This is a genomic window from Azospirillum sp. A26 (assembly GCF_042604635.1).
GTDB lineage: Bacteria > Pseudomonadota > Alphaproteobacteria > Azospirillales > Azospirillaceae > Azospirillum > Azospirillum palustre.
This window is the reverse complement of the sequence record NZ_CP170475.1, coordinates 226,855-327,500: the sequence shown is the minus strand read 5'-3', so window position 1 is coordinate 327,500 and position 100,646 is coordinate 226,855. Positions and strand designations below refer to the sequence as shown.

General features: G+C 67.9%; 84 protein-coding genes and 5 tRNA genes (2 of these 89 only partly in view). 61 read left to right on the top strand and 28 right to left on the bottom strand.

All coding sequences use genetic code 11. The features are described from left to right. Positions 1-516, bottom strand: partial view of a cation:proton antiporter gene (locus ABNQ39_RS30315; protein WP_376965225.1) — the start only. The gene continues 741 nt to the left of window position 1, outside the view; 516 of the gene's 1,257 nt are visible here — the first part of the coding sequence; it begins with the start codon at positions 514-516; the stop codon falls past the left edge of the window. Positions 517-895: 379 nt separating this feature from the next. On the opposite strand from ABNQ39_RS30315, the gene ABNQ39_RS30310 reads away from it, so the two are divergent. After that, positions 896-3,565, top strand: coding sequence for a GAF domain-containing hybrid sensor histidine kinase/response regulator (locus tag ABNQ39_RS30310; protein WP_376965223.1), 2,670 nt, complete (start codon positions 896-898; stop codon positions 3,563-3,565). 150 nt (positions 3,566-3,715) lie between these two features. On the opposite strand, the gene ABNQ39_RS30305 is transcribed toward ABNQ39_RS30310, so the two are convergent. Both ABNQ39_RS30305 and ABNQ39_RS30300 read right to left on the bottom strand, forming a co-directional pair. After that, complete coding sequence (locus ABNQ39_RS30305) at positions 3,716-6,868, bottom strand: efflux RND transporter permease subunit (protein WP_376965221.1); 3,153 nt, start codon at positions 6,866-6,868, stop codon at positions 3,716-3,718. Positions 6,869-6,885: 17 nt separating this feature from the next. Continuing rightward, entirely contained in the window at positions 6,886-8,091 is a 1,206-nt protein-coding gene (locus ABNQ39_RS30300) for an efflux RND transporter periplasmic adaptor subunit (protein ID WP_376965219.1), read from the bottom strand. A 276-nt stretch (positions 8,092-8,367) separates the two neighbouring features. Between ABNQ39_RS30300 and ABNQ39_RS30295 the strand changes: the two genes are divergently transcribed. Beyond that, positions 8,368-9,099, top strand: a complete 732-nt coding sequence (locus tag ABNQ39_RS30295; RefSeq protein WP_376965217.1) for a TetR/AcrR family transcriptional regulator — start codon at positions 8,368-8,370, stop codon at positions 9,097-9,099. 28 nt (positions 9,100-9,127) lie between these two features. Here ABNQ39_RS30295 and ABNQ39_RS30290 read toward each other — a convergent pair whose 3' ends face one another. Then, on the bottom strand, positions 9,128-10,600 hold the full coding sequence (locus ABNQ39_RS30290) for an MFS transporter (RefSeq protein ID WP_376965215.1): 1,473 nt from the start codon (positions 10,598-10,600) through the stop codon (positions 9,128-9,130). 315 nt (positions 10,601-10,915) lie between these two features. Between ABNQ39_RS30290 and ABNQ39_RS30285 the strand changes: the two genes are divergently transcribed. The 7 genes from ABNQ39_RS30285 (at position 10,916) to ABNQ39_RS30255 (ending at position 16,736) form a co-directional block, all read left to right on the top strand. Further along, positions 10,916-11,590, top strand: coding sequence for an amino acid ABC transporter permease (locus ABNQ39_RS30285; protein ID WP_376965213.1), 675 nt, complete (start codon positions 10,916-10,918; stop codon positions 11,588-11,590). 13 nt (positions 11,591-11,603) lie between these two features. After that, complete coding sequence (locus ABNQ39_RS30280; protein WP_109048219.1) at positions 11,604-12,257, top strand: amino acid ABC transporter permease; 654 nt, start codon at positions 11,604-11,606, stop codon at positions 12,255-12,257. A gap of 37 nt (positions 12,258-12,294) precedes the next feature. Further along, complete coding sequence (locus tag ABNQ39_RS30275; protein WP_098735417.1) at positions 12,295-13,104, top strand: transporter substrate-binding domain-containing protein; 810 nt, start codon at positions 12,295-12,297, stop codon at positions 13,102-13,104. Positions 13,105-13,202: 98 nt separating this feature from the next. Next, positions 13,203-13,946: an amino acid ABC transporter ATP-binding protein gene (locus ABNQ39_RS30270; RefSeq protein WP_376965749.1), complete on the top strand. Its 744-nt coding sequence runs from the start codon at positions 13,203-13,205 to the stop codon at positions 13,944-13,946. Between the two features lie 31 nt (positions 13,947-13,977). Continuing rightward, positions 13,978-14,916 carry a 2-hydroxyacid dehydrogenase gene (locus tag ABNQ39_RS30265; RefSeq protein WP_376965210.1) on the top strand — a complete coding sequence of 313 codons (939 nt, stop codon included), beginning with the start codon at positions 13,978-13,980 and terminating at the stop codon, positions 14,914-14,916. A gap of 12 nt (positions 14,917-14,928) precedes the next feature. Beyond that, a complete protein-coding gene (locus ABNQ39_RS30260) occupies positions 14,929-16,002 on the top strand; it encodes a LacI family DNA-binding transcriptional regulator (RefSeq protein WP_376965208.1) in 1,074 nt (357 codons plus the stop codon). Next, positions 15,999-16,736: a 2-keto-4-pentenoate hydratase gene (locus tag ABNQ39_RS30255; RefSeq protein WP_376965206.1), complete on the top strand. Its 738-nt coding sequence runs from the start codon at positions 15,999-16,001 to the stop codon at positions 16,734-16,736. Before ABNQ39_RS30260 ends, ABNQ39_RS30255 begins: the two co-directional genes overlap by 4 nt. Before the next feature lie 164 nt (positions 16,737-16,900). Here the strand turns inward: ABNQ39_RS30255 and ABNQ39_RS30250 are convergent, their stop codons facing one another. Both ABNQ39_RS30250 and soxR read right to left on the bottom strand, forming a co-directional pair. Next, positions 16,901-18,136 (bottom strand): D-alanyl-D-alanine carboxypeptidase family protein, encoded by a 1,236-nt coding sequence (locus tag ABNQ39_RS30250; protein ID WP_376965204.1) that lies wholly within the window; start codon positions 18,134-18,136, stop codon positions 16,901-16,903. Between the two features lie 75 nt (positions 18,137-18,211). Beyond that, a complete protein-coding gene (gene soxR / locus ABNQ39_RS30245) occupies positions 18,212-18,667 on the bottom strand; it encodes a redox-sensitive transcriptional activator SoxR (RefSeq protein WP_376965202.1) in 456 nt (151 codons plus the stop codon). Between the two features lie 177 nt (positions 18,668-18,844). Here soxR and ABNQ39_RS30240 point away from each other — a divergent pair, with 177 nt between their 5' ends. Beyond that, the gene (locus ABNQ39_RS30240; RefSeq protein WP_376965200.1) at positions 18,845-20,035 is read left to right on the top strand and encodes an HPP family protein; all 1,191 of its coding nucleotides are present in this window, start codon (positions 18,845-18,847) and stop codon (positions 20,033-20,035) included. Between the two features lie 142 nt (positions 20,036-20,177). Here ABNQ39_RS30240 and ABNQ39_RS30235 read toward each other — a convergent pair whose 3' ends face one another. Continuing rightward, on the bottom strand, positions 20,178-21,107 hold the full coding sequence (locus ABNQ39_RS30235; RefSeq protein WP_098735578.1) for a replication protein RepA: 930 nt from the start codon (positions 21,105-21,107) through the stop codon (positions 20,178-20,180). A gap of 861 nt (positions 21,108-21,968) precedes the next feature. On the opposite strand from ABNQ39_RS30235, the gene ABNQ39_RS30230 reads away from it, so the two are divergent. The 4 genes from ABNQ39_RS30230 to ABNQ39_RS30215 all read left to right on the top strand — a co-directional run bounded on the left by ABNQ39_RS30230 (position 21,969) and on the right by ABNQ39_RS30215 (position 26,671). Then, a complete protein-coding gene (locus ABNQ39_RS30230) occupies positions 21,969-22,937 on the top strand; it encodes a cation diffusion facilitator family transporter (RefSeq protein WP_376965198.1) in 969 nt (322 codons plus the stop codon). A 334-nt stretch (positions 22,938-23,271) separates the two neighbouring features. Next, positions 23,272-24,582, top strand: coding sequence for a hemolysin family protein (locus ABNQ39_RS30225; RefSeq protein WP_376965196.1), 1,311 nt, complete (start codon positions 23,272-23,274; stop codon positions 24,580-24,582). Between the two features lie 129 nt (positions 24,583-24,711). Beyond that, positions 24,712-25,752 (top strand): AAA family ATPase, encoded by a 1,041-nt coding sequence (locus tag ABNQ39_RS30220; protein WP_376965194.1) that lies wholly within the window; start codon positions 24,712-24,714, stop codon positions 25,750-25,752. After that, the gene (locus ABNQ39_RS30215) at positions 25,742-26,671 is read left to right on the top strand and encodes a ParB/RepB/Spo0J family partition protein (protein ID WP_376965192.1); all 930 of its coding nucleotides are present in this window, start codon (positions 25,742-25,744) and stop codon (positions 26,669-26,671) included. The genes ABNQ39_RS30220 and ABNQ39_RS30215 overlap by 11 nt, the downstream gene beginning before the upstream one ends. Here ABNQ39_RS30215 and ABNQ39_RS30210 read toward each other — a convergent pair. Further along, entirely contained in the window at positions 26,668-28,101 is a 1,434-nt protein-coding gene (locus ABNQ39_RS30210) for an aldehyde dehydrogenase family protein (RefSeq protein WP_376965190.1), read from the bottom strand. The genes ABNQ39_RS30215 and ABNQ39_RS30210 overlap by 4 nt on opposite strands. A 106-nt stretch (positions 28,102-28,207) precedes the next feature. Here ABNQ39_RS30210 and ABNQ39_RS30205 point away from each other — a divergent pair, with 106 nt between their 5' ends. From ABNQ39_RS30205 to ABNQ39_RS30175, 7 genes are all read left to right on the top strand, one after another. Next, a complete protein-coding gene (locus tag ABNQ39_RS30205) occupies positions 28,208-29,107 on the top strand; it encodes a LysR family transcriptional regulator (RefSeq protein ID WP_376965188.1) in 900 nt (299 codons plus the stop codon). A 461-nt stretch (positions 29,108-29,568) separates the two neighbouring features. After that, positions 29,569-31,794 (top strand): TonB-dependent siderophore receptor, encoded by a 2,226-nt coding sequence (locus ABNQ39_RS30200; protein ID WP_376965186.1) that lies wholly within the window; start codon positions 29,569-29,571, stop codon positions 31,792-31,794. Between the two features lie 184 nt (positions 31,795-31,978). Next, positions 31,979-32,782: a polysaccharide deacetylase family protein gene (locus ABNQ39_RS30195; RefSeq protein ID WP_376965184.1), complete on the top strand. Its 804-nt coding sequence runs from the start codon at positions 31,979-31,981 to the stop codon at positions 32,780-32,782. A 129-nt stretch (positions 32,783-32,911) separates the two neighbouring features. After that, on the top strand, positions 32,912-34,609 hold the full coding sequence (locus ABNQ39_RS30190) for a LytS/YhcK type 5TM receptor domain-containing protein (protein WP_376965182.1): 1,698 nt from the start codon (positions 32,912-32,914) through the stop codon (positions 34,607-34,609). Between the two features lie 23 nt (positions 34,610-34,632). Further along, positions 34,633-35,349: a two-component system response regulator BtsR gene (btsR, locus tag ABNQ39_RS30185; RefSeq protein ID WP_376965747.1), complete on the top strand. Its 717-nt coding sequence runs from the start codon at positions 34,633-34,635 to the stop codon at positions 35,347-35,349. A gap of 199 nt (positions 35,350-35,548) precedes the next feature. After that, positions 35,549-36,205, top strand: a complete 657-nt coding sequence (locus ABNQ39_RS30180) for a hypothetical protein (RefSeq protein ID WP_376965180.1) — start codon at positions 35,549-35,551, stop codon at positions 36,203-36,205. A gap of 245 nt (positions 36,206-36,450) precedes the next feature. Next, the gene (locus ABNQ39_RS30175; protein WP_376965178.1) at positions 36,451-37,428 is read left to right on the top strand and encodes a YihY/virulence factor BrkB family protein; all 978 of its coding nucleotides are present in this window, start codon (positions 36,451-36,453) and stop codon (positions 37,426-37,428) included. Here ABNQ39_RS30175 and ABNQ39_RS30170 read toward each other — a convergent pair. Together ABNQ39_RS30170 and ABNQ39_RS30165 are read right to left on the bottom strand one after the other, a co-directional pair. Beyond that, complete coding sequence (locus ABNQ39_RS30170; protein ID WP_376965176.1) at positions 37,376-37,570, bottom strand: hypothetical protein; 195 nt, start codon at positions 37,568-37,570, stop codon at positions 37,376-37,378. The genes ABNQ39_RS30175 and ABNQ39_RS30170 overlap by 53 nt on opposite strands. A 173-nt stretch (positions 37,571-37,743) precedes the next feature. Further along, complete coding sequence (locus ABNQ39_RS30165; RefSeq protein WP_376965175.1) at positions 37,744-38,640, bottom strand: LysR substrate-binding domain-containing protein; 897 nt, start codon at positions 38,638-38,640, stop codon at positions 37,744-37,746. A 147-nt stretch (positions 38,641-38,787) separates the two neighbouring features. On the opposite strand from ABNQ39_RS30165, the gene ABNQ39_RS30160 reads away from it, so the two are divergent. From ABNQ39_RS30160 to ABNQ39_RS30150, 3 genes are all read left to right on the top strand, one after another. Further along, on the top strand, positions 38,788-39,984 hold the full coding sequence (locus tag ABNQ39_RS30160; RefSeq protein ID WP_376965174.1) for an MFS transporter: 1,197 nt from the start codon (positions 38,788-38,790) through the stop codon (positions 39,982-39,984). A 31-nt stretch (positions 39,985-40,015) separates the two neighbouring features. Beyond that, on the top strand, positions 40,016-40,777 hold the full coding sequence (locus ABNQ39_RS30155; RefSeq protein ID WP_376965172.1) for an SDR family oxidoreductase: 762 nt from the start codon (positions 40,016-40,018) through the stop codon (positions 40,775-40,777). 160 nt (positions 40,778-40,937) lie between these two features. Then, positions 40,938-42,743: a carbon starvation CstA family protein gene (locus ABNQ39_RS30150; protein WP_376965170.1), complete on the top strand. Its 1,806-nt coding sequence runs from the start codon at positions 40,938-40,940 to the stop codon at positions 42,741-42,743. A gap of 88 nt (positions 42,744-42,831) precedes the next feature. Here ABNQ39_RS30150 and ABNQ39_RS30145 read toward each other — a convergent pair whose 3' ends face one another. The 9 genes from ABNQ39_RS30145 to ABNQ39_RS30105 form a co-directional block, all read right to left on the bottom strand. Next, a complete protein-coding gene (locus ABNQ39_RS30145; protein ID WP_376965168.1) occupies positions 42,832-44,352 on the bottom strand; it encodes a ribonuclease J in 1,521 nt (506 codons plus the stop codon). 280 nt (positions 44,353-44,632) lie between these two features. Then, a complete protein-coding gene (locus ABNQ39_RS30140; protein WP_376965166.1) occupies positions 44,633-45,019 on the bottom strand; it encodes an ester cyclase in 387 nt (128 codons plus the stop codon). A gap of 219 nt (positions 45,020-45,238) precedes the next feature. Further along, entirely contained in the window at positions 45,239-47,077 is a 1,839-nt protein-coding gene (locus tag ABNQ39_RS30135; protein ID WP_376965164.1) for an IlvD/Edd family dehydratase, read from the bottom strand. A gap of 93 nt (positions 47,078-47,170) precedes the next feature. Continuing rightward, positions 47,171-49,183 (bottom strand): methyl-accepting chemotaxis protein, encoded by a 2,013-nt coding sequence (locus tag ABNQ39_RS30130; RefSeq protein ID WP_376965162.1) that lies wholly within the window; start codon positions 49,181-49,183, stop codon positions 47,171-47,173. 55 nt (positions 49,184-49,238) lie between these two features. Next, the gene (locus ABNQ39_RS30125; RefSeq protein ID WP_376965160.1) at positions 49,239-50,177 is read right to left on the bottom strand and encodes a Gfo/Idh/MocA family protein; all 939 of its coding nucleotides are present in this window, start codon (positions 50,175-50,177) and stop codon (positions 49,239-49,241) included. Between the two features lie 48 nt (positions 50,178-50,225). Beyond that, positions 50,226-51,425, bottom strand: coding sequence for a multiple monosaccharide ABC transporter permease (mmsB, locus tag ABNQ39_RS30120; protein WP_376965158.1), 1,200 nt, complete (start codon positions 51,423-51,425; stop codon positions 50,226-50,228). Then, positions 51,422-53,002, bottom strand: a complete 1,581-nt coding sequence (gene mmsA, locus ABNQ39_RS30115) for a multiple monosaccharide ABC transporter ATP-binding protein (protein WP_376965156.1) — start codon at positions 53,000-53,002, stop codon at positions 51,422-51,424. The genes mmsB and mmsA overlap by 4 nt, the downstream gene beginning before the upstream one ends. Before the next feature lie 85 nt (positions 53,003-53,087). Next, positions 53,088-54,176 (bottom strand): multiple monosaccharide ABC transporter substrate-binding protein, encoded by a 1,089-nt coding sequence (gene chvE, locus ABNQ39_RS30110; RefSeq protein ID WP_376965154.1) that lies wholly within the window; start codon positions 54,174-54,176, stop codon positions 53,088-53,090. Between the two features lie 165 nt (positions 54,177-54,341). Beyond that, a complete protein-coding gene (locus ABNQ39_RS30105; RefSeq protein ID WP_376965152.1) occupies positions 54,342-55,334 on the bottom strand; it encodes a LysR family transcriptional regulator in 993 nt (330 codons plus the stop codon). Between the two features lie 214 nt (positions 55,335-55,548). Between ABNQ39_RS30105 and ABNQ39_RS30100 the strand changes: the two genes are divergently transcribed. The 17 genes from ABNQ39_RS30100 to ABNQ39_RS30020 all read left to right on the top strand — a co-directional run bounded on the left by ABNQ39_RS30100 (position 55,549) and on the right by ABNQ39_RS30020 (position 73,738). Further along, positions 55,549-56,433 (top strand): SMP-30/gluconolactonase/LRE family protein, encoded by an 885-nt coding sequence (locus ABNQ39_RS30100; RefSeq protein WP_376965150.1) that lies wholly within the window; start codon positions 55,549-55,551, stop codon positions 56,431-56,433. Between the two features lie 56 nt (positions 56,434-56,489). Then, positions 56,490-57,416, top strand: coding sequence for a dihydrodipicolinate synthase family protein (locus ABNQ39_RS30095; protein ID WP_376965148.1), 927 nt, complete (start codon positions 56,490-56,492; stop codon positions 57,414-57,416). Positions 57,417-57,459: 43 nt separating this feature from the next. After that, positions 57,460-59,040, top strand: a complete 1,581-nt coding sequence (locus tag ABNQ39_RS30090; protein ID WP_376965146.1) for an aldehyde dehydrogenase (NADP(+)) — start codon at positions 57,460-57,462, stop codon at positions 59,038-59,040. 212 nt (positions 59,041-59,252) lie between these two features. Further along, positions 59,253-60,410, top strand: coding sequence for a porin (locus ABNQ39_RS30085; RefSeq protein ID WP_376965144.1), 1,158 nt, complete (start codon positions 59,253-59,255; stop codon positions 60,408-60,410). Between the two features lie 439 nt (positions 60,411-60,849). Further along, on the top strand, positions 60,850-61,818 hold the full coding sequence (ytfQ, locus tag ABNQ39_RS30080) for a galactofuranose ABC transporter, galactofuranose-binding protein YtfQ (protein ID WP_098735378.1): 969 nt from the start codon (positions 60,850-60,852) through the stop codon (positions 61,816-61,818). 79 nt (positions 61,819-61,897) lie between these two features. After that, positions 61,898-63,469 carry a galactofuranose ABC transporter, ATP-binding protein YtfR gene (ytfR, locus tag ABNQ39_RS30075; protein WP_376965142.1) on the top strand — a complete coding sequence of 524 codons (1,572 nt, stop codon included), beginning with the start codon at positions 61,898-61,900 and terminating at the stop codon, positions 63,467-63,469. After that, on the top strand, positions 63,466-64,509 hold the full coding sequence (locus tag ABNQ39_RS30070; protein ID WP_376965140.1) for an ABC transporter permease: 1,044 nt from the start codon (positions 63,466-63,468) through the stop codon (positions 64,507-64,509). Before ytfR ends, ABNQ39_RS30070 begins: the two co-directional genes overlap by 4 nt. After that, the gene (gene yjfF, locus ABNQ39_RS30065; protein WP_376965138.1) at positions 64,506-65,492 is read left to right on the top strand and encodes a galactofuranose ABC transporter, permease protein YjfF; all 987 of its coding nucleotides are present in this window, start codon (positions 64,506-64,508) and stop codon (positions 65,490-65,492) included. The genes ABNQ39_RS30070 and yjfF overlap by 4 nt, the downstream gene beginning before the upstream one ends. Continuing rightward, positions 65,489-66,523, top strand: a complete 1,035-nt coding sequence (locus ABNQ39_RS30060; RefSeq protein ID WP_376965136.1) for an aldose epimerase family protein — start codon at positions 65,489-65,491, stop codon at positions 66,521-66,523. The genes yjfF and ABNQ39_RS30060 overlap by 4 nt, the downstream gene beginning before the upstream one ends. Before the next feature lie 117 nt (positions 66,524-66,640). Beyond that, positions 66,641-68,266, top strand: coding sequence for a phospholipase D-like domain-containing protein (locus ABNQ39_RS30055; protein WP_376965745.1), 1,626 nt, complete (start codon positions 66,641-66,643; stop codon positions 68,264-68,266). A 75-nt stretch (positions 68,267-68,341) separates the two neighbouring features. Continuing rightward, positions 68,342-68,428, top strand: a tRNA-Leu gene (locus ABNQ39_RS30050). A gap of 38 nt (positions 68,429-68,466) precedes the next feature. After that, positions 68,467-68,542: transfer RNA gene (locus ABNQ39_RS30045), tRNA-Ala, on the top strand. A gap of 73 nt (positions 68,543-68,615) precedes the next feature. Next, a tRNA-Asp gene (locus ABNQ39_RS30040) sits at positions 68,616-68,692 on the top strand. Positions 68,693-68,696: 4 nt separating this feature from the next. After that, positions 68,697-68,771, top strand: a tRNA-Gly gene (locus tag ABNQ39_RS30035). A gap of 32 nt (positions 68,772-68,803) precedes the next feature. After that, a tRNA-Val gene (locus ABNQ39_RS30030) sits at positions 68,804-68,878 on the top strand. 481 nt (positions 68,879-69,359) lie between these two features. After that, positions 69,360-70,091 (top strand): hypothetical protein, encoded by a 732-nt coding sequence (locus tag ABNQ39_RS30025; protein WP_376965134.1) that lies wholly within the window; start codon positions 69,360-69,362, stop codon positions 70,089-70,091. A 119-nt stretch (positions 70,092-70,210) separates the two neighbouring features. Beyond that, a complete protein-coding gene (locus tag ABNQ39_RS30020; RefSeq protein WP_376965132.1) occupies positions 70,211-73,738 on the top strand; it encodes an SNF2-related protein in 3,528 nt (1,175 codons plus the stop codon). 75 nt (positions 73,739-73,813) lie between these two features. Here ABNQ39_RS30020 and ABNQ39_RS30015 read toward each other — a convergent pair whose 3' ends face one another. Continuing rightward, positions 73,814-74,179: a hypothetical protein gene (locus tag ABNQ39_RS30015; protein WP_376965130.1), complete on the bottom strand. Its 366-nt coding sequence runs from the start codon at positions 74,177-74,179 to the stop codon at positions 73,814-73,816. A 466-nt stretch (positions 74,180-74,645) separates the two neighbouring features. Here ABNQ39_RS30015 and ABNQ39_RS30010 point away from each other — a divergent pair, with 466 nt between their 5' ends. From ABNQ39_RS30010 to ABNQ39_RS29970, 9 genes are all read left to right on the top strand, one after another. Continuing rightward, on the top strand, positions 74,646-75,458 hold the full coding sequence (locus ABNQ39_RS30010) for a winged helix-turn-helix domain-containing protein (protein WP_376965128.1): 813 nt from the start codon (positions 74,646-74,648) through the stop codon (positions 75,456-75,458). A 205-nt stretch (positions 75,459-75,663) separates the two neighbouring features. Then, entirely contained in the window at positions 75,664-76,908 is a 1,245-nt protein-coding gene (locus ABNQ39_RS30005; RefSeq protein WP_376965126.1) for a flagellin, read from the top strand. 163 nt (positions 76,909-77,071) lie between these two features. Then, positions 77,072-77,476: a flagellar biosynthesis regulator FlaF gene (locus ABNQ39_RS30000; protein WP_376965124.1), complete on the top strand. Its 405-nt coding sequence runs from the start codon at positions 77,072-77,074 to the stop codon at positions 77,474-77,476. After that, positions 77,466-77,939, top strand: coding sequence for a flagellar biosynthesis repressor FlbT (locus ABNQ39_RS29995; protein WP_376965122.1), 474 nt, complete (start codon positions 77,466-77,468; stop codon positions 77,937-77,939). The genes ABNQ39_RS30000 and ABNQ39_RS29995 overlap by 11 nt, the downstream gene beginning before the upstream one ends. A 4-nt stretch (positions 77,940-77,943) precedes the next feature. Further along, positions 77,944-78,339 (top strand): hypothetical protein, encoded by a 396-nt coding sequence (locus tag ABNQ39_RS29990; protein WP_376965120.1) that lies wholly within the window; start codon positions 77,944-77,946, stop codon positions 78,337-78,339. Further along, a complete protein-coding gene (locus tag ABNQ39_RS29985) occupies positions 78,336-79,127 on the top strand; it encodes a DUF1217 domain-containing protein (RefSeq protein ID WP_376965118.1) in 792 nt (263 codons plus the stop codon). The genes ABNQ39_RS29990 and ABNQ39_RS29985 overlap by 4 nt, the downstream gene beginning before the upstream one ends. Positions 79,128-79,295: 168 nt before the next feature. Further along, positions 79,296-80,330, top strand: coding sequence for a hypothetical protein (locus ABNQ39_RS29980; protein ID WP_376965116.1), 1,035 nt, complete (start codon positions 79,296-79,298; stop codon positions 80,328-80,330). A gap of 365 nt (positions 80,331-80,695) precedes the next feature. Then, entirely contained in the window at positions 80,696-82,042 is a 1,347-nt protein-coding gene (gene hflX, locus ABNQ39_RS29975) for a GTPase HflX (protein ID WP_376965114.1), read from the top strand. Positions 82,043-82,450: 408 nt separating this feature from the next. Then, complete coding sequence (locus tag ABNQ39_RS29970) at positions 82,451-84,445, top strand: BCCT family transporter (protein WP_376965112.1); 1,995 nt, start codon at positions 82,451-82,453, stop codon at positions 84,443-84,445. A 23-nt stretch (positions 84,446-84,468) separates the two neighbouring features. Here the strand turns inward: ABNQ39_RS29970 and ABNQ39_RS29965 are convergent, their stop codons facing one another. The 3 genes from ABNQ39_RS29965 to fliI all read right to left on the bottom strand — a co-directional run bounded on the left by ABNQ39_RS29965 (position 84,469) and on the right by fliI (position 86,893). Continuing rightward, positions 84,469-84,843 (bottom strand): YbaN family protein, encoded by a 375-nt coding sequence (locus tag ABNQ39_RS29965; RefSeq protein ID WP_376965110.1) that lies wholly within the window; start codon positions 84,841-84,843, stop codon positions 84,469-84,471. A gap of 98 nt (positions 84,844-84,941) precedes the next feature. Further along, complete coding sequence (locus ABNQ39_RS29960) at positions 84,942-85,538, bottom strand: hypothetical protein (RefSeq protein ID WP_376965108.1); 597 nt, start codon at positions 85,536-85,538, stop codon at positions 84,942-84,944. Beyond that, positions 85,535-86,893, bottom strand: a complete 1,359-nt coding sequence (gene fliI / locus ABNQ39_RS29955; protein ID WP_376965106.1) for a flagellar protein export ATPase FliI — start codon at positions 86,891-86,893, stop codon at positions 85,535-85,537. Before fliI ends, ABNQ39_RS29960 begins: the two co-directional genes overlap by 4 nt. Before the next feature lie 126 nt (positions 86,894-87,019). On the opposite strand from fliI, the gene ABNQ39_RS29950 reads away from it, so the two are divergent. Genes ABNQ39_RS29950 through ABNQ39_RS29930 form a run of 5 tightly spaced genes read left to right on the top strand, consistent with a single transcriptional unit; the run spans position 87,020 to position 89,307 of the window. Then, positions 87,020-87,412, top strand: a complete 393-nt coding sequence (locus ABNQ39_RS29950; RefSeq protein ID WP_376965104.1) for a flagellar biosynthesis protein FlgG — start codon at positions 87,020-87,022, stop codon at positions 87,410-87,412. 24 nt (positions 87,413-87,436) lie between these two features. Then, positions 87,437-87,856 carry a flagellar basal body rod protein FlgC gene (flgC, locus tag ABNQ39_RS29945; RefSeq protein WP_109049423.1) on the top strand — a complete coding sequence of 140 codons (420 nt, stop codon included), beginning with the start codon at positions 87,437-87,439 and terminating at the stop codon, positions 87,854-87,856. Between the two features lie 11 nt (positions 87,857-87,867). Next, the gene (locus tag ABNQ39_RS29940) at positions 87,868-88,227 is read left to right on the top strand and encodes a flagellar hook-basal body complex protein FliE (protein WP_376965102.1); all 360 of its coding nucleotides are present in this window, start codon (positions 87,868-87,870) and stop codon (positions 88,225-88,227) included. Positions 88,228-88,254: 27 nt separating this feature from the next. After that, complete coding sequence (gene fliQ, locus ABNQ39_RS29935) at positions 88,255-88,521, top strand: flagellar biosynthesis protein FliQ (RefSeq protein ID WP_085090915.1); 267 nt, start codon at positions 88,255-88,257, stop codon at positions 88,519-88,521. A 39-nt stretch (positions 88,522-88,560) separates the two neighbouring features. Next, complete coding sequence (locus ABNQ39_RS29930; RefSeq protein WP_376965100.1) at positions 88,561-89,307, top strand: lytic transglycosylase domain-containing protein; 747 nt, start codon at positions 88,561-88,563, stop codon at positions 89,305-89,307. A gap of 111 nt (positions 89,308-89,418) precedes the next feature. Here the strand turns inward: ABNQ39_RS29930 and ABNQ39_RS29925 are convergent, their stop codons facing one another. Beyond that, the gene (locus ABNQ39_RS29925; RefSeq protein WP_376965098.1) at positions 89,419-89,820 is read right to left on the bottom strand and encodes a DUF1398 family protein; all 402 of its coding nucleotides are present in this window, start codon (positions 89,818-89,820) and stop codon (positions 89,419-89,421) included. Positions 89,821-89,865: 45 nt separating this feature from the next. After that, positions 89,866-90,327 (bottom strand): MarR family winged helix-turn-helix transcriptional regulator, encoded by a 462-nt coding sequence (locus tag ABNQ39_RS29920; protein WP_376965096.1) that lies wholly within the window; start codon positions 90,325-90,327, stop codon positions 89,866-89,868. A gap of 167 nt (positions 90,328-90,494) precedes the next feature. Between ABNQ39_RS29920 and flhA the strand changes: the two genes are divergently transcribed. Genes flhA through ABNQ39_RS29905 form a run of 3 tightly spaced genes read left to right on the top strand, consistent with a single transcriptional unit; the run spans position 90,495 to position 94,447 of the window. After that, entirely contained in the window at positions 90,495-92,588 is a 2,094-nt protein-coding gene (gene flhA / locus ABNQ39_RS29915; protein ID WP_376965094.1) for a flagellar biosynthesis protein FlhA, read from the top strand. Positions 92,589-92,590: 2 nt separating this feature from the next. Further along, a complete protein-coding gene (locus tag ABNQ39_RS29910; protein ID WP_376965092.1) occupies positions 92,591-93,361 on the top strand; it encodes a flagellar biosynthetic protein FliR in 771 nt (256 codons plus the stop codon). A gap of 3 nt (positions 93,362-93,364) precedes the next feature. Further along, on the top strand, positions 93,365-94,447 hold the full coding sequence (locus ABNQ39_RS29905; protein WP_376965090.1) for an EscU/YscU/HrcU family type III secretion system export apparatus switch protein: 1,083 nt from the start codon (positions 93,365-93,367) through the stop codon (positions 94,445-94,447). 132 nt (positions 94,448-94,579) lie between these two features. Here ABNQ39_RS29905 and ABNQ39_RS29900 read toward each other — a convergent pair whose 3' ends face one another. Continuing rightward, a complete protein-coding gene (locus tag ABNQ39_RS29900) occupies positions 94,580-95,107 on the bottom strand; it encodes a hypothetical protein (RefSeq protein ID WP_376965088.1) in 528 nt (175 codons plus the stop codon). A 333-nt stretch (positions 95,108-95,440) separates the two neighbouring features. Here ABNQ39_RS29900 and folP point away from each other — a divergent pair, with 333 nt between their 5' ends. From folP to thiD, 3 genes are all read left to right on the top strand, one after another. Further along, positions 95,441-96,595, top strand: coding sequence for a dihydropteroate synthase (gene folP, locus ABNQ39_RS29895; RefSeq protein ID WP_376965086.1), 1,155 nt, complete (start codon positions 95,441-95,443; stop codon positions 96,593-96,595). Between the two features lie 174 nt (positions 96,596-96,769). Then, positions 96,770-98,143 (top strand): phosphoglucosamine mutase, encoded by a 1,374-nt coding sequence (gene glmM, locus ABNQ39_RS29890; RefSeq protein WP_376965084.1) that lies wholly within the window; start codon positions 96,770-96,772, stop codon positions 98,141-98,143. Next, positions 98,140-98,970: a bifunctional hydroxymethylpyrimidine kinase/phosphomethylpyrimidine kinase gene (thiD, locus tag ABNQ39_RS29885; protein ID WP_376965082.1), complete on the top strand. Its 831-nt coding sequence runs from the start codon at positions 98,140-98,142 to the stop codon at positions 98,968-98,970. Before glmM ends, thiD begins: the two co-directional genes overlap by 4 nt. Positions 98,971-98,992: 22 nt before the next feature. Here thiD and ABNQ39_RS29880 read toward each other — a convergent pair whose 3' ends face one another. Next, entirely contained in the window at positions 98,993-99,547 is a 555-nt protein-coding gene (locus ABNQ39_RS29880; protein ID WP_376965080.1) for a response regulator transcription factor, read from the bottom strand. Continuing rightward, a protein-coding gene (locus ABNQ39_RS29875; protein ID WP_376965078.1) for an ATP-binding protein crosses the window boundary here: on the bottom strand, positions 99,534-100,646 show its 3' portion. It continues 195 nt past the right edge of the window; 1,113 of the gene's 1,308 nt are visible here — the last part of the coding sequence; its start codon lies off the right edge, out of view; the stop codon is at positions 99,534-99,536. The genes ABNQ39_RS29880 and ABNQ39_RS29875 overlap by 14 nt, the downstream gene beginning before the upstream one ends.

Below are 100,646 nucleotides of genomic sequence, written 5' to 3'. Positions count from 1 at the left end.
GCTTTCGCCGGAGATCACCGACCGCAAGCTGTCCGGAACCGGCAGTCGCCCCAGGATGCCATGCACCGCCACCGGATCGGTCGGCGCAACCGCCGCCCCCAGCACCAGGCACCAGATCAGCGGCACCTCGATCCCGACCAGCGGGAAGAGGAGGTGCAGCCCCACCCCCATCAGGCCGGTGAACAGCAGGACGCTCACTGTCGCCAGCGCCAGAACCGTCCATTTCCGCGTCAGCAGGACGCACAGATCCTCGTTCACCGCGGCGGTGTAGAGCAGCAGGCTGAGAATGCCGTCGAGCAGGATCGCCGGCAGGCTGATCTCGCCGATCAGGCCGCGCAACCAGTCGCCGACGCCCAGGCTGGAGCCCACCGCGTCGATGCCGCTCACCAGCAGCGCCAGTGCCAGCCCCTGGAAGAACAGCGAGATGGTGTTGGGCAGCCTGAGCCATTTGTAATTGATGAGACCGAAGATCGCCGCCAGGGTCAGCAATATGGCGGAAAGATTGAACGGCCCCACGAGCATTCTCCGAAAAAAGCAGCGCACGCTGCGCAATTGCCCGACAAACTCCGGGCCGGACCAAGAAACGGCTGCCGGCTGCGATGATCTCGAAAACATCGGCGGAGCTGCGAAAGTCGCGGGCGTATGAGGATTCAGGTCAACTACTCCCAAATGGTTAGAGAGCGCTGATTGCCACCCCTGTTGCGATTGCCTATTCTTGCGCCACGATCTGTGCAGGGATCCTTATGTTTCCTCTAATTTATGCTCATCGTCGCCGTACCGCCGCGGCCGCGAAATCGGTGGCATGATGGCCGACCCGGTCTGGCAGGACGCCGCAAGGCTGCGTCAATCCGCAGGTCCCGTCCGCGCAGCCGGCGGCATGGAAAACCCTGACGGTATGAAAAGCAGAACCGGCAGCGGTCCGGATGTCTTCACGGGCGGCGGCGAGATGGGCCGGCGGATGCGGGACATGGACTGGTCGGCGACTCCGCTCGGCCCGCCGGAGGACTGGCCGCAATCGCTGCGCACCATCGTCAACCTGATGCTGACCTCCAGCTTCCCGATGTTCGCGGTCTGGGGGCCGGAGCTGACCTTTCTCTACAACGACAGCTACCGCCCGATCCTGGGCGACAAGCCGGAGGCGCTGGGCCGTCCCTTCGCCGAGGTGTGGGCCGACATCTGGGACGATCTGGTCCCCCTGGTGGCACGGGCGCTCGCCGGCGAGGCGACCTATCATGAGGACCGGCAGCTGTTCATGGAGCGGCACGGCTATCGCGAGGAGACCTATTTCACCTTCTCCTACAGCCCGGTCCGCGACGAGGCCGACCGCGTCGCCGGCATGTTCTGCGCCTGCACCGAGAACACCGCCCGGGTGCTGGCCGAACGGCGGCTGACCTTCCAGCTCGATCTGGCGGAGAAGCTGCGCGGGTTGAACGATCCGGTCGGCATCACCGCCGCCGCCGCCGAAGCCATCGCCCGTCATCTGCGGGTGGCGCGGGCCGGCTATGGCCGCATCGATCCGACCGGCAGCATGATTTCGGTGGACCGGGACTGGAGCGACAGCGGGGTGGAAAGCCTCGCCGGCCAGTCCCGGCCGCTCGACAGCTTCGGCCCGGCGCTGATCGCCGAGCTGCGGGCGGGATACACGCTGCGCGTCGACGATGTCGCCACCGACCCCCGCACCAGCGGAAACGGGCCGGCGGCGGCCTTCGCCGGGATCGGGGCTCGGGCGCTGCTGGTCGTGCCGTTGTTGAAGGCGGGACAGCTGACGGCCATCCTCTACCTGCATGAGGGCGAGGCGCGCCACTGGACCGAAACCGACGCCGCCCTGGCGGAGGATGTGGCCGAACGGACCTGGGCCGCGGTCGAGCGCGCCCTCGCCGAGGCGGCCTTGCGGGCGGCCAACACGGCGCTGATCCGCGAACGCGCCGCGGTGGAGGCGGCCAACGCCCGGCTGGCGGCGGAGGGGGAGCGGCTGCGCACCCTGTTCCGGCAGGCGCCGGGCTTCATGTGCGTGCTGCGCGGGCCGGACCATGTCTTCGAACTGGCGAACGACACCTATATGCAGCTGGTCGGCCGCCGGGATCTGATGGACCGCCCGGCGCGGGACGCTTTGCCGGAGGTGGAAGGCCAGGGCTTCTTCGAATTGCTCGACCGCGTCTATGCCAGCGGCGAGACCTTCGTCGGGCACAGCGTCCCCATCAGTTTCCAGCGCCGGCCGGACGGGCCGCTGGAGGAGCGCTTCCTCACCTTCGTCTATCAGCCGATCAAGGATGAGGACGGCCGCGTCACCGGCCTGTTCGTCGAGGGCAGCGACGTCACCGAGGCGAAACGGGCCGAGGAGGAGCTGCAACAGCTCAACGCCACGCTGGAGGCCCGCGTCGCCGAGGAGGTGGCCGAGCGCGAGCGCGTCCAGATCGCCCTGTTGCAGACGCAGAAGACCGAGGCGCTGGGCCAGATGACCGGCGGGGTCGCCCACGACTTCAACAACCTGCTCCAGGCGCTGTCCGGCTGCCTGCACATGATCGAGAAGCGGGCGGAGGGCACGCGCATCCAGCCGCTGGTCGATGCCGGGCGGCAGGCGGTGGACCGCGGCGCCAAGCTGGTGCAGCAGCTGATGGCCTTCGCCCGCCGGCAGGCCCTGCGGCCGGAGACGGTCGATCTGCGCGACCGCGTGCTCGGCATGTCGGAGCTGCTGAACCGGGCCCTGCGCGCCGACATCCGGCTGGAGGTGGACTTCGCCACCGGGCTCTGGCCGGTGGAGGTCGATGCGACGCAGCTGGAGCTGGCCCTGCTGAACCTCGTGGTCAACGCGCGCGACGCGATGCCGGACGGCGGCATGCTGTCGATCCGCGCGGCCAACGTCACCCTGACGCACGGCGATCCGCAGGCGCCGAACGGGCTGTCGGGCGAATTCGTGCGGCTGACGGTGAGCGACACCGGCACCGGCATGCCGGCCGATGTGCAGGCCCGCGCCTTCGATCCCTTCTTCACCACCAAGGAGATCGGCAAGGGCAGCGGGCTGGGGCTGTCGCAGGTCTACGGCTTCGCCCGCCATTCCGGCGGCACCGTCTGGATCGAGAGCGAGGAAGGGCGCGGCACCACCGTCGGCCTGCTGATCCGCCGGTCCGGCACCGCCCCGGCGACGGCGGCCAAGCCGGTGGCGGAGGCCGGTGCCAGCCGGGTCGGCGGCCATGTGCTGGTGGTGGAGGACGACCCCATCGTCGCGCTGACCGTGGCGACCGCGCTGGAGGATGCCGGCTTCACCATCACCCGTGCCGCCACGGCCGACGAGGCGCTGCCCCTGTTGGAGGCCGGCGGCTTCGACCTGCTGTTCAGCGACGTGGTGATGCCCGGCACCATGAGCGGCGTCGATCTGGCGCGGAGCGCGCAGCGGCTCCGGCCCGATCTGCCCGTCGTTCTGGCGACCGGCTACAGCGAGGAGGTCGCCCGCGCCACCGGCGTGATGGTGCTGCCGAAACCCTACCGCATCGACCATCTGGTCGAGGTGCTGGACACATTGCTGACGGAGGCTGGCCCCCCTCTCCCCCCCCGGGGAGAGGGTTAGGTGAGGGGGGAGCGCGGCGAGGATCTTCAAGAAGCGCGCGCTTGCTGTTCCCCAACCAAGCCACGCAGCGCATCCCCCTCACCCCGACCCTCTCCCCGGGGGGGGAGAGGGGGATTTTCCCAGGGGAGAGGTGGGCGGCGGCCGCAAGCCTCAGTCCCCCGCCGCCGGCTGCGGCATGGCGCCATGCCCCGGCCGCCTGCGGACGAACAGCCGGTAGACCGCGACGAAGAAGACCGGTACGAACAGCACCGCCAGCACCGTGGCGGAGATCATGCCGCCCATCACGCCGACGCCGATGGCGTTCTGGCTTTCCGACCCGGCGCCGGTGCTGATCGCCAGCGGCAGCACGCCGAGGATGAAGGCCATCGAGGTCATGATGATGGGACGCAGGCGCTGACGGCAGGCCTCCGCTGCCGCCTCCTTCAACTCCATGCCCTGGTCGTAGAGCGCCTTGGCGAACTCCACGATCAGGATGGCGTTCTTCGCCGACAGGCCGATGGTGGTCAGCAGGCCGACCTGGAAATAGACGTCGCTCGGCAGGCCGCGCAGCGTCGCCGCGATGACGGCGCCGATGACGCCCAGCGGCACCACCATGATGACCGACACCGGCACCGACCAGCTCTCATAGAGAGCGGCGAGGCAGAGGAAGACGATGATCATCGACAGGGCGTAGAGCGCCGGCGCCTGCGAGCCGCTGAGCCGCTCCTCGTAGGACAGGCCGGTCCACTCGTAGCCGATGCCCGGCGGCAGCTTCTGCATCAGCGTCTCCATTTCGGTCATCGCCTCGCCCGAGCTGATGCCCGGTGCGGCCGATCCCTGGATGTTCACCGACGAGGAGCCGTTGTAGCGCTCCAGCTTCGGCGAGCCGTAGATCCACTGCGCCGTGGTGAAGGCGGAGAAGGGAACCATCTGGCCGCCGGCATTGCGCACGTACCAGCGATCGATGTCGCTGGGCTGCATGCGGTAGGGCGCGTCGGCCTGGAGATAGACCTTCTTCACCCGGCCCTGGTCGATGAAGTCGTTGACGTAGGACGAGCCCCAGGCCGCCGACAGCGTCGTGTTGATGTCGCTGAGCGACAGGCCGAGCGCGCTCGCCTTCTCACGGTCGATGTCCAGCTTGAACTGCGGGGTGTCCTCCAGCCCGTTGGGGCGGACGCCGACCAGCTTCGGGTTCTGCGCCGCCGCTCCCAGCAGCTGGTTGCGCGCCTGCATCAGCCGGTCATGGCCCAGCCCGCCGCGGTCGACCAGCTGAAGGTCGAAGCCGGTGGCATTGCCGAGGCCGGGAACCGACGGCGGCAGGAAGGAGAAGAGCACCGCGTCCTTCAGCTTCGACATCGCCCCCATCACCCGGCCGGCGATGGCCTGCGGCTTCTGCGAGGCCTGGGTACGCTCGCTCCAGTCCTTCAGCCGGACGAAGGCCATGCCGGCATTCTGGCCGCGGCCGGAGAAGTTGAAGCCGACGATGGTGAACAGGCCCTCGACGCTGTCCTTCTCCTTTTCCAGCATATAGGCGGTGACGGCCTTGGCGGTCTCGGCCGTGCGCTGCGAGCTGGCGTTCGGCGGGGCCGACCACAGCACGAACAGCTGGCCGCGATCCTCCGTCGGCAGGAAGGAGGACGGCATCTGCACGAACAGATAGCCCAGCCCGCCCAGGATCAGGGCATAGGCGATGAAGTAGCGGCCCAGCCGGTTGACCGCGCCGCGCACGCCGCGGACATAGACCCGGCTGCCGGCATCGAAGCCGCGGTTGAACAGGCCGAAGAAACCGCCGCGGGCATGGCCGTGCCCCTCGCCATGATTGGCGACCGGCTTCAGCAGGGTGGCGCAGAGCGCCGGGGTCAGGACAAGGGCGACCAGCACCGACAGCGCCATCGCCGAGACGATGGTCAGCGAGAACTGGCGATAGATGGCGCCGGCCGAGCCGCCGAAGAAGGCCATCGGCACGAACACCGCCGACAGCACCAGCGCGATGCCGACCAGCGCGCCGGTGATCTGGTCCATCGACTTGCGCGTCGCCTCGCGCGGGGGGAGCCCCTCCTCGCCCATCACGCGCTCGACATTCTCCACCACGACGATGGCGTCGTCGACCAGCAGGCCGATCGCCAGCACCATGCCGAACATCGTCAGCACGTTGATGGAGAAGCCGAAGGCCGACATCACGCCGAAGGTGCCGAGCAGCACCACCGGCACCGCGATGGTCGGGATCAGCGTCGCGCGGAAATTCTGGAGGAACAGGTACATCACGACGAAGACGAGGACGATGGCCTCGAACAGCGTCTTGATCACCTCGTGAATCGACAGCTGGACGAAGGGCGTCGTGTCGTAGGGGTAGATAACCTCGATGCCGGCCGGGAAGAAGGGCTGAAGCTCCGCCACCCGCGCCTTGACCGCGGCGGCGGTGTTGAGCGCGTTGGCCCCGGTCGCCAGCTTGATGCCGACGCCGGCCGCCGGCTTGCCGTTGTAGGCGGCGTTGATCTCGTAGGTCTCGGACCCGATCTCGATCCGCGCCACGTCGCGCAGCCGCACCTGCGACCCGTCGGGATTCACGCGCAGCAGGATGGCGCCGAACTGCTCCGGCGTCTGGAGCCGCGACTGGGCGCTGATGGTGGCGTTGATCTGCTGGCCCTGGACCGCCGGGGCGCCGCCGAGCTGGCCGGCGGAGACCTGGGCGTTCTGGGTCTTGATCGCGTTGGAGACGTCGGTGGTGGTCAGTGCGAAGTTGTTCAGCGCGTCGGGGTCGAGCCAGATGCGCATGGCATGCTGCGGCCCGAAGACGGTGATGTCGCCGACACCTTCGACGCGGCTCAGCGTGTCCTGGAGGTTGGAGGTGACGTAGTCGGCGATGTCGCCCTGGCTGAGGCGCCCGTCGCTGGACACGAAACCGACCACCAGCAGGAAGTCGTTGCCGGCCTTCGACACCTGGATGCCGCGCTGCTGGACCTCCTGCGGCAGCAGCGGCGTCGCCAGCTGCAGCTTGTTCTGGACCTGCACCTGGGCGATGTCGGGGTTGGCCTCCGGCTCGAAGGTCAGGGTGATGGTGACGTTGCCGGAGGAGTCGCTGTTGGAGGACATGTAGCGGAAATGGTCGAGCCCGGTCATCTTCTGTTCGATGACCTGGGTGACCGTGTCCTCCAGCGTCTTGGCCGAGGCGCCGGGATAGCTGGCGGTGATCGACACCGTCGGCGGCGCGATCTTCGGATATTGCTCGACGGGCAGCCGCAGGATCGCCAGGGCGCCCGCCATCATGATGACGATGGCGATGACCCAGGCGAAGACCGGGCGGTCGATGAAGAATTTCGACATGGGGACGGTTCCTGGGATTAGCGGGCCGAGGCGGCCTTTTCAGGCAAGGCGGCCAGCGCGTTCTGGGCGGGCACCGGCTTCACCTCGGCACCCGGCTTCAGCTTTTGCAGGCCTTCCACCACCACGCGCTCGCCGGGAGCCAGCCCGTCCGACACCAGCCAGACATTGCCGACCGGGCGTTCGGTCTTGATGGTGCGCGGGGTCGCCTTGTTGTCGGCGCCCACCACCCAGACGCGGGCGGAGCCGTCCGGCGACCGGGCCACGGCGGCCTGCGGCACGGCGATGGCGTTCTCCGCCACGCCCTGCTCGACGCGGGCGCGGACGAACAGGCCGGGCAGCAGCTGCTTGTTCGGGTTGGGGAAGACCGCGCGCAGCTGGACCGAGCTGGTGCCGGAATCCACCGTCACGTCGGCGAATTGCAGCTCGCCCTTCGCCGGATAGGCGGTGTCGTCGCCGCTGGCGTTGCTATTCAGGAACAGCGTCACCGGGATCTTGCCGGGTTCCGCCGGGCGGATGCGGCCGGTCTCCATGTCCTCGCGCAGCTTCATCAGCTGCGAGGCGGTCTGCGTCACGTCGACATAGATCGGGTCGAACTGCTGGATGGTGGCGAGGGCCGTCGCCTGGTTGGAGGTGACCAGCGCGCCTTCCGTCACCGCCGACTTGCCGATGCGGCCGGAAATCGGGGCGAAAACCTTGGTGTAGTTCAGGTTGATGCTGGCGAGGTTGTAGGCGGCCTTGGCGGAGGCGACCTGCGCCTCGTTCTGCTTCAGCGAGGCCTGGACGTCGTCGAAGTCCTGCTTGCTGACCACGCTGTTCTTGACCAGATCGCCATAGCGCGACGCCTTGTTGCGGGCGGCCTGGAGATTGGCTTCCGCCTTCTGCACGTCGGCCTGGGCGCTCGCCAGCGACGCCTCGTAGGTGGCGGGGTCGATCTGGTAGAGCTGGTCGCCGGCCTTGACCTCGCTGCCCTCGCGGAACAGGCGCTTCAGCACGATGCCGCTGACCTGCGGGCGGATTTCCGCCACCCGGTAGGGGGCGGTGCGGCCCGGAAGCTCGGTGGTCACCGGCAGGCGCTGCGGCTCGATGGTGGCGACCGAGACCTCGGGCGGGCCGCCGGCACCCTGGGGCTGGCCGGATGCCTGCTTCTGCTGGTTGCAGCCGGCGAGCACCGCGATCAGGCAGGCCGCCGCGGCCAACGTCATGAATGGCTTTGAACTGGACATCTGTTTCCTCGTCTCGGCGCCGCACGTCGGCGGACCCGTCTCCCTGCTGCACGCTCTATCTATACGCTGCGGGGTCAGGCGGTCCGGCACATCCCCGTTGCTTAGTACTGTCTCATACAGTACAGTGTACCAGACGATACATTCAGAATGCTGCACCGCGCAAGGGGGTTCCGCAAATGCCCGATATGGGGCCGGAACATCGGAAGTCACCGGGAACTCCCACGTCCTTTTTGCAGAATGTGCCGGATCGCGGCCCGGGACCGAGGGAAACGCAAGATGACCAGCAGCCAAAAGGCCCAGATCGAGAAGGCCCCGATAGAGAAGGTCGGAATCGGACACCAGCCGACCGCCGCCATTGCCGGACCGGCTTGCGGGCCGGCCACCTGCGGGCCGCGCGGCTTGGCGCGCCGGCAGGCGATCCTGACGGCGGCGCGGCGCCTGTTCGTCGAGAAGGGGTTCGAGAAGACGACGCTGAGCGACATCATCGCCGTCGCCGGCGGCTCCCGCGCCACGCTGTACGAGCATTTCGGCGACAAGGAAGGGCTATTCCGCGCCATCATGGAGGAGGACAACGCCATGATCCTCTCCGGCCTCGCCCCCGCCCAGGCTGACGAGCGGGTGACGCCGGAGGCCGGGCTGACCGCCTTCGCGCTGCATCTGGTCAAGGCGTTGCTGAACGAGGAGACGACCGCCACCGTCCGCATCCTGATCGCGGAGGGCGACCGCGTGCCCGACATCACCGAAGCCTTCTTCCGCATCGGGCCGGAGAACGCCATCGGCCGGGTGGCCGACTATCTGAAACGGCTGTCGGACAGCGGCGACCTGAGCATCGACGATCCGGCCGCCGCCGCGCAGGCCTTCCTGGGCATGGTCACCGGCAACCTGCTGGTCCGCCGCCTGATCCTGCCGCAGAGCGCGCCGGCCATCCCCGACCTCGACCGCTATGTCCGGCAGGCGGTGCGCCTCTTCCTGAACGGGGCGTGCGCGAGGGTGGCCGAGGCGGGCTGAGGAGAGGGAAGCCTCAAATCGCCGCCTTTCAGATCGTCTCCGCCGCCGTATCCCCCACCCCGCGGGCGCGGCCGGCCTTGGTCAGCGGTTCGGCGATGTCCTCCAGCCCCTTGCCTTCGGCATCGACGCCATAGACCAGCGCCACCACCCCGCCGACCATCATCACCACCGACCCCAGCACATAGCCCCAGAACAGCGGGTCGCGCTCCGTCCCCTCCCCCACCAGCCAGCCGAACAGCAGCGGGCCGGTGGATCCCACCACCTGGGCGATGGCGAAGAAATAGGAGATCGCCTGCGCCCGGACCTCCAGCGGGAAGATCTCGCTGACCGTCAGATAGGCCGACGACGCGCCGGCCGAGGCGAAGAAGAAGGAGACGCACCAGAAGATCGTGTGGGTGTTCGCGGTCAGCACCTCCTGGCGGAACAGGAAGGCGGAGACCAGCAGCACGACCCCCGCCAGCAGATAGGTGCCGAAGATCATCCGGCGCCGCCCCACCGTGTCGAACAGCGGACCCAGCAGCAGCGGCCCGATCAGGTTGCCGGCGGCGAAGGGGAAGAAATAGACCGCCGTCTGCGACGGGTCGAGATGGTAGAAATTCTGCAGGACCAGCGCGTAGGTGAAGAAGATCGCGTTGTAGAGGAAGGACTGCGTCACCATCATCGTCACGCCCAGGACGGTGCGCGTCGGATACTGCCGGAAGAAGACGTCGACCAGCTGCGCGTAGGACACCGACTCTTCCGGAACGATGTGCATGGCGCGCTTCGGATCGACCGGCGCCAGCGCCTTGCCCTGCTCCCGCACGCTGGCCTCGATGTCGTCGACGATGCGCTCGGCCTCCGCCTCCCTGCCATGGGTGACCATCCAGCGCGGGCTTTCCGGGATGTGCCGGCGCAGATAAATGATGATCAGACCGAGCAGCGGGCCGATGAAAAAGGCGATGCGCCAGCCGAGATTTTCCGGGACCAGCGAATGGTCGAGCAGGAAGACGCTGCCGACCGCGCCGATCATCGCACCAGCCCAATAGGTGCCGTTGACGGCGATGTCGACCCGGCCGCGGAACCGCGCGGGGATCAGCTCGTCGATGGCCGAGTTGACGGCGGCATACTCGCCGCCGATGCCCATCCCGGCGATGAAGCGCCAGACATAGAGGAACCAGGGCGTCCAGGCGAAGCCGGCGATGCCGGACGCGATCAGGTAGAGCGCCAGCGTGGTGATGAACAGCCGTTTCCGTCCCCAGCGGTCGGTCAGCCGGCCGAAGACCAGCGCGCCCACCACCTGCCCCATCAGATAGATGGTGCCGGCCAGCCCGACCTCGGCACTCGACATGCCGAGGCTCTCCTTATAGCCGGAGGCCGAGATCAGCTGGATTTCGATGCCGTCCAGGATCCAGCTCACCCCCAGCCCGATCACCACCATCCAGTGGAAGCGCGCCCAGGGCAGCCGGTCCATCCGGGCCGGCACCAGACTGCTCACCGCGGCGGCGCTGTTTGCAGCGGTCATGTCGGGCTGACTCCCCAAGGCTGGCGGCAGATGTCGTGCCTGTGAAAACACGGCGTGCCGCCGGAAGGTTTCCGCACCCGCAGGGTCCCGTCAAATATCTGGCATGCGAATTGTCCTGACTCTCCTCATTTCCCATTGCGCTTTTGGATCGATCCAATTAGCGTGTGTCGGCAGTTGGACCGCAGAAATGCGTCCTGCGGTCCGGGCAGCATCCCGGACGACAAGACTTGAGCGGACAAAGGCAATCCGTGCGATGCCGAGCCTTCTTGAAGAGCTTTCTGGAAGGCGGCGCGACGCGGGTGCGGAGGAACGCCCGTGACCTATGATTTTCAATTCGACGCGGTGTTCGCGTCCTGGGACTATCTGCTCGACGGGGCGTGGCTGACCGTCAGGCTGTCGTTCGGCGCCATGGCCATCGGCATGGTGGTCGCCATCCTCTGCGCGCTCGGCAAGACCTCCGGGCCGAAGCCGGTGCGCTGGGCGATCAATGCCTATATCGAGGTCATCCGCAACACGCCCTTCCTGGTGCAGATCTTCCTGATCTTCTTCGGGCTGCCGACGGTCGGGCTCCGGCTGTCGCCGGACGTGGCGGCGATGATCGCGATGGTCGTCAATGTCGGCGCCTACGCCACCGAGATCATCCGCGCCGGCATCGAATCCATCCACAAGGGCCAGATCGAAGCCGGGCTGGCGCTGGGCCTCCGGCCGTTGCAGGTCTTCCGCTACATCGTGCTGAAGCCGGCCCTGCGCACGGTCTATCCGGCGCTGACCAGCCAGTTCATCCTGCTGATGCTGAGTTCCAGCGTGGTGTCCGCCATCTCCGCCGACGAGCTGACCTCGGTCGCCAACAACATCCAGTCGCAGACCTTCCGCAGCTTCGAGATCTACATCGTCGTGACCGGGATCTATCTGGTGCTGGCGCTGATGTTCTCGGCCCTGTTCGCCGGCATCTACCGGCTGGCCTTCGCCTACACCGTTGACCGGCGCTGAGGGGGACCGAGCGATGATCCGCGCCTTCGGATACAACGAATTCCTGTTCCTGCTCAGCGCCGTGCAATGGACGCTGATGCTGTCGGTCATCGCCTTCATCGGCGGCGGCATCGTCGGGCTGTTCGTGGCGCTCGGCCGCACGTCGGACGTGAAGCCGCTGCGCCTGCTCGCCACCGGCTACATCCAGCTGTTCCAGGGCACGCCGCTGCTGATGCAGCTGTTCCTCGTCTTCTTCGGCGCCACCGTGATCGGCATCGACATGAGCCCGTGGGTGGCCGCGGCGGTCGGGCTGACGCTGAACACCAGCGCCTTCCTGGGCGAGATCTGGCGCGGCTGCATCCAGTCGGTGCCGCGCGGCCAGTGGGAGGCGGCCTCGTCGCTCGGCCTGCGCTATCCCGGCCTGATGCGCTACGTGATCCTGCCGCAGGCGGTGAAGGTCGCGGTGCCGCCGACCGTGGGCTATCTGGTGCAGGTGATCAAGGGCACCTCGCTGGCCGCCATCATCGGCTTCGTCGAGCTGACCCGCGCCGGCCAGATCGTCAACAACGCCACCTTCCAGCCCTTCCTCGTCTTCGGCATCGTCGCCGCGATCTATTTCGCGCTGTGCTGGCCGCTGTCGCTGCTGAGCCAGCGCCTGGAAGCCCGCTACGCCGCGCCTTCCCGTTGAAGTCCCAATAAAACACCCGCACTCGGAGGAAACACCCATGGCCTTCACCGTCACACGCCGCCTGATCGTCGCCGGCGCCCTGATGACCGCCGCAGTCGGCCTCACCGCCACGGCACACGCCCAGAGCGTCGAGGACATCAAGGGCAAGGGCAAGCTGACCATCGGCATGCTGGTCGATTTCCCGCCCTTCGGCATCACCAGCTCGGACGGCAAGCCGGACGGCTATGACGCCGACGTCGCCAAGCTGATGGCCAAGCACATGGGCGTGCCGGTGGACATCGTGCCGGTGACCGGTCCGAACCGCATCCCCTACCTGCTGACCGGCAAGGTCGACGTCCTGGTCGCCTCGCTCGGCATCACGCCGGAGCGCGCCAAGCAGGTCGCCTTCTCCGAGCCCTATGCCGCCATCGAGATCGGGCTGCTCGCCCCGCAGAAGTCGACTGTCGCGAAGGCCGAGGATCTGTCGGGCAAGAGCGTCGGCGTCGCCCGCGCCAGCACCCAGGACCAGTCGCTGACCGCGGTGGCGCCAAAGGATGCCCGCGTCATGCGCTTCGACGACGACGCCAGCGCCGTGCAGGCCCTGCTGTCCGGTCAGGTCGATGCGCTGGGCGTCAGCAACGTGGTGGCCCAGCAGATCAAGACGATGGCGCCGCAGGCCAATTACGAGATGAAGTTCGTGCTGAAGAGCCAGGTCCAGGGCGTGGCATTGCGCCAGGGCCAGGACAAGCTGATGGGCTGGGTCAACGGCTTCCTCGACACCGTGAAGAAGAACGGCGAGCTGAACGCCATCCACCAGAAGTGGCTGGGCACCGACCTGCCGGCGGCGGTCACCGCCAGCAAGTCCTGAGGCCAGCAAGTCGTAAATCAGGCAAAGCGCAACCCCCGGTGGAGGACAGGACCATGGCACTGGCGACCGAACCGACGCGCAACGGCATCGCACCTGCGATGGGCGCGGATGTCGTCATCCGCATGGAAGGCGTCCAGAAATGGTACGATCAGTTCCAGGTGCTGAAGGACATCGACCTGGCGGTCCACCGGGGCGAGCGCATCGTCATCTGCGGCCCGTCCGGATCGGGCAAATCGACCCTGATCCGCTGCATCAACCAGCTGGAACGCCACCAGAAGGGCCGGATCACCGTCAACGGCGTCGAACTCGGCCCGCACCACCGCCAGCTCGACATGGTCCGGCGCGAGGTCGGCATGGTGTTCCAGAGCTTCAACCTGTTCCCGCACCTGACCGTGCTGGAGAACTGCATGCTGGCGCCGTTGAAGGTGCGCGGCACCACCAAGGCCGAGGCGAAGGCCACCGCGATGCGCTATCTGGAGCGGGTGCGCATCCCCGAACAGGCCGACAAATACCCCGGCCAGCTCTCGGGCGGCCAGCAGCAGCGCGTCGCCATCGCGCGGTCGCTCTGCATGAACCCGAAGGTGATGCTGTTCGACGAACCGACCTCCGCGCTGGATCCGGAGATGGTGAAGGAGGTGCTGGACACCATGATCGGCTTGGCGGAAGACGGCATGACCATGCTGTGCGTGACGCACGAGATGGGCTTCGCCAAATCGGTCGCCCACCGCGTCATCTTCATGGACCGCGGCGAGATCGTCGAGCAGAACACGCCGGAGGAGTTCTTCACCGCCCCGAAATCGGAGCGGACGCGGAGCTTCCTCGGCCAGATCCTCGCGCACTGAGCACCCGCCGTTCCACCAAGGAAAAATTGCGATGAAGCCCGAAATTCTTCTCGTCGAACCCATGATGCCCGCCATCGAGCAGGCTCTGGATGCGACCTACACCGTCCACCGCCTGTCCGCCGCCCCGGACCGCGACCGGCTGATCGCCGAGGTCGCCGGCCGGGTGCGCGCCGTCGTCACCGGCGGCGGCACCGGCGTGAAGAACGCGGTGGTCGATGCCCTGCCCGATCTCGGGATCGTCGCCATCAACGGCGTCGGCACCGATGCGGTCGATCTGGAACATTGCCGCGGCCGCGGCGTGCGCGTCAGCAACACGCCGGACGTGCTGACCGACGATGTGGCCGATCTCGCCATCGGGCTGATGATCGCCGGGTCGCGCCGGATGATGGTTGGCGACCGCTTCGTCCGCGCCGGCCAATGGCCGACGGGCAAGCTGCCGCTCGCCCGCAAGGTCAGCGGCAAGCGGCTGGGCGTGCTGGGTCTGGGCCGCATCGGCGAGGCCATCGCCAGGCGTGCCGAAGCCTTCGGCATGACCATCGCCTACACCAACCGCAAGCCGCGCGACGGCGTATCCTACCGCTTCGTCGCCTCGCCGGTCGATCTGGCGCGGGAGAGCGACATCCTGATGGTCGCGGCCTCGGCCGGGGCGGACGCCCGCAACATGGTCGGCCGCGCCGTGCTCGACGCGCTGGGGCCGGAGGGTCTGCTGGTCAACGTCGCGCGCGGCAGCGTGGTGGACGAGCCGGAACTGCTGGCGGCCTTGACCGAGGGCCGGATCGGCGGCGCCGCGCTGGACGTCTTCGCCGACGAGCCGAACGTGCCGGAGGGCTTCTACGGCCTCGACAACGTCGTGCTCCAGCCGCATCAGGCCAGCGCCACGGTGGAGACGCGGATGGCGATGGGCCAGCTGGTGCTCGACAATCTGGAGGCCTTCTTCGCCGGCCGGCCGCCGCCGACCGCCGTGGTGTGAGGCGCCCCCGCCGTGGCCAAGCCGCGCGATAGAGAAAAGCCGGGCAGCGTCACCCTGACGGAGGTCGCCGGCCATGCCGGGGTGTCGCGCTCGACCGTGTCGCTGGTGCTGCGCGGCAGCCCGCTGGTCGCGACGGAAACACGGGAGCGGGTCCAGGCCGCCATGGCGGCGCTGGGCTACATCTACAACCGCGGCGCCGCCAACCTGCGCGCCGCCCGCACCCAGACGGTCGGGCTGCTGGTCTGCGAACTGAACAACCCCTTCTATGCCGAGCTGACGGCGGGGGTCGACGACGTGCTGGACACCGAAGGCTTCGTCGCCTTCATCGCCAACACCGCCGAGCAGCCGGAGCGCCAGGACCGCTTCCTCCAGCGGATGCGGGAGCACAATGTCGACGGGGTGATCCTCTGCCCGGCCGCCGGGACGGACAGCGGGCTGCTCGACCGGCTGGACGGCTGGCGGCTGCCCTGCGTGCAGGCGCTGCGCTTCGTCCCCGACAGCCTGGAGTCCGGCCGGGGGCGGGATTACGCCGGGGTCGATTATCAGGCGGGCATCGAGACGGTCATCGATCATCTCGTCGCGCTCGGCCATCGGCGGATCGCCTTCGTCGGCGGCACCTTGGACCATTCCGCCTACGCCGGCCGCCATGCCGGCTTCACCGCGGCGATGCGGCGGCACGGGCTGGCCGACGATCTGGTCCTGCGCTGCCCGCTGACCCGGCGGTCGGGTGCCGGGATCGCCGACGATCTGCTGAATAGGCCGCAGACACCCACGGCGGCGCTCTGCTACAACGACGTGGTGGCGCTCGGGCTGATGCTGGGTCTGGAGGCGCGCGGCCTGCGGGCCGGGCGCGATCTGGCCGTCACCGGCTTCGACGACGTGCCGGAAGCGGCGCTCAGCCGGCCGGCGCTGACCACCGTCGCCACCTCCGCAAGGCAGATCGGTCAGGAGGCCGCCCGGCTGCTGCTGCGCCGGATCGCCGACCCGCAGGGCCCGCCCGAGCGGATCATCCTGCCGAGCCGGCTGGTCGTCCGCCAATCCTGCGGCTCTCCTTCTTCTTCCCTCCATCACAGAGATTTGTCATGACCGATACCGTCGAGGCCCTGATCGAGGCACGCGAGACCCGCCAGTGGCTGACCGGGCTGGACAACCGCCCCGCCACCGAAGCGGAGGCCTACGAGATCCAGGACGCCGTCGCCCGCCGCCTGGGTCCCGTCACCGCCTGGAAGGTCGGCGCTGCCACGCCCGACGCCGAGCCCTTCCGCGCGCCGATCAACGCCGCCACCGTCTTCGAAAACACCGATCACCTGCCGGCCAAGATCTTCCAGGTCATCGGCGTGGAGGCGGAGATCGCCTACCGCTTCGCCCGCGACCTGCCGGTGCGCGAGCAGCCCTACAGCCGGGAAGAGGTTCTGGCCGCCGTCGCCTCGGTCCATCCCGCCTGGGAGATCGTCGACACCCGCTTCGCCGGTTTCGGCAGCCAGGATCGGCTGAGCCACATGGCCGACCAGTTCAACCACGGCGCCCTGATCGTCGGCCCGGCCATCGCCGATTGGCGCGCGCTCGACCCGGTGACGGAGACGGTGACGCTGGAGATCGACGGCGAGACCAAGGTCGATGTCGTCGGCGGCAACAGCGCCGGCGATCCGGTCCGCCTGCTGGTGTGGATGGCCAATGTCGGCGCCCGCAGCTTCGGCGGCCTGCATGAAGGCGAGGTAGTGACCACCGGCTCCTGCACCGGCACCATTTTCGTCGAGCCGGGCAGCCGCTCGGTCGCCCGCTACGGCACCATGGGCACCATCACGCTGAAGGTGGATTGAGCGAAGGGAAATCCGATCCCCTCTCCCCCCGGGGAGAGGGTTAGGGTGAGGGGGTCGCGCGGCGAGGATCTTCAAGAACCGCGCACTCCCCATTCCCCACCAAATCCACCCTCTGCATCCCCCTCACCCCGCCCCTCTCCCCGGGGGGGAGAGGGGGATCATGCTCACGGCAGCAGATGCCCCAGCCGCTGGCCGAGTGCGGTCAGGCCGCTGGAGGCCGGGACGTTGGCGCCGGCAACCAGATCGACCTGCCGGCGGACGGCGCCGTCATAGTCGATGCGCAGCCGGCCGACCACGTCGCCGCGATGGACCGGGCTTGGCAGCGGTTCGGCCAGGGTGGCGACGACATGCAGGCTGTTGCGGTCGGCCGGCGCCATGGTGACGGTGACGTCGTCGGCGACCGTCACCGGAACGCTGTCCTCCTCGCCCATCCACACCGGGGCCTGCTCCACCAGCTCGCCCTTGCGCAGCAGGGGATAGAGCTTGAAGCTGTTCCACGCCCAGTCGAGCAGCCGGGTCGGCTCGTCGTTGCGGGCCTGCGGGCTGGGCAGGCCGTTGACCACCAGCACCAGCCGGCGCCCGTTGCGCTCCCCCGACGCGGTCAGGCCATAGCCGCCGACCTCGGTGTGGCCGGTCTTGATGCCGTCGACGCTGACGGGATGGTAGAGCAGCGGGTTGCGGTTGCCCTGGCGGATGCCGTTCCAGGCGAAGTTCCGCTCCGACTCATAATGGTAGAACTGCGGAAAGTCGCGGATCAGGTGGGTGGCCAGGGTCGCCAGATCACGGGCGGTGGTGTAGTGGCCCGGATCCGGCCAGCCGCTGGCGTTCATGAAATGGCTGTCGGCCATCCCCAGTTCGCGCGCCTTGGCGTTCATCATCGAGGCGAAGGCGGATTCGCTGCCGGCCAGCCCCTCGGCCAGAGCCACGGCGGCGTCGTTGCCGCTGTCGATCAGCAGGCCGCGCAGCAGATCCTCCACCCGCACCGTGCTGCCCAGCTTCAGGAACATGCGCGAGCCGCCCATCTTCCAGGCGGTCTGGCTGACCGAAAAGCTGGTGTCGAGCGTCGTCCGGCCATGGACCAGCGCGTCGTAGGTCAGGTAGGCCGTCATCATCTTGGTCATCGAGGACGGCGCCATGCGCACCGTCCCGTTCTTGTCCAGCAGCACCTCACCGCTGGAGAGATCGACCAGATAGGCCTGCTTGGCCGCGGTGTCCGGCTGCGACAGCGCGAGTGCGGGGGCGGACAGCAGCATGGCGGCGGCGAGCGACAGGCAGCCGGCCAGATGGCGCAGCAGTGCGGCGGAACGGCCTTCGGAGCGCGGCCGCGGATTGACGACGATCACCCTGTTGATCCCCTGAGGCGACGGATGGGTCTTGTGACGGCCGTTTCCATGGACCATCGCCGCGCCCTCTGCATCACTTATTTTCGTAGGGGATTGCAGGTCTGTCCGGCGGAACCCATCAGGCCAAATCCCTCAGGCAGGATCCAGCAGCCGCGGCCCGGCGCCGCCATCGCCAAGCTCGTCCCACGGGTTGCGCAGGGGACAGTCGCGGATCGACAGGCAGCCGCAGCCGATGCAGCCGTCCAGATTGTCGCGCAGCTTGGTCAGCTTGGCGATGCGGTCGTCCAGTTCCTCGCGCCAGCGCTCCGACATGCGGCGCCAGTCGGCGGTGGTCGGGGTGCGGTCCTCCGGCAGGGCATTCAGCGCGTCGGCGATGGAGGCGAGCGAGATGCCGAGCCGCTGCGCCACCTTGATCACTGCCACCCGGCGCAGCACGTCGCGGGAGAAGCGGCGCTGGTTGCCGGGATTGCGCCAGCTCCGGATCAGCCCCTGTGCCTCGTAGAAATGGATGGTCGAGACCGCCACGCCGGACCGGCGCGCCACCTCCCCCACCGTCAGGTCCTTGTCGTATTCCTCCGGCGACAGCATTGCGGCCCTCCCCTCTCCTGCAACCCTCCGTCCCGCCAGTCTGGCGGCTTTTCCGCTTGACCTCAAGTTCTGTTGAGGTTTTAGCCTGCCCCGACTTTGCCGCCCGAATGGGCAAAGTGCCGATTGGGCAATCAGATATTTGGACCCAGAATTTTGGACCAGGGGAATGGGAACCGAATGACCAGGGGAAAGCTTGCCGCCCTGCGTGAGCGCTTGGCGGGCTTGGGTGCGGTGGTGTTCCGGCCGATCCTGCCCGGCGCCACGCTGCGCGACCGCATGATCGCCTGCTGCGGCGCGCTGCTGGGCATCGCCGCGACGGGACTGCTCTGCCGCAACATGCTGACCTACATGTCGAGTGCGCCGGTCCTGGTGGCGCCGATGGGGGCGTCGGCGGTGCTGCTGTTCGCCGTGCCGGCCAGCCCGCTGGCCCAGCCCTGGTCGATCGTCGGCGGCAACACGCTGTCGGCCATCGTCGGGGTGCTGGTCGCCGCCGTCATTCCCGACCCGATGCTGGCCGGGGCCGCCGCGGTGGCGCTGGCCATCGCCACCATGTCGCTGACCCGCTGCCTGCATCCGCCCGGCGGCGCCGCCGCGCTGACCGCGGTGCTGGGCGGGCCGGCGGTGACCGAGATGGGCATCAAGTTCGCCTTCTTCCCGGTCGCGGTGAATTCCATCCTGCTGCTGACCGCCGGGCTGATGTTCCACCGGCTGTCCGGCCACCGCTACCCGCACAAGGCGGTCAACACCCACCGCACCAACGATCCGCCGCCGCAGCTGCGGCCCGGCCTGACCCAGGGCGATGTCGACGGTGCACTGCGCACGCTGGCCGAAACGCTGGACGTCAGCCGCGACGATCTGGGCGCCCTGCTGGTCAATGCCGAGCTGCACGCGCTGGAGCGGCTGCACGCCGACATCACCTGCCGCGAGATCATGTCGCGCGACCTCGTCACCGTCACGCCGGACACCCATCCCCAGCTGGCCCGCGCCCGGCTGCTGGAGCACGGCTTCCGCACCCTGCCGGTGGTCGATGCGCAGAATGCCGTGGTCGGCATCGTCGGGCACGAGCAGCTGTCGCATGGCGACGTTCTGCACCACGGATCGCGGGTCGCCACGGTGATGGCGCCGGCAGTGACCGAGCTGCCCGACACCCCGGTCTTCGGACTGCTCGGCCGGCTGTCCGACGGCCGCACCCACGATGTGGTGATCATCGACCAGAACCGGCGCGTGCTGGGGATGATCACTCAGACCGACCTGCTGGTGGTGCTGGCCCGAACCGCGCTCGCCCGTGCGGTGCAGACCGGGGTCGACGGGCTGAACGACGCCTTGCCCCGCGGTTACCTGCGCGATGTGACGGCCGGGCGGGCGTAACAGCCCGGCTGCTGTGCATCGGCGGCGATTCTTGAACTCTGGTGACGGGACTCCGGAAGGATTAGTCCGAAGGGAGGAAGCGTCACCAGAGTTCAAGAATCGGAGCGGTCCGCGTCACCAAAGTTCAAGAATCGGAATGGCATCAGGCGATGCGCGCAACCACCCGCTCGTTGATCGGCGGACGCGACGGGTGGAGGATCAGCCCTTCGCCCGATTCCTCGACACGGGCGTCCGGATAGGCGGCCATGGCGTATTTCAGATTCGGGATGAACTTGGTCTTGAACTGGCGGACCAGGGCATAGCCGGCGCCGAACTGGCCATGCAGTGCCGCCCAGGTGATCGGCGTCGGCTTGTCCAGCGAATGCAGGCGGTAGGCCAGCCAGATATAGACGTCGAGCGCCATCGACTTGCCGCTGATCGCCTTCAGCGCCTCTTCCGCCACCGGAACCGGATGCTCGCGCAAGGCCTTGAAGAAGCTGTCGCTGAGCCGCACCGTCTCGGTGAACAGAGTGCCCTGGCGGTCGTCGGGCCGGCGCAGCTGGATGGCGTCGGCGACGATTGATTCCTTGCTCTGCCGCCGGCCGCCGTCGGCGTCGGTGAAGAAGGTCAGGTGGCAAGCCGACAGGCGGGCCGCCTGATCCTCCACGTCGCGATAGGCCTTGCCGCAGATCGGGATGTCCATGCGCTTCAGCCAGTCATGCATGGAGCCGCCAAGCTCGACCTCCGGATTCCCGGTCTGAATCGCACGGGTCTGGAGATAGAGCAGAATCATGCGGGCCCGGCTGCCATAGGGAACGCCGATTCGGCGGGTGACGCCGTTGCGGTCCTCGATCACGCCGGGCTGGATGACCAGCTTCACCTTGTGGCCGGGCCGTTCCCAATGCTGGTCGTCGGGAAGCTGGCGGTGCGGCAGCGCGGTCTGGCAGAATCCGGCATAGGTGATGCCGAGCTTGCCGTTTTCCGCGGCCTGGACCGCCGCGGCGATGTCGATCAGCGGTCGTTCCTCGTCCGAAACGAGGGCCAGCGCGCCGTCGCGTCCGTGAGTCTCGATCAAACGATGAATGCTGCCCATGCCGACCTCCAGCTTTTGGCCAGCGTGACCGTCCTGTGACGGGCCGATGACCGAACCTGCCAGATACAACACCCCGGATCGCGCCGAAGGCAATTTGAACCTTGGTGACGCAGGCTATTTGGAACCTATTTGAAACCAACTATTAGATTCGTCACCAAAGTTCAGGGGATAAGTCCGAGTCGCGTCACCACAGTTCAAGCCACGCGTCACCAGAGTTCATGGGGAAGACTCGGGCGCCTGTGGACGAATCGCGGCAGGGACCGGGCTGTTCGTTTGAACCTTGGTGACGCTGGCCTTGTCGATTCGAGGCCGGAGTCGGCCTTCTGCGCCCGCGGAGCGTCACCAAAGTTCAAGGATTCCAGCGGCTGGGATGGGCGGAGTGACGGGCTGTGCGCCCTTTGTCCGGCCCGTTGCCTGTTGAAGGTCATGCGCTTTCCGTCATCCCCGCGAAGGCGGGGATCCAGGCAAATTTCCGTCAAGTGGTTGATTTAGATAGAAACCTGCCTTTGCGGGACTGGTGGATGAGGTGAGGTGACGTTCGCTCCGCCACCCGTCATCTCTTCACACAGTCCGGGCGTCACCAAAGTTCAAACGCCTGATCGAGTCGAATCCATGTCGAGTCGAGGCCCGGAGCGTCACCAAAGTTCAAACCCCGCGCTCGCCCAGCGTCACCAAAGTTCAGGAATCACGTCGAGTCGGTCCGGCTATAGGCGTCACCAAAGTTCAAACCCGGACCGGTCCTGTGCCCTCGAAGCGTCACCAAGGTTCAGGAATCCGGCCGCCAGGGAACAGGCCGGCCACGGCGGAGTTTCCATGCCCTGGGGCCTGACTGGCCGGAGGGGGGACAGGATGCGGGATGCAATGGCCGAAACATCCGGGGCGGCATCGGCGGGGGAGACGGAAGACGGTGAATCGGGGAAGGTCGTCCTTGCCGCCATCGCGGCCAATCTGGCGATCACCATCACCAAGTTCGTCGCGGCACTGATCACCGGCAGCGCGTCGATGCTGAGCGAGGCGGTCCATTCCCTGGTCGATACCGGGAACGAGGCGCTGATGCTGGTGGGGCTGAAACGGTCGAAGAAGCCGCCCGACGAGCGCCACCCCTTCGGTTACGCGCGCGAGCTATATTTCTGGACCTTCGTCGTGGCGCTGGTGATCTTCGCCGGCGGTGCGGTGGTCTCCATCTATGAAGGGGTGGAGAAGATCCTCCATCCGCAGCCGGTGGAGTCCGCCTGGATCAACTTCGTCGTGCTGGGCGTCGCCTTCGTGATGGAGGCGATCAGCTGGGTGGTGGCGCTGCGCGCCTTTAACGCCGACCGCGGCGAGGCCGGCGTGTTCGAGACCGTCCATGCCAGCAAGGACCCGACCGTCTTCATCGTCCTGTTCGAGGACAGTGCCGCGCTGGTCGGGCTGATCATCGCCGCCGCCTGCCTGTCGGCGGATCTGCTGCTCGACCAGCCGGTCTATGACGGCGTCGGGTCGATCCTGATCGGGCTGGTGCTGGCCGCCACCGCCGCCTTCCTCGCCTATGAGACGAAGAGCCTGCTGATCGGCGAGGCCGCCCGCCCCGACCTCGTGCATGGGGTGCGCGCCCTGGTGCGGGAGGAGGAGGCGGTCGACCATGTGAACGAGGTGCTGACCATCCATCTCGGCCCCAAGGTGGTGATCGTCAATCTCAGCCTGGACGTGCGGGACGAGGTCAGCGCCGGTCAGGTGGAGCGGACGCTGGCCCGCATCGAGCGCCGGGTGAAGGAGCGCTTCCCCGAGATCCGCCGCGTCTTCACCGAGGTGCGGGCGGCCGGCGACCGGCCAAGCCTTTCAAACGGTTAACCTTGCAAAAGGCTGAACCGACACCACATGCCGGGCAGAGCGCAATCAGGATGGAGCAGCCCTGCCCGGCAGGCGGGGACCCGATGAACACTTCGCCAAGCGGCCCCAGATGGCCGCGGGGGATCGGATCTCCGGTCGCCCGCGGCGTATCCCTGTTTTCCTGCGTGAGCGATCCGGTCGCTCCCATGCTGCCCGGCTTGGTGCATGGCCCGACCGATGCCTGACGCGCATTACGCTGCCGGCTCTTCTTACCGTCACCTGTTCTGTCGAACGCGGGGTGCCCCAGGCACCGGCCGCGCGACGACTCATGCCCATTTTTCCAAGGAATCCTTCGATGCTCTCGTTTGAGATCGCCATCATCGTTGCGTTGACGCTCCTCAACGGGGTGTTCGCCATGTCCGAACTGGCCGTCGTCTCTTCGCGCAAGGCCCGGCTCCAGCATCTGGCCGACCAGGGCGACCGCGGAGCGCGGACGGCGCTGCGGCTGATCGAGGAGCCGAGCCGCTTCCTCAGCACCGTCCAGATCGGCATCACGCTGGTCGGCGTCGTCGCCGGCGCCTATGGCGGCGCCACGCTGGGCGACCGGCTGGGCCAGTGGCTGGACGGCTTCCCCGTCCTGGCCGGCAAGGGCGAGATCCTCGGCGTCGGCGGCGTTCTGGTGGTCATCACCTATCTGTCCATCGTGCTGGGCGAGCTGATCCCGAAGCGCATCGCCCTGAAGAACCCGGAGCGGATCGCCGCCCTCATCGCGCCGCCGATGCGCGCGCTGTCCCGCATCGCCGGCCCCTTCGTCTGGCTGCTCGGCGCCTCCACCGACCTGCTGCTGCGGCTGCTCGGCCTGCATGGCGCGCGCGAGGAGACGGTCACCGAGGAGGAGGTCCGCTCGATGATCTCCGAAGGCACCGAGTCCGGCGTCTTCGCCCCGGCCGAGAAGGAGATGATCGACGGCGTGCTGCGGCTGGCCGACCGCACGGTGCGCAGCATCATGGTCCCTCGCCCGGACGTCGCCTGGCTCGATTTGGGCAAGCCGCAGGCCGAATTGCTGGAGGCGATCCGCAGCTTCGGCCATTCGCGCTATCCGGTGTGCCGCGGCACGCTGGACGAGCTGGTCGGCGTCGTTCACACCCGCGACCTGCTGGGTATGGTCGTCGAGGGTCGCCCCTTCGATCTGGAGGCCGGGGCCGCCAAGCCGCTGGTGGTGCATGACGGCACGCCGATCCTGAAGCTGCTCGACCTGATGAAGAACTCCGGCCACCATCTGGCGATGGTCGTCGACGAGTATGGCAGCATCGAGGGGCTGGTCACTCTGACCGACATCCTCGAGATCATCGCCGGCGACCTGCCGGAGGCCGGCGAGGCGGTGGAGACAGCGGCGATCCGGCGCGAGGACGGTTCCTGGCTGGTCGAGGGCTGGATGCCGGTGGACGAGTTCGAGGACACGGTCGGCGTGCGCGGCCTGCGCGATGCCGGCGACTTCCACACGCTGGCGGGTCTGGTGCTGCACCGGCTGGGCCATGTGCCGCAGGCCGGCGAGTGGTTCGAGTGGAACGGCGTCCGCTTCGAGGTGGTCGACATGGATGGACGCCGCATCGACAAGGTGCTGGTGATGCCCAAGGTCGAGCAGCCGGCCGACGCGGAGGAGTGAGTCCCGCCGTCCACCGGCGGCGCGGAGGTGCATTTGTTGTTGCAACTCCGCACGGGCTCCATTGACAAAGTTCCGGCAACTTGCTCAGACTCCGCCCGGCCGCCAGATGGGGGGCGGAGTCCAAGCCGAATGACGGGCGGAATCACGGGAGTGCGGTCGATGGGTGGCGGGGGCGACGAGATGCGCCAGTTGCGCGAGCGCCGCGGCGAGAACCAGACGCAGTTCGCCGACTGGCTGAACGGGCAGCTCGGCCGCAGCTATACCAAGGCGCGGATCAGCCGCTGGGAAAGCGGGGCGGAACGCATCCCGCAGCAGCTCGTCGATTTCCTGACCCGCCACAAGGCGGACGGCCGGCCGCGCTCCGCCACATATCTGGCGGTGGCCAACCAGAAGGGCGGCGTCGGCAAGACCGCCACCGCTGTCAACCTCGCCTATGCCCTGACCGAGGGCGGGGCGCGGGTTCTGCTGATCGACTGCGATTCCCAGAGCAACGCCACCGTCCATGTCGGCATCGGCAACGCCGCCATCGTCGCCTTGGAGCAGCAGCGCAAGACACTCTATTATGTGCTGCGCTCGGAAGAGCCGCTGACCTCGGTCATCATGCCGACGACGGAGAGCGGGCTGGATCTGGCGCCGGCCGGACTGTCGCTGGCCGATGCCGACGTGGAGCTGGCCGCCGATTCCACCGGCGGGCTGATCCTGCGCGAGAAGCTGGACGAGGTGCGCCACTCCTACGATTTCGTGGTGATGGACTGCGCGCCCAATCTGGGTCTGGTGACCGCCAACGCCCTGTCGGCGGCGGAGCTGGTGGTGGTGCCGGTGCAGACGGAGGCGCTGGCCCTGCTGGGCGTCAAGCGGCTGGTCGACACCATCGGCCGCATCCGCCGCCGGGTGAACCCGGCCCTGCGCATCGCCGGCATCATCCCGACCATGTACAACGACCGGCTGACTCAGGACCGCGCGACGTTGCAGGAACTGCACGAATCCTACGCCGGTCAGGTGCCGGTCTTCGATCCCATCCCGCGCGCCACCGTCTATGGCAAGGCGGCGGCGGCCGGCATGATCACGCTGGCCGGCGATCCCAAGGCGCCGGGGGCCGAGACCTTCCGCGAGGTGGCGCGCCAGATCCGTGCCTATGCCCAGAACCGGGAGACGACCCATGTCGCGTAAGTTCGAACGCAAGACCCGCGAGCTGCTGGGCACTGCGGCCGAGCCCGCGGGCGCGGCGATGGGGGGTATGGCCGGCGGGCTGACGGTGGGCAGCGACCGGCTGTTCGGCACCTCGGCCGGCTTCCCGCATGTGGTGGAGCTGGACCTCGCCCGCGTCCACCGCAACCCCGACCAGCCCCGCCGCCATTTCGACGAGGCGGAGCTGCGCGGCCTCGCCTCCTCCATCGAGCGGCACGGGCTTCAGAACCCGGTCCTGGTGCGTCCCCTGCCCCAGGGCGAGTATCTGCTGATCGGCGGCGAGCGGCGGGTTCGTGCGCATGAGATGCTGGGGCGCAAGACGGTCTTCGCCATCCTGACCTCCGGCGATCCGGACGAGATCGGGCTGATCGACAATGTCCAGCGCGTCGATTTGAACGCGGTGGAATATGCCGCGGCGCTCGCCCGGTTGATCGACAAGCACGGCTACACCCATGACGAGCTGGCCGCCGTCGTCGGGCGCGACCGCACCGACGTGACCAAGCTGCTGGCGATCATGGGGCTGCCCGAGGAGATCCGGGAGGAGTATGCGACCGGGTTCGCCCATGTCTCCCGCTCCGTGATGATCGAGATTGCCGCCGCGCCCGCCGGGGTGCAGGCCGGGCTGTGGAAGCGGGCCAAGGAGGGCGCCAGCGTCAAGGCGGTGCGGCAGGCCAAGCGCGACCATGCCCAAGGCGGTGTTGCCGGCGGCGCCGCGGACGATACGCCGGCGCAGGAGCCGGATGCGAAGGAGGCGGTGCGCGCCTTGCAGGCCAGCGTGAAGCGCATCCTGCGCGACGTGGCGGTGGTGCGCGAGCAGCGCCGCCATCTCGACGCCGGCAACCGCGACCGGCTGGTCCGGCTGCGGGCCGAGATCGACGCCATTCTGGACGGGGACGGCTAAACGCCCTCCCCCAGCAGCGATTTCGGCTCCAGGAAGGCGTCAAGGCCGAAGCTGCCATATTCGCGGCCGATGCCCGATTGCTTGAAGCCGCCGAAGGGCGCCTTCGGATCGTGGGCAAGGCTGTTGATCAGCACGCGGCCGGCGACGATGCGGTCGGCGACCCGGCGGGCACGGGCGGTGTCGCCCGCCAGCACATAGGCCTGGAGGCCGTAGATTGTGTCGTTGGCGATGGCGACCGCCTCCTCCTCGTCGCCGTAGGGGATGATGGAGAGGACGGGACCGAAGATCTCCTCGCGTGCGATGGTCATTTCGTTGCGGACGCCGGTGAACAGGGTCGGCCGCACGAACCAGGCGCCGGAAAACTCCGGCTGCCCCTCCGGCCGCCCTTCCCCGCCGGCCAGCAGGACGGCGCCCTCCTCCACCCCGATGCGGATGTAGCGCTGCACCCGCTCCCACTGGGTCCGGCTGACCATCGGACCGACGGTGGTTGCCGGATCGCGTGGGTCGCCGGTACGCACCGCCTCCACCGCCGCCTTGGTCAGCGCCTCGATCTCGGCGAGGCGGCTGCGCGGAGCCAGCAGGCGGGTGCCGGCGATGCAGGCCTGACCGCTGTTCATGAAGGCGGCACTGACCGCCAGCGGGATCGCCCGCGACAGGTCGGCGTCGTCGAGGATGATCGTCGGCGACTTGCCGCCCAGCTCCAGCGTGACCCGCTTCAAGCTGTCGGCCGCCGCGCGCAGGATCGCCTTGCCGGTGGCGGTGGAGCCGGTGAAGGAGATCTTGGCGACATCCGCATGGCTGGAGATCGCCGCCCCCACCCGGTCGCCGCGGCCGGTCACGATGTTGACCAGGCCGGGCGGCAGATCGGCGGCATGCAGCGCCTCGGTGACGATCCGCGTCTGGCGGGCGCTCATCTCGCTGGGCTTGATCACCGCGGTGCAGCCGGCGGCGAGTGCGGTGGCGAGCTTGCCGCAGATGAAGCCGGCATTGCTGTTCCACGGCGTGATCAGCCCGGCGACGCCGAGCGGCTCCATGCTGACCTCGGCCGTGCCCATGCGGCGGACGAAGGGGTAATCGGCCAGCAGCGCGGCGGTCTCGCGGAAGGCATTCACCGGGTGATCGACCATGAAGCTGGCGCGCGAGGCCGGGGCGCCATACTCCTCGATCACGGCGTCGAGCAGCTCGTCGCGCCGGGCGGCCACGGCATCGCCCAGCCGGTGCAGCAGGGCGATGCGCTCCGCCTTGGCCGTCCGGGAGAAGGCGGGGAAGGCGCGCTTGGCGGCGGCGATGGCGGCATGCGCGTCCTCCTCGTCGGCAAGGCGGACGCGGCCGGTGACGACGCCGGTCGCCGGGTTGTGCAGGTCGAACAGCTCCGTCCCATGCGGGGTGACGAAGCGGCCGTCGATATAGATGCTGTCGATCTGGTGCATCGGGCTCTCCCGGAACGGTGAATGGGTGTCGGCCATTCAGGTGGCACAGCCGCCGCCGGGTGATAAGGTGGACAATTCCGCATGCATCGGTGAACGGATCGGGACAATGAGTGTGACCGGACTGGCGGAGCTGGAAGCGGTGCAGGCGGTTGCCCGGCATCGCGGTTTCCGCGCCGCGGCGGCCGAGCTGGGAATGTCGCGCTCGGCGCTCAGCCATGCCATCGCGGCGCTGGAGGAGCGGCTGGGGGTGCGGCTGTTCCACCGCACGACGCGCAGCGTGGCGCTGACCCAGGCGGGCGAGCAGTTCGTCGCCGACACTGCCCCTGCCCTGCGCGACATCCGCGCCGCCATCGACCGGCTGTCCGACCATCGGCTGGCGCCCGCCGGAACGCTGCGCATCAACAGCTCGGCCGGGGCGGCACGGATGATCATGAAGCCGGTCATCCTGGACTATCTGCGCCGCTACCCTGAGATGACCGTCGACATCGTCACCGAGGGGAAGCTGGTCGACATCGTGCTGGAGGGCTTCGATGCCGGGGTGCGGCTGGCGGAGCAGGTGCCACAGGACATGATCGCCATCCCGCTCGGCCCCGACCTGCGCTTCGCGGTCGTCGGCACGCCGGACTATTTCGCCGGTCTCACCCCACCGGAGACCCCGGCCGACCTCGCCGGGCACCGCTGCATCCGCAGCCGCCTGCCGAGCGGAGCCCTCTATCGCTGGGAGTTCGAGCGGCATGGCGAAACGGTCGCCATCGACGGCACCGGGCCGCTGATCCTGGACGATGCCGACCTGATGCTCGACGCGGTGCGCGGCGGGCTCGGGCTCGGCTATCTGGCGGAATGGCATGTCGCCGACGACATCGCCGCCGGGCGCCTGCTGCGCGTGCTGGAGGACTGGACGCAGCCGTTTCCGGGCTTGTGTCTTTACTACTCAGGCCGACGCCATCTGCCGCCGGGGTTGCGGGCGCTGGTGGATCTGGTGCGGGAGCTTGGCGGGCGGCGGTAGGGGGACGATGTGGGACGTCCCACATCGCCCATCCAGCCGGTCGGCAGGCACCGGATCCAGCGTGACCCGCATCTGACGGAGAGGGGCGGGCAGGGGAACGCCTTCGCCACAAGTAAGAATCTTTCGCATAATGGCGGTGCGCCACTGCCGCCGGCCGACGGGCGGACAGCAACCGCAGAGGGTGCCGGCTCCAAGTTGGGCACGCGGCAGGGCAGGGGCGGAGACGCCATACATCACGCGGGTATCGGTGGCGTCGCCGTTCAGCCAGACCGAACGCTGGCTCACCGCAAATCATCTTGCAAATAAGAATCAATCTCACTACGCAGGAAAGCGCGACGCGGTCTTGCAGGTGCGCATCCCGCTGGCCCTGACCGGGGAGACCGGCCGGGGCCGCAGCCAATAAAGCAGCCAACAAATCCGTGAATTGACATCGGCACAGTGACGAATGGGGGATCATCGGAATGACGATTAACAGGCAGCCCGGACGCCTTGGGAGACAGAACAGGGGGCGCGTCCGCCTGCTGGCGTCGGTTGCGGCGGCGGCCCTGCTGCTGCCGGCCCTGGCCTTGGCGCAGGCGACGACGAACACGGGAGACGCCGCCCCGTCGGGGGCGATGTCATCGGGGGCGATGACGCTGCCGACCATCGACGTCGGCGCCGACCGCCAGCGCGACGCCAACCCGCCGACCACCGTCGGCTCCAAGCTGCCGCTCGCCCCGCGCGAGGTGCCGCAGACCGTCACCACGGTGCCGCGCGAGCGCATCGAGGAGCAGAAACTCATCACGCTCGAAGACGCGATGAAGCAGACGCCGGGCGTCACGGTGGAGCCGATCGACGGCAACCGCCTGCAATTCTATTCGCGCGGCTTCGAGATGACGAACCTGCAGTTCGACGGCGTGCCGACCACGCTGGACAGCCGCATCTTCGCCTCGCCCGATCTGGCGATGTATGAGCGGGTGGAGGTGCTGAAGGGCCCCGCCGGGCTGCTGAACGGTATGGGCGGCCCCGGCGGTGCGATCAATCTGGTCCGCAAGACGCCGAAGAAGACGCTGGAAGGCTATGGCGAGCTGACCGCCGGCTCCTATGCCAACTACCGTGGCGAAGGCGACATCACCGGGCCGCTGAACCAGTCCGGCAGCCTGCGCGGACGCTTCGTCGGCGCCTATCAGGACCGCAACGGCTTCCAGGACTGGACAGAGCAGGACCGGGCGGTCGGCTATGGCAGCATCGCCGCCGACCTGACGCCCGACACCACGCTGACGGCCGGCGCCTGGTATCAGCGCATGAGCTACAAGGGCGCCTGGAACCTGCCGGGCTATGCCACGGTGGTGAACGGACAGCCGCAGTTCCGGCTGCTCGACGTCGACCGCTCGACCTCGCTGGGCGAGGAATGGAACCGCGACATCTTCACCAGCAAGGGCGGCTTCGCCGACCTGGAGCACCGGTTCGACAATGGCTGGGCGGTGAAGCTCGCCACCCACTACATCGACAATGAGATGGACCGGAAGATGGCCTATGCCTACTCCCCGGTCACGCCGGGGGTGAACCGGACGACGCTCTACGCCCAGAAGCTCCGCTACGACCAGGACCAGATCGGCGCAGACCTGTCGGCCAGCGGCAATTTCGGGCTGTTCGGCCAGACCCACGAGGCGGCGGTCGGCGCCAATTACGAGCGCTGGACCTTCCGCCACCGCGCGGCCAACCCGGTCGGCAGCTGGTCGGTGACGCAGAACATCTTCGCCCCCAACGCCTCCGCCCCCGAACCGGCCTGGCGGAACTGGCAGCGGGACACCAAGACCACCACCGACAGCTGGGGCACCTACGGCGTCCTGCGCCTGAAGCTGGCCGATCCGCTGAAGCTGATCGTCGGCGGGCGGATGAACTGGTGGCAGACCAAGGTCGATGCCGACGCGCTGGCCGGCACCGCGGAAAGCAGCGCGTCCGTGCGCGGCAAGGTCACGCCCTATGCCGGCCTCGTCTATGAGGTCAATTCCACCTACGCGCTCTACACCAGCGTGACGCAGATGTACCAGCCGCAATCCTTCGTCGATGCGTCCGGCAAGGTGCTGGAGCCGCTGAAGGGCCGGCAGTACGAGGCCGGCGTCAAGGCCGACTACTTCGGCGGGCGGCTGCACGCCACCGCGTCGGTCTTCCACATCGAGGAGGAGAACCGGCCGCAGGCCGATCCGCGCTATCCCAACCAGTCGATCTACATCTCCGGCGGCAAGGCGCAGAGCCGCGGCTTCGAGCTGGACGTCTCCGGCGAGATCCTGCCGGGCTGGGACGCCTATGCCGGCTACACCTTCACCCGCGCCAAGAGCCTGGACAGCAGCGCCAACTCCGGCAGCGCCTTCACCGCCATCGCGCCGATGCACCAGTTCAAGCTGTGGACCAACTACCGCCTGCCCGAGAGCATCGACGACCGGCTGAGCGTCGGCGGCGGCATCAACGCCCAGACCTCGATGTACAACGAGTTCCCGTCGCTGGGCGGCGCCCGCCTGACCCAGGGCGGCTATGCGACGGTAGACGCCCGCGTCGCCTATGACGTGACCGAGAAGGTGACGGCGGCGGTGAATGTCAAGAACCTGTTCGACCGCACCTATTACCAGCGCATCAACAACGTGCAGTCGGGCAACATCTATGGCGAGCCGCGCACCGTGCTGCTGACCCTGCGGGCCAAGCTGTAACGGCGTCTGTGCGGGGGCGGGGGCCGGTCGGCCGTCCGCCCCCGTCCCCGCAAGGTCCGCAATAAATCGCTTGTCCATCGCGGTGGGCGGGCGCAAAGCTCAGGTCTTCCGCCGGCCCTACCCCTTTCGAACAGAGGGGGCCGGCTCCGACCTTTGCCCCGACCTTTGCCCAAGTGCCACCGCGATGATGACCCCGTTCCGCCGTGCCGTCCTGCCGTTCGGGCTGGCGGCAGCCCTGCTGTGCCTGCCTGCCTCGGCCATGTCCGGCCAGCGCAGCTATGCCGCCACCCATGGGGCGGCGCCCTTCGTGACCCAGCATCTGATCCCCGGATCGGACATCGACCTCGCCCAGGTCGATCTGACGCTGCCATCGGCCAGGGTTGTGGCGCTGACCATCGACGACGGGCCGGATGGGCATGACCCCCACATCCTCGACATCCTGCGGGCGCATGGGGCGAAGGCGACCTTCTTCTACATCGGCGCCAAGATCCCGGAGCATCGCGACATCGCCAGGATGGTCGCCACCTCCGGCAACGAAGTCGGCAGCCACACCCAGACCCACCCGATGACCACCGACCTGAAGCCGGCCGAGCGCGAATGGAATCTGGCGCAGGCGGAAAAGGCGCTGGCGTCGGTCGGGGTGACGGCGACATGGTTCCGGCCGCCCTATGGCGACGTGGACGATGCGCTGACGGCACTGGCGCGACACCATGGTATGGCGACGGTGCTGTGGACCGCCGACAGCCAGGACTGGAAGGACACCGGCCCCGATATCATCCGCCACCGCATCGTCGAGCGGCTGGCGCCCGGCGCCGTCGTGCTGATGCACAGCACCAAGGCGGCGACCGTCGCGGCGCTGCCGGCGATCCTGGAGGAAGGGGAGAGGCGGGGCCTGCGCTTCGTCACCATGAGCGACTGGGACGCAGCGATGCGGCAGTCGGTGACCCCGGAACTGGCGCTGCTGCACCCGGTTCCGCGGCGGCGGTGAGTGCGGACGTCGGGGGTAGGGATGCAAGGATGTCCCATCGGCGGGCGCGCCCTGCCGGTGTAGGATGGCGCGGATAAGGCCGCCCACCCCTTGTGGCCTTATTTTGGGGCCGCCGCCGGGAAAACCGCCATGCCTGTCGAACCCTTCACCCTGGTCCTCTCGCTGCTCCAGCAGATGTGCGTCTATCTGGTGATCGCCTATCTGCTGAGCCGGACGCCGCTGTTCCTGCCGCTGACCCATGTGACGGTGCGCTGGCCGCACAAGCTGGCCTGCTACGTGATCTTCTCGATCTTCTGCATCATGGGCACCTATTTCGGCCTGCACATCGACGACAGCATCGCCAACACCCGCGCCATCGGGGCGGTGCTGGGCGGCATCTTCGGTGGGCCGTCGGTGGGGCTGGCGGTCGGGCTGACCGGCGGGATGCACCGCTACTCGCTAGGCGGCATGTCGGCGCTGGCCTGCGCCATCTCCACCATGGCGGAGGGGCTGATCGGCGGGCTGGTCCATCGCCACATGGTGCGCCACGGCCGGATCGAGCCGCTGTTCAACCCGCTGCGCGTCGGTGCCGTCACCTTCGTGGCGGAGGTGGTGCAGATGCTGATCATCCTGGCGGTGGCCCGGCCGTTCGAGGCGGCGCTGCATCTGGTGGAGGTGGTGGCGGCGCCGATGATCGTCGCCAACACGCTGGGTGCGGCGCTGTTCATGCGCATCCTGCTGGAGCGCCGGGTGCTGGACGAGAAGCAGTCCAGCGCCTTTTCCGCCAAGGCGCTGAAGATCGCCGCGCGCTGCGACGGGGTGCTGCGCGGCGGCTTCAACAGCGAGAACAGCACCCGCGTCGCCCGCATCATCTTCGAGGAGACCGGCGTCGGCGCCGTCGCCATCACCGACCGGGAAAAGCTGCTGGCCTTCATCGGCATGGGCGACGACCACCATCTGCCGGGCACGCCGATCAGCTCGCCGCAGACCCATCAGGCCATCGCCAGCAACCAGGTGATCTATGCCGACGGCAACGAGGTGGCCTATCGCTGCTCGATCAGCCCGTCCTGCCGGCTGGGGGCGGCGCTGGTCATCCCGCTGGTGGGGGAGGATGGCGGGGTGATCGGCACCATCAAGCTGTACGAGCCGAAGACCAAGATCTTCTCCACCATCAACCGCACGCTGGGGGAGGGCGTGGCGCGGCTGCTGTCCAACCAGATCCTGGCCGGCCGCTACGAACAGCAGAAGGCGCTGCTGGCGCAGTCGGAGATCAAGCTGCTGCATGCGCAGGTGAACCCGCATTTCCTGTTCAACGCCCTCAACACCATCTCCGCCGTCATCCGCAACGATCCGGAGCGGGCGCGGCAACTGGTGCAGAACCTGTCGACCTTCTTCCGCAAGAACCTGAAGCGCCCCAGCCAGATGGCGACGCTGGCCGACGAGGTCGAGCATGTCAGCGCCTATCTCCAGATCGAGCTGGCCCGCTTCACCGGGCGGCTGGCGGTGGAGATCGCGGTGCCGGACGAGCTGCGCCACGCCCGGCTGCCGGCCTTCTCGCTCCAGCCGCTGGTGGAGAACGCGATCAAGCACGGCACGGCGCAGCTTCTCGGCGACGGCCGGGTGCGCATCGCGGCGCGGCGCGACGGCGGCGACCTGCTGCTGGCGGTGGAGGACAATGCCGGGCTCTATGAGGCCAAGCCGGGCGGCGACGGGCTGGGGATGACCATCGTCGACCGCCGCGTCCGCAACCGCTACGGTGAGGCGTACGGCGTGTCGGTCGCCTGCGAGCCGGATGCCTTCACCCGCGTCACCCTGCGCCTGCCCCTTGAGGAAACCGTGCCCGCATGACGGCTCCCGCAATGCCCTCTGCCATGACTGTCCTGATCGTCGACGACGAGCCGCTGGCGCGCGAGGAACTGCGCCGCCTGCTGGAGGAATCCTCCGACATCCGCATCGTCGGCGAATGCGCCAACGCCATCGAGGCCATCGGCGCCATCAACCGGCAGGCGCCCGACGTGGTCTTCCTCGACATCCAGATGCCGCGGGTCAGCGGGCTGGAGATGCTGAGCATGCTGGACCCGGAGCGGATGCCGCGCATCGTCTTCCTGACCGCGCACGACGAGTATGCCGTCCAGGCCTTCGAGGAGCACGCCTTCGACTATCTGCTGAAGCCGGCCGATCCGGCGCGGCTGGCGAAGACGTTGCAGCGGCTGCGCCGCCAGCATGCGCCGCAGGAGCTGTCGGTCCTGCCGGGGGCGGCGGAGCTGCGCCATATCCCCTGCACCGGCGTCAACCGCATCACCCTGATGAAGCTGGCCGATGTCGAGTATGTCGTCTCCCGCCCGGCCGGTGTCTATGTGGTGGGGGAGGACGGGCAGGAGCGCTTCACCGAACTGACGCTCCACACCATCCAGGAGAAGAGCCCGCTGTTCCGCTGCCACCGCCAGCATCTGGTCAACCCGGACCGCATCCGGGAGATCCGCTTCGCCGACGGCGGTCTGGCGGAAATCCAGACCACCGGCGGCCATGCGGTGCCGGTCAGCCGGCGCTTCCTGGGGGCGCTCAAGGAGAGGCTGGGAATGGGGTGAAGCCGGCGCCCGCTTGCATCGGCAATTTCATCCCAAGAGTGAACCAAGGCGATATGGAACGCTGGAGGTGCGGAACCCCCATTTTGGACGGGTCCGCTGTTTGTCTGAAAACCTGACAAGGATACCATCGCTTCGGAATGACAGGAAAAAGGGATATTTCCTTTTCCGTCAGCCTTCTTGTTTTTCGGCGGTGATGGAAATGGCAAAGAAAGTTTCGGATCTCCTGCGTGAATGGGATGGTCTCACCAAAAAGCATCGCGAATACTTGGTGAAGTACAAATTCAGCAACAAGTTTGCTGTCGTGTCGAAGGATCTCGATGGACTCTTCGACGAATACAAGACCTACACCAAGATGATGTCGGACCAGAGCAAGGTCGTCGAATCCATAAAGTCGCAGGTTTTGGTCCAGGCGGCGGCTTTGGGCAAGAAACTGAAAGCCAGGCTGATCGCCACCAAAAAGGAAAAAGAGGAGGGTCTCGATACCCTTGATGACTTTTGCAGATGCATCACCCACGAATCGGACGAAGTGGATCCGAAGCTGCTCGGGAAAGAGTGGGCGGAAATGTGGAAGGACAGCAAGGGCAAGAACAAGGCTCTGCACGCCATTATCCTCGACGATTCGAAGATGATCCCGCTGCTCAAAAAGCTGGCCGACGAGGCCAGGAAATTCGACGGCTATGCCGCCAAGCAGGGAGCCGCGAACACAGTGCTGAATCGCAAGACCGAGATGGACATCAGGCCCGACATTGCAAAGAACATCAAGTCCTTATCGGCTTGGCAGGACAAGAAGGCCGCGGAAGAGGTGTCGGCCTTTCTGAAGAATTTCGAGAAAAACCTGAACGCCGCGATTTTCTGAACAACATCGTCCGGGCCTGACGGGGCGGCGGGCGGCCCCGGTGTCGCCGCCGCTCTGCGCCGTGCAAAGTCCAATCTGGATCAGTTTCGCCGCACTGTCCTGACGCCGGTCCTACACCGTCCCGCCGCCCACCCAGCCGGCCGACGGGGATTCCGTCCCGTCATGGGCGCCTTTGAACCCCCGACCATGACTGAATGGCCGCCGCCGGTGTTACCGGGGGAGACGGTGCAGGATGGGAGGGGGCGATGGGAAGCGTGCGAAGGGGATGGGCGATCGTCGTCGATGCGGCCTATGGCTGGATGAACGACGACGCGATGAGCATGGCGGCGTCCATCGCCTTCTACACCATCTTTTCGCTGGCGCCTCTGGCGATCCTGGTGATCGCGCTGGCCGGGCTGGTGTTCGGCGACGAGGCGGCGCGCGGCGCGCTGGTCGATCAGCTGACGACACTGGTCGGGCACGATGCCGGCGAAACCTTGCAGGACCTGATCGCGCGGGCCGGTGCGAAGGAGACCGGCATCGTCGCCAGCGTCATCGGCATCGGCACCATCCTGGTCGGCGCCACCACCGTCTTCGTCGAGCTTCAGGCCGGGCTGAACCGCATCTGGCGGGTGGCGGCCCCCCAGGAATCGACCATAACCTGGCTGGTGCGGGTGCGGCTGAAGGCGCTGGCGCTGATCGGCGCCATCGGCTTCCTGCTGATCGTCTCGCTGGTGGTCAGCGCCGGTCTGGCGGCGGCCGGCCGCTGGGCCTCGGCCTATATGCCGGCGATGCCGTCGCTGCTCTGGCTGTTCGACGTGCTGGTGTCCTGGACGGTGCTGACCGGCCTGTTCGCGTTGATCTACCGCATCCTGCCCGACGCCTACATCCGCTGGGCCGACGTCTGGCTGGGGGCGGCGGTCAACGCCTTCCTGTTCGCGGTCGGCAAATTCATGATCGGCTTCTACATCGCCACCAGCGGCGTGGTGTCGGTCTATGGCGCGGCGGGATCCTTCGTTCTGATCCTGCTGTGGGTCTATTATTCGGCGGTCATCTTCCTGTTCGGGGCGGAACTGACCCGCGCCTATTCGGAACGCAGCGGCAGCCGGGCGCGGCTCCCCGGCCTAAAGCCCGAGGCCGGCCCCAGTCCTAGCCCTAGCCCCAGTCCCGGCCCCGGTCTGGGCGAGCCGGCTACCGGCCGCAACAGCCCCGTCCCAGAGTCATCAGGATCTGCCGTGCCTTGAACGACCGCGGGTCGAGCGGCGGCTCGTCCGGGGCAAGGCGGGCCTGGGCCTCGCGGTAGCGGTCGTAGCTGTCGTCGTTGAACAGGCGGCGCAGGTTGGCAAGCGCCTTGCGCAGGGGTGTGCGGGGGCAGGACTCGGTCATCGGAGATCTCTGGCGAAAGCCGGCGCGGCGTTGTGGGACGTCCCACCCTAGCGCCATCGCCGCACGCGCGGGACCGCTTTCCGGCGAGCGGCGCTCCGGCGGCGCGAGCGGCGCATTCCGGGACCTGAGCGGTTTTGCGGCCATGCCGCCGGGGGCATTCCGGCGGCTTGCCCTCACACCGCTCCCTGCGCCTCGCCGACCAGCCAGTCGACGAAGCCGGCGACCAGCTTTCCCGCATCGGCCTGCGGTGGAACGAGCGCCACGTAGCCCGTCCTCGGAACCCGAATCTCCGGCAGCGGCGTCATCAGCTTTCCGTTGACGATGTCGATGTCCAGCATCGGCAGCGGGCCGATCCCGATGCCGAGCCCGTCCTCCACCGCCTGACGGGTGACGAAGAAGTGGTCGAATATCTGGCGGGGATGACCGGCAAGATGCTGGAGCCCCGCCGCCTCGAGCCAGCCGGTCCAATCGCCCGGACGGGTTTCGCTTGCCAGCAGGGTGTGGCCCTCGATGTCGGCGGGCTTGCGGATCGGCCGCCGCGCGAACAGCGCCGGGCTCATGATCAGCGTATCCACATCGTCCAGCACCGGAACGACGCGGTGCTGGGGCCAGACATGCTCCCGTGCGGCACCGCGCCGGATCGCCACGTCGACGCCGCCGCGCAATTCCTCCAGTACGGTCGACACCGTGGTGACCGCCACCTCGACCTGCGGATGGCCGGCATGGTAGCGGCCGAGCCGCGGGATCAGCCAGCGCATCGCGAAGCTGGTCGGGGCGCTGACCCGCAGGATGCGCCGCGCGTCGGGCCGGCCGCAGGCTTCCGCCGCGACGGCCAGCCGGTCGAAGGACAGCCCGACCTCGGACGCGAAAATCCGCGCCATCGGCGTCGCCACCATGCGGCGCCCCTCCTTGGTGAACAGCCTCTGCCCGAGCCAGCTTTCCAGCGCGGCGATCTGCCGGCTCACCGCGCCATGGGTGAGACCGAGTTCGGCCCCGGCTTCGGCATAGCTGCCGGTGCGGGCCGCGACCTCGAAGATGCGCAGGGCGTTCAGCGGGGGAAGGCGGCGCATGAGCGATCCTTGGGAAAACCCGTGAGGAAAACGAACGCTATCCGTGATTCAAACCATACTAGTCGATGAATCGTCACGGGTATACCCTGCCTGCCCATTCAGACCAGCCGGGCAATGCCTGTGGCGCCGCCGGGAAAGCCAGTAAAGATGAATCCGAGACAGTGGTGGACGGAGAAGAAGAAAAGCCTGACGGGCGCGTGTCTTGCCCATGCGGTGCATGACGGCTACACCGACGCCCTCTATGTCTTCCTGCCGGTGTGGCAGGCGCAGTTCGGCCTGTCCTATGCGATGCTTGCCGTCATCCGTGCCCTTTACTCCGGGACGATGGGGGGACTGCAAATCCCGGCCGACCGCGTCCTTCGCGGCCTGTCGCCGCGGGCGGCGTTGATCCTGTCGACACTCCTTGCGGCGGCGGGCCTGCTGATCATGGCGTTGCCGCTTGGCCTGCCGGGCCTGTGCGTCGGCCTCGTCGTCGCCGGCATCGGATCGAGCATCCAGCACCCCTGCGGCTCGATGCTCGTCACCGTCAGCTACGGCGCGGCATCGCGCCATCCGCTCGGCATCTACAATTTCTCGGGCGATCTCGGGAAAGCGGCTCTGCCGGCGCTCGTCGCCGTGCTGCTGCCGACCGTCGGCTGGCAGCCGGTGCTGGGGATGATGGCGGCCATCGGACTCGTCCTGTCGGTCGCCCTGCTGCCGCTGTTGCCGGCGGTTCCCATCACCAGGGCCGCCAAGACGAAGGCGGCCGGCCGCGGCCGCGGCGGCTTCGGCATCCTGACGGCGATCGGCGCGCTCGATACCGCGACCCGCATGGGCTATCTGCTCTTCCTGCCCTTCCTCATCCATGGCCAGGGCGGGGACTCGGCGACGGTCGGGCTGGGGCTGGCCCTGCTGTTCATCGGCGGCGCGCTGGGAAAGGCGACATGCAGCCTGCTTGGCGAGCGGCTGGGGGTGGTCGGCAGCGTCATGGTGACCGAAGCCGCCACGGCCCTGCTGATCGCGGCGACGCTGTTCACCTCGCTGACGCCGACCCTCATCCTGCTGCCGCTGCTCGGCATCGTGCTCAACGGCACCTCCTCGGTGCTCTACGGCACCGTGCCGGAGCTGTCCAACGGCGACACCGGCCGGGCCTTCGCGGTCTTCTACACCAGCGTCATCGGCTCCGGCGGGCTGGCCCCGATCCTCTACGGCGCCATCGCCGACCACAGCAGCCAGACGACCGGCGTGCTGGCCTCGGCGGCGACCGCCGCCCTGATCGTTCCGCTCGTCCTGATGCTGAGGCCCCATCTGAACGCCTCCGCCGCGGAACCGCATGGCAAGCCCGGCCTGCCGCGCTCCGCCTGACCGCATCACCGCCATAAGGAGATCCTTCCCAATGACCACCGTCTCTCAAGCGCCGCTGATCCTGATAACGGGCGGCGGGCGCGGCATGGGGGCCGCGACCGCGAGGCTCGCCGCCGCCCAGGGCTACGACGTCGCGATCAGCTTCGTTTCCGACGAGACCGCCGCCCATGCCGTGGTGGCGGATGTCGAGGCCCAGGGGCGCCGGGCCTTGGCGGTGCGCGCCGACAGCGCCGATCCGGCGCAGGTCGCCGCGCTGTTCGAGGCAATCGACCGCGAATTCGGCCGCATCGACGTCCTGGTCAACAACGCCGCGGTGCTGGCGCGCCAGTGCCGGACCGAGGATCTTGGCTTCGAGCGGATGCAGCGCATCTTCGCGGTCAATGCCATCGGCCCGATCCTCTGCGCGCAGCAGGCGGCCAAGCGCATGTCGCATCGCCACAACGGGCCGGGCGGCGTGATCGTCAACATCTCGTCGGCATCGGCCCGGCTCGGCAGCCCGAACGAATATGTCGACTATGCCGCCTCCAAAGGCGCGCTGGAGACTTTCACCATCGGCTTCTCCAAGGAGGTCGCGCGGGACGGCATCCGCGTCAACTGCATCCGCCCCGGCCACATCTACACCGACATGCACGCCAGCGGCGGGGAGCCGGGACGGGTGGACCGGGTCAAGGACTCGATCCCGATGGGGCGGGGCGGCCAGCCCGAGGAGGTCGCGCGGGCGATCCTGTGGCTGGCGAGCGCCGAAGCCTCCTTCATCACCGGCACCTTCCTCGACGTCACCGGCGGCAAGTGAGCATAAGCGGGGCGGTGGCATTTGACATGGACTTGGGTGCCGCCGCTCGCCCCCTGCCGGCTGCCGCTCGGCACGTCCCGGCTGCCGCTCGCGGCATTCCACCCCACAGGAGCAGGCGGCGAGATTACACCGGCGGCATATCCTTTTCAGGAGAGCCGTCATGGATCACGCCTTAACATTTGTGATCGCGACACTCTGCATTCTTGCGCTCTGCTACCGCTTCTACGGCGTGTTCTTCGTGCGCAAGGTTCTCCGTGCCGACGATTCGGAAGTCACCCCGTCCCACATCCTGGCGGACGGCAAGAACTATGTGCCCACCAAGAAATGGGTGAATGCGGGTCAGCACTTCGCCGCCATCGCCGCCGCCGGCCCGCTGGTCGGTCCGGTGCTGGCCGCCCAGTTCGGCTACCTGCCGAGCTTCCTGTGGCTGCTGATCGGCTGCGTCGTCGGCGGCGCGGTGCATGACACCGTCGTGCTGTTCGCCTCGATGAAGCACAAGGGACAGTCGCTGTCCGAAGTCGCCAAGGCCGAACTCGGCCCGGTGGCCGGCTGGTGCACCGGTCTGGCGATGCTGTTCATCATCACCATCACCATGGCCGGCCTGTCGATGGTCGTCGTCCATGCGCTGGAACGCAACGCCTGGGGCACCTTCGCGGTGTTCATGACGATCCCCATCGCCATCGCGCTCGGCCTCTACGAGAAGATCACCGGCTCGTCCAAGGGCGCCACCCAGGTCGGCATCGCCGCCATCGCCGCCTCGGTCTTCGCCGGCCCCTACATCCAGGGCACGCTGCTGGGCGAATGGCTGACGCTGCATGCCGAGACGGTCGCCGTCATCCTGCCGGTCTATGCTTTCTTCGCCACGGCGCTGCCGGTCTGGCTGCTGCTGACCCCGCGCGGCTATCTGTCCAGCTTCATGAAGGTCGGCGTGTTCGGCGCGCTGGTCGTCGGCGTCGTCTTCATCAACCCGGAAATCCGCTTCCCCGCCCTGACCGACTTCATCCATGGCGGCGGCCCGGTGCTGAACGGCCCGGTCTGGCCCTTCATCTCGATCACCATCGCCTGCGGCGCCATCTCCGGCTTCCATGCCTTCATCGGGTCGGGCACCACGCCCAAGCTGATCGACAAGTGGAGCGACATCCGTCCCGTGGCCTTCGGCGGCATGCTGGCGGAATGCCTGGTCGGCGTCATGGCGCTGATCGCCGCCACCGCCCTGCATCCGGCCGATTACTTCGCCATCAACTCCGCACCGGCCGCCTTCAAGGCCCTGGGCATGACCGTCGTCGACCTGCCGCGGCTGAGCCAGGACATCGGCCTCGACCTCTACGGCCGGACCGGCGGTGCGGTGACCCTGGCGGTCGGCATGACCGAAATCTTCACCCGTGTGCCGTGGTTCAACAGCCTCGCCTCCTACTTCTTCCAGTTCGTCGTGATGTTCGAGGCGGTGTTCATCCTGACCGCGGTGGACAGCGGCACCCGCGTCGCCCGTTACCTGATCCAGGACCTGCTGGGCGACGTCTATGCCCCGATGAAGCGGCTGGACTGGGTCCCCGGTTCGATCGTCGCCAGCGTCATCGCCTGCGTGGCCTGGGGGTATCTGCTGACCTCGGGCGACATCAACTCGGTCTGGGCCCTGTTCGGCGTGTCGAACCAGCTGATGGCCTCGGTCGGCCTGATCATCGGCGCCACCATCATCCTGCGGCTGGCCCAGAAGCGGATCTACATGCTGACCTGCCTGATCCCGCTGGCCTACCTGTTCGTCACGGTGAACGTCGCCGGCTACTGGATGATCGCCAACGTCTATCTGAACAAGGCGGCCAAGGGCTACAACCCCTTCAACGCCGGCATCTCGATCATCATGCTGGTGCTGGGCTTCATCATCCTGATCGCCGCCTTCCGCAAGTGGAAGGAACTGCTCCAGGCCCGCGCCATCGAGGTTCCGATGGTCGCCACCCCGGCCGAATGACGGTTCAGGTGTCGTAAAATGCGAACGGGCCCTGTGGAGTGTTCCACAGGGCCCGTTCGCTTTCGTCCGTTCAGCGCTTTCGCGGCAATCAGGCCGCCGCGACGAGCGTCTCTTCCGCCGGCAGCTCGGCGGGGATCCAGGAGATCAGCTCGCGCCCGGTGTTGGCGAGGCGCTTCGGCTCGATGCGGCCGATGACGCGGGTGCCTTCCCTGGCGATGCGCAGGATGTCGCCATCCTCCGGAACCAGCGCGCGTTCGACGCCGCAACTGCGGGCGAGGCGGGCATGGGCTTCCATATGCTCGATGGTGCCATGGACCGGCACGGCGAAGCGGGGACGGACCAGCCCGTACATGCGGGCGAGATCGTCGCGCTTCGGATGGCCGGAGACATGGACCGGCGCCTCGGCGGGCGTGACGATCTCGACGCCCATGCCGCGCAGATGCCCGTGGATTTCGGCCAGGGCATCTTCGTTGCCGGGGATGATGCGGGCGGAGAAGATGACGGTGTCGCCCTCTTCCAGCCACAGCTCGCGATGCTCGTTGCGGGCCAGACGGCTGAGCGCCGCCCGTTCCTCGCCCTGGCTGCCGGTGCACAGGAAGACGAGGTTGTCGCGCGGGGTCCAGGAGGCCTCGCGGACATCCATGAAGTCCGGCACATGGTCGAGATAGCCGCAGGCCTGCGCCGCCTTTTCCATGCGCAGCATGGAACGGCCGACCAGAACCACCTTGCGCCCGACCGCCGCCGCCGCTTCCGCCACCGCGGTCATGCGGGCGACGTTGGAGGCGAAGCCGGTCACCGCGATGGCGCCCGAGCGGTTGGCGAAGGCGCCGATCAGGCCGGCGCGGGCGTCGGCCTCCGACCCGGTCGAGCCGGGCACGTCGGCGTTGGTGCTGTCGCACATCATGGCGAGCAGCCCTTCGTCGCCCAGGCGCTTCAGCGCGGCGAAATCGGTGCTGCGGCCGACCAGCGGGTTGGGATCGAACTTCCAATCGCCGGTGTGCAGGACCGTGCCGGCCGCCGTGCGGATCGCCAGCGACATCGGTTCGGGGATCGAATGGGTGACGGCGATGGTCTCGATCCGGAAGGGACCGATGGTCAGCGTGTCGCCGATCTCGAAGGTCTGCACCTTGGCGGCGCGGTGGGCGCCCTTTTCCTTCAGCCGGTCCCGGATGATGTGGGAAGCGAAGGGGCTGGCATAGATCGGGCAGCGCAGGCGCGGCCACAGATGGTGGATCGCGCCGATATGGTCCTCGTGCGCGTGGGTCACCACCAGCCCGACGACGTCCTGCATCCGCTCTTCGATGAAGGCCGGATCGGCCATCAGGCTGTCGATGCCCGGCATCTCGTCGCCGACGAAGGCGACCCCGGCATCGACGATCAGCCATTTGCCGGCGTGACCGTAGAGCGCCATGTTCATGCCGATGCGGGAACAGCCGCCCAGCGGAAGGAACAGGATCTCGTCCTTGCCCGGAACCGGGCCGGTGGGGCCGCCGCCATGAACCGGATTGGCCGGCGGGCGGGAGCTGTCGAAATCGTCACGCGGACGCGGGTTGCGGTTGCGTGCGCGGTTGTTCGGCGCCATCCGGCGCCGCTTTGAATCAAACGTCATGCCTCTGTCGTACGTCTCACTTAGGCCGGCATTCGACGCTGCCGGACGGGCGTGCATCGCTCGTCGATGCGGATCCCGGTGTGGACCCCTGCCGGAGGCGCCGTGCGGCGGCCGTCTGACGACTGGGATCGAATGTTTCGTAAGGGCTTATGTGGGCAAAGGCAGGCGCACGTCAAGGGCATGCGTAAAAAGTCACACGAAATGGTGGGGCATTGCTGGGATGCGTGGGGGGCCACCGGCCAAGCCGATGGTGCTGCCCCCCCGGGAATTCCGCGTCCTGCTAGAGCTGGGATGCAATGGCCGCCTTGTCGATGACCGACCATACGGTGTCGATGCGGCCGTCACGGAACCGGTAAAAGACGTTCTCGCTGAACCGAACCCTCCGGCCATTGACGGGAAGATCGAACAGAACGCCTTTCGGGGTGCAATCGAACAGCAGGCGGCTTGCAATATGGGGAGGCTGCGAGACCAGAAGGCCGATGTTGAATTTCAGATCGGGGATCGCGCGGACATCAGCCTCCAGCATCTCGCGATAGCCGGACAGCCCGAATTTCCGTCCATTGTGCTCGACCTCTTCATGGACGAAAGTCCCCAGGCTTTGCCAGTCCCGGTCGTTCAGGCAGGCGATGTAGCGATGGTAAAGGGCGGAAAGATCGGCCTCGGTCATCGGACAGCTCCCGGCTTCGTGCGAATAATGTCGTAGGACAGGGCAGAGGGGACAACGGTTCCGGACGCTGCCTTGTATCGCGTGCGGCGACTACCGCAGCGCCACGGTTTCTTCCGATGCTTCCAAGGCGGATTGAACAGCGGCCGGCACTCTAAGGTTTCGCACCGGCGCCCGCCCGCTGCCATGCGGGGGGCGCTGTGCGGCTCGACAGGCTTGGGGTCAGTGGTTGTCGCGCGGGATCCCCATCGTCTGCGCCACGCGCTGGTACTTGACCGCCGGCTTCAGGACCATGCCCTCGTCCAGCTGGTCGACGATGCCGCGCTGGATTTCCTGCCACGGGGTCTGGGACGGCGGGGCGGGGTAGCCGCCGGCGGCCTCCAGCGTGACCTTGCGGTCGGCAAGCTCCGCTTCGGAGATCAGGATGTCGGCGCTGCCACGGCGCAGGTCGATGCGCACGCGGTCGCCCGAGCGCAGAAGGCCGAGATTGCCGCCGGCCGCCGCCTCCGGCGAGGCGTTGAGGATCGAGGGCGAGCCCGAGGTGCCGGACTGGCGGCCGTCGCCGATGCAGGGCAGGGAATGGATGCCCTGCTTGATGAGGTCGGCGGGCGGACGCATGTTCACCACCTCCGCCGCGCCGGGGTAGCCGATGGGGCCGGCGCCGCGGATGACCAGGATGGTGTAGGCGTCGATGCCCAGCGACGGGTCGTCGATGCGGTGATGGTAGTCCTCCGGGCCGTCGAAGACGACGACCTTGCCCTCGAAGGCTTCCGGATCCTTCGGATTGGACAGGTAGCGCTCGCGGAACTCGTCGGAGATCACGCTGGTCTTCATGATGGCGGCGTTGAACAGGGTGCCGCGCAGCACGACGAAGCCGGCGTTGATCTTCAGCGGGTCGTCGATCGGGTGGATGACGCGGGTGTCGAGGATCTCGGTGTTGCGGCAGTTCTCGCCGATGGTGCGGCCGTTGACGTTGGGTGCATCCTCGCGGATCAGGCCCTGGGTCATCAGCTGCCCGACCACCGCCGGCACGCCGCCGGCGCGGTGGAAGTCCTCGCCCAGATACTCGCCGGCCGGCTGGAGGTTGACCAGCAGCGGCACGCCCAGCCCGTGGGTCTGCCAGTCGTCCACCGTCAGCGGCACGCCGATGTGCTTGGCGATGGCGTTGATGTGGATCGGCGCGTTGGTCGAGCCGCCGATGGCCGAATTGACGACGATGGCGTTGAGGAAGGCGTCGCGGGTCAGGATGTCCGACGGCTTGATGTCCTGGCGCACCATCTCGACGATGCGCTTGCCGGTCTCATAGGCGGCCTGCTGGCGCTCGCGGTAGGGGGCGGGGATCGCGGCAGATCCTGGAAGCTGCATGCCCAGCACCTCCGCCAGCGAATTCATGGTGGAGGCGGTGCCCATGGTGTTGCAGTAGCCGGTCGAGGGGGCGGAGGAGGCCACCAGCTCGATGAAGCCCTGATAGTCGATCTCGCCGGCCGCCATCATCTGGCGCGCCTTCCACACGATGGTGCCGGACCCGGTGCGCTCGCCGCGGAACCAGCCATTCAGCATCGGGCCGACCGACAGCGCGATGGCCGGGATGTTGACGGTGGCCGCCGCCATCAGGCAGGCCGGCGTGGTCTTGTCGCAGCCGATGGTCAGCACGACGCCGTCGAGCGGATAGCCGTGCAGCACCTCGACCAGCCCGAGATAGGCCAGGTTGCGGTCGATGGAGGCGGTCGGCCGCTTGCCGGTCTCCTGGATCGGGTGGACCGGGAACTCGATGGCGATGCCGCCGGCGGTGCGGATGCCTTCGCGCAGCCGTTCGGCCAGCACCAGATGGTGGCGGTTGCAGGGGCTGAGGTCGGACCCGGTCTGGGCGATGCCGATGATCGGCGCGCCGGATTGCAGCTCCTCGCGCGTCAGGCCGAAATTCAGGTAGCGCTCAAGGTACAGCGCGGTCATGTCGGGGTTGGCGGGGTTGTCGAACCACGCGCGCGAGCGCAGACGCCGTTCTGAACCGGGGGCCGAACCATCGGCATTGGCGGGGAAGGGGGGCTTCGTCTCGGACATATCGACACCGGTTTCAGGTTGGGGCGCGGACCGTAGGCCCGGCGCCGGAGTTGTGGTTGCGTCTCTTTGGCCTTGCTCGAGGCCGGGATCGGGTCAGGCCGCGCGCATGTCGGCCAGGAAGCGCGACACGCAGCCGCGCAGGTCGTCGGCCTCGCCGGACAGGCCGTCGGCGGCGGACTTGACCTGACGCGAGGCGTCGCTGGTGGCCTGGAAGGCGTGGGTCACGCCGGCGATGCTGTCGCGGACATCCTGGGTGCCGCGCGCGGCGCGCTGGATGCTGCCGCTGATCTCGCTGGTCGCCGCCCGCTGCTCGCCGATGGCGGAGGCGATGGTGCCGGAGACCTCGTTGACCTCGCCGATGACCTTGACGATCTCGGTGATGGCGCCGGCCGCCTCGCTGCTGACGCGCTGGACGGCGGCGATCTGGGCCTCGATCTCCTCGGTCGCCTTCGCGGTCTGGGCGGCGAGGCTCTTGACCTCGTTCGCCACCACGGCGAAGCCGCGGCCCGCCTCGCCGGCCCGCGCCGCCTCGATGGTGGCGTTCAGCGCCAGCAGGTTGGTTTGCGCTGCGATGGAGCCGATCAGCTGCACCACGTCGCCGATCTGGCGGGCGACGCCGGTCAGGCTGCGCACCGTCTCGTCGGTGACGCGGGCGATGCCGACCGCCTGCTCGGTCACCTCGGCGCTGCGGGCGACATGCTGGCTGATGGCGACGATGGAGACGGCCAGTTCCTCGGCGGCGGCGGCCACCGTCTCGACGCTGCCGGTGGTCTCGCCGGAGCTGCGGACGGCGTCGCCGGCAAGCCGGCTGGTCTCGTCGGTGGTCGACTGGATGGTCCGGGCGGTGGACTGGAGCTGGGTGGCGGCGCTGGCGACGCGGCCCAGCGTGTTGTCCACCAGCCCCTCGAACTCGCGGGTCAGGCGGTCGATGCGCTCGCCGCGGCGGACGCGGGCCTCATGCTCGGCGGCCTTGTCGGCGGCCATGCGGTCGGCCTCGATCAGGCCGGCCTGGAAGACCTGCACCGCCTTGGCCATGCCGCCGATCTCGTCGCGGCGGTCGAGGCCGGGGACGGTCACCGAGCGGTCGCCGCCGGCCAGCCGGGTCATGGCGTCGGTCATGGCGACAACCGGTCGCGACAGGCTGCGGGCGATCAGAAGCGCGGCGGCAAGGCCGAGGATCAGCCCGGCGGCCGAAACGATCCCCATCGTCCGGCGCTGCTCCCCAAGCTGCGCCATCGTGCCGGTGCGCAACGTCTGTTCCGTGGCGATGCCCTGGTCGGTCAGCGCGCGCGCCTGGGTGCCGATCGACGAGCCGAGCGATGCGAGGGTGTCCCCGACCAGCCCGTCACGGGTTTCCGTCGCCGACACCAGCCGGTCGAATTCGGTGCCATAGGCCGCAAGCGTCTTGATCAGGGCGGCGGCGAGGGGAGGGGCGTCGGCGGTCTTCGTCATCGCCTCGCATTTCTGGACGGCATTCTTCAGTTCGTTGCGCGTCGCCGCGGCCAGGCCGGCCGACCCTTCCTTCTGGAACCGCATGGCGACGAAGCGGGCGGACAGCACATGTTCCATCGTCTGGCTGGCGAGGGTCACCAGTTCGGCGTTCCCGGACTTGCGGGCGTTGGACAGGATGGTGTCGAGCATGGTGCGCAGCCGCGCCCCCAGCTTGGCCTCCTCGGCCAGGGCGGCGTCCCGCTTCGCCTGCATCTCCTGGACTTCGGAGAAGGCGACCCGGTAGCGGCCGGTCTGCTCGGCCATCGCGTTGACCGTATTGGCCATCGCCGGGTCGCCCATCGTCCCGGCGCCCTCGCCGATGATGTGGGCGGCCTCGTCCAGCAGGGACCGCACGCTTTCCGCATCCTCCTCGCGCCCGCTCAGCAGAAAGCCGGTGGCTTTCAGGCGCGTTTCCAGCATCAGCGCCTGCAGGCGTCCAAGATCGTTGGATCGCTTGGCCAGATCGCCGTAGGTCCGCACCACCGTCTCCGTCTCCGACAGGGCGTTGATGCCCACACCGGCGACGGCGGCGAGGAACAGCAGGATGCCGGCGCTGCCGGCGGTGATCCGGTGGCCGATGCGGGTGCCGAGTTTGATGCCGGCTGCGGTGGGCATGCGGGGGGACCTCCCAGTTTTGGGGCCCAGTAGCGGGGCCCTGTCGCGGGGGCTGCTACCAGTCGAAGGAGTGGGTGCGGTGCCAGCGGCCGACCATGCAGGCGTCGGCGACCAGCGACAGCGGACGGCCGTCCACGTCGCTCGCCCCGTCCGTCACCAGCCGGTGGAAGTGGCGGTAGATGCGCTGGTACTCGGTGTCGGGTTCGGCCAGCACCGGCGCGCCGTCCGCGAACAGGCGGGTGCCGCCATGGGTGAGGTCAATGCGCCCATCCGTCGTTTCGATGACGATCGCCCAGGTCTGCTCGCCCTGCTGGAGGAAGTCGAAGTCGGCGGTGACCCGGCCGATGCGGGAACCGGGGGCGGCGCCCATCTCCAGCGTCGCGGCGATGGGGGTGTCGCGGTTGGCCGGCACATGCAGGTCGGCGGCGCGGACGAAGACCGGGGCCGGCAGGATGTCGGTCAGGATCGACAGGGCGTTGATGCCGGGGTCGAAGACGCCGAAGCCGCCGGCCGCGAAGATCCAGTCCTGGCCGGGATGCCAGCGCCGCACATCCTCCTTCCAGGTGATGGCGACGCTGCGGATGTCGGTATCCGCCAACCGGCGCCTGGTTTCCTCCACCGCCGGGTTGAACTGCGAATGCCAGGCGGTGAACAGGGTGCGCCGCGCGGTCTCCGCCTCCGCCACCAGATCGTGAAGCTCCGACAACGTGGCGGCGGGCGGCTTCTCGATCAGCACATGCTTGCCGGCGCGCAGCGCCTCGACCGTCAGGCCGTGGCGGACGGCGGGCGGGGTGCAGAGCGCCACGGCGTCGAGGCCGGGCAGGGCCGCCAGCATGTCGGATTGGGAGCGGAAGCTCGGCACGCCGTCAACAGTCGCACCGTCCGGGCTGACCACGGCGGCGAGCTGGAACAGGCCGGTGGCGGCAATGGCGGGGATGTGCTGGTCGCGGGCGATCTTTCCCAGACCGATAAGTCCGAGGGTGGGGAGCGTCATGGCGATATGTCCGGTCGGGGAAGGTCGGCGGCGGTCACGAGCCCGCCGTCAGGCCTTGCCCTTGTTGTAGACGTCGAAGCAAACGGCGGCGAGCAGCACCAGACCCTTGATGACCTGCTGCCAGTCGATGCCGATGCCGACGATCGACATGCCGTTGTTCATCACGCCCATGATGAAGGCGCCGATCACCGCACCGGTCACCCGGCCGACGCCGCCCGAGGCCGAGGCGCCGCCGATGAAGCAGGCGGCGATCACGTCCAGCTCGAAGGACACGCCGGCCTTCGGCGTGGCGGTGTTGAGGCGGGCGGCGAAGATCAGGCCGGCCAGCGCCGCCAGGACGCCCATGTTGACAAAGGTGTAGAAGGACAGGCGGCGGGTGTCGATGCCCGACAGCTTGGCGGCCTTCTCGTTGCCGCCCAGCGCGTAGATGCGCCGGCCGATGGTGGTGTCCCGGGTGACGAAGGCGTAGAGGCCGATCAGCAGCGCCATGATGATCAGGACGTTCGGCAGGCCTTTGTAGGTGGACAGCAGCCAGCCGACATAGGCGACCACCGCGAACAGCCCGGCGCTCTTCAGCAGGAACAGGACCAGCGGCTCCTGCTCGATGGCGAAGCGATGGCGGCGCAGGCGGGCGGCGACGCTGAAGGCGATCAGGATCGCCGGGGTGGCGAGGCACAGCACCATTGTGGTGGTGTGGAAGCCCTCGGTGCCGAAGATGTCCGGGATGAAGCCGGAGCTGAGGCGCTGGAACTCCACCGGGAAGGGGCCGACCGACTGTCCGGCCAGCAGCGCGAGGCTGAGGCCGCGAAAGACCAGCATGCCGGCCAGCGTCACGATGAAGGACGGGATGCGGAAATAGGCGACCCAATAGCCCTGGGCGGCGCCGATGGCGGCACCGGCAGCCAAGCTGACGATGGCGGTGGGGATGAAGTGCCAGTGGAACTGCACCATCAGGATGGCGGCCAGCGCGCCGATGAAGCCGACGATGGAGCCCACCGACAAATCGATGTGCCCGGCGACGATCACCAGCAGCATGCCCAGCGCCATGATGACGATGTAGCTGTTCTGCAGGACGAGGTTGGTCAGGTTCAGCGGCTGCAGCAGCGTGCCGTTGGTCATGTACTGGAAGAACGCCACGATCGCCAGCAGCGAGATCAGCATGCCGTAATCGCGCATGTGGCTCTTCAGGAACTTGGCCATCGAGGCCTGGCGCGGCGGCGCGGCCGGCAGGTTCAGTTCGGCGCTCATTGCAGGGACTCCCGGGCGGCAGCGGCGACGGCGGCGCGGGCTGCCGTGGCTTTCGAGGCGGACGACATGATGGCGTGCATGATCTTTTCCTGGCTGGCCTCGGCCGCCGGCATCTCGGCGACCAGGGCGCCTTCGTTCATCACATAGATGCGGTCGGCGACACCCAGAAGCTCCGGCAGTTCGGACGAGATCAGGATGACGCCGCGGCCCTCGGCCACCAGCTGGTTGACGATGGTGTAGATTTCATATTTGGCGCCGACGTCGATGCCGCGGGTCGGTTCGTCCAGGATCAGCACCTGCGGGTCGGCGAACAGCCATTTGCTGAGCACGACCTTCTGCTGGTTGCCGCCGGACAGGTTGACCGTCTGCTGGAACACGTCGGAACAGCGGATGCGCAACCGGCGGCGGAACTCGTTGGCGACCTCGATCTCGCGCTCGTGGTGGATGACGCCGCGCTTGGCGACGCCGTCCAGATTGGCCAGCGTCACGTTGTGGCGGATGTCGTTGTCGAGCACGAGGCCGTAATGCTTGCGGTCCTCGGTGGCATAGGCCAGCCCGTTGCCCATCGCTTTGCTGATGGTGGAGACGTCGATCTCGCGCCCGTCGAGGAAGGCCTGGCCGCGGATGTTGCGGCCGTAGGAGCGGCCGAACAGGCTCATGGCGAATTCGGTGCGGCCGGCGCCCATCAGCCCGGCGATGCCCACCACCTCGCCCCGGCGGACATGCAGGTCGATGTCCTTGACGACGCGGCGGCCGGGATGGATGGGGTGGTCGGCGCTCCAGTCCTTCACCTCGAACAGGATCCTGCCCGGGTTGCTGGTGCGGCGCGGATAGCGGTCGGCAAGGTCGCGGCCGACCATGCCCTTGATGATGCGGTCCTGGCTGATCGGCGCGTCGTGGCAGTCCAGCGTCTCCACCGTGGTGCCGTCGCGCAGGATGGTGACGCGGTCGGCGACCTTGGCGATCTCGTTCAGCTTGTGCGAGATCAGGATGGAGGAGATGCCCTGCTCCTTGAAGCGCAGCAGCAGTTCCAGCAGCGCGTCGCTGTCGCTCTCGTTCAGGCTGGCGGTCGGCTCGTCCAGGATCAGCAGCTTGACCTGCTTGGACAGCGCCTTGGCGATCTCGACCAGCTGCTGCTTGCCGACGCCGATGTCGGTGATCAGCGTCTCCGGCGAATCGGTCAGCCCGACCATGCGCAGCAGTTCGCGCGCGCGGGCGGTGGCGGCGACCCAGTCGATCCGGCCGCGCTTCGCCTGCTCGTTGCCGAGAAACAGGTTCTCGGTGATCGACAGCAGCGGAACCAGCGCCAGTTCCTGGTGGATGATGATGATGCCCAGCTTCTCGCTGTCGGCGATGCCGCGAAAGGCGACGGGCTGGCCGCCGAAGCGGATTTCGCCCTCGTAGCTGCCGTGCGGATAGACCCCGCTCAGCACCTTCATCAGCGTCGATTTTCCGGCGCCGTTTTCGCCGATCAGCGCGTGGATCTCCCCCTCGCGGACCGAGAGGTTGACGTTGTCCAGAGCCTTGACGCCCGGAAACGTCTTGGTGATGCCGCGCATCTCAAGAATGCTGTCCATGGATAAAACCTCTGACCGCCCGACCTTCCGCAAGGCGAGGCGCGGGAGGGGATGCCGGATGGTGCCCCGCTCCCGCGCCGTTCACTCACTTGATCTGCGATTCCTTGTAGTAGCCGCCGTCGACCAGGACCTGCTTCCAGTTCGAGGAGTCGACCAGCACCGGCTTCAGCAGGTAGGACGGGACGACTTTCTTGCCGTTGTCGTAGGTCTTGGTGTCGTTGACCTGCGGGGTGCGGCCGGCCAGCAGGTCGTCGACCATGCCCACCGTGACCTTCGCCAGTTCGCGGGTGTCCTTGAAGACGGTGGAGCGCTGCTCGCCCGCCAGGATCGACTTGACCGACTGCACCTCGGCGTCCTGGCCGGTGACGACCGGCATCGGCTGCGCCGCCGAACCGTAGCCGACGCCCTTCAGCGACGAGATGATGCCGATGCTGAGGCCGTCATAGGGAGACAGCACCGCGTCCACCCGCTTGTTGCCGTAATAGGCGCTCAGCAGATTGTCCATGCGGGCCTGGGCGACGGCGCCGTCCCAGCGCAGGGTCGACACCTTGTCCATGCCGACCTGGCCGCTGCCGACCTTCAGCTTGCCGCTGTCGATGTAGGGCTGCAGCACCGACATCGCGCCGTTGTAGAAGAAGTAGGCGTTGTTGTCGTCGGGCGAGCCGCCGAACAGCTCGATGTTGAACGGACCCTTGCCGTCCTTCAGCCCAAGCGCCTTCTCGATGTAGGAGGCCTGGAGCACGCCGACCTGGAAGTTGTCGAAGGTGGCGTAGTAATCGACGTTGGCCGAGCCGCGGATCAGGCGGTCGTAGGCGATGACCTTCACGCCGCGCTCCGCCGCCTTTTGCAGCACGTCGGTCAGCGTCGTCCCGTCGATGGCGGCGATCACCAGAACCTTGTCGTTCTTGGTGACCATGTTCTCGATCTGGGCGAGCTGGTTGGGGATGTCGTCCTCTGCATATTGCAGGTCGGTCTTGTATCCCTTCTCCTGGAAATACTTGACCATGTTGTTGCCGTCGTCGATCCAGCGCGCCGACGACTTGGTCGGCATGGCGATGCCGACGGTCGGCTTGTCCTGGGCCATGGCCGGGACGGCGGCGCCGGTGGCGACCAGGATGCCGACTGCGAGGCCGGCGAATTTCGAAGTGAAGGAAGTGCGCTTGGCGGACGACATGGACCGGAATCCTCCCCGTTACTACGGCACGCGATACGCCGCCCCCGCGTTCTGTGGCGCGGATGGCGTTGGACGCGATGGTTGGTGTCCCTAGCAATCCTCCCTTTTCCCATAACTGTCAAATATGATTATTCGGCAAATCGATATGCATTTCGGTATTGGTCGTCACTGTGCCGTGGCGGTGGTTGCGGGGCCGGCGGCGACGAGGCGCATCTTGAGTTCCGAGGCCGCGCGGACGGCCGACAGCACGGTGCGGGCACCGGGGGACAGCGGCCGGTCCTTCAGCCAGAAGATGCCGTAGGGCTCGACGCTGAACCGCTTGTGGAAGGGCATGATGGCGCAGCAGCCGCTGGGCGAGAACACCTGGGCGAGAGCGCGGGCGAAGACGGTGATCGACTCGGTTTCCGCCACCATCGCCATCGAGATGACCGGAGAGGCGCTTTCGATCACCTTGTGCGGCAACCGGGCGCCCTCGGCGCGGAACAGCGCCTCCACCCGGTCGCGCAGCAGGGTGCCGACGGGCTGGAGGATCCAGGTTGCGTCGGACAGATCCGCCGCGGTCAGCGGGCGGCCGAGCCGGAGCAGCGGGTTGCTATCATGGCAGATGAAACACAGCTCCTCGCTGCTGATCTCCTGATACTCGAAGGCGGTGGGGTCGTAATGGCCGGGCAGGCGGCCGATGGCGAAATCCATCACCCCCTGGTGGACCCGGTCGGCCAGCACGTCGCTGGTCTCCACCGCCACGGCGACCTTCAGGTTGGGATGGTCGCGGGTCAGGCTGCTGATGACCGGCACCACCAGCTCCACCGCCGGGGCCATCACCGTGCCGATGGAGACCCGGCCGCTGTGGCCGGCGAGCAGGGCGTTCAGCTCCTCGCCCGTTTCCTGCAACTCGCTGAGGATCATCCGGGCGTGGCGGATCATCAGGCTGCCGTACCAGTTCGGCTCGATCCCGCGGCCATGGCGGTCGAACAGCTCGATGCCCAGCGTCTCCTCCAGATCGCCCAGCAGTTTGGAGGCGGCGGGCTGCGACATGTTCAGGCTGGCGGCGGCGCGGTGCAGGTTGCGGTGTTCGTCGAGCGCCGCGAACAGCTGGAGATGGCGCAGCTTCAGCCGTGCCTTCTGGAACCAGTTCGGCGGAAAGCGTTGGGGGGTCACGGGGGGAAAGCCTCCGACTGGGGCGGTGGCGCCTTGATAGCAGACGTCGGGATACGACATTTGGTATCGCAAGCGCCGATCTTCGTATTGGACGATTATCAAGAGGCCTCTTATCGTTTGCGCCGTCAACAAATTTAAGAATTCACCGGTGACGGCGATTTGCCGGGGGCGAACTCCGGGACGAGAAGAGCGAAGCGAGGGGGAGTTAAGCGGGATGGCGCAGGAAGCGCGTTGCGTCTGGCAGGCCCGGGCTGTGCTCGGGGAAGGTCCGCTCTGGTCCCCGCGGCAGGATGCCGTCTATTTCGTCGATATCCGCGGATCCCGCATCCTGCGCCACGGCCTGTCCGATGGATCGCAGGCGGGGTGGGATCTCGATGACGCCGCCTGCTGGCTGGTGGAGAGCGCCGACGGCGACGGCTTCATCGCGGGCTTGCGCTCGCGCCGGGTGGTCCGGCTGCGGCTGGAGCCGGGCCAGGCGGCGGTCGTCGGCGAGGAGATCGCCCGGATCGAGCCGGACAAGCCGGGCAACCGCCTGAATGACGGCAAGGCCGACCGCGACGGCCGGCTGTGGGCCGGCAGCATGGACGATGCGGAGGAGGCGCCGGCCGGCAGCTTCTACCGCATCGACACCAATGGCGCGGTCACGATGGTCGACGAGGGCTACACCGTCGCCAACGGGCCGGCGCTGGCGCCGGACGGGCGGACGATCTACCACACCGACAGCGCGGCGCGGACGGTCTACGCCTTCGACATCGGCGTCGACGGCAGCCTGTCGGGCAAGCGCGTCCATATCCGCTTCACCGAGGCCGACGGCTATCCCGACGGCATGACCTGCGACGCCGAAGGCGGGCTGTGGGTCTGCCATTGGGACGGCGGCCGGGTCAGCCGCTTCCGTCCCGACGGCACGCTCGACCGCGCCGTCGCCCTGCCGGTCTCCCGCGTCACCTCCTGCGTCTTCGCCGGTCCGGATCTGGACCGGCTGTTCATCACCACCGCGGCGCATGGCCGGCCGGACGAGCCGCTGGCCGGTGCGCTGTTCGAGTGCGACCCCGGCGTCCGCGGCCTGCCGCCCGGACAGTTCGGGTCCCCGTCGCGCTGATTCCTGACTGCTGACTTCTGTTCGCCGATCCGATTCCGAGGAAGGACCCTACCGCCATGCCGTCCAGCGCCCGCCCCTATCGCGGCGTCTTCCCCGTCGTCCCCACCATCTTCACCGAAGCGGGAGAGCTGGACCTCGACGGCCAGAAGCGCTGCGTCGATTTCATGATCGACGCCGGCTCCACCGGCCTGTGCATCCTCGCCAATTTCTCCGAACAGTTCGTGCTGACCGACGACGAGCGCACGCTGCTGATGGAGACCATCCTCGCCCATGTCGCCGGCCGGGTTCCGGTGATCGTCACCACCACCCATTTCAGCACCCGCGCCTGCGCCGACCGCAGCCGCCGCGCCCAGGATCTCGGCGCCGCCATGGTGATGGTGATGCCGCCCTATCACGGCGCCACCATCCGCGTGCCGGAAGCCGGCATCGTCGAGTTCTTCAGCCGCGTGTCGGATGCCATCGACATCCCGATCATGATCCAGGACGCACCCGTCAGCGGCACCCCGCTGTCCGCGCCGCTGCTGGCGCGGATGGCGCGGGAGATCGCGCAGGTCTCCTACTTCAAGATCGAGGTGCCGCAGGCGGCGGCCAAGCTGCGCACCCTGATCGAGCTGGGCGGCGACGCCATCGAAGGCCCGTGGGACGGCGAGGAGGCGATCACCCTGCTGGCCGACCTCGACGCCGGGGCGACGGGCGCGATGACCGGCGGCGGCTATCCGGACGGCATCCGCCAGATCGTCGATCCCTATCTGGCGGGCGACCGCGAGGCGGCGGTGGCGGCCTATGGGCGCTGGCTGCCGCTGATCAACCACGAGAACCGCCAGTGCGGCATCGCCACCGCCAAGATCCTGATGAAGGAGGGCGGCATCATCGCGTCCGACGCGATGCGCCACCCGACGGCCAACCCGCACCCGATGAGCCGCGACGGCCTGCTGGACGCCGCGAAGCGTCTCGATCCGCTCGTTCTGCGCTGGGCGCGCTGAACGGCATTCGAGCAAGCAGTTTCGGGCAAGGAGACCCCATTAGATGACCATCACCGGCGAGATGCTGATCGGCGCGACCGCCCACCGCGGCAGCCAGGGCGAATTCCGCGCCGTCGACCCCGCCACTGGCGAGGCGCTGGAGCCCGTCTTCGGCGGCGGCGGTGCGGCAGACGTGGAGCGTGCCTGTGCGCTGGCCTGGGCCGCCTTCGACACCTTTCGCGAGACCGGCCTGGAGCAGCGCGCTACCTTCCTTGAGACGGTCGCCCAGAACATCCTCGACATCGGCGACGAGCTGATCGTCCGCGCCATGGCCGAATCCGGCCTGCCGCGCGCCCGGCTGGAGGGCGAGCGCGGCCGCACCGTCGGCCAGCTTCGCCTGTTCGCCCAGGTCGTGCGCGAGGGCAGCTGGGTCGAGGCCCGCATCGACCCGGCCATGCCCGCGCGCACGCCGCTGCCGCGCGCCGACATCCGCCAGCGCCACATCGCGCTGGGGCCGGTCGCCGTGTTCGGCGCGTCGAACTTCCCGCTCGCCTTCTCGGTGGCCGGCGGCGACACCGCGTCCGCCTTCGCCGCCGGCTGCCCGGTGGTGGTCAAGGGCCATGGCGCCCATCCCGGCACCTCGGAACTGGTCGGCCGCGCCGTCCAGGCGGCGGTCGCCTCCTGCGGCCTGCCCGAGGGGGTCTTCTCGCTGCTGTTCGGCACCGGCAACGAGATCGGCACGGCGCTGGTCGCCGATCCGCGCATCAGGGCGGTCGGCTTCACCGGCTCGCGCGGCGGCGGGCTGGCGCTGATGGGGGTGGCGGCCAAGCGGCCGGAGCCGATCCCGGTCTATGCCGAGATGAGCAGCATCAACCCGGTCTTCCTGATGCCGGCGGCGCTGGCCTCGCGGGCCGAGGCGCTGGGCAAGGCGTTCGTGGCGTCGCTGACGATGGGCGCCGGGCAGTTCTGCACCAACCCCGGCATCCTGCTGGCGGTGGACGGGCCGGACCTCGACCGCTTCGTCGCCGCGGCGGTGGAGGCGTTGGGTGGCAGCGCCGCCTCGACCATGCTGACGCCGGGCATCCATGCCGCCTTCGACAGCGGTGTCGCCAAGCTGGCCGGCAGCGGTGCCGTGACGACGCTGGCGCGCGGTCTGGCGTGCAGCGGGCCGAACCAGGCGCAGGCCGCCCTCTTCACCACGACGGCGGACGCCTTCCTGGCCGACACGGAGTTGCAGGAGGAGGTGTTCGGCGCCGCCTCTCTGCTGATCCGCTGCGCGGACGTGGCGGCGATGACGGCGGTGGCGGAAAGGCTGGAAGGCCAGCTGACGGCGACCTTGCAGATGGATGGGGCTGACAAGGCCGCGGTGGCCGGGCTGATCCCGACGCTGGAGCGCAAGGCCGGGCGCATCCTGGCGAACGGCTGGCCGACGGGGGTGGAGGTCTGTCACGCGATGGTGCATGGCGGCCCGTTCCCGGCGACCTCGGACCCGCGCAGCACCTCGGTCGGCACGCTGGCGATCCGCCGCTTCCTGCGTCCGGTCTGCTACCAGGACATCCCCGCCGATCTGCTGCCGGAAGCGTTGCGCGACGGCAACCCGCTTGGGCTGTGGCGCCGGGTCGACGGGACCTTGGGACAGGAGTGACCGCCGGTCCGAGATGACCGGGGCCGGGACCGACCGGCACCACCAACCCGCAACGGCTGCGTCAGAGGGAGCGCTGACGCAGAGTACACTGTCGGACCCGGCCCCGCGCCGGGCCTGACGGTCGGGCAGGGCGTGCGCCTGACGCATCGCCGAAGCATCGCTCCCACCCAGTGCATCGAAGCAAAAACAAACCGCATTTAGAGGAAACGCAAATGGTGAGATCAGCTCTGCTGCTTGGCGCAGCCACCCTTTCGCTCGCCTGTGTCATGGCGACCGGCTCCGCCTCCGCCCAATCGAAGTTCGACATCATGCTGGGCGGCGACGCCTATTTCGAAGGCGGTTACGTCAACCAGGACCGCGACTCCGGCCAGCGCAACACCGAGTTCCGCAACCGCCTGCGCCTGCTGGTGACGCCGAAGGCCAAGGCCGACAACGGGCTGGAATACGGCGCCCGCATCCGCCTGCTGGCGGAGAACGGCACCAACAACGCCCGCACCGTCACCAACGACCGTGCCTTCATCTTCGTCAACGGCGGCTTCGGCGTCCTGCATCTGGGCGTCGAGAACGGCCCGTCCGACGACAGCGGCATCATCGCCCCGTCCGACTGGGGCACCGGCGGCGTCGACGGCTCCTTCCCGTCCTGGCTCGGCAACAGCGCGGCCAACGCGCCGGTCACCATCGGCAACATCCGCGCGCTGATCTCCGGCAACAGCGCCACCCGCGCCACCTACTGGACGCCGGAGATCGCCGGCTTCAAGCTCGGCGCCTCCTACCAGCCGGCGTCGGACAGCAGCAACACCGACGTCAACCGCTCCAAGCTGGCGCTTGCCTCGGCCAACCGCACCGGCGCCTACCGCGACGTGTACGAAGTCGGCGGCACCTACACCAACAGCTTCGGCGGTGTCGCGATCAACGGCAGCCTGTTCTACCTGGGCGGCGAGGCCAAGAACTCCACCACCACCCCGGCGGCCAGCTTCGACGATCTGTCCTCGACCCATGCCGGCCTGACGCTGGCCTATGCCGGCTTCAAGATCGGCGGCAGCTATGCCTGGTCGGGCGACAGCGGCTATGCCAAGGCCGGCACCGCCGGCATCGTCAGCCGCGAGAAGCAGGACGTCTGGACCGCCGGCGCGCAGTACACCTTCGGCGCCACCACGTTGGGCGTCGGCTACCTGAACGCCAAGGATGCCGGCGACCTGACGGTGCGCGGCCGCAGCAAGTTCGAGCTGATCACCGTCGGCGCCAAGTATGTCGTCGCTCCCGGCTTCAGCCTCGCGCCGGAATACAACCACTTCAAGCTCACCTCCGACGTCGCCGCCAACAGCGACAAGGGCGACATCTTCATCATCCGGACCGATCTGGCCTTCTAACAGCCTGTCGTTCCGAAAAAGGCCGACCGACGTCCTGGCCTTTTCCGTCTCCTTCGGCTTCGCGCCGCCGCGGTGTTCTCTCCATCCCGCCGCGGTGGTTGCGTCCCGGCGCGCTCTCCCTCGGGTGCGTCGGCCCCGGTCCAGGCTGGAACGGGGTCACCTCACGGCCGGGCGGCCCTCCGCTGCCCGGCCGTTTTTTTGACCGGATTTCGGACCGCTTCTTTGGCCGGATATATCCTTTTCGGCATCGCATCGGTCGAGAATCGTATTGGACAGTTATGGTTCTGCGTACTTAAAGTAGGCATGACGAACAATTCCGGACCGGGCCGCGATCACGACCTTTCAGCGCCCCGTCCCGTCGCCTGCCCCTCGTCCCTTATCCTTTGTCCATCGCGCACCGCAATAAAACCTCGCCATAAACACTCAGGGAGTGAATCGGATGTCCAGGAAATGGGTGATCTCCGCCGCCACCGCCGCCGCGGCCCTGTTCATCGGGCTCGGCGCCGTCCAGGCCGCCGACAAGAAGCTGGTGGTCGGCTTCTCGCAGATCGGCTCTGAGTCCGGCTGGCGCGCGGCCGAGACCAAGACCGCCAAGGCGGAGGCCGACAAGCGCGGCATCGACCTGAAGATCTCCGATGCCCAGCAGAAGCAGGAAAACCAGATCAAGGCGGTGCGCTCCTTCGTCGCCCAGGGCGTCGATGCGATCTTCATCGCGCCGGTGGTGGCGACCGGCTGGGATTCGGTGCTGAAGGAGGCCAAGGAGGCGAAGATCCCGGTGGTTCTGCTCGACCGTCAGATCGAGACCAAGGACCAGAGCCTCTACATGACCGCCGTCACCTCCGACACGGTGCATGAGGGCCGGGTGGCCGGCGAATGGCTGGCCAAGCAGACCGGCGGCAAATGCGCCGTGGTCGAGTTGCAGGGCACCGTCGGCTCCTCGCCCGCCATCAACCGCAAGAAGGGCTTCGACGAGATCGTCGCCAAGAATCCCGGCATGAAGATCGTCCGCACCCAGTCCGGCGACTTCACCCGCGCCAAGGGCAAGGAGGTGATGGAGAGCTTCATCAAGGCCGAGAATGGCGGGAAGGGCATCTGCGCCGTCTACGCCCACAACGACGACATGGCCGTCGGCGCCATCCAGGCGATCAAGGAAGCCGGCCTGAAGCCGGGCAAGGACATCCTGGTCGTCTCCATCGACGGCGTGCCGGACATCTTCAAGGCGATGTCGGAAGGCGAGGCGAACGCCACGGTCGAGCTGACGCCGAACATGGCCGGCCCGGCCTATGACGCGCTGATCGCCTTCAAGAAGGACGGCAAGGCGCCGCCGAAGTGGATCCAGACCGAATCGGCCCTGTTCACCCCGGACACCGCCAAGGCCGAGTACGAGCGCCGCAAGGACGCCTACTGATCTGGGTTGAGGGTTGGGGCCGCGGGAGCATCTCTCCCGCGGCCCCACACATTTCGTTGCGCATCCGGCGAGGTCCGCCATGACGGCATCCACCGCTCCCCCTTCCATATCCTCCTCGGGGCCGCTGCTGGCGATCCGCGGGCTGTCGAAGGCGTTTCTCGGCGTCCAGGCGCTCGACGGCGTCGATTTCACCCTGCGCCATGGCGAGATCCATGCCCTGCTGGGCGAGAACGGCGCCGGCAAATCGACGCTCATCAAGACGCTGACCGGCGTCTACCAGCGCGACGGCGGCGCCGTGGCGCTGGAGGGGCGGGAGATCGCCCCGCGCGGGGTCGAGGAGGCGCAGCGCCTGCACATCGGCACCGTCTATCAGGAGGTCAATTTGCTGCCGAACCTGTCGGTGGCGGAGAACCTGTTCCTGGGGCGCCAGCCCATGCGCTGGGGGCTGGTCGACCGCGGCGCCATGCGGCGGCGGGCGCGGGCGGTGCTGCACCCCTATGGGCTGTCGATCGACGTGACCGCGCCGCTCGGGCGCTTCTCGGTCGCGACGCAACAGATCATCGCCATCGCGCGGGCGGTCGACATGTCGGCCAAGGTGCTGATCCTCGACGAGCCCACCGCCAGCCTGGACGCGCAGGAGGTGGCGGTGCTGTTCCGGGTGATGCGGACCCTGCGCTCGCGCGGGATCGGCATCGTCTTCGTCACCCATTTCCTCGATCAGGTCTATGAGGTCTGCGACAGCATCACCGTGCTGCGCAACGGCCGGCTGGTCGGCGAGCGGCGCACGGCGGAGCTGCCGCGCCTCGACCTCGTCGCCATGATGCTGGGGCGGGAGCTGGAGGCGGCGGCGCACCGCATCGACCTTGGCCCGGCCGAGCTGGACAGCCGTCCGCCGCTGGCCAGCTTCAAGGGATTCGGCAAGGCGCGCAGCGTCGAGCCCTTCGACCTCGACATCCGCCCCGGCGAGGTGGTGGCGCTGGCCGGGCTGCTGGGCTCAGGCCGCACGGAGACGGTCCGGCTGGTCTTCGGCATGGACCGCGCCGACAAGGGCGAGGCGACGGTGGACGGCCGGACGGTGCGGCTCAGGGGCCCGCGCGAGGCTGTGAGGCTCGGCTTCGGCTTCTGCCCGGAGGACCGCAAGAAGGAGGGCATCGTCGGCGAGCTGTCGGTGCGCGAGAACATCATCCTGGCGCTCCAGGCGCGGCAGGGCTGGCTGAAGCCGATCCCGCGCCGCCGCCAGGAGGAGATCGCCGACCGCTTCATCCGCCTGCTCGACATCCGCACGCCGGACGCCGAGCGGCCGATCCAGCTGCTGTCGGGCGGCAACCAGCAGAAGGCGCTGCTGGCGCGCTGGCTGGCGACCGAGCCGCGGCTGCTGATCCTCGACGAGCCGACGCGCGGCATCGATGTCGGGGCGCATGCCGAGATCATCCGCCTGATCGAGCGGCTGTGCGCCGACGGCATGGCGCTGCTGGTGGTGTCGTCGGAGCTGGAGGAGATCGTCGCCTACAGCCGCCGCGTCGTCGTGCTGCGCGACCGCCGCCATGTGGCGGAACTGAGGGGAGGAGAGGTCAGCGTGGAGCGCATCGTCGCCGCCATCGCGTCGGAGACGCCCAATGTAGCCGGATCGGGCGCGGAGGTGCGGCAATGACGCTGTCCGCCCCCGGCCCGGCGCGCAATTTGCCGCAATATGGCGCGCTGATCGCCGTCCTGCTGGCCAACTGGCTGCTGTTTCCCGATTTCTTCGCCATCCGTCTCCAGGACGGCCGGCTGTTCGGCAGCCTGATCGACGTGCTGAACCGCGGCGCCCCCGTGGCGCTGCTCGCCGTCGGCATGACCATGGTCATCGCCACCCGCGGCGTCGACCTGTCGGTCGGTGCCGTCATGGCGATTTCCGGCGCCATCGCCGCCACCATGACCGGGGCGGGCTGGAGCCTGCCGGCGGTGCTGGCGGCGTCGCTGGCGGCAGGCCTGCTGTGCGGTCTGTGGAACGGCCTGCTGGTGGCGGTCCTGCGCATCCAGCCGATCATCGCCACCCTGATCCTGATGGTCGCCGGCCGCGGCATTGCCCAGCTGGTGACGGAAGGGCAGATCGTCACCTTCACCAGCCCAGCGCTGGCCTTCATCGGCAGCGGGTCCTTCCTGACCGTGCCGATGCCGGTGGTGCTGACTGTCGTCGTGCTGGCGGTGACGGTGCTGCTGGTGCGGGCGACGGCGCTGGGGCTGATGATCGAGGCGGTCGGCGTCAACCGGCTGTCGAGCGCCGGGGCCGGCGTCAACACGCCGGTGGTGCTGGTCGCCGTCTATGTCTGGTGCGGGCTGTGCGCGGCGGTGGCCGGGCTGATCGTCACCGCCGACATCCGCGGCGCCGACGCCAACAATGCCGGGCTGTGGCTGGAGCTGGACGCCATCCTCGCGGTGGTGGTCGGCGGCACCTCGCTGCTCGGCGGGCGCTTCGGGTTGGTGCTGTCGGTGGTGGGCGCGCTGATCATCCAGTCGATGAACACCGGCATCCTGCTGAGCGGCTTCAAGCCGGAATTCAACCTGATCGTCAAGGCGGGCGTCCTGCTGGTCGTCCTGCTGCTGCAATCGCCGACGCTGACCCTGCTCCTGCCGCGGCCCAGGGGCGCCCGGCCGATCGGGACGGTCAAGCCGCCGGTGGCGCCGACCAGCGGAGGGGCGAAACCATGACCGGTGCACTCCAGCGCTTTCTGCCGCTGATCGTCACCACCGCCGTGCTGGTGGTGGGATTCCTGATCTGCGCGGCGCAGTTCCCCAACTTCGCCTCCTGGCGGGTGGTGGCGAACCTTTTGACCGACAACGCCTTTCTCGGCATCACCGCGGTCGGCATGACCTTCGTCATCCTGTCCGGCGGCATCGACCTGTCGGTGGGCGCGGTTATCGGCTTCACCACCGTGCTGCTGGCCGTGCTGATCGAGCATGGCGGCTGGCACCCGGTTCCCGCCTTCGCCGTGGCGCTGATCGCCGCCGGCGGCTTCGGCGCGGCGATGGGCGGGGTGATCCATGTCTTCCAGATGCCGCCCTTCATCGTCACGCTGGCCGGGATGTTCATTGCCCGTGGGCTGGGCTTCGTCCTGACCACCGATTCGGTGCCGATCAACCACCCGCTCTATGGCGAGCTGAACGACATGGCGCTGCGCTTCGACTTCGGGCTGAAGCTGAGCCTGCCGGCGCTGCTGATGCTGGGGGTGGTGGTCGCGGCGGTGGTGCTGGCGCACTGGACGCGCTTCGGCGCCAACCTCTATGCGCTGGGCGGCAACCGCCAGTCGGCGGAGCTGATGGGCGTGCCGGTGGCGCGGACGACGGTGGCGGTCTATGGGCTGTCGGGGCTGCTGGCCGGGCTGGCCGGGATCGTCTTCTCGCTCTACACCGGGGCCGGCTATTCGCTGGCGGCGACCGGGGTGGAGCTGGACACCATCACCGCGGTGGTGATCGGCGGCACCCAGCTGACCGGCGGCTACGGCTATGTCGTCGGCACCTTCGTCGGCGTGCTGATCCAGGGGCTGATCCAGACCTACATCACCTTCGACGGCACCTTGAGCAGCTGGTGGACCAAGATCGCCATCGGCGTGCTGTTGTTCGTTTTCATCCTGTTGCAGAAGGGCCTGCTGGTGGTCTGGGCCGGCCGCGGCGGCGAACCGGCGGAGGCATGATGCCCATCGAGAGTTTCCTGTTCGACACCGTCGAGGGCCGGCCGGTGGAGGGCTTCACCCTCTCCGCCGGCGGGCTGGAGGCGACGGTGATCGCCCATGGCGCCCGGCTGGTGCGGATGCTGGTGCCCGGCCGCGACGGAACCGCCGCCGACGTGGTGCTGGGCTTCGACCGGTTGGCCGATTACTTGGCGAGCGACGCCTATTTCGGCGCCACCTGCGGCCGCTATGGCAACCGCATCGGCGGTGCGGCCTTCACGCTGGACGGGGTGCGCCATGCGCTGGCCGTCAACGAGCCGCCAAACCAGCTGCATGGCGGGCCGGACGGGTTCGACCGGCGGCTCTGGCAGGCGGAGGTCGATGCGGCCGCGAACGCCGTCACCTTCACGCTGGTCTCGCCGGATGGCGACCAGGGCTATCCCGGCACGCTGACGGCGACGACGCGCTACCAACTGATGGACGATGGGGTTCTGGACATCGCCATGACGGCGACGACCGACCGGGCGACCATCGTCAACATCGTCCATCACAGCTACTGGAACCTCGCCGGCCACGCATCGGGCGACCTGCGCGACCAGCGGCTGACGGTGCGCGGCGGCTTCATCACGCCGGTGGGCACCGACCTGATCCCGACCGGGGAGGTGCGGCCGGTGGACGGCACCCCCTTCGACCTGCGCGGCGGGGTGGAACTGGGCGAGGCGCTGGAGGCGGTCGGCGGTTTCGGCTTTGACCACAACTGGTGCCTGGAGGGGCCGGCGGGCGAGCTGCGGCCGGTGGCGCTGCTGGAGCATCCGGCCAGCGGCCGGCGGATGGAGCTGGCGACCGACCAGCCGGGCTTGCAGGTCTACACCGGCGGCTATCTCAGCGAGACAATCGTCGGCAAGGGCGGGCAGCCCTATTGCCGCTTCGCCGGGCTGGCACTGGAAAGCCAGCGCTTCCCCGGCAGCCCGAACATCGGCCATTTCCCCTCGGCCCGGCTCGATCCCGGCGAGACCTACTGCCACCAGATGCAGCTGCGATTCCGGGCGGGCTGAGCGCAGGGCGGGAACCGTCCGGCGGCTTCGCGGGTTCATCCAAGGCACGGCAGCGGCTCCGCTGTCGCCCTTGCGATGATGCCCACGATGCCGGAAGGAATGGTCGACATGGCCGCGATGCCTGACGCCGCCCGCCCAAGCCCCAATTGCCAGCCCAGCCAGACCTCGACAGGCCCGATCCTGGTGCCGGGCCGGACCTGCTGGCGGATGGAGACGGCGGACCGCGTGGCGGTCATCATCGACGCCGCCGCCTATTTCGCCCGGATCAAGGCGGCCATCCTGAACGCCCGCCACACGGTGATGCTGATCGGCTGGGATTTCGACACCCGGATCAAGCTGGAACCCGACGATCCGATGCCGGGCGTGCCGAACGAGCTGGGCGATTTCCTGAGCTGGATCGTCCGGGTCCGGCCGGAGCTGACCATCAATGTGCTGAAATGGGATCTGGCGATCCTGAAGATGCCGTTCCGCGGCGGGACGCCGCTGGTGCTGCTCGACTGGATCAGCAGCCGGCGCCTGCGCTTCCGCCTGGACTCCGCCCACCCGCCCGGCGCCTGCCACCACCAGAAGATCGCCATCATCGACGATGCGCTGGCCTTCTGCGGCGGCATCGACATGACCACCGACCGCTGGGACACGCCCGGCCACCGCGACGGCGATCCCCGGCGGGTGCGGCCGAACGGCGAGGCCTACGGCCCTTTCCATGACGTGACCACCGCCGTCGACGGCGCCGCGGCGCGGGCGCTGGGCGAGCTGGCGCGGGAGCGCTGGCACCGGGCGACCGGCGAGCTGCTGACCCCGCCGCCGCCGGTCCCGGCCTTCTGGCCCGACGATCTGGAGCCCGACTTCCGCGACCTCCCCGTCGCCATCGCCCGCACCGACCCCATGGCGGACCATGAGGGGACGCAGAAGACCGGCAAGCGCGGCGTGCGCGAGATCGAGGCGCTCTATCTGGCCGCCATCGCCGCCGCGCGCGATTTCATCTATCTGGAAAGCCAGTATTTCGCCTCGCAGAAGATCGTCGGCGCCATCATCGAGCGGCTGTCGGAGCCCGACGGGCCCGAGGTGGTGGTGATCAATCCCGAGCGCACGCCCGCCTGGATCGAGGAGGAGTCGATGGGCAGCGCCCGCTCGCTGCTGCTCCAGCGCCTGCACGAGGCCGTCGCCAACCCCCGCTTCCGCATCCTGGCGCCGGTGACCGAGGGCGGCGAGGGCATCTATGTCCATGCCAAGGTGCTGGTGGTCGACGACCGGCTGCTGCGGGTGGGGTCGTCCAACATCAACAACCGGTCCCAGGGGCTGGACACCGAATGCGACCTCGCCATCGAGTGCGCGCCGGGCGAACGGCCGGAGGTCTGCCGGTCCATCCGCTCGGTCCGCACCCGCCTGATGGCGGAGCATCTGGGCGTCACTGTCGAGGAGGTGGAGCGCACCGAGGAGGCGACCGGGTCGCTGACCGCCACGATTGACCGGCTGATCCGCCCGGCCGGCCGCTCGCTCCGCCCGCTGGAGCCGCAGCCGCTGACCGAGACGGAACGCAAGCTGGTGGAGGAGCGGCTGCTCGACCCCGACCGTCCGGAGCCGATGGCGACCACCATCCTGCGCGGGGCGACGGTGTTCGGCGACGTGAACCGGACGGCATGGCGCATCGGCGCCGGGGTGGCCGCGGTGGCGGCGGTGGGGGTCGGACTGGCCCTTCTGGCCCGCCGGAACGGGCGTCAGAAAAAAATGCGTGGAGAGTGAATTCTCTGCTTGCGGGCCGCGATCCATCCCGCTACATAAGCGCTCCCCGCGGCGCCCAACGCGGTGCGGGGAAAAGCGCTTGTGGCGGAATTGGTAGACGCGCTAGGTTCAGGTCCTAGTGGCTGAAAGGCCGTGGGGGTTCGAGTCCCTCCAAGCGCACCAACACTTCAAGTGTTGGTGTAGAGGTGCAGAAGTATAGTGGGGCCATAGCTCAGCTGGGAGAGCGCTACAATGGCATTGTAGAGGTCATCGGTTCGATCCCGATTGGCTCCACCACTTCTGAAGAGTTTGGGTAGGTTTAGGTCTTGTCTGTCGGGGTGAAGCCTTGTATAAGGCGCCGCTCCTCAGCGCGGGTGTAGCTCAGTTGGTTAGAGCGCCGGCCTGTCACGCCGGAGGCCGCGGGTTCAAGTCCCGTCACTCGCGCCACTTTGCGGGCGTAGCTCAGGGGTAGAGCACAACCTTGCCAAGGTTGGGGTCGAGGGTTCGAATCCCTTCGCCCGCTCCATGATCTGGAGCGACAGTTTACAGGGTTCCCGTGGTCTCGTAGCTCAGCGGGAGAGCACTACGTTGACATCGTAGGGGTCACTGGTTCAATCCCAGTCGGGACCACCATCCTTTGAAGGGCCTGTCCCTCAGTGGCGCTTGCCGCTGAGGGGCGGTTCGAACGCGCTGGGCTGCCGGTCTGTCGACCGGCGGCCCTTTTGCTGTCTGCTGAATAGTACGCGCGGTAAGCCGCTTTCCATCCGTGAACGACCTGAAGGGGTCGTCGATGGCCCGGCGATCCGGAGCCCGGCAATCGACGGTTGGCCTGCGCAATGGGAAGCGGGGCTGGCAAAGACCATACCGCGACCGCCGATCTGCCACCTCTCTTGGAGTGCCATCGTTTCAGGCGGTATCGCTTGAAACGTGGATCGCACCGAAAATCAATAGGTTGGAGTCTGTCTGATGCTTCAATGAGCATCGGACGGGCTATAAACCAGAAATTGTACCGCATGACGCAACTCTTTATGGTTCGCAGCGGAATGGGATGCTTGTATATGGTTATCGGAGGTCCCAATACCTCCGGAAGCTGCTTATAGGAGCATATAATAATATGTCAGTTGAGATTCTGGAACTAACGGCGCATGAAACGCCCGTTCCGAACAACGAGCAAATTGTAAGAAAAGTCGAAGTGACGGAGAAGATCGCTTCAATCATTCCTCTTGTCATCCTCGCAATTTTCTTTGTTATCCCAACCATCGGTTCACTGATCGAAGCGGACCTGTTTAGAGCCTTTATCAATGGAGTTGTTTCGTTCCTGATTTGTGGCCTGATAATTAAAGTTGCCGAAAAGATCATTGTCCGTCCCATGCGCTACGTGCGCTACAAGGCCGCCGCGCAGGTTTTGCAGACACAAATGCAATCTCTTCGTGAACCCGCGTCGCTGTGGCGCTCCTGGTTCCTTACGGTGCCCGGAGCTTTGGCGATCACACGGGGCGGGCATCTGGTAATTGTTGATCGTTCAACGGATTACAATCAGCTTTGGCTTAACCGGCAACAGATCGTCAGCGTCAGTGTCGAGCGTGAGGCAACGCATATCGCCAAGACTTCGCATGGCAGCTCCCTGTCATTCGGTTGGGTTTCGGGCGGGGGCTTTCTCAGTGCCTGGACCATGGGCCGCCGCTCCACCACCAGGATACGGACCGTTGAGACGGCGTTTCTGGAGATTCGCTATCGATTTGAGCAGAACGGAGCCGTCTACACGGCTGTGGTGCCGTTCGGTGAGGATCGCCGTGGCGCCGACGAATTGCTTGCCGCGATCATGCTTCTTGAACCGGTGGGGTGAGGGTGGCGAACGCGATCCCGCAGGGCGGGTTGCGGCCGGTGGGCAGGCTGCTACTGTAGCTCCGTTTCCCTCAGAGGCCGGCTGTCCAGCTGCCGTGCGGAGAGCCGAAAGGGAGAGGTATGCCCGTGTTTTCCCCGTCCGATCTTCGTCGCCTCGTCGATCCCGGCACGTTCGAGCGGGGCCGCGCCTATTGGCAGGAGGGGCGAGTCCAGAAGGTTGAGGGACAGCACGGGCATCGCGACAGCTGGACCGTGAACGCGTCGGTTCGGGGATCGGGCCGGGCGACCTACCGGCCGGACATCTCGATCGATCTGGTCAAGGGCGTGCCGCGCAAGCTGGATGGCATGTGCGACTGTCCGGTCGGCTACAATTGCAAGCATGTCGTGGCGGCGATGCTGGCCTGGGCGGAGCGTTCGGCCGCGCCGTCGCAGAGTGTGGCCTCGCAGGCCGTGGCATTGCGGACCACGCCGGCGATGCCGGCGGACGCCGGACTTTCGGCGCCGGTCAAGGGGTTGCTGGCACGTCTGGCCGCGGCGGCGCAGCGCGATTCCGACGAGCCCTATGCCGACACTGTCCGCAAGCGGCTGCTCTATGTGCTGAAGCTCGGTGACTCCGGCTCCGGCGAGCGGTCCCCGCTGCTCCGCGTCATTTCCGTCACCCTGCGCAAGGACGGCCAGTTCTCCGGCGACGACAAGGCCTATGACCCCAATGGGTTCACCAGCCTGAAGTCCGCGAAGTTCGTCACTCCCGCCGACCATGACCTGCTGGATGCGGTATCGCGCAACGGACAGAGGGCGTCACAGGACATCCAACTGCCCTCCGACGTCGCTCCCTGGCTGGTCGAACGCATGCTGCGCACCGGGCGGCTCTATTGGCAGGATTTCCGTAACGGGGAACCGTTGCGCCCCGGCCCGGCCCTGTCCGGCACGCCGCGCTGGGAAACCGACGGCGCCGGCAACCAGCGCTTCACCGTCGCGATCGAACCGAAATCGGACGGCATACCGCCCGCGGTCGTGCTGCCGACCGTGCCGCTGCTTTATGTCGATCCGGTGGAGGCCGCCTGCGGCCCGGTCGAGGCGGTGGCGGTGTCTCCGCACATCGCAGCCGCGCTGCTGGCGGCCCCACCGCTGCCGCCGGGAGAGGTCGCCGTCTTCCGGGCCGAGGCGGAGCGGTTCGGCGACCGCCTGCCGGTGCTGCCGGATCCCCCGGCGCGGGCGGAGCGGCGCCGGGTCCTGCCCCGGCCGGTGCTGCGGCTGGCGAGGGCGCGGCCGGCGGGGCTGTACGGCCTTTATCAGTCGGGCTATGGGCGGTCGGGCTATGGGATGATGGAGGCTCCCGAGATCGCGGTCGCCGATTTGCAGTTTGACTATGCCGGCATCCGCCTGCCTTGGAAGCGGGGCGGGCCGCCGCTGCAATGGATGGAGGACGGCGTCCTCGTCACCGCCGAGCGGCGGCCGGCGGAGGAGAAGAAGGCGGTCAAGCGCTTGAAGGAGACCGGCCTCGACGTTCCGCCGCTGCCGCTCAGCGTCGGCGGCGGCCCGCCGGTTCGGGATGAGCTGTTCGCGGCGCCGGGCGACGAGTTCGACGAGCGGTCGATCTGGCTGAATTTCTGCCATTTCAATCTGCCGGAGCTGAAGGCCGCCGGCTGGATCGTCGAGGTCGCCCCGGATTTCCCCTTCGAGGTTCTGGACGCGCCGAAGGATTGGGCGTTCGAGGTCGGCGACGGATCCGGCATCGACTGGTTCAGCCTGTCGCTGGGCGTCGATGTCGGCGGCGAGCGCATCGACCTGCTGCCCATCCTGCGCGAGGTGATCGACGCGCTGTCCCGGATCGATCCGGACCTGCTGGACGACGAGTTCCATGAGGACGGGGGGAACGGCGGCGGCGCAGGTACCCGCGATGGACGGGAGCTGGGCCTGGCGGCGGTGCTGGAGCAGCTTGCCCCGTCGGGGACGATGTTCGTGCGGGTCGGCGTCAGCCGCTACATCCCGCTGGATGTCGAGCGGCTGACGCCGATGATCGGCGTGCTGATGGAGCTGTTCGGTCTGCAACGCGGCGGCGGGGAACTGCGGATCGGCCGGTCCCATCTGGGCGACCTGTCGGCGCTGGAGGATGCGGCGGCGGCGGCCGGCATTCCGCTGCTGGGCGCCGATGCCGTGCGCGATATGGGACGGGCCCTGCGCGAGGCGGGCGGCGTGCCGGCGGTGACGCCTCCGCAGGGGCTGAACGCCACCCTGCGCCCCTATCAGCGGACGGGGCTGGACTGGCTGCAATTCCTGGGCGGCCACGGCTTCGGCGGCATCCTGGCCGACGACATGGGGCTGGGCAAGACCTTGCAGGCGCTGGCCCATCTTCTGACGGAGAAGGAGGCCGGGCGGCTCGACCGCCCCAGCCTGCTGATCGCGCCGACCAGCGTGCTCGGCAACTGGCGGGCGGAGGTGCAGCGCTTCGCCCCGGCCCTGCGCACCCTGGTGCTGCACGGGCCGCAGCGCAAGGCGGCGCACGGCTCGCTGGCCGAGCACGATCTGGTGGTGACCTCCTACGCCCTGCTGCCGCGCGACCGCGAGGTGCTGACGGCGCAGCCCTGGCACATGGCGATCTTCGACGAGGCGCAGTATCTGAAGAATCCCGCCGGCCAGTCCTACAAAGCGGCGCAGGCGCTGGAGGCGCGTCAGCGCCTGTGCCTGACCGGCACCCCGGTGGAGAACAACCTGGACGAGCTGTGGGCGCTGTTCGCGGTCTGCGTGCCGTCGCTGTTCGGCGACCGCACCGGCTTCCGCCGCAACTTCCGCACGCCCATCGAAAAGCATGGCGACGCCGAGCGCCAGCGTGTGCTGGCCCGCCGCGTCCGCCCCTTCCTGCTGCGCCGGACCAAGGAGCAGGTGGCTGCCGACCTGCCGCCGAAGATCGAGATCGTCGAGACGGTGGAGCCCGGCGACAGCCAGCGCGACCTGTATGAGACCATCCGCCTGGCCATGGACAAGCGGGTGCGCGAGGAGGTGGCGCTGAAGGGGCTGGCGCGCAGCCACATCACCATCCTGGATGCGCTGCTGAAGCTGCGGCAGGTCTGCTGCGACCCGCGGCTGGTGAAGCTGGAAACCGCGCGCAAGCGCGTGGCGAAGGGCGCATCGTCGGCCAAGCTGGACCGCCTGCTGGAAATGCTGCCGGAACTGCTGGCCGATGGCCGCCGTATCCTGCTGTTCTCGCAGTTCACCTCGATGTTCGACCTGATCCGGCCGGAGCTGGAGCGGCTCGCCATTCCCTTCGTCGAGCTGACCGGCGACACCCGCGACCGCGAGACGCCGATCCGGCGGTTCCAGGCGGGCGAGGTGCCGCTGTTCCTCATCAGCCTGAAGGCGGGCGGCACCGGGCTGAACCTGACCGCCGCCGACACGGTGATCCATTACGATCCGTGGTGGAACCCAGCGGTGGAGGATCAGGCCACCGACCGCGCCCACCGCATCGGCCAGGACAAGCCGGTCTTCGTCTACAAGCTGGTCACCGCCGGCACGGTGGAGGAGCGCATGGTCCAGCTTCAGGAACGCAAGCGCCGGCTGGGCGAGGCCGTCTACGACCGGGACCGGACGGCGGAGGATCTGCTGACCGCCGACGATCTGGACTTCCTGCTGGCCCCGATCGACGGGTAATACCGGCGGTCATTGACGATGAGCGCCGGTATCCCTGCCGACCGGTCAGGATCGAAGGCCGTCGGTGCAAGGCGCTCAGATCTCCGCCGGTGGCCTGACCGGGATCGGCCCGCCCGCAACGGGCGGCGGGGCCGGCAGCGACCGCAGAGACGCCCGCGCCGCCTCGCGCAGCGGGGCGAAGCCATCCTCCGGAAAGCGGCGGATCAGCGTCTGGTAGGACGCGCGTGCCACCTCCGGGCAATTCAGGATGCGGAACTGGTCGCCCTGGCGCAGCAGGGCTGCGGCCTCGTCGGTCTTCGGATGGCCGGCGATGGAGGACGCGACTCCGTACCAGCGCCCATAGGCCGACCACAGGTCGCGCACGGCGTCGCCGTCGCACCGGCCGGCGGTCAGCGCTTTTTCAAGGGCTTGGCGATAATCGCTGTCTGGGGCCTGCGACAATTGCGCACAGCCTCCGAGCCCAAGCAGACAAGCAGCGGCTGTGGCCGCCCCAAGGACGGACAGCGTCGTTCCGGACATGGAACCTCCTCAAACGCGGGTGCCCGGGGACCCTAGGACATCAGGGTTAAACCAGCGTTCATGTTTGTAAGCGTTGGTTTTCTGTTTCATCACCAACGTTAACCATAGGGGATGAGCGAATTAATGGTTGTTTGCAGCGATCACTCGAAATTCGCATAGAGTTTCCAAGTAAAACGCCACATGAATAAAAATTTATCCAGTCTTTAGTAGAACGGAACCATTAAAACCGCGTAAAACCGGGGTTGCGCCTATGTCTATCCGGGTAACCCAATCTGTTGACATATTGCCTTTCGATAGGTTCTTTTGGGGCTGTGATAAGCATGTGACATCAGCGCAATTGCGTAAAAAACAATGCTTTATCTGCGCTTGCTCGACAATGGAGAATCCAATGCAGGCTTTGCTGATTGAGCCAGCCGATCTGATCGCCGACGCCATCGGAAAGCAACTCGCCCTGTGCAAGGTTAACCATGACCGCCTGGACCTGAATGGCCTGCGCGATCTGGTGGGCGGGCATGGCTCCGTCGACATCACCCATGACGCGATCATCATCGGCGATGTCGGCGACACCGAAGCCTGCGTCGCCATGCTGCGCGCCCGCAACGTCACCGCCGCGATCATCTGCCTGATCGAGCGCCGCTGCGCCAACACCACCGCCGGCATCCTGCGGGCCGGGGCGGACGACGTGCTTGTGAAGCCGGTCGTCAGCACCGAAATCCGCGCCCGGCTGGAGGCGATCCGCCGCCGCTCCTACGGGCTGACCAGCAACGCGGTGACGGTGGGCCGCCTGACCGTCTTCCTCGACGGCCGCGATCCGGAGGTGGACGGCGAACGCCTGCGCCTCAGCCAGCGCGAACATGCCATCCTGTCGGTGCTGGCCCTCAACCACCGCCGCGTGGTGTCGAAGGAACACATCTACGAGGAGGTCTACGGCCTGTCCGGCTCCGACCCGCTCGACAAGGTGATCGACGTCTATATCTGCAAGCTGCGCAAGAAGATCGACACGGCGACCGGCGGCGGCCGCTACATCGAGACGGTCTATGGCCGCGGCTACAAGTTCGAGGCGCCGCCCGACCATGTCGCTCCCGACCGTGGCCAGCTGATGCTGGACCGCTGGTCGAACGCCGGCGCGCTGTCCGGAGCCCGCGTCCCCTTCATCCCGCCGGTGGTCCCCCGCGCCGCCGCCCGCGCCGTCGGGCGCTGATCCTCCGCGTCCGAGCGCCTGCCGCCCGACACCGACTACCGAAAACACCGCCCGCCCCGAACGTGTCCGATTTTTTACCCCGGCTTAAACCGGCCCGGTCATCCTCGAATTCGCCGCTCGCGCCCCCGCACAACAGATCGGGAAGGCCGGCGTGATTGGCCCCGGCGTCAGAAAGGCGCCATGCATCTCGCGAATGGAGATACCCATGGCCTCGATTATGACGAACACCTCCGCCATGACCGCGCTGCAGACCCTGCGTCGCGTGACCGGGGATCTGGAGACCACGCAGGACCGCATCTCGACCGGCCTGAAGGTCAACAACGCCAAGGACAATGCCGCCTACTGGTCGATCGCCACCACCATGAAGGCCGACGTCGCCGGCTTCAAGGCGGTCAAGGAATCGCTGGAGCTGGGGTCCGGCACCACCAATACCGCGTCGGTGGCCTCCAAGAACATCGTCGAAAACCTTCAGACGCTGAAGGCCCGCGTCATCGCCGGCCAGACCAACGGCGTCGACAAGTCGCTGATCCAGAACGACGTCGACCAGCTGGTAAAGCTGATCAAGGGTGCCGCCGCCGACGCCTCCTTCAACGGCGACAACCTGCTGCGCGTCACCTATTCGAACGACGGCACGGCCAAGGACAAGAACGTCTCGATCCTCGCCTCGCTGAGCCGCAGCGACGGCAACGTCGATCCGAGCTACATCGATTTCCAGCGCCAGGACATGCGCGTGGAATCCATCGTCGGCAAGGCCACCATCGAGCAGCAGGTCGACTCGACCAATGACCTGAAGGCGTCCGTCGGCATCAAGCTGGGCGCGCCGGACACCACCTTCATCGACGGTCAGAACCTGGGCCTCGGCGCCATGACGCTGACGGTCACCAAGGAAGACGGCAGCAAGGTCGACGTCTCGGTGGACCTGTCGGCCCAGACCTACGACACCGATCTGGCCACCACCCAGGGCAACATCGCCACGGCGGTCAACACCGCCCTGACGGCGGCCGGCGCCGACTTCCAGGTCGCCTTCAACGGCGACACGCTGGAGTTCACCGACCAGGACGTGAACACCGACGGCAACTTCACCGCCCAGGTGTCCGGCCTGTGGGTCGGCTCGAAGGAGAGCGACGCCTTCGGCGGCCTCGCCGATCTGACCCAGATCGACGTGGTCAACAATTCGAAGAAGTCGCTGGAGGTCATCAACAAGCTGCTCGACAGCGCCATCGGCAAGGCGTCGGTCATCGGCTCCATCGAGAACCGCGTGTCGGTGCAGAACGACTTCGTGTCGAAGCTGACCGACTCGATGAACAAGGGCATCGGCGCCCTGGTCGATGCCGACATGAACGAGGAATCGAGCCGCCTGCAGGCCCTCCAAGTCCAGCAGCAGCTCGCCATCCAGGCTCTGTCCATCGCCAACCAGGGTCCGCAGAACATCCTGTCGCTGTTCCGCTAAGCCCCTGACGGGCGGTGCCATCGGCTGAATTTCAGGGTCCGACCCCCTGGACGATGGCGCCGCCCCGCCGGCCATGCCCGGTCATCACGCCCGTCGCCGGACGGAGCGGGCATCGCCGGCGGCCATCCGCGTCCGCCATCAAACCCACCGCAGGGGTGCGCCCATGAGCATCGCCGCCTACCACCAGACCATCGCCGAGTGCGACGATCCGCGAAAGATCGAGTACCGGGTGTTCCTGCGGATCACCCTGGCGCTGGAGAACAACCGCGACGCCGACTGGCGCTCCGCCGCGCTGAAGGACGCGCTGTGGCGGAATCTGGAGCTGTGGAACACCTTGCGCGCCGACCTGCTGGAGGACGGCAACGCCCTGCCGGAGGCGTTGCGCGCCGGTCTGGTCTCGCTCTCCTTCGCGGTGAACCGCAACACCCAGCGGGTTCTGCGCGGCGAGGGCGGCATCGACCTGCTGCTACACATCAACCGCTCGGTGATGCAGGGCCTGCAAGGGGCGGCACAAGCTGTTTCGCCCGCGCTGGAACTGGCGACGGAGGATCTGTCCTATGGCACTTAAGCTGCGCCTGAAGCCGTGCGAGCGGGTGGTGATCAACGGCTGCGTCGTGCAGAACGAGAACCGCCGCTACACCCTGACGATCTCCAACTTCGCCCAGATCATCCGCGGCAGCGACATCCTCCAGGAGGAGGATGCGGTGACCCCGGTGCGCCGCGCCTATTTCCTGATCCAGAGCATGCTGCTCGACCCGGAGGTCGCCGCCAACGGCAGCGGTGCGGTGGCGGCGATGATGGCGCAGCTCTACACCGCCTTCGCCCGCCCCGACATCCAGGACCGCATCGCCCGCGCCATGGGCCATATCGGCGAGCGCGACTATTACAAGGCGCTGTCCGCCCTGCGCCCGGTGATGGAGTATGAGGGCACGCTGCTGGCGGCGTCCCCTGCCGCGTCCCCCTCCGCATCTCCCCCTGCCCCGGCGGTCTCCTTCCAGGCGGACGGCATCGGCCATCACGCAGGAGGATGAGGCCATGCCGATCCCCGTCACCGGCGTGACCGGCCCGTCCGGCGACCGCGCCACCACCACCAGCGCCGACATCATCGCGGAAGCGCGCCAGCGTCAGGCCGACCGGCTGCGCGCCGCCCAGGCCGAGACGGCCAAGCCGGTGGAGGCGGCCGAGCGGACCCAGAACACCGCCGCCGCGAAAGCGGACGCGTCCGACGCGGAGGCGAAGCACGCCGCCCGGCCCTACCGCGTCAACCTCGATCCCGACACGAGGCGGCTCTACACCGAGGTGCTCGACACCGCGACCGGGGAGGTCATCATGCGCATCCCCGCCGGCTATGGCGCCGAAACCGATGCGGCCGACGAGGATCCCGTCCTCCCGCAGGACAAGGACGGCCGGGGCGGGGAGGTCGAGGCATGACGACGCTCGTCGATCTGCGGATGGTCAGCAAGAACCACGACCGCTACGAACAGGCGGTGCGCAGCCGCCCGGCGGTGCAGCGCGCCATCGCCTATTTCCAGGACAACATCGGCAAGATCGCCAGCACCGAAGATTTCATGAAGGACGACAAGCTCTACCGCTTCGTCCTCGACGCCTTCGACCTCGGCAGTCAGGCCAAGTCGCGCGGCCTGATCCGCAAGGTTCTGGAAGAGGGGGTGAGCGATCAGTATTCCACCGCCAACCGGATGAGCGACACCAAGTTCCGCGAGATGGCGACCATCCTGGGCTTCGCCGAGAACGGCGGCGCCAACCTGAAGCAGCCGGCCGTCGTCCAGGCCATCGTCGACCGCTATGTCGCCGTGACGCTGGAGGTGGAATCGGAGGACAGGAACCCGGCGGTGCGGCTCGGCCTCTATTTCCAGCGGCGGTCGGCGAACATCACCAACTGGTATCAGGTCATGGCCGACAATGCCCTGCGCAAGGTGGTCTACACCACGCTGGGGCTGCCCGACCAGACGGCGCTGCTGGATGTCGACAAGCAGAAGGCGCTTCTGGAAAAGCGGATGGACATCGCCGACCTCAAGAGCCCGGACAAGGTCGCCAAGTTCCTCGACCGCTTCGCCGCGATGTACGACATGCAGAACGGCGGCGCCGCCGCGACCGCCGCCATGCCGTCCATCGGGCCGATTTCCCGCAGCGGACGGGCCTCGATCATCTCCATCGATCCGTCCATCACCATGACGCTGATGAGGTTCCCGCGCTTCTGACAAGGCCGCGGGGCTCGCCCGAGCGGGAGGAGTCCAGCCGTGCAGACGCCAGCCGGCGACTTACAGGACCGGAGGTCCGGGGATCAACAGGACCCCAGGTCCGGAGAGCCGCAAGACCGTAAGGCCCGCGACCGCATCCGCCCGCCGGCCACCACCGGGGCCGCCGCCGTGGCTCTGCGCGGAGCGTCCGCGGCGGACGAGGATGACGGGCGCGACGCGCTGCACATTCTGCCGCTGTCGATCCTGCCGCTGGAAACGCCGGGGCTGCGCCGGGCGCGGCTGATCAAGAATGTCCGGCTGGAGACGGTGGCGGAGCTGTTCAACGACGCCCAGACCGGCAGCGGCCAGATCCGCATCGACCAGCTGTCGAAATGCTTCGGCATCGACGGCCCGGAATTCCGCCGCGACCTGCGCAAGATCGTGCAGATCGCCGAGGCCGCCAGCTTCGACGTCTACAGCCTGCGGCTGGAACTGCGCCGCCTGAACATCGATGTGGAGGAAGCGGCGGCGCTCCGCCTGTCGGCCGCCAAGCGGGCCGAGCTGACCAGCTACATGCGTGTCTTCACCCGGCCGCTGGTGGAGCATGTCTATGGCGTGCAGGGGGCGGACATCGCCAGCATGGACGAGCTGGTCCGCCTGTTCGCCCAGCCCGACGTGGAGGAGGCGCGGCGCCGCCTGCAACTGACCGCCGACCGGCTCGACATTCCGCTGGGCGAGATCCCGGCCTTTCTCGAGGATTATGCCGACATCTTCCTGTCGCTGGCCTATTTCAAGCGCTGCCTGGACGACATCGTGCCCGACGTGCAGGGCTTCCTCGGCTGGATGGCGGAGCTGTATCAGGTCAGCGAGGTGCGCCGCGACGCCCGCCAGGGCCGCATGCTGGACGAGATCGGCCATGACCTGACCGACATCGCCACCTCGATCACCGGGCGCTTCGAGAGCTTCGACAACCGCTCCCGCGATTTCTGGCGCGACATCAACCCGGAGAGCTTCCGCAGCATCCGCGACCTGATCGTCACCCATCACCTGACCATCGGCGGGGTGCTGTGCGGTCTGGCGGTGAAGATGAATTTGTGGAAGCACCGCTTCTCGCGCGGCGGCGGCCCGGTGCGGCGGCTGGAGTTCATCCGCTCGGAAATCCTGCCGGGGCTGGCCCACATCAAGACCATCGAGCAGACCTCCCGCAACAACATGGGCTGGTGAGGGGGCGGCACAAATCTCGCTGCCGCACCCTTGTTTCGAGCGCCGGACTTCACATCTAACCGACTGTCGGCGGTGACGCCGCGATCCAAGCACGATCCCGCGTGACGAGGCCATGTCCAGGCCGGCGCGGCAATTCCGGTGACTTCCCTTGATCTAAGTTCCCCGGTTCGGCCCCCCATTGCGGGAGTGCCGGCGCCATCCTCTCCGATCCCGTGACGCGCAGGCCGCCGCGACCCTCCCCCGTGCCGTGGCGCCGCCGGTGGGATCGGAGAGGACCCCCCTTTTTCCCAATTCCGAGCGCCGCACCCGCCAAGGGTGCGCGTATGCCCCGCGCATCCGGCGCCGGGGCGGGCACAAGGAACCCCATGGGTACGCATCAGAACACCGACTCCAAAACCATCCAAATCCAGCGGTCGAATTTGGGCCGCGCCCTCGTCCTCCATCCGGTCCTGCGCGGCGTCGAGACCGCCCGCAGCCCCGAAGCCTCGCTGGAGGAGGCGGTCGGTCTTGCCGCGGCCATTGCGCTTGAGGTGGTGCAGGCCGCCGTCGTCAAGGTCAGCCAGCCGCGCCCGGCCACCTTGCTGGGCGGCGGCGCCATCGAGCAGTATGCCACGCTGATCGACGAGGCGCGGGAGGCGGGCGAGGACATCGACCTCGTTATCGTCGACCATCTGCTGACCCCGGTGCAGCAGCGCAATCTGGAACGGGCCTTCGGCGCCAAGGTCATCGACCGCACCGGCCTGATCCTGGAGATCTTCGGCGCGCGCGCCCGCACCCATGAAGGCCAGCTTCAGGTCGAGCTGGCGTCGCTGACCTACCAGAAGTCGCGGCTGGTGCGGTCCTGGACCCACCTTGAACGCCAGCGCGGCGGCTTCGGCTTCCTCGGCGGCCCCGGCGAATCGCAGCTGGAGCTTGACCGCCGGCTGATCGGCAACCGGATCGTCAGGATCAAGCGGGAGCTGGACGACGTCCGCCGCACCCGCGGCCTGCACCGCAAGGCGCGCGCCAAGGTGCCCTATCCGGTGGTGGCGCTGGTCGGCTACACCAACGCCGGCAAGTCCACCCTGTTCAACCGGATGGCCGGCGCCGACGTGTTCGCCAAGGATCTGCTGTTCGCGACGCTGGATCCGACCATGCGGCAGGTGGTCCTGCCGTCGGGGCGCAAGGTGATCCTGTCCGACACGGTCGGTTTCATCTCCGACCTGCCGACCCATCTGGTCGCGGCCTTCCGCGCCACGCTGGAGGAGGTGCAGTCGGCCGACATCATCCTGCATGTCCGCGACATCGCCCACCCCGACACCGAAGCCCAGAAGGCCGACGTGGAGGCGATCCTGGCCGACCTCGGCATCGATCCGGAGCGCGACCCGCGCGTGGTCGAGGTCTCCAACAAGATCGATTTGCTGGCCGGGGCGGAGCGTGACGCCGTGCTTGCCCGTGCCGGGCGGGACGGCAACGCCTGTGCGCTGTCCGCCGCGACCGGCGAGCGTCTGGACACGCTTTTCCGCATCCTCGACGGGCGGATGACCGCCGGTCGTGAGCTGGTGGAACTGGATGTCGAGCATGGCGACGGGGCGACGCTCGCCTGGCTCTACGCCCATGGCGAGGTGGTCGAACGCCGCGACGACGACAGCCACGCCCATCTGCACGTGGCCATCGAACCGGCGACGCTCGCCCGTCTGGGCCATCCGGGGCAGGGGCATGCCGCGGCCTGACCGCGATTGCCGGATTTCGAAAAAGAGGGGGGCTGCCGGAAACGGCGGCCCCTTTTCGTATGTCGTCCTCGAACGCTCGTGTGAACAGCCGAACGGGTTCATCAATACAGTCTATGACCATCTTCATAAAGTGACGGTATTTCAAAGGATTTCTGCACCGATTTAAAAATCAGTTCCGCCGACTGTCCAGAGTGCGAAGGCTAAGATGTTTGACCGGACCGCGCGGATATGTATGATCCGCCGCTCGATTTTGTGCGGACGCGCAATTCCCGTTGTGCGAGCAATATGCGCCCGGTTGCCGATTGCCGGCTTTTCCTTCCGGGCCCGCAACATTCACTCATCCGCTTCGTTGTGCCGTGAGCGTCTCGTCGCGCTTGCGCTTGGGCGGGCTTGTTTCGGAGTGCCATCATGCAAGGAATCAACAAGACGGTATCCTTCACTGCCGGAGGATTGATTCTGTTCTTCGTCGCGGTCGCGTCGCTGTTCACCGAGTCCTTCGGCGCCCGGGTGTCGGCGGTCCAGGCGGCCATCGTCGGCAATTTCGGCTGGTTCTATGTCCTGAGCGTGGCGGGATTCCTGCTGTTCACCCTCTGGCTTTTCATCAGCCCCTACAGCGCGATCAAGCTGGGCAAGGACGATGACGAGCCGGAATTCAGCTACCCCACATGGTTCGCCATGCTGTTCAGCGCCGGCATGGGGATCGGCCTGCTGTTCTACGGCGTGGCCGAGCCGATGCTCCACTTCGCCAATCCGCGCATCGGCGAGGGCGGAACCCCGGACGCCGCGCGCGAGGCGATGAACCTCGCCTTCCTGCATTGGGGCCTGCATGCCTGGGGCATCTACATCGTCGTCGGGCTGGCGCTCGGCTATTTCGCCTATCGCCACGATCTGCCGCTGACCATCCGCTCGGCACTCTATCCGCTGCTCGGCGACCGCATCCGCGGCTGGCCGGGGCACATCGTCGACATCACCGCAATCGTCGGCACGCTGTTCGGCATCGCCACCTCGCTCGGCCTCGGCGTCACCCAGATCAACGCCGGCTTCGCCTATCTCGGCCTGCTCGGGGTCGGCACCACGCAGCAGATGGTGCTGCTCGTGGTCATCACCGCCATCGCCACCGCGTCCGCCGTCAGCGGCGTCGGCAAGGGCATCCGCCGCCTGAGCGAGCTGAACATGCTGGGCGGGCTTCTGCTGCTGGCCTTCGTCTTCCTGCTCGGCCCGACGGTGTTCCTGCTCTCCACCCTGGTGGAGAATATCGGCCGCTATTTGTGGACGCTTCCCTACACCAGCTTCCGCACGCTGCCCTATTCCGGGGCGGAGTGGCAGGCGAGCTGGACCATGTTCTATTGGGGCTGGTGGATTTCCTGGGCGCCCTTCGTCGGCATGTTCATCGCCCGGGTGTCGCGCGGCCGCACCATCCGCGAATTCATCGGCGGCGTGCTGTTCGCCCCGGTCGCCCTGACCTTCGTCTGGTTCACCGTGTTTGGCGAGACCGCCATCCACATGGAGATGTTCGAAGGCGGCGGCATGGCCAAGGCGGTGGCCGACAGCGTGCCGACGGCGCTGTTCGTCATGCTGGACCGGCTGCCGCTGAGCACGATCACCTCCGCCCTCGGCACGCTGATGGTGGTTTGCTTCTTCGTCACCTCGGCCGATTCCGGGGCGCTGGTCATCGACATCATCGGCTCCGGCGGCAACCAGGATCCGCCCATCGCGACCCGCATCTTCTGGGCGGTGCTGTCGGGTGCGGTCGCCGCCGTGCTGCTGCTGGTCGGCGGGTTGCAGGCCCTGCAGACGGCGGCGGTGACCACGGCGCTGCCCTTCACCATCGTCATGGTGCTGATGTGCGTCAGTCTGGTGATCAGCCTGCGCGAGGAACGCAGCGTGGCGCAGGACCGCCGCACCGTCCGCGAGTCCCTGGCGCCCGGCTCGGCGGAACCTGCCGCGGCGCTGCTCGGTGCCGGGGACGACTGGCGGCAGCGGCTCGGCGCCATGGTCGGGCGTCGCACGGCGGTGCAGGTCGCCATCCCTCCCGGCGGCGGCGCTGCCCGGCGGGAGGTGGCCCGCTTCATCGCCGAAACCGCCCAGCCGGCCCTGCGCGACGTGGCGGTGGAGCTGGAGCGGCTGGGCCGGCGGGTGGAGATCGAGTCCTCGGCCTTCAGCGCCGGCCTGACCGTCCTGCGCGACGGGCAGGAGGAATTCTCCTACACCATCCGCGCCCGCGCCTATCACCCGCTGACCCTGGCCCTGCCGGCGCTGGAGGACGACACCGACCCCTGGCAGCGCCGGGTCGAGGTGATCCTGCGCGGCGGCCTGCACAAGCAGCTGCCCCCCGACCGCACCAGCCGCGAGGCGATCACGCAGGACGTCGTCCACGAATATGGCAAATGGCTGGGGTGGTGATCGCAGGCGGCGATCCTCCCGCTCTATCCGCCTGATGGCGGCGGGCGGGACACCACGTAGGCGGCGGCACCCATCATGACCAGCCCGGTGCCGGCGAGCACTAGGTATCCGGGGGAGGACAGGGCCAGGAGGACGAAGCTGGACGACATGCCGCCGACCGCCATGAGTTTCGCCTTCACCGGAATGGCGCCGCGGTCCTGCCACTCGCGGATGGCGCGGCCGAACCGCGGGTCGTTGCGCATCCGCTCGCGCAGTTCGGGATTGCCGCGGGCATAGGCCCAGCCGGCGACCAGCAGGAAGGGGACGGTGGGCAGGATCGGCAGGAAGGCTCCGGCGGTGGCCAGCCCCACCGCGCCATGGCCGACCAGCAGCCACAGCCGCCGCCGTCCCTTTCCCATGCCGTTGTCCGCATCCATCGTCCGACCGCCCGCTCATCCTGCATCCCGGTTCCGGTTCATTGAACCGCGCCCGGCGGCACCGCGCAAGCTGGGGTTGGTCACGACGCCGTGCGCGCCATCCCCGGCGTGGCCGACCTGGCCGTCGCCTCCAGGCTGTACAGCTTCGCCAGCAGCTGCGGCGCCGGCTGTTCGGTTCCCGCCGGTGCCCCCGCTGTCGTCGCCACTTCCGCGGCCGGTGCCGATTTGCGGCGCAAGGCCTCCGCCAGCGATTGGGGGGAGGGCAGGGCAGAGTCGCCGCCGCTGCCGCCGCCCATCCAGGGCAGCGCCCCGACGGACAGACCCTCCGCCGCGGCGGTCTCCGTCCCCTCTTCCAGCAGGCTGCCGATATGGCCCAGCACGCTGTCGCCGGTGACCTCCTCGAAAGCGACCATGGCCGCGCTGCCGATCAGGCCGGGCAACCCGCCGAACAGGAAGCCGCCGGCCAGCCGCGCCGGGATCGAGATGCCCTCGCCCGTTGCCTCGCGGTAGACCGACGACACCACCGGTAGCTGCTGGAGCGGGTTGACCACGTCGAGCAGATCGTCGAAGCCGACGCTCATCCTGTCGGCCAGCGTTTCCTCCGGCTCGGCGGGCGGTTTGCGCTGGGCGGTCGGCGGGCTGACGGCCTGGGCGGCCAGTCTGGTATTGACGCTCATGCGTGGTCTCCGATGGCGGCGAGCAGCGACTCCAGCCGGGCGAAACTGTCGGCGGAGGGGGAGGGGTCGTCCTTGCCCTGGCGCAGGAACTCTTCCAGCCGGGGGTGCAGGTCGATGGCGGCGTCGGTTTCCGGATCGGTGCCGCGCTTGTAGGCGCCGAGCCGGATCATCTCCTTCATGCCGTCATAGCTGGCGGCCAGCGCGCGGGCGCGGCCGACGATGCGGTTCTCGTGCGCGTCATGGCAGCCGGGCAGGCTGCGTGACACGCTGCGCAGCAGGTTGACGGCGGGATAGCGTCCCTGCTCGGCGATCCTGCGGTCGAGCACCAGATGCCCGTCGAGGATGCCGCGCACCGCGTCGGCGATGGGCTCGTCATGGTCGTCGCCATCGACCAGAACGGTGAAGATGGCGGTGATGTCGCCGTTTCCCCCTCCGTCCGGGCCGCCATCCTCCGGCCCCGGCCCGGCGCGCTCCAGCAGGCGGGGCAGTTCGGCGAAGACGCTGGGCGGATAGCTCTTGGCGGTCGGCGGCTCGCCGGCGGCCAGCCCGATCTCGCGCTGGGCCATGGCGAAGCGGGTGACGCTGTCCATCAGGCACAGCACATGTCTGCCCTGGTCCCTCATCTCCTCCGCCACCGTCATGGTCAGCAGCGCCGCCTGCCGGCGCATCAGCGGCGGCTCGTCCGAGGTGGCGACGATGACGATCGCGCGCGCCAGCCCCTCCGGCCCCAGATCGTCCTGGATGAACTCGCGCACCTCGCGCCCGCGCTCGCCGATCAGGCCGATGACGATGGCGTCGGCCTCGGCATGGCGGGCAACCATCGCCAGCAGCGTCGATTTGCCGACGCCCGACCCGGCGAACACGCCCAGCCGCTGGCCGCGGCAGAGCGGCACGAAGCTGTCGATCACCCGGATGCCGCTGTCCAGCCGCCTGCCCACCCGGCGCCGCGCGCAGGCGGCCGGCGGCGGTTGGCGCAAGGATCGCGGATGCTCGCCGTTCGCCAGCGGCCCCTTGCCGTCGATCGGCTCGCCCAGCGCGTTCACCACCCGGCCGAGCCAGCCGGGGCCGGGCCGGAGCGTGAAGGCGGTGTCGTCGGTGACCGCGCCGCAGCCCTCCGCCACGCCGTCGAGGCTGTCGAAGGCCATCAGCAGCGAGCGGCCGTTACGGAAGCCGATGGTCTCGCACAGCACACGTCCGCCGCGGACGGTCTCCGCATGGCATTTGTCGCCGACCGACAGCACGCGCTGCAACCCGTCGACCTCCAGCGTCATGCCGGCGGCCGAGCGGATTTCCCCGCGCCACCGGCGCGTCGGCAGCCGGTCGAATTCCGCAGCCAGGGTGGCAAGTGCCCGCATCGGTTCTGTCTCCACCATGTCCATCGATGGCATCAGCCTAGAGCAGCGAATTTAAATCCGGTTTTAAACGGGCGCGCTCATCGTCCGGCACAGTGTTCCGGCAAGTTGTGATGGACCGAGGTCGCAATGGATTTGGGTAAAATTGGTTTCTTTCAGCTTGCCGGTACGCGGCTGGACTATCTGGCGCAGCGGCAGAAGCTGGTCGCCGAGAATGTGGTGAACGCCAACACGCCCGACTACCAGGCGCGCGAGCTCAAACCCTTCGACAGCGTGATGGACGGCATCCGCCCGGTGGAGACCGCCCGCACCTCCGGCCTGCATCTGGCGAGCACCCGCTCCACCGCCGGCTTCCGCGAGGAGGGCCGGGCCGCCCTCTGGGAATCGACGCCCAGCGGCAACGCGGTGTCGCTGGAGCAGGAGATGATCAAGGGCAGCGAGACCCGCGACGCCTTCGCGCTGACCACCAGCCTGTTCCAGCGCAATGTGCAGATGCTGCGCATGGCCTGGAAGAACGGTTGAAGAGCTTAGGACGGAGACGACCCGATGATGAACGATGTCCTCGGCGCCACGCTGAAGATCGCCGGCGCCGGACTCCAGGCGCAGTCGACCCGCCTGCGCGTGGTGGCGGAGAATCTCGCCAACGCCGACAGCACCGCCACCGCCAGGGGCGGCGACCCCTACCGCCGCAAGACGGTGTCCTTCGACAGCGTGATGGACCGCGGCGTCGGGGCGGAGCTGGTGCAGGTCAAGCAGATCGGCCGCGACCGCAGCGACTTCCAGCTCGCCTACGACCCCTCGCACCCGGCGGCCGACGACAAGGGCTACGTCAAGAAGCCGAACGTCCAGCCGCTGGTCGAGATGATGGACATGCGCGAGGCCGGCCGCGCCTTCGAGGCCAGCATGAACGTCATCGAACAATCGCGCGCGATGATGACCCGCGTCGTCGACCTGCTGCGTAGCTGAGGAGCCGTTCCATGATCGAGATGTCCGTCGGCCGCGTCGCCGCCGCCTACGCCGCCAACCGCAGCCCGATTTCCAGCGGCCTCGCCGAGACCCAGGCGGCGGCCTCGCCGCTGTCCTCCGCCGGTCAGACCGACGCGGTCGCCGCCGGTGCCGAAAGCGATTTCGGCGGTTTCCTCGACAAGTCGATCTCCCAGGCGGTCGACACGCTGAAGGAAAGCGAGCGGGTGTCGCTGGCCGCCGTGTCGGGCAAGGCCAGCGCGCAGGACGTTGTGCGCTCCGTCCTGGCCGCCGAGATGACGGTGCAGAGCGTCGTCGCCATCCGCGACAAGATGGTCCAGGCCTATCAGGAGATCATGCGCATCGCGGTGTGAGCGGGTGTGCTTGAGGAGGGATCCGCCATGAACCAGGCCGACGTGCTGGAGGTGCTGCGCAGCGGCATCTGGACGACCCTGCTGGTCGCCGCCCCGCCGCTGATCGTCGCGGTGGTGGTCGGCGTGTCGATCTCGCTGGTGCAGGCGCTGACCCAGGTGCAGGAGATGACGCTGACCTTCGTGCCGAAGATCGTCGCGATCCTGGTGGTGACGGTGCTGGCGCTGCCCTTCATGTACGGCACGCTCGCCACTTACGCCGACCGGCTGAGCGACCTGATCGTCGCCATCGACTGACGGCGTCGACCGATGCGCCTCCCCCCGTTGCGAGCGGCCATGGTCCCCCTTCTCGGGCTTCTCGTAAATCCGGCCGGCGGTGCGGCGGCGGCCAACGTCTCGCAGATCGGGGTGTGGAGCACGGCCCTCTACGCCCCGCCCAAACAGCCTGCCCAGCCCGCCGCCAAGTCTCTGCCACCCGAAGCGCAATGCATCGCCGCCATCCTCGACGCGGAGAAGGCGGCGGGCATCGCCGACCATCTGCTGCTGGCGATGGGCTTCACCGAATCCGGCCGGCGGACGGAGGACCGGCTGTTCACCGCCTGGCCCTGGACGGTCAACACCGAGGGGCGCTCCCATTACTTCCCGACCCGCGACGCCGCGATATCCTTCGTGCGGGAAACCCAGGCGCGCGGCGTCCAGTCCATCGATGTCGGCTGCCTGCAAGTGAATTTGCGCTGGCACCCCGACGCCTTCCCCGACCTCGTCACCGCCTTCGATCCGGTCGCCAACGCCCGCTATGCCGCGTCCTTCCTGTCGGCGCTGCGGCGCGACCACGGCTCGCTGGAAACCGCCATCGCCCGCTACCACTCCGCCCAGTCCGAGCGCGGCGAGGCCTATCGCCAGCGGGTAACCGGCAACCTGCGCTGGGTCGCCGGGGCGCTGGGCTATCTGGAGACGCTGGCCGCCGGCCCCGGCAGCTCCGCCCCGGTCTGGACCGCGGCAGAACGCGGGCGCCTGAGCTTCCTGTCCGGCCTGTTCGCCGACGGCCCGGCCCGGCCGCTCCTGCCTGCCGGGCAGAACTGACCCCCTAGAGTCTGTCTGGTGCTTATTGAAGCACCAGACAGACTCTAACCTTTTGGTTTTTCCGTGTGATTCACGCTTCAAGCGATTCCGCTTGAACCGATCACACTCTAGTCAGTGCGGGAAATGCTCGACATGGCATTCCGCGGTCCGCCCGTAATAGACCACCCGCCGGCCGGAGAAGGACACCATGTAGCCGGCGCATCCGGCCGCCTTCACCGCCTCGCAGAAGCCGCGGTAGCTGTAGCCCGCCGCGTTGGCCTGCGCCGCGCGCACCGCCGCCTCGACCCCGTCCGCCCGGAAGGCCGCGGCGACCGGCGTCGGCGTCGCGATGGCCGGCAACTCCACGCTGTCGCCGTCCGGCAGATAATAGGTGCTGGTCCCGCGGCGGTAATCGACGGCATAGCCTTCGAAGCCGGCGTCGATCAGGACGGCGACGATGGACGGGAAGTTCATCGTGCCGTCATGCGACGCGGCAAGGCAGGTCTGGGCGATCGTCTTCTGCTGCGCGTTCATCGGCGCTCTCCGTCATGCGGTTGTGGTTTGCGGGGGCAAGGGGGATCAGCCGGTGGGGCTGCTTTTCAGCCCGTGCGCCTCGGCGATCTTCCTCAGGATCCGGTCGAGCTGCGCGCGCTCCTCCGCCGTCAGGCAGGCGAAGGCCGCCTCGTCGTTCTCGTCGGCCAGCCGGGCCAGCTCCGGCAGGATCCGGCTGCCGGCCTCCGACAGCGCCAGCACATGGGCGCGGCCGTCGGCCGGGTCGTCGTCGCGGGTGACCAGGGCCTTGGCGACCAGCCGGTCGGCCAGCTTGCTGATGGCGCCGCGGGTCATGCCCATCCGCCCGGCGAGCCGGTTGGGGGCCAGCGGACCGGCGTCCTGCAACTCCCGCATCATGACCCACTCGGCCACCGTCACGTCCTTGCCCTCCAGGCGGCGGGCGAAGGCGAAGGACACATGGTTGGACACCATGCGCATCCAGTAGCCGAGATGGTCGGTCAGCCGGGAAATCGCGCCGTTGGCGTTCATGGAAGGCCGCTCCATTTGTTGACTAGAAAACTACCTCGCGGTTTGTTTCCTAGTCAACCACTTTCCTGTCCCGACGCCAAACCCGGCCCCGCCCTTAAATCCCGGTTTTACCGCGCCCCCCTATCGTTGCCGGAACGCGTCTCTTCTACAAACCCGTCAGGACCCCCATGACCCTCACGGATCACGTCCGCAGCCGGTTCGGCCTGATCGGCGACATCGGTCTCGCGAACCGCGACGTGCTGTTCGCGGTCGGCATCCTGCTGGTGCTGGCGGTGCTGTTCCTGCCGGTGCCGTCCTGGTTCCTCGATCTCGGGCTGGCGCTGTCCTTCTCGGTCGCGGTGCTGGTGCTGATGGTGTCGCTGTGGATCCCGCGTCCGCTGGACTTCTCGTCCTTCCCCACCGTGCTGCTGGTGGTGACGATACTGCGGCTGGCGCTGAACATCGCCTCCACCCGGCTGATCCTCAGCGAGGGGCACAACGGCCACGCCGCCGCCGGCCATGTCATCCAGGGCTTCAGCCAGTTCGTGATGGGCGGCAACTTCGTCATCGGCGTGGTGATCTTCTGCATCCTGGTGGTGATCAACTTCGTCGTCATCACCAAGGGCGCCACCCGCATCGCCGAGGTCGGCGCCCGCTTCACGCTGGACGCCATTCCCGGCAAGCAGATGGCCATCGACGCCGACCTCTCCGCCGGCATGATCGACGAGGCCGAGGCGCGCCGCCGCCGCAAGGAGCTGGAGGACGAGAGCACCTTCTACGGCGCGATGGACGGCGCCTCGAAATTCGTGCGCGGCGACGCGGTGGCCGGGCTGGTCATCACCGTCATCAATGTTCTCGGCGGCATGGCCATCGGCATCGCCCAGAAGGGGATGAGCTTCGAGCACGCCGCCTCGATCTACACCACCCTGACGGTCGGCGACGGTCTGGCGACGCAGATCCCGGCGCTGGTGGTGTCGCTGGCCGCCGGCCTCTTGGTGACCAAGGGCGGCAATGTCGGCTCGGCGGAAAAGGCGGTGATCGACCAGCTCGGCGCCTATCCGAAGGCGCTCCTGGTGGCGTCGGGCCTGCTGGTGTCGCTGGCGCTGACGCCCGGCCTGCCGATGGCGCCCTTCCTCGCCATCGGTGCCGCCTTCGCCCTGCTCGGCTGGTATGCGCCGCGCCGCAAGGCCCGCGCCGCCGCGCTGGCCAAGCTGGAGGAAAGCCGCAAGGCGCCCGCCGCCGTCCCGGAGGAGGCGGTGGAGGACATGCTGAAGGTCGACGAGGTGAAGGTGGAGGTCGGCAACCACCTCGTCCCGCTGATCCTCAACAAGAACGGCCCGCTGACCACCAAGGTGAAGACGCTTCGCAAGCGCTTCGCCACCGAGTTCGGCTTCGTCCTGCCCTCGGTCCGCATCAAGGATTCCAGCTTCCTGGCCCCCAAGAGCTACGTCATCAGCATCATGGGGGTGGAGGCGGCGAAGGGCGAGGTGCGGCCGAAGCACCTGCTCGCCATCGACCCGACCGGCGGCGCCGTGCCCGACATCGCCGGCGACGCGACGCGCGAGCCGACCTTCGGCCTCCAGGCCAAATGGATCGACCCGGCCCGCCATGAGGAGGCGGTGGCGAAGGGCTACACGGTGGTCGATCCGGAAAGCGTCATCACCACCCACCTGACCGAGGTCATCAAGGACAACCTCTCCACCCTGCTGACCTTCGCGGCGCTGCAAAAGCTGATCGACGGGCTGGGCCGCGAGTACCAGAAGCTGATCAACGACATGGTGCCGAGCCAGATCTCGCTGGTCGTGCTCCAGCGCGTGCTGCAACAGCTGTTGTCGGAGCGGGTGTCGATCCGCAACCTGCCCGCCATCGTCGAGGCGGTGGCGGAGGCGGTCGGCTGGACCCGCCACATCACGCTCATCACCGAACATGTGCGGATGCGGCTGGGCCAGCAGATCCACCAGGGTCTGGCCGGTCCCGACGGCTTCGTCTCGGTGATCGCGCTCAGCCCGCGCTGGGAGCAGGCGCTGCTCGACAACATCGTGGTGGAGGGCGACGACCGCCGCTTCGTCATGCCGCCCAGCCAGGTGCAGGAGTTCCTGACCGCCGTGCGGCTGAAGATCCAGAAGCACGCCACCTCGCAAATCTGGCCTGCCCTGCTGGTGGGAGCCGAGGCGCGGCCCTTCGTCCGCTCCCTGCTGGAGCGCGTCAGCCCGATGACCCCGGTGCTGAGCCATGCCGAGTTGCATCGCAAGGCGTCGCTCAAGACCGTCGATCAGGTCTGAACATGGACGCCCCCGTGGACGGACTCAGCCAGTTCCTGACGCTGGAGATCTACCGCGGCCTGCTGGTGCTGGCGCGGGTGGCGGCGGCCATCGGCCTGCTGCCGGGCTTCGGCGAGGCGGCGGTGCCGATGCGGGTGCGGGCGGCCCTGGCAATCATCGTCACGCTGGTGCTGCTGCCGGGGGTGGAGGGCCTGCCCGACCGCATGCCGGACCAGCCGGTGGAGATGCTGCGCGCGCTGGCCGGCGAAACGCTGGTCGGCGCCTATCTCGGCCTCGGCGCCCGGCTGTTCATGGCCGCCCTCCAGACCGCCGGCGCCGTGGCGGCGCAGGTGGTGGGGCTGAGCAACCCCTTCTCGATGGCGGCGGCGGGGTTCGAGGGCGGGTCGGTGCTGTCCGGCGTGCTGCTGATCGGCGGGCTGGCGCTGCTGTTCGCATCCGACGTGCATTACCTGATGATCGGCGCGCTGGCCCGCTCCTACGGCTCCTGGCCGGCGGGGGTGTTCCCCGACCTCGGCATGATCGCCCAGCGCTTCGCCGAGCTGCTGGCGACCACCTTCCGGCTGGGGGTGGGCTTGGCCGCGCCCTTCATCCTCTATGGGCTGGTGGTCAATCTGGCGCTGGGGCTGGTCAACCGGGTGATGCCGGCGATGCCCGTCTATTTCGTCGCGACGCCGGGCGTGCTGATGATCGGCATGGGTCTGTTCATGGCGACGGCCGGGGCGATGCTGACCGCCTTCGTCGCCGCACTCGGCGGCTGGCTCTCGGGCTCGTAGCGCATGGCGGAACAGGACGACGAGCAGAAGACCGAGGAACCGACAGAGAAACGCCTGCGCGAGGCGGCGGAAAAGGGCGACGTCCCCCGCGCCCGCGACGTCGGGCTGCTGTCGGCGATGGTCGCCGCCTGGATGATCGTGCTGATGGCGGTGCCGGGCGTGGCGGCGAGCCTGTCGGCCCTGCTGCTGCCGCTGATCGAGAACCCCGACGACATCCGCATCGACGGCAGCGCCATCGACGTCATCCACAGCCTGCACTGGCTGATCGGCGGCGTCGCCGTCGCCCTGCTGCCGGTGCTGGGCATCCTGCTGGCCGGGGTGGCGGTGTCGGCGCTGGGGCAGGGGCCCTTCGTGGTGGCGTCCGACCGCATCCGGCCGAAATGGTCGCACCTGTCGCCGTCGTCCGGCTGGACGCGGATCGCCGGCCGGCCGGCGCTGGTCGAATTCGCCAAGAGCCTGGTCAAGCTCGCCATCATCAGCGCTGCCGCCTGGCACGCGCTGGCGCCCTACATCGCATGGACGGAGGATACTGTGGGCATGGACGTCGCCGGATTGCCCGTGCTGCTGCGGGACGTGACCTTGCGGCTGCTGCTGGCGGTCCTGCTGGCGACCGTCCTGATGGCGGCGGTGGACGTGCTGTGGAACCGCATGGAGTGGCGCCGCCGCCTGCGCATGAGCCACCAGGAGATCAAGGACGAATTCAAGCAGATCGAGGGCGATCCCAACGCCAAGGCCCGCCTGCGCGACATCCGTCGCTCGCGCTCGAAGAAGCGGATGATGGCGAACGTCCCGCGCGCCACGGTGGTGATCACCAACCCCACCCACTTCGCCGTCGCCCTGGAGTACGAGCGCGGCCGGACCGCCGCCCCGATCTGCCTTGCCAAGGGCGCCGACCTGATCGCGCTGCGCATCCGCGCCCTGGCCCAGGAGCACGGCATCCCCATTGTCGAGAATCCGCCGCTCGCCCGCGCCCTCCACGCTTCGGCGGAGGTCGATGCCGCCATCCCGCTCCAGCACTATCAGGCGGTGGCCGAGGTCATCACCTATGTGCTGAAGCTGAAGGGCGGGCTGGCGCGGCGGGGGTGAGGGGATGGATGGAAGCGCCCTCTGCTCCACAGGAGAGGGGTGCAATTGCACCGTCGTTTTCTGGTAGGTGCTTGATCGCTCGCTCCGCCATACCGGCGGAACCATCGAGGACGGATAGCGTCTGGCGTTACGTCAGCGCGGGCCGCTCGCTTCCTCCAAAAAGTCAGAGCCTTCAAGCGGCAGATTTATCTTATTGAAGCAATTGTCTTCGCAATGGACATAAAGCAAGTTTTTGACTTTGTTCATAAAGTCGATCGGCTTGAGTGGCATTGAAACCAATGCGCATATTCCTGCGTCTACAACTTTCTCCGCCATTTTCGGCGTCACTGCGGAGCAGATGATTATGAATGGGATTATAGAGATATGCTTAATTCTTTTCTCTGGAATCGGATTTTTTGTCTGGCGGAATCTGACGGTTTCCAAGAATTGAAGCGCTTTCTCATTGATTGAGTCTGCATTTACGATGACGATGTCGATTTCATTCTCTGAAAGAACTGAAAGAGCGTCTTCGGTGGAGAATGAGCGGTGGATGTGTTTCAGCTTGAGTCCAGAAAGGGTTTTTCCCATCAACTCGCTGGACGGTGCATTGCAGTCAACAATCAGCGCCGCAGCAGATTTAAAATTACATGCCTTTATGCAAATGTTGCTCTCGATGCCCATTACTGCGAGGATCCGGATATAAGGTCGTATTTCTGGACTTTGGAAATTTATTATTAAGATGAAATTAATATACACTGGGGAAAACACCTATCTTTCTCAATCGAAGCATTGAGAAACCACCCACAGGTGCCGTCTGCGATCCATCTCCGCAACTCTCCGGTGGCTGCCAGATGGAATATCGGCTAAAAACAGCTCCACGCCGTTCCATCTTCCGGCGATCTCCGCCCTCTCCCGGGTCGAGAGGGGGAACCGTTTGCGATGGCATCCTTGCCATCGCGCCGGCCGCATGCCAGGAACGGAGGCGTCAGTCCGTGACGTGAAGGGGAACCCCCGATGCCGCCGCTCTCCGCCAAGCCCGCCGCCAAAGCTGCGCCCAAATCCGCCGCCGGCTCGCTGGCCGGCTTCTGTCCCTGGGCGGGGGAAGAGGGCGTGCGGGTCTACCTCCGTCCGGTCGGGCTGATGCCCATCGCCGCCTGGGCCAAGGGGGCGGCGGTGCCGCTGGCCGGCGGACGCTTCGCCTTCTCCACCGCCGAACTGATCGTCCGCGACGCCGGTTCGCGCATCGACCGCGCCTTTGCGCCGCTGTCGGAGATCCTGGCCTGGGGCTGGGAGCGCTCGCGCGCGGTGGCGGAGGCGCTGGACCGCCAGCTCGGCGCCCTGACCCGCGCCCGCGCGCCCTTCGCCGGGCTGTCGCCCGACCGGCCGCAAATCATGGGCATCGTCAACGTCACGCCGGACAGCTTCTCCGACGGTGGCGACTTCCTCGACCCGTCCGCCGCCATCGCCCATGGCGAGGCGATGCTGGCGGCCGGCGCCGACATCCTGGACATCGGCGGCGAGTCCACCCGTCCCGGCGCCGTCCCGGTTCCGCCCGAGGAGGAGGAGCGGCGCGTCCTGCCGGTCATCCGCCATTTCGCCGGAAAGGGGGCGACCGTCTCGGTCGATACCCGCCATGCCCGCGTGATGGACTCCGCCGCCGCGGCCGGCGCCCGCATCGTCAACGACATCGCCGGCCTGTCCGATCCGGACGCGCTGCCGGTGGTGGCGCGCACCGCGACGCCGGTGGTGGTGATGCACATGCAGGGCGACCCCGGCACCATGCAGGCCAACCCGACCTACCGCGACGCCGCACTCGACGTGTTCGACTGGCTGGAGGAGCGGGTCGCCCGCTGCGTCGCCGCCGGCGTGGCCCCGGAGCGCATCGCCGTCGACCCCGGCATCGGCTTCGGCAAGAAGACGGAGCACAATCTGGAGATCCTGCGCCACACCGCGCTCTATCATGCGTTGGGCTGCACGGTGCTGATCGGCCTGTCGCGCAAGGGCTTCATCGGCCGGCTGTCGCGCGAGGAGCCGCCGAAGGAGCGGCTGGCCGGCTCGCTCGCCGCCGGGCTGGAGACGCTGAACCAGGGTGCGCAGATTCTGCGCGTCCATGACGTGGCCGAAACGGCGCAGGCCCGCGCCGTCTGGGAAGGGCTGCATCCTCGGTAAGGGCCGCCCCCACTGGTTGAGGGAAAAAGACGATCCGCCTGTAACCCTTTCGCGCAGCCGCCGATGGGGCCTTGACCCGGCCCGCCCGCCGCGCGAAGAAACATCCTTCGCTTGCACATCCGGTCCCGCACCCCGACATGCGGGGCCTGGATACCGTTTCTGCACGAGGTTTTCATGACGCGACACCTGTTCGGCACCGACGGCATCCGTGGCACCGCCAACATCGACCCGATGACCGCCGAAACGGCCCTGCGCGTGGCGATGGCGACCGCGTTGCAGTTCCGCCGCGGCGACCACCGCCACCGGGTGGTGATCGGCAAGGACACCCGCCTGTCCGGCTATCTGCTGGAACCGGCGCTGACCGCCGGCTTCATCTCCATGGGTATGGACGTGGTGCTGGTCGGCCCGCTGCCGACCCCGGCCGTCGCCATGCTGACCCGGTCGTTGCGCGCCGACATGGGCGTCGTGATCTCCGCCTCGCACAACCCCTATCAGGACAACGGCATCAAGCTGTTCGGCCCCGACGGCTACAAGCTGTCCGACGAGGTCGAGGCCGCCATCGAGGCGCGCATGGCGCTGCCCTTCGCTCCCGACCTCGCCCGTCCGGCCGATCTCGGCCGCGCCAGCCGGATGGAGGACGCCACCGGCCGCTACATCGAATATGTGAAGAACACCTTCCCGCGCGGCCTGCGGCTGGACGGTCTGAAGATCGTCGTCGATTGCGCCAATGGTGCCGCCTACAAGGTGGCGCCCAAGGTGCTGTACGAGCTGGGTGCCGACGTGGTCCCGGTCGGCGTCAACCCCGACGGCACCAATATCAACAAGGGCTGTGGCGCCACCGCCACCCAGACCCTGCAGGAGCAGGTGGTCGCCCATGGCGCTCATCTCGGCGTCGCGCTCGACGGCGACGCCGACCGCCTGATCATGGTGGACGAGGCCGGGCGCCCCATCGACGGCGACCAGCTGATGACCCTGATCGCCACCTCCTGGGCGCGCTCGCAGACGCTGCGCGGCGGCGGCGTCGTCGCCACCGTGATGTCCAACCTGGGCATGGAGCGCCATCTCGGCGGGCTCGGCCTGCATCTGGCCCGCACGCCGGTCGGCGACCGCTACGTCGTCGAGATGATGCGCGAGCGCGGCTACAATGTCGGCGGCGAGCAGTCGGGCCATGTCGTGCTGTCCGACTATTCCACCACCGGCGACGGGCTGATCGCCGCGTTGCAGGTGCTGGCGGTGCTGATCCAGGCCGACGGCCGCTCGGCCAGCGAGGTCTGCCGCGTGTTCGATCCCGTCCCGCAGAAGCTGACCAACGTCCGCTTCACCGCCGGAACCAAGCCGCTGGAGGATGCCGTCGTCCAGCAGGCGATCAAGGAGGGCGAGGCGCGACTGGCGTCGAGCGGCCGTCTCCTGATCCGCAAGTCCGGCACCGAGCCGCTCATCCGCGTGATGGCGGAGGGCGACGATGCGGCGTTGGTCGACAGCGTGGTCGCCGACATCGCCGGCACCATCCAGGCCAGCGCCGCCCGCAGCCTGGAGGCCGCGCAATGAGCGCCCACAGTGTCAATGGAGCCACCGTCAATGGCCGCGTCCTGATCGTCGCCGGGTCCGACTCCGGCGGCGGCGCCGGCATCCAGGCTGACATCAAGGCGGTCAGCGCGCTCGGCGCCTATGCCATGACCGCCATTGCCGCCTTGACGGCGCAGAACACCACCGGCGTCTATGGCGTGGTGCCGGTCGACCCCGCCTTCGTCGCCTTGCAGATGAAGCTGGTGCTGGAGGATATCGGCGCCGACGCGGTGAAGATCGGCATGCTCGCCAACGCCCCCGTCATCGAGGCGGTGGCGGCGGAGTATGAGGAACGCGCCGTCAACGTGCCGCTGGTGCTCGATCCGGTGATGATCGCCAAGAGCGGCCACCATCTGCTCGACCCCGATGCAGTGCTGACCCTGCGCCGGCGCCTGCTGCCGCTGGCCGAGGTGGTGACGCCCAACCTGCCGGAGGCCGAGGCGCTGACCGACCTGCCGATCCGCGACCTCGACGACATGCGCCGCGCCGCCGAGCTGATGCTCAGCTTCGGCCCGAAATCGGTGCTGCTGAAGGGCGGCCATCTGGAGGACGACACCCTCTACGACCTGCTGCTGACCGAGGAGGGCGAGACGGTGTTCGAGGGCAAGCGGGTGCACACCCCCCACACCCACGGCACCGGCTGCACCCTGTCCTCGGCCATCGCCGCCGGTCTGGCCCAGGGCCTGAACACCCGCGACGCGGTCGCCCGCGCCCGCCGCTATGTCGAGACGGCGATCCTGACCGCCCCCGGCCTCGGCCACGGCCACGGCCCGCTCAATCACCTGCACACGGTGCGGGAGTTTTCGTAAGAGGTTGACCGCGGGTGCCCCGTCACGGCACCCGCTTCTTCTCCAGCTTGCGTGCCAGGGTGCGCCGGTGCATGCCGAGCCGCCTTGCGGTCTCGGAGATGTTGAAGTTGGTCTCCACCAGCGTCTCGTGGATGCGTTCCCACTCCAGATTCTTGATCGAGGTGGTGCGGACGGTCGGCGCGATGGAGGTGTCGCCCTCGGTACGGTCGAAGGCCGCCTCGATGTCGTCGGTGTTGGACGGCTTCGCCAGATAATGGCAGGCGCCCAGCTTGATCGCCTCCACCGCCGTGGCGATGCTGGCGAAGCCGGTCAGCACGACGATGCGGGTCTCCTCGTCGGCCTCGTGCAGCTCCTTCACGCATTCCAGCCCCGATCCGGTGGCGAGCTTCAGGTCGACAACGGCATAGTCGGGGTCCAGCGTCTGCAACAGCTCCCGCATCTCATCCAGCCCGGCGCAGGCATGGACCTCGTAGCCGCGGCGCTCGAAGGACCGGCGCAGCGCCTTGGCGAAGGACGCGTCGTCCTCGACGATCAGCAGGGTGCGGAGGATGTCCTCTTCCAACTCAATCGTCTCCATCGGAGCCTCCCGGCGACAGGGCGGACAGCGGCAAGGTCAGCGTCACGGTGGCGCCGCCGCCCGGCCGGTTCTTGGCGGAGACCGTCCCGCCCAGCTTGCGCAGAACATTGACCACCAGGAACAGGCCGAGCCCGCTGCCCGGCCGCTTCTTGGTGGAGCGGTAGGGCTTGCCCAGCTCCTCCAGGATGGCGGGGTCGAAGCCGGGGCCGCCGTCGTTGACCGCCACCACCAGATTGTCGCCCTGCCGCAGGGCCGCGACGCCGATCCAGCCCGGCGAGGCTTCCAGCGCATTGTCCAGCACGTTGAACAGCACCTGTTTCAGGGCGAGGTCGGCAATCATCCGTTCCTGCGGGCCGACGGTGTTGTCGTAGTCGAAGCGCTTGGGCGACCGGCTGGACAGCCAATCCTCCACCAGCCCGTCGAGGAAGCCCTTCACCGTCGTGCGCACCGTGCCTTCGCCGCGCGCCTCGCCCGACGACATCAGGATGCCCGACACGATGGTCTTGCAGCGGTCGATCTGGTTCTGCATCTCCGCCATCTCGTCGGCCAGATCGGGGTCGGATTTCAGCGACGGCATGCGGCGCCAGTCGTTGAGGATCACCGACAGGGTGGCGAGCGGCGTCCCCAGCTCATGCGCCGCACCCGACGCCAGCAGCCCCATGCGGACGATGTGCGCCTCCTCCATCGAGCGCTGGCGCAGTTCAGCCAGATAGGCGTCGCGGGCGCGCAGGTTGCGGTTGATCTGGGTGAGGAAGGGGACCAGCAGGCTCGCCGCCAGCACGAAGCAGATGAACATGCCCTGGATGTGCAGGCTGAACAGCTCGCCCTCATAGGCGGGCGGCAGCGGCAGGGGCTGATTGTTGCCGATCAGCCAGGTGAAGCCGGCGGTCGCCACCAGGACCAGCGCCCAGGCCGACCAGGCCTCCAGCAGCACGGCGCCCAGCGCCACCTGGAGAAGATAGAGCGAGACGAAGGGGTTGGAGGCACCGCCGCTGAGATAGAGCTGCAAGGTCAGCGCCCAGACGTCGATCAGCAGCTCCAGGAACAGCTGGGTGTTGGAAACGTCGGCGCTGCGGCGGATCTGGATCAGGCTGGCGAT

Excerpts from the sequence above, each read along its gene's own strand:
- ABNQ39_RS30310 (WP_376965223.1), top strand. The coding sequence starts at position 896 with ATGAAAAGCAGAACCGGCAGCGGTCCGGATGTCTTCACGGGCGGCGGC.
- ABNQ39_RS30305 (WP_376965221.1), bottom strand. The coding sequence starts at position 6,868 with ATGTCGAAATTCTTCATCGACCGCCCGGTCTTCGCCTGGGTCATCGCC.
- ABNQ39_RS30300 (WP_376965219.1), bottom strand. The coding sequence starts at position 8,091 with ATGTCCAGTTCAAAGCCATTCATGACGTTGGCCGCGGCGGCCTGCCTG.
- ABNQ39_RS30295 (WP_376965217.1), top strand. The coding sequence starts at position 8,368 with ATGACCAGCAGCCAAAAGGCCCAGATCGAGAAGGCCCCGATAGAGAAG.
- ABNQ39_RS30290 (WP_376965215.1), bottom strand. The coding sequence starts at position 10,600 with ATGACCGCTGCAAACAGCGCCGCCGCGGTGAGCAGTCTGGTGCCGGCC.
- ABNQ39_RS30280 (WP_109048219.1), top strand. The coding sequence starts at position 11,604 with ATGATCCGCGCCTTCGGATACAACGAATTCCTGTTCCTGCTCAGCGCC.
- ABNQ39_RS30275 (WP_098735417.1), top strand. The coding sequence starts at position 12,295 with ATGGCCTTCACCGTCACACGCCGCCTGATCGTCGCCGGCGCCCTGATG.
- ABNQ39_RS30270 (WP_376965749.1), top strand. The coding sequence starts at position 13,203 with ATGGGCGCGGATGTCGTCATCCGCATGGAAGGCGTCCAGAAATGGTAC.
- ABNQ39_RS30265 (WP_376965210.1), top strand. The coding sequence starts at position 13,978 with ATGAAGCCCGAAATTCTTCTCGTCGAACCCATGATGCCCGCCATCGAG.
- ABNQ39_RS30255 (WP_376965206.1), top strand. The coding sequence starts at position 15,999 with ATGACCGATACCGTCGAGGCCCTGATCGAGGCACGCGAGACCCGCCAG.
- ABNQ39_RS30250 (WP_376965204.1), bottom strand. The coding sequence starts at position 18,136 with ATGGTCCATGGAAACGGCCGTCACAAGACCCATCCGTCGCCTCAGGGG.
- soxR (WP_376965202.1), bottom strand. The coding sequence starts at position 18,667 with ATGCTGTCGCCGGAGGAATACGACAAGGACCTGACGGTGGGGGAGGTG.
- ABNQ39_RS30240 (WP_376965200.1), top strand. The coding sequence starts at position 18,845 with ATGACCAGGGGAAAGCTTGCCGCCCTGCGTGAGCGCTTGGCGGGCTTG.
- ABNQ39_RS30235 (WP_098735578.1), bottom strand. The coding sequence starts at position 21,107 with ATGGGCAGCATTCATCGTTTGATCGAGACTCACGGACGCGACGGCGCG.
- ABNQ39_RS30230 (WP_376965198.1), top strand. The coding sequence starts at position 21,969 with ATGGCCGAAACATCCGGGGCGGCATCGGCGGGGGAGACGGAAGACGGT.
- ABNQ39_RS30225 (WP_376965196.1), top strand. The coding sequence starts at position 23,272 with ATGCTCTCGTTTGAGATCGCCATCATCGTTGCGTTGACGCTCCTCAAC.
- ABNQ39_RS30220 (WP_376965194.1), top strand. The coding sequence starts at position 24,712 with ATGACGGGCGGAATCACGGGAGTGCGGTCGATGGGTGGCGGGGGCGAC.
- ABNQ39_RS30215 (WP_376965192.1), top strand. The coding sequence starts at position 25,742 with ATGTCGCGTAAGTTCGAACGCAAGACCCGCGAGCTGCTGGGCACTGCG.
- ABNQ39_RS30210 (WP_376965190.1), bottom strand. The coding sequence starts at position 28,101 with ATGCACCAGATCGACAGCATCTATATCGACGGCCGCTTCGTCACCCCG.
- ABNQ39_RS30205 (WP_376965188.1), top strand. The coding sequence starts at position 28,208 with ATGAGTGTGACCGGACTGGCGGAGCTGGAAGCGGTGCAGGCGGTTGCC.
- ABNQ39_RS30200 (WP_376965186.1), top strand. The coding sequence starts at position 29,569 with ATGACGATTAACAGGCAGCCCGGACGCCTTGGGAGACAGAACAGGGGG.
- ABNQ39_RS30195 (WP_376965184.1), top strand. The coding sequence starts at position 31,979 with ATGATGACCCCGTTCCGCCGTGCCGTCCTGCCGTTCGGGCTGGCGGCA.
- ABNQ39_RS30190 (WP_376965182.1), top strand. The coding sequence starts at position 32,912 with ATGCCTGTCGAACCCTTCACCCTGGTCCTCTCGCTGCTCCAGCAGATG.
- btsR (WP_376965747.1), top strand. The coding sequence starts at position 34,633 with ATGACTGTCCTGATCGTCGACGACGAGCCGCTGGCGCGCGAGGAACTG.
- ABNQ39_RS30180 (WP_376965180.1), top strand. The coding sequence starts at position 35,549 with ATGGCAAAGAAAGTTTCGGATCTCCTGCGTGAATGGGATGGTCTCACC.
- ABNQ39_RS30175 (WP_376965178.1), top strand. The coding sequence starts at position 36,451 with ATGGGAAGCGTGCGAAGGGGATGGGCGATCGTCGTCGATGCGGCCTAT.
- ABNQ39_RS30170 (WP_376965176.1), bottom strand. The coding sequence starts at position 37,570 with ATGACCGAGTCCTGCCCCCGCACACCCCTGCGCAAGGCGCTTGCCAAC.
- ABNQ39_RS30165 (WP_376965175.1), bottom strand. The coding sequence starts at position 38,640 with ATGCGCCGCCTTCCCCCGCTGAACGCCCTGCGCATCTTCGAGGTCGCG.
- ABNQ39_RS30160 (WP_376965174.1), top strand. The coding sequence starts at position 38,788 with ATGAATCCGAGACAGTGGTGGACGGAGAAGAAGAAAAGCCTGACGGGC.
- ABNQ39_RS30155 (WP_376965172.1), top strand. The coding sequence starts at position 40,016 with ATGACCACCGTCTCTCAAGCGCCGCTGATCCTGATAACGGGCGGCGGG.
- ABNQ39_RS30150 (WP_376965170.1), top strand. The coding sequence starts at position 40,938 with ATGGATCACGCCTTAACATTTGTGATCGCGACACTCTGCATTCTTGCG.
- ABNQ39_RS30145 (WP_376965168.1), bottom strand. The coding sequence starts at position 44,352 with ATGACGTTTGATTCAAAGCGGCGCCGGATGGCGCCGAACAACCGCGCA.
- ABNQ39_RS30140 (WP_376965166.1), bottom strand. The coding sequence starts at position 45,019 with ATGACCGAGGCCGATCTTTCCGCCCTTTACCATCGCTACATCGCCTGC.
- ABNQ39_RS30135 (WP_376965164.1), bottom strand. The coding sequence starts at position 47,077 with ATGTCCGAGACGAAGCCCCCCTTCCCCGCCAATGCCGATGGTTCGGCC.
- ABNQ39_RS30130 (WP_376965162.1), bottom strand. The coding sequence starts at position 49,183 with ATGCCCACCGCAGCCGGCATCAAACTCGGCACCCGCATCGGCCACCGG.
- ABNQ39_RS30125 (WP_376965160.1), bottom strand. The coding sequence starts at position 50,177 with ATGACGCTCCCCACCCTCGGACTTATCGGTCTGGGAAAGATCGCCCGC.
- mmsB (WP_376965158.1), bottom strand. The coding sequence starts at position 51,425 with ATGAGCGCCGAACTGAACCTGCCGGCCGCGCCGCCGCGCCAGGCCTCG.
- mmsA (WP_376965156.1), bottom strand. The coding sequence starts at position 53,002 with ATGGACAGCATTCTTGAGATGCGCGGCATCACCAAGACGTTTCCGGGC.
- chvE (WP_376965154.1), bottom strand. The coding sequence starts at position 54,176 with ATGTCGTCCGCCAAGCGCACTTCCTTCACTTCGAAATTCGCCGGCCTC.
- ABNQ39_RS30100 (WP_376965150.1), top strand. The coding sequence starts at position 55,549 with ATGGCGCAGGAAGCGCGTTGCGTCTGGCAGGCCCGGGCTGTGCTCGGG.
- ABNQ39_RS30095 (WP_376965148.1), top strand. The coding sequence starts at position 56,490 with ATGCCGTCCAGCGCCCGCCCCTATCGCGGCGTCTTCCCCGTCGTCCCC.
- ABNQ39_RS30090 (WP_376965146.1), top strand. The coding sequence starts at position 57,460 with ATGACCATCACCGGCGAGATGCTGATCGGCGCGACCGCCCACCGCGGC.
- ABNQ39_RS30085 (WP_376965144.1), top strand. The coding sequence starts at position 59,253 with ATGGTGAGATCAGCTCTGCTGCTTGGCGCAGCCACCCTTTCGCTCGCC.
- ytfQ (WP_098735378.1), top strand. The coding sequence starts at position 60,850 with ATGTCCAGGAAATGGGTGATCTCCGCCGCCACCGCCGCCGCGGCCCTG.
- ytfR (WP_376965142.1), top strand. The coding sequence starts at position 61,898 with ATGACGGCATCCACCGCTCCCCCTTCCATATCCTCCTCGGGGCCGCTG.
- ABNQ39_RS30070 (WP_376965140.1), top strand. The coding sequence starts at position 63,466 with ATGACGCTGTCCGCCCCCGGCCCGGCGCGCAATTTGCCGCAATATGGC.
- yjfF (WP_376965138.1), top strand. The coding sequence starts at position 64,506 with ATGACCGGTGCACTCCAGCGCTTTCTGCCGCTGATCGTCACCACCGCC.
- ABNQ39_RS30060 (WP_376965136.1), top strand. The coding sequence starts at position 65,489 with ATGATGCCCATCGAGAGTTTCCTGTTCGACACCGTCGAGGGCCGGCCG.
- ABNQ39_RS30055 (WP_376965745.1), top strand. The coding sequence starts at position 66,641 with ATGCCTGACGCCGCCCGCCCAAGCCCCAATTGCCAGCCCAGCCAGACC.
- ABNQ39_RS30025 (WP_376965134.1), top strand. The coding sequence starts at position 69,360 with ATGTCAGTTGAGATTCTGGAACTAACGGCGCATGAAACGCCCGTTCCG.
- ABNQ39_RS30020 (WP_376965132.1), top strand. The coding sequence starts at position 70,211 with ATGCCCGTGTTTTCCCCGTCCGATCTTCGTCGCCTCGTCGATCCCGGC.
- ABNQ39_RS30010 (WP_376965128.1), top strand. The coding sequence starts at position 74,646 with ATGCAGGCTTTGCTGATTGAGCCAGCCGATCTGATCGCCGACGCCATC.
- ABNQ39_RS30005 (WP_376965126.1), top strand. The coding sequence starts at position 75,664 with ATGGCCTCGATTATGACGAACACCTCCGCCATGACCGCGCTGCAGACC.
- ABNQ39_RS30000 (WP_376965124.1), top strand. The coding sequence starts at position 77,072 with ATGAGCATCGCCGCCTACCACCAGACCATCGCCGAGTGCGACGATCCG.
- ABNQ39_RS29995 (WP_376965122.1), top strand. The coding sequence starts at position 77,466 with ATGGCACTTAAGCTGCGCCTGAAGCCGTGCGAGCGGGTGGTGATCAAC.
- ABNQ39_RS29990 (WP_376965120.1), top strand. The coding sequence starts at position 77,944 with ATGCCGATCCCCGTCACCGGCGTGACCGGCCCGTCCGGCGACCGCGCC.
- ABNQ39_RS29985 (WP_376965118.1), top strand. The coding sequence starts at position 78,336 with ATGACGACGCTCGTCGATCTGCGGATGGTCAGCAAGAACCACGACCGC.
- hflX (WP_376965114.1), top strand. The coding sequence starts at position 80,696 with ATGGGTACGCATCAGAACACCGACTCCAAAACCATCCAAATCCAGCGG.
- ABNQ39_RS29970 (WP_376965112.1), top strand. The coding sequence starts at position 82,451 with ATGCAAGGAATCAACAAGACGGTATCCTTCACTGCCGGAGGATTGATT.
- ABNQ39_RS29965 (WP_376965110.1), bottom strand. The coding sequence starts at position 84,843 with ATGGGAAAGGGACGGCGGCGGCTGTGGCTGCTGGTCGGCCATGGCGCG.
- ABNQ39_RS29960 (WP_376965108.1), bottom strand. The coding sequence starts at position 85,538 with ATGAGCGTCAATACCAGACTGGCCGCCCAGGCCGTCAGCCCGCCGACC.
- fliI (WP_376965106.1), bottom strand. The coding sequence starts at position 86,893 with ATGCGGGCACTTGCCACCCTGGCTGCGGAATTCGACCGGCTGCCGACG.
- ABNQ39_RS29950 (WP_376965104.1), top strand. The coding sequence starts at position 87,020 with ATGGATTTGGGTAAAATTGGTTTCTTTCAGCTTGCCGGTACGCGGCTG.
- flgC (WP_109049423.1), top strand. The coding sequence starts at position 87,437 with ATGATGAACGATGTCCTCGGCGCCACGCTGAAGATCGCCGGCGCCGGA.
- ABNQ39_RS29940 (WP_376965102.1), top strand. The coding sequence starts at position 87,868 with ATGATCGAGATGTCCGTCGGCCGCGTCGCCGCCGCCTACGCCGCCAAC.
- fliQ (WP_085090915.1), top strand. The coding sequence starts at position 88,255 with ATGAACCAGGCCGACGTGCTGGAGGTGCTGCGCAGCGGCATCTGGACG.
- ABNQ39_RS29930 (WP_376965100.1), top strand. The coding sequence starts at position 88,561 with ATGGTCCCCCTTCTCGGGCTTCTCGTAAATCCGGCCGGCGGTGCGGCG.
- ABNQ39_RS29925 (WP_376965098.1), bottom strand. The coding sequence starts at position 89,820 with ATGAACGCGCAGCAGAAGACGATCGCCCAGACCTGCCTTGCCGCGTCG.
- ABNQ39_RS29920 (WP_376965096.1), bottom strand. The coding sequence starts at position 90,327 with ATGAACGCCAACGGCGCGATTTCCCGGCTGACCGACCATCTCGGCTAC.
- flhA (WP_376965094.1), top strand. The coding sequence starts at position 90,495 with ATGACCCTCACGGATCACGTCCGCAGCCGGTTCGGCCTGATCGGCGAC.
- ABNQ39_RS29910 (WP_376965092.1), top strand. The coding sequence starts at position 92,591 with ATGGACGCCCCCGTGGACGGACTCAGCCAGTTCCTGACGCTGGAGATC.
- ABNQ39_RS29905 (WP_376965090.1), top strand. The coding sequence starts at position 93,365 with ATGGCGGAACAGGACGACGAGCAGAAGACCGAGGAACCGACAGAGAAA.
- ABNQ39_RS29900 (WP_376965088.1), bottom strand. The coding sequence starts at position 95,107 with ATGGGCATCGAGAGCAACATTTGCATAAAGGCATGTAATTTTAAATCT.
- folP (WP_376965086.1), top strand. The coding sequence starts at position 95,441 with ATGCCGCCGCTCTCCGCCAAGCCCGCCGCCAAAGCTGCGCCCAAATCC.
- glmM (WP_376965084.1), top strand. The coding sequence starts at position 96,770 with ATGACGCGACACCTGTTCGGCACCGACGGCATCCGTGGCACCGCCAAC.
- thiD (WP_376965082.1), top strand. The coding sequence starts at position 98,140 with ATGAGCGCCCACAGTGTCAATGGAGCCACCGTCAATGGCCGCGTCCTG.
- ABNQ39_RS29880 (WP_376965080.1), bottom strand. The coding sequence starts at position 99,547 with ATGGAGACGATTGAGTTGGAAGAGGACATCCTCCGCACCCTGCTGATC.